Raw genomic sequence first — 115,343 nt, 5'->3', positions numbered from 1 at the left:
AGAAAATTTCACATTGTGCTGGATCCGTTTCTGAACAATCAGATAATTTACCAGGTAAACCACCAATACTCATTACCGTTTTACGCTGTACCATTTCACGTGCTTTACGCGCGGCATGACGTGCTTGTGCGGCTAAAATTACTTTCTGAACAATTGTTTTGGCATCATTAGGATTCTCTTCTAAATAATCAGTTAACATTTCTGCTACAGCTTGTGATACAGCAGAGGTTACTTCTCTATTTCCTAATTTTGTTTTTGTTTGTCCTTCAAATTGTGGTTCAGCTACTTTTACAGAAACGATTGCTGTTAATCCTTCACGAAAATCATCTCCTGCAATTTCAAACTTTACATTTTTAAGCAATCCTGATTCGTCTGCATATTTTTTTAAGGTATGCGTTAATCCACGTCTAAAACCAGATAAATGAGTTCCTCCTTCGTGTGTATTAATATTATTTACATACGAATGTAAGTTTTCAGAATATGATGTATTATACACCATGGCTACCTCAACAGGAATTCCATTTTTTTCACCTTCCATCGAAATAACATTCGCTGTTAATTGCTCACGTGTGCTATCTAAATATGTAATAAACTCAGGTAATCCTTCTGTACTTTTAAAAGTTTCAGTGATATAATTACCTTCATCATCTGTATTTCGCTTATCTGTTAAAGTTATTGTGATTCCTTTATTTAAGTAAGCTAATTCTCTTAAACGAGCTGATAGTGTATCATAATTATACTCGGTAGTTTGCGCAAATATTGATTTGTCTGGTAAAAAAGTTACAATGGTACCTGTAAAATCAGTTTCTCCTATTGTTTTAACAGGATATAAGGCTTTTCCTTTTTCATATTCTTGTTGCCAAACTTTACCTTCTTTATGAACGGTTGCTGTTAAGTGATCTGATAATGCATTTACACAACTTACACCTACTCCGTGTAACCCTCCAGAAACTTTATATGAATCTTTATCAAACTTACCTCCAGCTCCAATTTTTGTCATTACAACCTGTAATGCAGAAACACCTTCTTTTTTATGAATTCCAACAGGAATACCACGACCGTTATCTTTGGTTGTTATAGAATTATCTTCATTAATAGTAACATCTATGGCGTCACAATGACCTCCCATTGCTTCATCAATAGAGTTATCTACAACTTCATATACTAAATGATGTAAACCTCTAACACCAACATCTCCAATATACATCGACGGACGCATTCTTACATGCTCCATTCCTTCTAATGCCTGAATACTATCGGCTGAATAGTTATGTTTTTTTTCTTCGCTCATTATAAAGTGAATTATTTTATTTTCAATCATAAAAAAAATCGTTTTAAAAACGATTTTAACTTCTCAAAGTTACAAATTTTATAACTGATTTAAAACGTTTTTAGAAATTTGGCATGTATTTTATTTGTTTTCACTGATTCTTAAAAACTGTCTTAAATCGACTAAAAAACACCTTAAATCAAATTTCACTAAAAAAACAACTTACTAAAACTACAAAAAAAAATAAAACCTCGCAAAAGCAAGGTTTTATTTTTTAAAAATTTGATTTTTACACCAATTTAAGTACCAAATCATCTGAATTTACCATTACCCCTGTTTTTAACACCACTTCTTTTATTGTTGCATCTTCAGTTGCTGTAATGGTTGTTTCCATTTTCATAGCTTCTATAATAAATAAAGGTTGATTTTTTGTTACTCTTTCACCCTCTTTTATCAAAATAGTTGATAACATCCCTTGTAAAGGCGCTCCAATTTCTTTTGGTTCACTTTTATTAGCTTTAACGTGTACTACTTTATCAATCTTTATTGACTCATCTTTTATTAAAACTGTTCTACCTTGTCCATTTACTTTAAAGTAAACTTTCACCATTCCGTCTTCATTTGGTCTTCCTACAGAATCTAACGTAATTAACAAGGTTTTACCTTTATCTAATTCGACAATGATTTCTTCACCTCTTTCCATTCCATAGAAAAAATTCTTAGTTGGAAGGTTTAGTAAACTATCGTATTTTAAATGCTTATTGTAAGCCTCTGTAAATACTTTTGGATATAATTTATAGGATAAAAAATCTGTAAAATCAATCGGTCTGCTTAAATCATTTTCAAATATTTTTTTAAAATCCTCATACTCTGCACCAATATCTAAAGGTGCTATATGAGCGTTTGGTCTATCTGTGTAAGGTGTGTCATCTTTTAAAATTAACCTCTGAAGGTCTTTTGGAAAACCACCAACTGGCTGTCCTAAATCTCCCTTAAAAAAACTAACTACTGATTGCGGAAACGAAATAGTATCACCTCGTTCTAAAACATCTTGTACCGTTAAATTATTACTTACTAAATACTGTGCCATATCTCCAACTACTTTAGAACTTGGAGTAACCTTAACAATATCACCAAAGAGTAAATTTACATCGCCATACATTTTAGTGATTTCGTGGAATCTATCTTCTAAACCTAATGCTTGTGCTTGTGGCTTTAAGTTAGAATATTGTCCGCCAGGAATTTCGTGTTTAAAAACCTCTCCTGACCCTGCTTTTAAACCAGATTCGAACGGGTAATAATATTCTCTAACCGCTCCCCAATAATTAGAATATTCATTTAAAGAATCGATGTTTAAATCATTTTCGCGCTCATTAAACTTCATCATTTCGGCAACCGAATTAAAGTTGGGTTGCGAGGTTAAACCAGACAATCCGCCCAATGCAACATCAACTACATCAACCCCAGCTTCAATAGCTTTTAAATAGGTTGCTGATTGAATTGACGAAGTATCATGCGTATGTAAATGAATTGGAATATTTACTTCTTCTTTTAATGCCGAGACTAATTCATATGCGGCATAGGGCTTTAACAAACCTGCCATATCTTTAATTGCTAAAATATGCGCTCCTGCATTTTCAATATCTTTAGCTAAAGAAGTGTAATATTTAAGATTGTATTTTGTATTCTTCGGATTTAAAATATCGCCTGTATAACAAATTGAAGCTTCTGCTAATCCTTGTGTTTTATTTCTTACATGTTCTATACACGGAGCTATAGATTTCATCCAATTTAAAGAATCGAAAATTCTAAAAATATCTACTCCATTTTCCCATGATTGCTGCACAAAACTTTCAATCAAATTATCAGAATAAGCCTTATATCCTACTCCATTTGAACCTCTAAGTAACATTTGCAACAATACATTTGGCATTGCCTTACGCAGTAACTGTAAACGTTCCCACGGATTTTCTTGTAAAAAACGCATACAAACATCAAAAGTAGCACCACCCCAAACTTCCATACTAAAGATATTCGGATTGTTTTTTGCGTAACCTTCTGCTACTTTTAGCATATCATACGTACGCATTCTAGTTGCTAATAAACTTTGATGTGCATCTCGCATGGTGGTATCTGTAAAATGAACTTTCTTTTCATTTTTTAACCATTGCGAAAATTTATCAGGCCCTAACTCTGTTAACAAATCTTTAGTTCCTTTCGGATAAGCTGCATTTGCATCAAATTTTGGAACGATTGGTTTTACAAACGTTTTTGTTGTATCTATTTTTTTAACATCCGAATTTCCGTTTACAATCACATCACCTAAATAGGTAACTAATTTTGTTGCTCTATTTCTAGGCGCTTTAAAATTGAATAAATCAGGATTTTGCTTAATAAAATTTACTGTTACCGCTCCTTTTCTAAAAGTATCGTGTTTTAAGATATTATCTAGAAACGGCATGTTGGTTTTTACACCTCTAATTCTAAATTCAGCTAAGGCTCTACGAACTTTTCTGCAAGCTCCATCTAAAGTTCTACTATTTGCTGTAACCTTAACTAACATAGAATCAAAAAATGGCGAAATAATTGCTCCTTGATACACACTACCTGCATCTAAACGAATTCCGAATCCAGAGGCACTTCTGTAGGTAGTAATTTCTCCATAATCTGGTTTAAAATCGTTTTGAGGATCTTCAGTTGTTATTCTACACTGCAAAGCATAACCATTAACTTTTACAGCTTCTTGATTTGGTATTTTTATTTGCTGATCAGCTAATTTATATCCACCTGCTATAAACAATTGTGTTTTTATCAAATCGATATTTGTCACAACCTCGGTAACTGTGTGTTCAACTTGAACCCTTGGATTTACCTCAATAAAATAAATTGAGCCATCATCATCAACCAAAAATTCAACGGTACCAATATTGTTATAATTTACCGCTTTACAAATGTTGATTGCATATTTATAAAGTGCGTCTTTTGTATCTTGATTTAAATCGAATGATGGTGCAAATTCAATTACTTTTTGGTAACGACGTTGCACAGAACAATCGCGTTCAAAAAGATGCACTGTATTTCCGAAATTATCGGCTACAATTTGAATCTCTATGTGTTTTGGATTTTCTACATACTTTTCAAGAAAAACAGTATCATCTCCAAAAGCATTTAAAGCCTCTCGCTTACTCTCAACAAATGCTTTTTTTAGTTCATCATCATTTCTTATAACACGCATTCCTCTTCCACCACCTCCAGAAGCGGCTTTTAACATAATTGGGTACCCAATTTTTTCGACCTCACTCAATGCTGTTTCAATATCAACCAAAGGGTTTTCATTACTTCTAATAATAGGAATATTATTAGCTACAGCCACTTTTTTTGCCGTTATCTTATCTCCTAAAGATTTTAAAACAGAAACTTTTGGCCCTATAAAAACAATACCATTATCTTCACATTTTTGAGCAAGATTTGCATTTTCAGACAAGAAACCGTATCCAGGATGTATAGCATCTACGCCACTCTCTAATGCAACTCTAATTAGCTCATCAATATTTAAATACGGTTTTAAAGGCTCGTTATTTTCTCCTATTTGATAAGATTCATCAGCCTTATAGCGATGCAATGAATAACGATCTTCAAAGGTATAAACTCCAACTGTTTTAACGTTAATTTCGGTACAGGCTCTAAATATTCTAATAGCTATTTCTCCCCTATTGGCAACAAGTACTTTTTTAATTTTCATTTTTACTAGTGTGTGTTTATAATATTTTAGCGAACATTCGCTGTAAAGATAACAAACGCGAATTAAACAATCAATTTATTTTCTAAACAAGAATGACATACCTCATTAATAATCAAGATTAATGCAGCGTCTAATATGCATCAGCATGCACATTCATAATTGCTCTACCCGATGGTTCGTTCATATTTTTAAATGCCTCATCCCACTCTAAAGCTGTAGCTGTACTACAAGCAACACTTGCTTCTTGCGGTACACTTAATGCTGCTGTATCACTTGGAAAATGCTCTTCGAAAATAGATCGATAATAAAACTCTTCTTTATTTGTTGGTGTTTGAATTGGAAACCTAAACTTAGCATTTGCCAATTGCTCGTCTGTCACCTCCTTTTCTACTACTTCTTTTAAAGTATCAATCCAACTATAACCAACACCATCTGAAAATTGTTCTTTTTGTCGCCAAGCAACACTTTCTGGTAACATATCTTCAAAAGCTTTACGAATCACCCACTTTTCCATGCGCTCTCCGTTAATCATTTTGTCTTGCGGGTTTATACGCATAGCAACATCCATAAATTCTTTATCTAAAAATGGCACACGCCCTTCAATTCCCCAAGCCATTAAACTTTTGTTTGCTCGTAAACAATCATACATGTGTAATTTGTCTAATTTACGAACAGTTTCTTCATGAAACTCCTCTGCACTTGGAGCTTTATGAAAGTATAAATAACCTCCAAAAATTTCATCCGCTCCTTCACCAGATAACACCATTTTAATTCCCATTGATTTAATAACACGTGCCATTAAATACATTGGTGTTGATGAACGAATTGTAGTAATATCATAGGTTTCAATATTATAAATCACATCTTTTATAGCATCTAAACCCTCTTGAATGGTAAACTTTATTTCGTGATGAATTGTACCTATATGATCGGCAACTTTTTGTGCCGCTGCCAAATCTGGAGAGCCTTCTAACCCAACTGAAAAAGAGTGTAACTGCGGGTACCAAGCATCTGACTTATCATCAGATTCTATTCTTTTTTGAGCATATTTTTTTGCAATAGCAGATGTTACTGATGAATCTAACCCGCCTGAAAGTAAAACGCCATAAGGAACATCAGACATTAATTGCCTATGAACTGCTGCTTCTAGCGCTTCTTTAACCTCAGCAATACTCGTTTCATTTTCTTTTACCGCCTCATACTCACTCCAATCTCTTTTATACCATTGTATAAACTTTCCGTCTTTGCTTGACATATAATGCCCTGGGGGAAATAATTCTATTTTTGTACAAACTCCCTCCAAAGCTTTTAATTCAGAAGCCACATAAAAAGTTCCGTTTTGATCCCAACCAATATATAATGGAATGATCCCCATATGATCACGTGCAATAAAATATTCATCTTTTTCTACATCATACAACGCAAAACCAAAAATTCCGTTCATATCATCAATAAAATCAACACCTTTTTCTTTATACAACGCTAAAATCACCTCACAATCAGAAGCTGTTTGAAATTGATAAGAACCATCTAATTGTGTTCGCAATTCTCTATGATTGTAAATTTCTCCGTTGGCTGCAAGAATCAATTTTTTATCAGCACTAAATAATGGTTGTTGCCCTGAAGCAGGATCAACAATTGCCAAACGCTCATGCGTCATGATTACTTTATCATCACTATAAACACCACTCCAATCCGGACCTCGATGTCTAATTTTTTTTGACATTTCTAATAACTGAGGTCTTAAAACTTCTGAAGATTCTTTTAAATCAAACGCACATACAATTCCACACATAACTTTTATATTTTTTATTTTCTTTTCAATTTTAAATAGAAAAGAAGTTTGTTTTTTATTTATAATTATGATACAAATAACCGAATGAAGCTTCATTATAAAAACAAATATTTTATTTTTAGTTTTAAATCTAAATTTAAATCTAAATTTTTATATAAAAATGTAACTTTTATAATCGTTTTTAATTAAATAAGCTTACTTTTTATATGAATGACATGAATATACACTTGCAAAATTTTATTAATTAATAAAACTGAAATATATTTGCGGCGGTTTTTCTTTATGTTTATAAAGTAAATTAAAAGGGAATTAGGTGAAATACCTAAACTGTACCCGCAACTGTAAACTTTAAGCCTAATTTATTGGCTACTTGTTATGTTCTTACGCCACTGTTTTTACGGGAAGGCTATAACAAGATGTAAGTCAGGAGACCTGCCAAAAATATTCATTAGTTTTTACTTTCGGGATTAAAAGTAATTGCAAACAATCTTATACATTTAACTATATAACAATAAATTAGGTATTGATGTTTATAGATGTATAATTACGTTTTTAAAATTTAAAATTAATTATAGAATGACACGTATTTATAACGTACTATTACTGTGCCTTACTATGGCATTTTTTTCATGTTCTGAAGATTCAAAAGAACCTGAACCTATTTATGACAACTCTTTTATTTTAACTTTTGAAAGTGATAAAACCACAATAGGCCACCTAAATGAAAAACAAGAGTTTACCGCAAAAGTATATGAATCTTTAAATGAAAATACAATTTCTTTTTCAGAGTTCGATAAACAATTATTTTTAGTAAGTCAAAATGGCCCTGCTTATGTAGCTAAACTAAATTTAGAGAATATAAATTCAGAAATGGAAATTACAAACTCCAAGGTAACAAGTCCCTCTTATTTAACTATGTTTTCTGAAACTGAAGGATTAATGATATCAACCGGAGGAAGAGGAAGAAGAAGAACTTACAATTTATCTTATTTTGACGTTACCAATGGAATAGGAGAAAAAATAGATGAAATATCAACTAAAGTTTTATACGCTAAATCAGCACTTTTAGTAGACAACAAAAATGTTTTAATAGCAGATGATAAAGAACTAAAAATATTAGATATAGATAATAAATCTATTAAAGTTCAATTAACTTTTGAAGACGCTATTTGCGGAATTTTTAAAGACAAAGACAATATAATTTGGTTAGTCACAGAAAAAAGAACTGGAGATGCCAAAATCATTAGTTTGAATACAGATTATTCGATAAAAGAAACAGTAACCGTAAACGACCCTACTCTTAATTTATTTAAAACAAGCATGTTTTCTATGAATAAGACAAGTAACCACATATATTGGTCAGAAGTAGCCACAGGATTAGTGTATCGTTTTAACACAGAAACTAAAACTATTGAAGAGTTTGCAAACCCATCAACAAACAACATTTTATTAACCTCTGTAATAAGAGAACACCCAATTACTAAACAAGTATATGTATTAGGTTTTGAAGATTTTTTTGATACAGAAAAAAGTGTATTAATAATATATAATCAAGATAAAACTGTTTTTAAAACAATCAAAAACGTAGGAAACTCTCCTATAGACATTTATTTTTCAAATGTTAAATATGAATAACATTTTGTAACAAAATGCATTTTTAATAAAATAAATTTTGCAAACACAAAAACACTTTATACATTTGCCATATAATGATGAAACAAAACAACATATGGTGGTGGAACTCTCTTAAAAATTAAGTGAGAAGAAACCTATATGTATATATTATAAAGAAAAGGCTTATCTCACGATAAGCCTTTTTTTGTTTTTTAAGCATAAAAAAATGAGTAAAACAACATTTAAAACAATTAGCAAAAAGCGTATTTCAGACACCATTACTCCAGTAGGTTTGTACTTACGGTTTAGAGATAAATATGCCAACACACTACTATTAGAAAGCTCTGACTATCACAGTAAAGAAGAAAGTTTTTCGTTTATAGCTATTGATCCTATAGTAACTATGAAAGTTGAAAACGATGCTTTTGTAGTTTCAAAACAAGGAAAAATTGTAACCAAAAACACCATCAACAAAAACTTTTACAGCTTGTTTGATGATTTTTCAAAATCAATCACCTTAGATTGTCCTGACGAATTAAAATCATTCAACGGATTATACGGATATTCAACTTACGATAGCGTTCAGTATTTCGAAAACATACAACTAAACGTAAAAGATGCGCCGTCAAAAATACCTGTAATGCAGTACAGTTTTTATCGATTTATTATCGCCATTAATCATTTTAACGATGAAATGACATTAATAGAAAATATTGAAGCAGGAACAGCATCGAGAATTTCAGAAATTGAAACCATCATTAAAACACAAACATTTAACACCCAAAAGTTTGAAATTGATGGAACAGAAACTTCAAATTGCACTAACGACGATTTTAAAGAATATGTAGTAAAAGCAAAAGCACATTGTAAACGTGGCGATGTTTTTCAATTAGTATTATCACGCCAATTTCAACAAAAATTTAAAGGAGACGAATTTAATGTGTATCGAGCATTACGCTCAATAAACCCTTCACCTTATTTGTTTTATTTCGATTATGGCTCATTCAAATTAATGGGATCTTCACCTGAGGCACAAATTAAAATAAATGCAGGAAAAGCGATCATCAATCCAATTGCTGGAACCTTTAGAAGAACAGGCGACATGGCTAAGGATATTAAGTTAGGTAAAAAGTTATCAGAAGACAAAAAAGAAACAGCCGAACATGTAATGTTAGTTGATTTAGCCAGAAACGACCTAAGTAAACACGCCGAAAACGTAAAAGTTGAAGTTTTTAAAGAAGTACAATATTTTAGCCACGTAATTCACTTAGTATCTACCGTGCAAGGTAAAATTAAAGGAAACCCAATTGAAATAGTGGGTGACACCTTTCCTGCCGGAACCTTAAGCGGCGCACCAAAATACAAAGCCATGCAGTTAATTGACACATACGAAAATCAATCGCGCGGATTTTATGGTGGGGCAGTCGGAATTATAGGCCTAGACGGCTCGGTAAATTTAGCCATCGCCATTCGCTCTTTCGTTAGTAAAAACAACGTTTTATATTACCAAGCAGGTGCCGGAATCGTAATTCATTCCGACGAAGAAAAAGAATTACAAGAAGTAAACAATAAATTAGCAGCCTTAAAAAAAGCATTGACTTTAGCCGAAAATATTTAGGGCGTTCGAGCGGGCTTTACACTATATCTTTTTATTAAAAAAAATAAAAAGGATGCCGTTTCAATCCCTAACGCAAAAACAAACAAAAAATGAAAATATTAGTACTAGACAATTACGATTCATTTACCTACAACTTAGTACACATGGTAGAAGATATTACAGGTAATTTGCCTGATGTATATAGAAATAACGAAATTTCGATTGAAGAAATCGAAAGATACGATGCCATTATCTTATCACCAGGTCCTGGAATTCCAGACGAAGCAGGCATCTTAAAAGATGTTATAAAATACTACGCTGGTAAAAAACCTATTTTTGGCGTTTGCTTAGGTCTACAAGCAATAACAGAAGTTTTTGGAGGTAACATTGTAAACATGGGCGAAGTATTTCATGGCGTAGCTACAGAAATGGAAATCACAAAAAAAGACGCTATTATCTTTAAAGATATTCCTACAAAATTTGAAGCCGCAAGATATCATTCTTGGATTGCTACTCATAAAAATTTCCCTTCACAAATCAGCATCACAGCGGTAGATGAAGATGGTGGAATACAAGCCATAGAGCACAATACATTTAACATATCCGCAGTACAATTTCACCCTGAATCAATATTAACAACAGTAGGCGAGCAAATTGTTAGAAACTTTATTAACAACGCAAAAAAGTAATCGTTACACAAAAAACATTTTTGCCAACAAAGTAATAAACAACAAATGAAAGATATTTTAAACAACTTATACCAGCACAAAAAGTTATCAAAAACCGAAGCCAAACAAGTATTAATTGATATTACTTCAGGTAAATTTAACGAAGCACATTTAGCCTCATTCATGACTGTTTTTATGATGCGTCCTATTTCGGTTAACGAGCTTTCGGGTTTTAGAAATGCGTTGGTAGAGTTAGCAATAAAAGTAAATTTTTCTGATTACAACACCATTGATATTGTTGGTACAGGTGGCGATGGAAAAGATACTTTTAATATTTCTACATTAACGTCTTTTATTGTTGCAGGAACTGGGCAGAAAGTAGCAAAACACGGTAATTATTCGGTATCATCACAATCTGGATCATCTGATATGTTAGAAAGTTTTGGATATCAGTTTACCAACGATGAAACCGTTTTAAAATCACATTTAGAGCAAGCAAATATTTGTTTTTTACACGCTCCTAAATTTCATCCAGCAATGAAAGCCGTAAGTGTTACCAGAAAAGCCTTAGCGTTAAAAACATTTTTTAACATGTTAGGCCCTTTAGTAAATCCTAGTTCACCTAAAAACCAACTATTAGGAACCTTTAATTTAGAGGTAGCTCGTTTGTATAATTATATTTTACAAGAGGAAAACACAAATTATGGTATTGTTCATACCTTAGATGGCTATGATGAAATATCTTTAACAAGTGGATTTAAATTGTTTACCAAAAAAGGAGAACAATTAATAAACCCTGAAGATTTAAATCAAAAAAGAATTGAACAATCTGCTATCTTTGGTGGAAAGTCTGTTGCTGATGCCGCAAAAATATTTAAAAATATTATTAACGGAAATGGTACCGAAGCTCAAAATAGTGTAGTATTAACAAACGCAGCATTCGCTTTAAAAATTGTTAATGACAAGAAAAGTTTTCAAGATGCTTACGAAGAAGCAAAAGATTCTTTGTTAGGATTAAAAGCAAAACAAACATTAGAAAAATTAATAAATTTATAAATAAAACAGTTCTCGATACTATTTTCTCATAAAATCGAAAATCACTCGAAGTGACAAAGAATAGCAATATGACAATACTAGATAAAATAATCGCGTTTAAAAAAACAGAAGTCGCTAAAATAAAAGCTGAAATTCCTGTTAAAAAATTAGTTGAAAGCCCTAATTTTAAAAACGAATCTTTTTCATTAAAAAAATCATTACTTACACCAAATTCAACAGGAATTATTGCCGAGTTTAAACGTCAATCTCCTTCTAAAGGAATTATTAATGATAAAGCTACCATTGCCGATGTAACCAACGGATATTTAGATGCCAACGTTGCAGCGCAATCTATTTTAACGGATACCTCTTTTTTTGGTGGTACCATGGCTGATTTAATGGAAGCTAGAGTTATTAATCAACAAACACCTATTCTTAGAAAAGATTTTATTGTAGACGGATTTCAAATTGTTGAAGCCAAAGCAATTGGTGCTGATGTTATTTTATTAATTGCCGCTTGTTTAACACCGCAAGAACTAAAAAATTATGGACAACTAGCTAACGACCTAGGTTTAGAGGTTTTATACGAAGTGCATACACAAGAAGATTTAGATAAAATTAACGATTTAAACAATAAAATTATTGGTATCAATAACCGTAATTTAAAAACTTTCGAGGTAGATTTAGAGCACTCAATAAAATTAGCGAACCAAATTCCAGACACTTGTATTAAAGTTTCTGAAAGTGGTATTTCAGACCCAAGAATTATAACAGGTTTAAAAGAACATGGTTTTCAAGGTTTTTTAATTGGTGAAAACTTTATGAAAACTAATAATCCAGGCGAAGCTTGTAAAGATTTTATTAATCAAATACGATAGTTACAAACTTTATACTGAACTCACCTCAGTATCTCATTATAGAAAAGCATGAAACTAAAAGTCTGCGGAATGAAATACATAGAAAATATCCAACAAGTTGCCATGTTGCAACCTGATTATTTGGGATTTATTTTCTATGAAAAATCTAAAAGAAATTTTGAAGGAATTATTCCTGAGCTACCTAAGGAAATTAAAAAAGCGGGGGTTTTTGTAAATGAAATCCCTGAAATTGTGGTTTCGTTAGTTGAAGAATATGGTTTAAACATGGTGCAATTACATGGTGATGAAACCGCAGAATACATTCAACAATTAAAAATTATTTTTAAAGAAAGTATTTCTGAAAAACATCAAAAAGCAAAATACAAAACACCTGAAATTGTAAAAGTATTCGGTATTAAAAACGAATTTAATTTCGAGGTTTTAAAACCTTATGAAAAAATTGTTGATTATTTTTTATTTGACACCAAAGGAAAAGAAAGAGGTGGCAATGGAATCACATTTAATTGGAAGGTTTTAGAAAAATATCCTTTTACAAAACCTTTTTTTTTAAGCGGAGGAATTGGACTTAATGAAGCAAAGGAGGTAAATAAATTACAATCAAAAAAACTACCTATTTATGCCTTAGATGTAAATAGTAAATTTGAAACAACTGTTGGTTTAAAATCAGTTGAAAAAATAAAAAAGTTCAAACAAGAGTTAAAACTATAATAAAAACCAGTCAAGCTAAACTTGTTGTAACTTCTCATTACGAGATTCCTGTTTACACAAGAATGACAGAAAGATATACCAAATGAAATTTCAACCTAACAAAGACGGTTATTACGGACAATTTGGAGGCGCATTTATACCTGAATTGCTATACCCAAACGTAAAAGAATTAGAAGATAATTATTTGAAAATTTTAGAATCTGAAGCATTTCAAAATGAATATAAAGACTTATTGCAACATTATGTTGGCCGACCAAGTCCGCTATACTTAGCAAAACGTTTATCTGAAAAATATGGAGCAACCATTTATTTAAAACGAGAAGATTTAAATCACACAGGAGCACATAAAGTAAACAACACTATAGGTCAGATTTTAGTTGCAAAACATTTAGGGAAAACTAAAATCATTGCTGAAACTGGTGCTGGTCAACACGGAGTTGCAACCGCTACAGTTTGTGCTTTAATGGGTTTAGAATGTACTGTTTTTATGGGTGAAATTGATATTGAACGTCAAGCTCCAAACGTAGCTCGTATGAAAATGCTTGGCGCTAAAGTTGTTGCTGCCACAAGCGGAAGTAAAACCCTAAAAGATGCTACCAATGAAGCAATTCGCTATTGGATTCAAAATCCTGATACTTATTATCTAATAGGCTCGGTTGTAGGCCCACATCCTTATCCTGATATGGTAGCGCGTTTGCAAGCTGTTATTTCAGAAGAAATGAAAATTCAATTAAAAGAACAAACTGGTAAAGAAAACCCTGATACAATTATTGCCTGTGTTGGAGGTGGCTCTAATGCTGCAGGTGCTTTTTATCATTATTTAGAGGATAAAGATGTAGAATTAATTGCTGTAGAAGCAGCTGGCCTAGGAGTTGATTCTGGCGAAAGTGCTGCCACTTCACAACTAGGAGAAGTTGGTGTAATTCATGGTAGTAAAACTATTTTAATGCAAGATGAATACGGACAAATAATTGAACCATATTCTATTTCTGCAGGACTAGATTACCCAGGTGTTGGCCCTTTACATGCTTTTTTGTTTGATGAAAAAAGAGCTACATTTATGAATGCTACTGATAAAGAGGCACTAGAAGCTGCTTATGAATTAACAAAAATAGAAGGAATTATCCCTGCGCTAGAAACCGCACACGCTTTAGCCGTTTTACCTAAGATGGATTTAAAAGGGAATCAAGTAATTGTTATTAATTTATCAGGAAGAGGCGACAAAGATTTAGAAACGTATATTAAACATTTAAAATAGCTGTCGCATCGAGTGAATTTGTGAAAAATGAACAAATTAGTATCGAGATGTAATTAGTTTTCGATATATTTTCTTTCAGGAAATACTCGAACTGACATAAAAATTAAATAATGAACTCAATTCAACAAATATTTCAGCAAAAAAATAAAAATTTATTATCAATTTACTTTACTTCTGGTTTTCCTAAATTAAACGACACAACAAAAGTTATTTCTGAACTTTCAAAAAACGATGTTGACTTTATTGAAGTAGGTTTACCCTATTCTGATCCATTAGCAGATGGCCCAACAATTCAGGATAGTAGCCAAATTGCATTGCAAAACGGAATTAATTTAGATGTGATTTTCGACCAACTTTTATCAATAAAAAACACCAACAAAACACCTTTAGTTTTGATGGGCTACTTAAATCAGATGCTAAAGTATGGTGAAGAAAAATTCTGTCAAAAAGTAAACGAATGCGGAATTGACACAGTTATTATTCCTGATTTACCAATGATTGAATTTGAAAATCATTATCAACAATTATTTGATAAATACGGAATCAATAACGTGTTTTTAATAACACCACACACCTCTGAAGAGCGAATTAAAAAAATAGATTCTTATACTAAATCATTTATCTACGTAGTTGCTAATGCAAGTATTACAGGTGCAAAAGGTGAAATTTCACAACAACAAATCGATTATTTTAACCGCATAAACGCAATGCAATTGCAAAGTAATTTAATTGTAGGTTTTGGTATTTCTGATAAAAAAACTTTTTCAACTGCTTGTAATTATATGAACGGAGCCATAATTGGTTCTGCTTTTATCAAAAATTTAGGTAAAGAAGGTGTTGAAGGAATTGCTCCTTTTATAAAATCAATTCGATAAATTTTAATCATATTATCATTGAAAAACAAACGCTTTGAAATTAAAGAAATTTCTATTGTTGAGACTTTACATATTCGACACAAAGTTATGTGGCCAAACAAACCATTAACCTATGTTGAGTTACCAGACGATAAGAACGGAAAACATTTGGGTTTGTATGTAAACGACACGCTAACATCAATAGTTTCATTATTTACTGTTAATAATGAGGTACAGTTTCGAAAATTTGCAACACTAGTTGAATTTCAAGGATTGGGATACGGAACAGTTTTATTACAAAAAGTAATCGTATCAGCAAAAAAAGAAGGAACCCGTAAATTATGGTGCAATGCTCGAGTAGAAAAATCAACCTTCTATGAAAAATTCGGTTTGAAACCAACCAATAAAAAATTTGAAAAAGGTGGGATTCAGTATATCGTAATGGAACGCTTATTTACATCAAGTTAAGAAAACAAAAAACTCAGTATTACCTATGCAATACTGAGTTTTTATATTTTATACTAAAAGCTTTTTACCTTCTCTTCTTACTATAATTTCCTTTCGATTTTCTTCTTGAATTTCGAGATTTCGGATTAAACTTTTCTACCGTATCATCAAACGTATTTTTTGCTTTACCTGCTTTATTTTTCTTCCACGAAGTATCTTCAGGCAATAATTTTTTTAACAAATCGTTACGTCCAACTTTAGTTAACGTATCTTTAATCCACTTTCTATTCTCCTTTTTATACCAAAAAAAGAATTTATGTTGATCTTCTTTTTCTTTAGCTGTTTTAGGCGTTTTTGTTGGTTTCAGAGTGTATGGATGGTAACCACTATAATAAATTACCGTAGCAACTGTCATAGGTGTTGGCGTAAACCCTTGTACTTGCTCTAACTGAAAACCCATATCTTTAGTTTCGGCAGCTAAATTTGCCATATCTTCTTTTTCACAAGCTGGATGACTTGAAATAAAGTAAGGAATCAACTGAAGTTTTAATTTCTTTTTTATGTTGATACGATCAAATCGTTCTTTAAATAAATGAAAATATTTAAACGATGGCTTACGCATCAATTTTAAAACAGGATCAGAAGTATGTTCTGGCGCTACTTTTAAACGACCAGAAACGTGCTTTGTCATCACCTCTTCGGTATACGCATCTAACTCTTTCGGGTCCGCATTTTTATTAAACTCAGGCACTAACATATCGTGCCTGATTCCACTTCCTATAAATGATTTTTTTATCTTCGGATGTGCATCTACAGCTTGATATAATTTTGTTAACGGCTTATGAGAAGTATCTAAATTACTACATATTACTGGCGATATACAAGAAGGCGCCACACATTTATCACAGATAGATTGTATTTTTCCTTTCATCTTATACATATTAGCAGAAGGCCCACCAATATCAGATAAATAACCTTTAAAATCGTCCATTTGCGCAACGGCATCTACTTCTTTTAAAACAGATTCTTGACTACGACTGGCAATAAATTTTCCTTGATGCGCAGAAATTGTACAAAAACTACAACCTCCAAAACATCCACGGTGAATATTTATTGAAAATTTAATCATTTCAAACGCAGGTATTGGCCCACGCTTATTATATTTTGGATGCGGCAAACGTGTAAAAGGCAAATCGAAAGAAGCATCAATTTCTTTTTCAGTCATGGTAGGATATGGCGGATTTATCATCAGCTTCTTATCACCTACTTCTTGAAAAATACGACGCGCATATAATTTATTCGACTCCTGCTCGATTACCTTAAAGTTTGATGCGTACGCTTTTTTATCTTTTAAACACAGTTCATGCGAATTGATATCAACATCTTTCCAATTTTTATTCTTCGGAATTTTCTCTCCTTCTTCAACAAAAACAGCTGTTTGTTTTATGGTTTTTAAGCTCGAAAACGGAACACCTTTTTGCAGTAACTCAACAATTTCACGCAACGGTTGTTCTCCCATTCCGTATACCAACATATCCGCTTTAGAAGTTTCTAAAATTGTTGGCAATAACTTATCTGACCAGTAATCGTAATGAGTTACACGACGTAATGAAGCTTCAATACCTCCAATTAATACCGGAACGTCTGGAAATTTTTCTTTTAAAATTTTTGAATAAACCGAAGTAGCGTAATCTGGTCTAAAACCTTTATCACCATTTGGAGTATAAGCATCCTTATCTCTACGACGTTTACTTGCGGTGTAATTACTTACCATCGGATCCATACATCCACCAGTAATGGCAAAAAATAAACGCGGGGTTCCTAACTTTTCAAAATCCTGTAAGTTATCGTTTACACTAGGTTGTGGTACAATGGCTACTTTTAGCCCGTAACTTTCTAGTATACGCCCAATTACTGCAGGACCAAATGATGGATGATCTACATATGCATCTCCACTAAAAAGAATTACATCTAATTCTTCCCATCCTCTTAACTTAACCTCCTTATTTGTAGTCGGTAACCAATCTGAAACTCGTCTTATTCTCATGCCGTTGCAAAGGTACAACGTTTTAGTTGAAATTACCTATCATAAAAAGGTGTTAAATAAATGAATAATAATGTAACATTTCTATAGAAATTAATACTTATGCAGTAGATAAAATACGAATCATGAAAAAAATTATACTAGGAACTGCTTTCATAGCCTTACTAGCAAGCTGTTCTACTTACAAAACAGTTCAAAACAACACGCAAACCGTGGCTGTTGCAATCGACTTAAATACTGTTGTTGATGATAAAATAATGGTTGAGATAAATCCGCAGAAAATTAAAGAAGAAACTCTTATTTATAACATTCCTGCAATTGTACCCGGAACCTATGCAATGAGTAACTACGGTAAATTTGTTGCAGACTTTAAAGCTTTTGACTACGACGGTAAAGAATTAGTTACTAAAAAATTAAACGAAAATTCTTGGCAAATAAACAATGCGAAGAACATGGATAAAATTTCTTACTGGGTTGAGGATACTTTCGATTCTGAAAAAGAACACAAAATTTATGTGATGGCAGGTACTAACATTGAAGAGGGTAAAAACTTTTTATTAAACCTACCTGGGTTTATTGGTTACTTTAATAATAAAAAAGAATTGCCTTATGAAATTACCGTAACGCACCCAACAAACCTATACGAAACCTCATCTTTAATCAATAAAAACACGACTAAAACAGATAATAGTAAAGATGTGTTTTTAGCACCTAGGTATGATGAAATTTCTGACAATCCGATTATGTACGCGCCGTTAAACAACGTTAATTTTACAGTAAACGGAATTGATGTTAATTTAGCAGTATACTCTCCTAACAACAAGCATAAAGCGACAGATTTAGAAGAGGCTTTAAAAACAATGATGACTGCCCAAACAAACTTTTTAAAAGGCTTTGAAACTACAAATGAATACAATGTTTTAGTATATTTATTTGACCCTGAAGTTTATAAATTTCAAGGATATGGAGCTTTAGAACACCGTTCATCAACTACAGTTGTTTATCCAGAAACAATGAGCAAAAAACAATTTGCTAGTAATATGATTAACGGAACGGTATCTCATGAATTTTTTCATATCGTTTCGCCATTATCTGTGCATTCTGAAGAAATTCACACATTCGATTTTAACAAAGCCAACATGTCTGAGCATTTATGGATGTATGAAGGGATGACGGAATATTTTGCCAATCTTTTTCAAGTAAATCAAGGTTTAATTTCTGAAGAAGAATTTATTAATGAAATGAACGTAAAAATAGGTTCTTCAATGCGTTATAACGATGCTATGTCTTTTACCAAAATGAGTAAAAACATCTTAGAACCTGAATATGCTAAAAACTACGGAAATGTATATCAAAAAGGTGCTTTAATTGGAATGGTTTTAGATATTATTTTAAGAGAAGAAAGCAACGGTACATACGGTGTAAGAAACATGATGTTAGATTTATCTAAAAAGTACGGAAAAAACAATGCTTTTAAAGATGAAAAAATTATTGATGAAATTGTAAAGATGACTTACCCTTCCGTTGGCGAGTTCTTTAAGAACCATGTACAAGGAGCAACACCTATAAATTACGAAACATACTTTAAAAAAGTAGGTGTTAAAAAAGAAACAAAAACCGAAAACGCTACTTATTTTATCGACTCAAAAGGACAACCTTTTATTTCTGTTAACGAGGCTCAAAAAGTTTTTTTTACTAAGAGAACAAATTCTGCTTTAGTTACCTTTGGAATTGAAGCTAATGATGTGTTAGAAGCTGTAAATGGCGAAAAAATATCTTTAGCAAATATTCGTCCTGTCATAGGAAAAACTATGCTGTGGAAAGCTGGAGATATAATAACCATGGAAGTTACTAGAAACGGAAAATTAATTACACTAAAAGGAAATTATGTACAACCAACCAGTGAAAGTACTGGCTTGTTAATTGAAAATCTTCCTGCCAATAACGCTAAAGTAATTTTAAGGAAAGCTTGGTTAAAAAACTAAGTATTCATTTTATAAAACTAAAAGGCAACCAAATTGGTTGCCTTTTTTTATATTTACTTTCCAAACATTTAAAATATATGAAATCACTTTTTAAACCACTACTAATCATTATATTAATAATTAGCAGTTGTTCCCAAAAAACAACAGACAAAAATGCCGATGTAAAGAAAAAAGACACCTACGTAAAAGATAATTTCACTAAAAAAGAAGTGACAATTACCATGCGTGATGGTGTAAAATTACATACTACAATTTACGCACCAAAAGACACTTCAAAAACATATCCTATTTTAATGCAACGTACTCCTTATAGTTCTAGACCTTATGGAGATGGTAAATTTAAAACCAAAATTGGTCCGAATAGCATTTTAATGAAAGAAGGAAATATTGTGGTGTATCAAGATGTTCGTGGTCGTTGGATGAGCGAAGGTGTATACGACAATATGCGTGCTTACATTCCTAACAAAACAGCAAAGCAAGCCGATGAAACAACCGATACATATGACACCATTGATTGGTTAATAAAAAACGTTGCCAACAATAACGGAAAAGTTGGTACATGGGGAATTTCATACCCTGGACATTATGCCACCGTTTCTACAATTGATGCGCATCCTGCTTTAAAAGCAGCCTCACCACAAGCTTGTATTGGTGATTTTTTCTTTGATGATTTTCACCACAACGGTGCTTTTTTATTGAGTTATTTTAGAGCTATTTCGTTATTCGGAACTTACAAAGATCAACCAACTGATTCTGCTTGGTATTCGTTTCCTAAAATGGATACGCAAGATCAATATCAATTCTTTTTAGATAAAGGTCCATTAAAAAACCTCAACGAATATTTTCAATATGATAAATTAGATGTTGCATCAACTAAAAAGAAAGATCAAATTGATGATTTTTTCTGGAAAGAAATTGTTGAACATCCAAATTATGATGAAACTTGGCAAAGCAAAGGAATTATTCAACATTTAGACAAAGTTCCATCTACCGTAGCAACGATGATTGTTGGTGGTTTGTTTGACGCAGAAGATTTATATGGTCCTTTAGAAACCTATAAAGGAATCGAAAAAAATCAACCAAATAATTATAACACATTAGTTTTTGGTCCTTGGGATCATGGTGGATGGGCACGAAATAAAGTAGCGAACAAAGTAGGTAACTATTATTTTGGAGATTCAATTTCATTAAAATTCCAAAAAGAAATTGAAACGAAATTTTTCAATCATTTCTTAAAAGGCGATGGATCTAAAAACTCAGGATTACCAGAAGCCTATGTATTTGACTCAGGTAAAAAAGAATGGAAATCATACGATGTTTGGCCTCCAAAAAATGCAAAAAAACAATCATTTTATTTATCAGCGAATCAAGAATTAACAACTACAAAGAAAGATAATTCTAAAGTTGATTTCATCAGTGATATTAAACGTCCTGTTCCGTATTCTGAAGATATAAAAACCGTTTTCACACCAAGAAAATACATGACAGACGACCAGCGTTTTGCTGCTCGTAGACCAGATGTATTGGTATACGAAACTGATGTTTTAACAGATGATTTTACATTAGCTGGAGATATTTTAGCAAAATTAAAAGTAGCAACCACAGGTTCTGCTGCCGATTGGATTGTAAAAGTTATTGATGTGCATCCTTCTGATTTAAAAAATGACAATAAAGAAATGCAATCACACTTAAAACTGAGCAACTACCACATGATGGTTCGTAGCGAAGTTTTACGTGGTCGTTTTAGAAATAGTTTTTCGAATCCAGAACCGTTTACACCTAACAAAAAAACAGACGTAAATATTAAACTACAAGATGTATTTCACACATTTAAAAAAGGGCATAAATTACAAATTCAAGTACAAAGTACCTGGTTTCCTTTAATTGATTTAAACCCGCAGACTTATGTAGATAACATTTATAAAGCTGACGAAAAAGATTTTAAAACACAAACACATTCGGTTTTTACAGATTCTAGTATAGAATTCACAGTGTTAAAAAACTAAGTATGAATCAAAATTATACCGATGTAATAATTGTTGGCGCTGGACTATCAGGAATTGGCGCAGCTTGTCATTTATCAAGAAAAAATGCAAATAAAAGTTATCGTATTTTAGAAATGCGTGGAGAATTAGGCGGAACATGGTCGTTATTTAAATATCCTGGTATTCGCTCAGATTCTGACATGTATACTTTCGGATATTCTTTTAAAACGTGGGACGCTTCAAAATCATTTGCAGATGCATCTTCTATTTTAGCATATCTAAACGAGGCTGTTGATGAATATAAAGTCCGCGATAAAATAAGCTATAACGAAAAAGTTACATCGGTTAATTTTGATACAAAATCTGCTCTTTGGACAGTTACCTCTGAGCATCAAAAAACAAAAGAAACACATCAATATACTTCAAGATTTTTGTTTTCTTGTAGCGGATATTACAATTACAAACAAGGATATACACCAAAATTTGATGGAGTTGCTAATTTTAAAGGCACTGTAATTCATCCGCAAAAATGGCCTGAAAATTTAGACTATACTGGTAAAAAAGTTATCGTTATTGGTAGTGACGCAACAGCAGTTACATTATTGCCAGCCATGGCAAATAAAACCGAACATATTACCATGGTACAACGTTCGCCAACCTATATTGGTGCACTACCAAATAAAGATAAAGTTGCCAACGGAATTAAAAAAATACTACCTAAAAAGATAGCACATAAAGTAGTTCGACTTAAAAACATTTTATTTTCAATTCTATTTTATAACGTTTCGCAAAGGTTTCCAAATTTTATGAGAAACTTTATTATTAAAGGAGCAAAAAAACAACTGAATGGCTTTCCGGTTGAACCGCATTTTACACCAAGTTACAATCCTTGGGATCAACGTTTTTGTGTAGCGCCTGATGGCGATTTATTTAAAGTTATCAGAAACAAAAAAGCAACTATTGTAACCGATCATATTGATTGTTTTACCGAAAACGGATTGCGTTTAAAATCAGGAAAAGAACTTGAAGCTGATATTATTGTTACCGCAACTGGATTAGAATTGGTTGCTTTTGGTGATGCTAAAGTAAGTATTAACAACACCGCTTTTAATCCTGCTGAAAAGTTAACTTACAAAGGTTTGATGTTAAACGATCTTCCTAATTTTATATTTTTTGTAGGGTATACCAATGCTTCTTGGACCTTAAAAAGCGATTTAACCAGCGAATATGCAAGCAGAGTTATTTCATACATGGATAAAAAAGGTTTCAACACCATTGTTCCGAAAGTAGAAAATAAAAATATTGAAACTGTTCCATTAATTAATTTAAACTCAGGATATATTCATCGTTCTAACGCAAACCTGCCAAAGCAAGGAAATAAGTTTCCGTGGAAATTATATCAAAACTGGATTTACGATTATTTTACATTGCGTGTAAAATCGATTAAAGATGATGTTTTAAAGTTTTATTAATAGCTATTTTAAAATTGGCTTAAATATTTTTTTCTATACCTCGTAATTAAAATTGCGAGGTTTTTGATTACTAAGTCAGTTTTATTTACGCTTTAAAATTATTAACTTCGTTAACTAATTATATCTCTTAAAAAAAGGGTATTTAAATTACGTATTCCAACATTGAAATTATGTCAAAATGCAAATTATGCTTAATAAAAATTGCTGACAAAAAAAACTCTCATATTATCCCCAAATTTATGGGTAAAAGATTGTTCGAATCTACAAGCCCCAGACATGGTGTTAAAATAGATGGTAATGGTAACTTGAAAAAAATACAAGACTCGCCCAAAGAAGATTACATTTTTTGCTCAAGCTGTGAAGAAAGATTTGCTAAACTTGAACATTATTTTTCGTTAAAACTGAAGAGTATACATAATTATCTTAATGAAAAAGATAAATTTAAAATTCATACAATTCAAAACAATATTATTCTAGAATGTTATAAAATTCCATTTAATGCAATAAAATTATTTAATTATTCTTTAGTATGGAGGGCTAGTATTTCTAATATGCATGAATTTTCAAGCTTTAAACTTAATGAATTTAATGAGGAAATTTTAAGAACTTTCTTAAATTCTAACTTAACACTATCATATAATCAGTTAACTGAAACATTAAAAAATATTCAGAATAAAACGAGTTTTGACTCATATTTCTTCAAATGTACTGTAAAGAATAAATATTCAAGAGGTATTTTTGCAGCTTATGAATTTTCGAAGTACTCCTTTGGTCTCTTTCTAGTAGATATAATAATCTTTTTTTACACTGATAAATCAAAAATTCCAAATGAATTTAAAATAATTTCAAACATCCAAACAGAGAATGCATTAATAGCTATGACTGATATTCCTAATTGGAAAAAATTAAACGCAGAACCATTGAAAAGCATAAATAATAATCATAATTAATCCTATATAATGTCCTACAACATCCTCAAAAAATCACTTCTATCAATTTCACGAGCGCCTAAACTTTCTAGATGATCATTATGCACTTGGCAATCTATGAGTTTGTAACCGTAGTTTTTGGCTAAATGAATAAAAGCAACTTTACTCATATTACTAGCTTTGCTAAACATACTTTCGCCACAAAAAATACCGTTTCCAACATCAACACCATACAAGCCAGCTACGAGTTTGTCATCAATCCAAACCTCAATAGATTTTGCGATTCCTTTATCGTGCAAATTAATATAAGCATCTTCCATATCGTCCGTAATCCAAGTTCCTAGTTGGTCGAATCTATCAATATGGCGGCAATTAAAAATAACATCTTTAAATGCTTTGTTTTCGGTAATTGTAAAACCTCCTTTTCGTAAAACCTGACGCATTGACTTTGAAATTTTTACTTCCTGCGGAAATAAAACCATACGTTCTGGTGGCGAATACCAAACAATTGGTTCACCTTCATTAAACCATGGGAAAATTCCGTTTTTATACGCATGTATTAAACGCTTAGCAGATAAATCTCCACCAAATGCCAAAACACCATCTTCATTTGCGAATTCGTAGGGCGGAAATACTATTTCTTCAGGTAACCAAATCATATAAAAACTATAATAAATGCTACAAATATACTGCAGTTTTTATCATAACTAATGATAAAAAAACTTCGTTCATTTCATTTTTTTATAATTCTTATTGAAATAAAAACGAATCCATACAAATTTCCATAATTTTGCAGTATGGTAAAAGAACTGCAACTTCGCGTTAATTTAATAGAAGAAAAAAAAGAGGATATCTTAAAAAAGAAAGCTTCTAGAAAATTAAACATCAATGTTTCTGAAATAAACAGTGTAAAAATATTACGTAAATCTATCGATGCGCGTAAAAAAGAAGTTATTTTCAACTACAAAGTTGCAGTCTATGTAAACGAACCTCAACCAACTACACCTGATTATATTTTTGATTATAAAGATGTATCAAAAGCAAAAGAAATCCATATTATTGGTTTTGGGCCTGCGGGAATGTATGCCGCATTGCGTTGTATTGAACTTGGTTACAAACCGATTGTTTTAGAACGTGGTAAAAATGTTCAAGATCGTCGTAGAGATTTACGAGCTATTAATCAAGAGCATTTTGTTAATGAAGATTCTAATTACTGTTTTGGTGAAGGTGGTGCCGGAACGTATTCTGACGGAAAGCTATACACTCGTAGTTTAAAACGTGGTGATGTTCGCCGTATTTTCGAAAACCTAGTTTATCATGGTGCAACTGAAGAAATTTTAATTGATGCACATCCACATATCGGAACTAATAAATTGCCGAAAATTATTAAAAATATTCGTGAGAATATTATAAAATATGGTGGTGAAGTTCATTTTGACACACGTGTTACCGATTTTGTTATAAAAAACAACAAGCTACAAGCGATTCTGTTACAAAACGGGAATGAAATGGTTGTAAACTCGGTAATTTTAGCAACAGGGCATTCAGCACGAGATATTTACGAATTACTACACAAGAAAGATGTTTTATTAAAAGCAAAATCGTTTGCAATGGGAGTTCGTGTAGAGCATCCTCAAGAAATTATTGACCAAATTCAGTACAGCTGTACAGGACAAAGAGATGAATTATTACCTGCCGCTGCATATAGTTTGGTACATCAAGTAAATAACCGTGGCGTATATTCTTTTTGTATGTGTCCTGGCGGATTTATAGTACCTGCTGCCACAGCAAATGGCGAAGTTGTAGTGAACGGAATGTCGCCTTCTCGTAGAAATAATAAGTTTGCGAACTCGGGTATTGTTGTTGAATTAAATATTGATAAAGATTTTAAGAAATACGAACATTTTGGACCTTTAAAAGGGTTAGAATTTCAGAAAGATTTAGAAAAATTAGCTTTTAATGCAGGCGGTAAAAGTCAAGTTGCCCCTGCGCAACGTTTAACTGATTTTGTTGAAGGGAGGTTATCTTCTACATTAAATGAAACTTCGTATCAACCAGGGTTAAAATCTTCTCCGCTACATTCATTACTTCCAAAAATAATTGGAGGTAGGCTACGTAAAGGTTTTGACGCTTTTGGTAAAAAAATGCATGGTTATTATACTGCTGAAGCGAATATTATAGGGGTAGAATCTCGTACCTCATCACCAGTAAATATTCCTAGAAAAGACAACCTAGAACACCCACAAATTGAAGGTTTATTTCCTTGCGGAGAAGGTGGTGGTTATGCTGGCGGAATTATTTCAGCAGCTATGGACGGTGAACGTTGTGCCGAAGCTGCAATTACGAATTTATAATTAACAATTTTTTGTTAGAATATTTTCTAATTACCTCGTATTTTTGCTACCTCTAAAATATGCTTAGAGTAACAAGGAAATGAAAGTTAAAAAAAGAAGAAATAAAAAGAATGTAAAACCGCACGTTAAACGTTTACATAACTACTACCAACGTACTGGTTTTTACATGTTTATTTGGGAAAGTTTAAAAAAAGCTTTTTGGCCAATAGTGGGAGCTATTGTAGGTTTATTTATTTTTAATAAATACGTTTATAATATTAACGATGGCTTACAGGCAATGACCGAAACTTTTTCTAGACTAGGTGTGTTGACTGTTTTCTTTATTTCTGAAACCATATTAGGGTTAATACCGCCTGAAATTTTTATAGCTTGGTCTAAAAAAACTGCCAACCCTGTTTTAAATTTATCAATTTTAGCTACTTTATCGTATTTAGGTGGCTTAACTGCTTATTTTATTGGTAGAGCTTCTTTAAAAATTGACTCTGTTAAAAATTATTTAGAAGTAAAAATGGCTAAAAACCTTAAAAACACCAGTAAATGGGGTGGTTTTTTAATTTTAGTTGGTGCTTTATTGCCATTACCCTTTGCTATTAGCTGTTTAACAGCTGGTATGATAAAATACCCTTTTAAAAATGTAGTATTGGTTGGTTCTTTTCGTTTTATACGTTTTGCAATTTATGCTTGGGCTATCTTTTCGGTAGTAAACTAAAACATTAATATTAAAAAAATTATGGGATTAAACAATAACGATATTTTTAAAAAATTAAGGGTAGCACACAAATTAAGAGATACTGATATTATTGACATTTGTGCTTTGGTTGATTTTAAAGTTTCAAAAAGCGAATTAGGAGCTATTTTTAGAAAAGAAGATCATCCTAAATACATGGAGTGTGGTGATCAGTTTTTACGTAATTTTTTAAATGGATTAATTATTCATTTACGAGGACCAATGCCTCCTAAAAAATAATATATACTATTAACAGCTTCACCTATATTTTATAAATAAGTTTAGCCCAGATTGAAGTATTTGTTTGAGCTCTTTTTTGAGAAACGAAAAAAAAGCGAGTACTGAAAGCTGGAAATAGCTTCAAAAAACAAAAAAAGAGAACTAAATAATTTTAGTTCTCTTTTTTTATTTTTATTCTAAAAACTTTGTTTTATTAGAATGGTAAATCATCTGGTTCGTTTGCAGATAAATCTGGAGCTGGTTGAAATTGATCAACTGGCGGAGTGTTTTGAGCTGCTTGTGATAAGTTTTCAATTCTCCATCCTTGAACAGAGTTAAAATATTTTGCAACACCTTCTGGGTTAATCCACTCTCTACCTCTTAAATTAATAGACACTTTTACATCCTGACCAACTGCATAGTTATTTAAAACATCACATTTATCTTGCACAAATTCGATCATAATCATTTGTGGATATTGCTCATCGGTAGTTACAACCATTTCACGTTTTCTAAATCCGCTAGCACCAAATGTTTGTGTTTCGTTTATTAATTTAATCTTCCCTATTACTTCCATATTCTTAACTATTTAATTAAAAGCACTTTCCAAGCACTTTCGACATCATTACTCTTTAAGTATTCTTGTGCAAATGTATGTTTTTTTTCAGTTGAAAGCGAAACATATTTTGGGTGTTCTTTTGCAAAGTTATTAACAGCGTCTTCACTTGGCAGCTGCTCTACATTACCTAACATTCCTAAATTATTACCTGTTAAAACAGGGCTATTTCTAATTTCAGTCGGAATTTGATCTACTCCAATACCTAAAGTTGAAATTGGTTTTGGTATCTCAAAAAAACCATCTCTTGCTCTTGAATAATAACTTCCTCCTGCCCTAGCTACTAAATCTATTTTGTGCTGATCGATACTGCCATCTTCTGCCAAAACATTTTCGTTAATATGTAATTTTACTACTTCGCAAACTATTAAGTTTCCTGCACCTCCTTCGGTTCCTGTATAAATAACATCAGTTACTTTACATTCAAATTGCACAGGTGATTCTGCTACTCTAAAAGGCGCTACTTTATCAGAAGCTAACATTGTAAAACCTGCTTTTTCAAATTCATTAACTCCTTTCGGGTACATGGTACTGCTTAACGACATTTGTTGTACAATGTCATAATTTACTACATTAATAACCACTTCTTTAGTTTCTTCTGCATTATCTAACGTATGTTTTGTTTTATTTCCTCTTACACTTCGTGCAGGTGAGAAGATTAACATGGGCGGATTGGCTCCAAAAACGTTAAAAAAACTAAATGGCGATAAATTCGGATTTCCATCCTTATCAATAGTACTTGCAAAAGCAATGGGTCTTGGCGCTATGGCACCTAATAAATAACCGTGTAATTTTGGTACTGGTAATTCTTTAGGATCTAGTGATAACATATTTTATTTTTTATTGTAAAGATACTACGCTTTTACAAATTAAGTTATTGTATAGAATAGTTTATATTTGACTAATGACTTTTTTTAAAAATACGTACTGGATAAAACGAATTACCGTTTTTGTTTCACTATTAATTGTTCCTTTTATTTTATGGAATACTTATGTTTTTTTTCAAAAATTTAAAGAAGAAGAAAGAGGTAAAATTAAAATTTTTGCGGCTGCTTTTAAAGAACTCGCCTCTAATCCAGATTTAAATGAAAACACCAACTTAATTAATAAGGTGTATGAAACTATTGAAAACATTCCTACAATTCTTGTAAATGAAGATGAAACTATTAATTTACATAGAAATTTAGACAGTATTAAGTCTAAAAACCCTAAATACCTTCAAGAACAATTAGCTATAATGAAAGGGCAAAATGAGCCTATTATTATTGAATATTTTGGAATTACCCAACATCTTTATTACCGAAACTCTGATTTATTATACAAGCTTAAATATTATCCACTCGCTTTATTACTAATTTTAGGGCTCTTTGTTACCATTGTATATATGGTGTATAAATCGAGTAAAGTTGCGGAACAGAACAAACTTTGGACAGGTATGGCCAAAGAAACTGCACATCAAATAGGTACGCCGTTATCATCTTTATTAGGTTGGATTGCTATTTTAAGAACCGAAAATGTAAATGAAGATTATATTGTTGAAATTGAAAAGGATGTTGATCGATTAAGTACCATTGCAAATCGGTTTTCTAAAATTGGCTCGTTACCAAAATTAAAAAGCTACAATATTGTTACTGAAACAGAAACCGCCTTTAATTATTTAAAAACTAGAAGCTCTAAACAAATATTTTTTTCTTTTTCTTCGGATAAAAAAGTTATCACAGCTTTATTAAATATTGAATTGTATGGTTGGGTTATTGAAAACTTAATTAAAAATGCCATTGATGCTATGCAAGGGAAAGGGAGCATTTCATTGGTTATTAAAGAAACCACTAGGTTTGTTAAAATTATAGTTACTGATTCTGGTAAAGGAATGGCTAAATCGCAGTTTAAACAAATATTTAAACCTGGATACACAACTAAAAAACGTGGTTGGGGTTTAGGTTTATCACTTTCTAAACGTATTATTGAAGATTATCATAACGGAAAAATACACGTTTTAAAATCTGAAATAAACAAAGGAACTACTTTCGAAATCCTCTTAAAAAAAAGTTTAAAGTAACTCCGTCTAACAACAATGTGATTCTGAAATAGATTCAGAATGACACACTGATGTTTCGTTTATTTTTCTTTGTGATTATGCCTTATTGACCAACCAAAAGCAAAACTTGCTATTGTCCAAATTACCAAACTTATCAATGTTTTTTTTAACGTAATTTCTTCTCCATCAAAATAAGGCCAAACAAAAGTCATTATAACAAACATAAACGTTCCCCAACTTAATCCTGCTTTCTGCCACTTTTTTAGCTTCATCGTTTTATTTAAAATTAGAAGCTATGTTTTTAGCCAAATCTACAAATTCATCATTGGTTAATTTTACTTTTTCAATAAACTGAATATCTGCCATTGTGTTTAACGGAATTAAATGCACATGCACATGTGGTACTTCTAAACCAATTACACTCATACCTACGCGTTTACAAGGAATTGTTTTTTCAATCGCTTTTGCTACGCGATATGAAAAAGACATTAATCCGTTATACTCTTCTTTTGATAAATCGAAAAGCTTATTTTCTTCTCTTTTAGGCACTACTAAAGTATGTCCTTTTGTATTCGGATTTACATCTAAAAAGGCTATAAAATTTTCATCTTCTGCTACTTTGTATGATGGAATTTCTCCTACTATTATTTTGGTAAAAATACTTGCCATAATTTTTTATTCTTTTAGTAAAACTATAAATATCTATTTTAATTCGAAACTCAATATCAGTACGCCATTCTACATTCATTTGTCAATCTTATATAACAAACAGCAAATCATGATGAGAATCTGAAACGAGTTCAGGTTGATGTATCAAACAATTAAGACTTATCAATCAAAAATAAAAAAAGCGCTGCAAATGCAACGCTTTTATCTATAAATATTTTAAACAAAAATTATCTTGAAATTTCCATAATTTCAAATTTCATAATTCCGTTAGGCACTTTAATCTCTGCTATTTCACCAACCTTTTTTCCTAATAATCCTTTTCCGATAGGCGAATTAACTGATAATTTACCATTTCTAACGTCGGTTTCAGAATCAGCAACTAAAGTATAGGTAAACTCCATACCATTGGTTGTATTTTTTAACTTTACGATAGAATGAATTAACACTTTAGAGGTATCTAACTGACTTTCATCAATAATACGTGCGTTTGCAACTACGTTTTTAAGTTTTGCTATTTTAGTTTCTAATAACGATTGCTCCTCTTTTGCTGCATGATACTCTGCATTTTCACTTAAATCTCCTTTATCTATAGCATCACCAATTTCTTGAGAAACCCTTGGTCTTTCAGTATGCTCTAAGTGTGATAACTCGTCTTTTAATTTTTTTAATCCTTCGGCACTATAATATGATACTTTACTCATAACTTTTAAACTTTAAAAAATCTCACACCGATAGGAATGAGATTGTGTAACAAATGTACAAAATATTTGTAAATTCGTAGCGTTAGTTTAATAACCCTGTTTTAAAATAATGAAAAAACTTATATCTATATTTTGCTTTATAATCACTTTAAGTTGTAGTGATAACATACCTACTAATAACTGTTTTAGAGGAGTTAGTATAAATGCTATTTTAGATTTAACTTTGCCTGAATTTCAAGAATTAAACATTCCTAATGGAGAGGCTCAAACCATAATTCAAGGACGAAATGTTTATATTTTTAGAGTAGGAAACAGTTATAAAGCTTTTGATAGACAATGTCCTGAGTCTAATTGTAATTCATTAATGACTTTTGATGGCGTGCAAATTAAATGTCCATGTGATGATAAAAAATATAATTACTTAGCAAACGGAGCTCCGATTAACAATGAAGGATGCCATGCTTTAATGTATTTTGTTACAAAAATTAGCAACACACAATTAAGAATATCTCGTTAATTATATAATTCTATTATTTAGATTCTTATTTTTGCGATAACAACAACACACTAAAATATTTATCTTGAAAAATTATTTTTCTTCTGATTTTAAATTGGGCGTTCTCGGTGGCGGACAATTAGGTAGAATGTTACTTACCGAAACACAAAAACTAGACATTTATACGGTTATTTTAGATAACAATGCTCAAGCTCCTTGCGCACAAGTTTGCAACGAATTTCATCAAGGAGATTTGTTTGATTTTGATACTGTTTACAATTTTGGTAAAAAAGTAGATGTATTAACTATTGAAATTGAAAATGTAAACATTGATGCTTTAGATAAACTAGAAGCCGAAGGGTTAACAATTTACCCAAAGCCAGCCAATTTACGAGTAATTCAAAACAAGGCACGTCAAAAATTATTTTATAGAGACCAGCAAATTCCTACTGCCGATTTTTCTCATTATGCTTTTTTAGAAGAATTAAAACATTCATACGAAAACAACATTATTGAATTCCCTTTTGTATGGAAAGCTGCGCAATTTGGCTATGATGGTAATGGCGTAAAAGTGGTTCGTAATTATGATGATTTACAATCCTTACCAGAAGGAGAATGTATTGCAGAAAAATTAGTTCCGTTTAAAAATGAATTAGCAGTAATTGTTGCTAGAAATTCTGATGGAGCAATAAAAACCTATCCTGTTGTTGAAATGGAATTTCATCCAGAGGCAAATCAGGTTGAATATGTAATTTGTCCTGCAAGAATTGATACTACTGTAGCAAAAAAAGCTAGAGAAGTTGCTTTAGATGTTGCCAGTAAATTAGATTTTGTTGGATTATTAGCTGTTGAAATGTTTCAAACAGAAGATGATGCTATTTTAGTAAACGAAGTAGCGCCAAGAACACATAACTCTGGACATTATTCAATCGAAGCAAGTTATACTAGTCAGTTTGAACAACATGTTCGTAGTATTTTAAATCTTCCGTTAGGAAATACCGAAAGTAAAGTTGCCGGAATTATGGTAAACCTTGTAGGTGAAGAAGGTTATACAGGCGATGTTGTTTATGAAAACATGCACAAAATTTTAAAAATTGATGGAGTAACCCCACATATTTACGGAAAAAAAACAACCAAACCTTTCCGAAAAATGGGACACGTAACAATCGTTAATAAAGATATAAATGAGGCGCGAAAAATAGCGCAACAAGTAAAAGAAACAATTAGAGTAATAGCTAAATAATTATTCGTCAAGCTGAATTTATTTCAGCTTCTCAACCAAACTCATGAGGTTCTGAAAAAAAGTTCAGAACCTCATTTAAAAAACATAAATTATGGTAGGAATTATAATGGGAAGCGATTCAGATCTTCCAATAATGCAAGAAGCAATCGATATTTTAGAAAGTTTTGATATTCAAATAGAAGTTGATATTGTATCTGCTCACAGAACACCTGAAAAATTAGTTGACTATTCTAAAAACGCACACACACGCGGGATAAAAGTTATTATTGCTGGTGCTGGTGGAGCTGCGCATTTACCAGGAATGGTAGCAAGTATGAGTCCGTTGCCTGTAATTGGAGTTCCTGTAAAAAGTAGAAACTCAATTGATGGATGGGATTCTGTTTTATCAATTTTACAAATGCCTGGTGGCGTTCCTGTTGCAACTGTTGCGTTAGATGGTGCAAAAAATGCAGGGATTTTAGCAGCTCAAATTATTGGTGCTTCTGATAAATGTGTTTTAGACAAAATTATTGCCTACAAAGAAGGTTTAAAACTTAAAGTTGAAAAAGCTTCGGAACGCGTAAAAAAATAGATTATTATAAATAAACCTCACAGGTTTTTCAAACCTGTGAGGTTTGAAAAAAGAATAAATGAATCCACTTTTACAAGATTTTAATACACCTCCTTTTTCTAAAATTACAAATGCAGACTATAAACCTGCTATTGAAGAAGCAATAAAAATAGCAAAAACAGAAATTGCTGCCATTGTAAATAATACTGATGCTGCTACTTTTGATAATACCACAGTAGCTTTAGATTTTACAGGTGAAAAGCTGAATAAAATAACTTCTATTTTTTTCAATCTAAATTCTGCCGAAACCAATGATGAAATTCAGAAAATAGCACAAGAGGTTTCTCCTTGGCTAAGTGAATTCAGAAATGATATTACGTTAAATGAAGCTTTATTTAAAAGAGTTAAAACTGTTTTTGATGCTAAAGACAGTTTAGACTTATCTTCTGAAGAAAAAATGTTGCTAGACAAACAATACAAAAGTTTTGCTAGAAACGGCGCTAATTTAAATAAAACTGACAAAGTAGAATTACGCACAATTGATGCTGAATTATCTAAGCTATCATTAAAATTTGGAGAAAATGTATTGGCTGAAACCAATGCTTTTGAAATGCATTTAACTGATGAAAATGATTTATCAGGTTTACCTGAAAGTGTAAAAGAGGCTGCTAAAGAGGTTGCAAAATCAAAAGAAAAAAAAGGTTGGGTTTTCACTTTAGACTATCCAAGTTACATTCCTTTTATGACCTATGCTGACAATAGAGAATTGCGTAAAAAATTAGCCATTGTAGCTGGTAAAAAAGCATTTCAAGATAATGACTTTAACAACGAAGATGTTGTTTTAAATATTGTAAAACTTCGTCATAAAAGAGCCAATTTACTAGGTTATAAAACACATGCACATTTTGTTTTAGAAGAACGAATGGCAGAAACACCTGAAAAAGTGTTATCTTTTTCAAACGATTTATTAGCCAAAGCAAAACCTGCCGCAAAACGTGAATTTGATAATTTAGCTGCTTACGCTAAAAAATTAGATGGTATAACGCAACTTGAAAAATGGGACGGCGCTTATTATTCAGAAAAATTAAAGAAAGAATTATTTTCTTTAGACCAAGAATTACTAAAACCTTATTTTAAATTAGAAAACGTAATTGATGGTGTTTTTGAAATTGCTAATCGTTTATTCGACTTACAGTTTGAAGAAATAAATTCGATAGATAAATACCACGAAGATGTAAAAACATACAATGTAACTGATGCAAACGGAAATTTCATTTCTCATTTTTATGCTGATTTTCATCCAAGGCCAGGAAAAAGAAATGGTGCATGGATGACGAGTTATAAATCGCAACAAATTAAAAATGGTGTTAATGAACGTCCGCAAGTTTCTATCGTTTGTAATTTTACAAAACCAACCGAAACAAAGCCTTCTTTACTAACTTTTAATGAAGTTACAACCTTGTTTCATGAATTTGGACATGCATTACATGGTATGTTAGCAAACACCACTTACAACAGCTTATCAGGAACATCAGTTTCTTGGGATTTTGTAGAACTTCCTAGTCAGGTTTTAGAAAACTGGTGTTACGAAAAGGAAGCTTTAGAGTTGTTTGCAAAACATTATGAAACTGGAGAAACGATTCCGATGGAATATGTTGAAAAAATAAAAGAGTCAGCTAGTTTTCATGAAGGTATGCAAACGCTTCGTCAGTTAAGCTTTGGATTATTAGATATGAGTTGGCACTCCCAAAACCCATCAGAAATTAAATCTGTTAAAGATTTTGAAACCGCTGCGTTTTCTGAAACAAAACTATATCCTGATGTTGCTGAAAACTGTATGAGTACGGCTTTCTCTCATATTTTTCAAGGAGGATATTCTGCCGGATATTATTCTTATAAATGGGCGGAAGTTTTAGATGCTGATGCTTTTGAGTATTTTTTAGAAGAAGGAATCTTTAATAAACAAGTTGCGGATAAATTTAAAGATAATATTTTATCAAAAGGAGGCACCGAAAAACCAATGGAATTATATAAACGCTTTAGAGGCAAAGAACCTAAACCTGATGCACTTTTAAAACGTGCTGGGTTACTATAAAAGCTACAAAAACCTTTCGAAATTTCGAAAGGTTTTTTCTTTAAAAAACACTAAAATAATATTCTTATCATTTTTTTAAACTTTTAACACAATAACCTATTTATAATGATTATTAATAATTTATATTTGCATTTCTTTTCTATAAAAAAAGATAAATGACCATAAAAAACAATAGCATTGCAAGTAGAATCACCGCCATATTTTTGGTGTTGCTTATTATGCTTCCTGCTATTGTTAAAGCTACTCATGAGCATAAAGATGAAAGTCATCATCATTGTAAAGAAAAATTAACACACTTACATGAATCTGTAAATGATCATTGTGATATTTGTTATTTTTCTTTTGCTGCTTTTAACTTAGCTTCAAAAAAGTTTGCACAAACTAAAACTTTTAAAATTAATAAGAACGTAATTGAAAGTTACAATTTAATTGCTACTGTTTCTTACTTTTCATCACTTAAAAGACTAAGAGCTCCTCCTGTGAACTCTTAATTATTTTTATTCTCTTTTTATTTAATACCAACAGCTATTTATTACCTACAAATTAGTGTATAGATGGTTTTGTATTATCTATTTAATTGAATTTAAGTAACTCACTAATTTAATCTGTATTATCCTCAAATATTATAATTATTTGATCATAATACTACATCCACTTATTTTTTACTATAATGACAAAACTAAGCTTAAGTGCTTTATTTTGTGTATTGTTTCATGCTTTTATCTTTAGCCAAAACACTAATAGTGTAACGGTAAAAGTAATTGATGAGGCAACACAAATAGAGCTGCCCAATGCCCATGTAAGTATTGGCTTAAAACACGCGTACACCAATTTAAAAGGAAACAGTTACTTTCAAGGAATTAACTCTAAAAAACAACTACTAAGTGTTACGCACGTAGGATATATTACCCATAAAAAACTGGTAACATTCCCTCTTAAAAACTCGGTAATATCAATAGCTCTTAAACAAGATATTTCGTTGCTTAACGAAGTTACGATTGCACATAGTACAAAAAAAGTATTTCATAAAAGCTCAAGCAATAAGCAAAAAATTGGCAAACTGTTTTTAGAACAAAATAGAGACAATAGCTTAATGCAAACGTTAAAAGATATACCAGGTGTAAGTACAATTGCCATTGGGTCTGGGCAATCTAAACCTACAATAAGAGGGCTCGGTTTTAACAGAGTGGTGGTTGTTGAAAACGGAATTAAACACGAGGCGCAACAATGGGGAGCAGATCATGGTTTAGAAATTGATCAATACAACGTTGAAAACATTGAAGTAACAAAAGGAGCTGCTTCTTTAATGCATGGCTCTGATGCAATTGCAGGTGTTATTAGTTTAAAAAATAATTTACTCCCAGATGTTAATTCTTTTTCTGGAGAACTAAACCTAACTAACAGGAGTAATAATGATTTATACGGAATATCATTAGGCGTAAAACAACGTTATAAACATTGGTATTATAAAGCAAGAATTACGCATGAAGAATATGGTGATTATAAGGTGCCTACTCGTACAATAACGTATGATAATTACATTTTTAACCTACATAAAAACTATTTACGAAATACAGCAGGACGTAATCATAATAGTAGTGTTTCTTTAGGTTACACTTCTGATAAAATAAATACAATCACTACTTTTAGTAATGTAAATGCTAAAAATGGTTTTTTTGCAAACGCACATGGATTAGAGGTAAGAACTTCGAAAATTAATTACGATGCAAACAATAGAGATATTGATTTACCACTACATAAAGTTAATCACTTTAAAATAACAAATAACACCAGTTTTCTTTTTGCTAACAATACTTTAGATATTGAACTTGGTTATCAAATAAATGACAGAGAAGAACATTCAGAGCCTGTGCCACATGGTTATATGCCAAAACCAGATTCAACCAAAGAGCGTTTATTTAACAAAAACACTTACAGTTTTAATATAAAAAATAATCATTATGGTTTTAAAAACCATAAAATTACAACAGGACTTAATTTCGAATATCAAGACAATGACATTGATGGCTGGGGATTTCTGATTCCTGAATACACAAGACTAACTGTTGGCGCCTTTTTATATGATCAAATAAAAATTAATACTAATTTATACCTAGATACTGGAATACGTTATGATTATGGGGTTGTAAAAACACAACCATATTATGAATGGTTTACATCTCCTGTTACTGATAATAACGGAAACATTACACAACAACAATTACAGCGATCAGAAAAAAGGAATTTAAATTTTAAAAACTTTAGTGCTTCTGCTGGATTAAGTTATTCGGTAAAAAATACTTCTTACAAAATAAACTTTGGTAAAAGTTTTAGAATTCCTTTAGCTAATGAGCTTGCTTCAAACGGAGTTAATTATCACATGTATCGCTATGAAGAAGGTAACACCAATTTACAACCTGAAAGCTCTTATCAAGTTGATGGAGAATTTAGTTTAAACTTTAAGAATAGTTTTATCCAAATTACTCCCTTTGCTAATTACTTTGACAATTATATTTACTTAAGCCCTACATCTGAATATTACGAAACACTTCAAAAATATCAATATACACAGAGCGAGGTTTTTAGATATGGAGGCGAAATTAGCCTAGAATACACACCGATTAAAACCTTCACTTTTAAAGGATCTTTAGAGTATGTTAAGGCAACACAATTAAGCGGTAAAAAGAAAAACTTTACCCTACCGTTTTCACCACCTTTAACCGGAATACTATCACTTAAATACAATTTAAATCGTTTCTTCTTTTTAAAAGACACCTCGTTTTTCTCGAAAGTAAGAATTGTTTCGGATCAAGACAATATAGTTCCACCAGAAAAACCAACCAAAGGCTACACGCTTGTAGATATAGGTTTACACACAAATACATTTCCTTTTTCAAAAAAACATCCTTTAAAAATTCAAGGAAAAATAAATAACATTTTTAATACTAAAGCTTTTAATCACACAAGTTTTTACCGGTTGATTGAGGTCCCTGAACCTGGTAGAAATTTTTCAATAACCATTATACAAACATTTTAAACAATCATTTTTTTTTAATCATGAAACACACAATTAAAACAGCAATTCTATTTTTAGCAACCACTTTTATGGTTTCTTGTAGCGATGACGATTCAATCGTTAAAACCTTTGAAGAAAACAAAAATGCTGAAAGATTTACAAATATCGAGTTAGGAAACTCTGATTTTATTTTACCACAATCAAATGTAGATGTGCATATCGAATTTGACTATACTGGAACCAGCAAAGTATCTAAAATATATTTTGATGTTGAAGCACACAGTACAAATGCAGTTAACGACGGAGAATTAATATGGGACTTAAGAGATCATTTAGTACCTGTTGAAAGATACCAAGGGCAATTAAATCCTCATATTCATTACCATGTTTATTTTGATGAAGATAGCAAATATGAACCTTCGTTTAAAGCTGCTGAAGGAGTATACAACTTTAAAATTACTGTTGAACATGAAGATGGTACTAAAAGTATTGTTACAAAGAAGTTAAATATTGTTCAAAAATTTAAACATTTAGAAGTTGGTGAAAACAATAGAGTTACTTACGGAAAAGATGAACTACATACCGAATTTGAATATGTATCTACTCCTAATAAAGTAACTGAAATTAAATATGAATTATGGTTTGAAGAATGGCGAACTGGCCAAGATGTAGCCGTTGGTGAATGGGATAGTGTAGTAACAATATTACCAAAAGAATTATATGAAAATGTAATAAACCCAGATATCCATTATCATTTCGACTTAATTCCTGAATCTCCAAAAGGAGGATACTGGTTAAACATTTATGTACAAGAAGATGGTGAAAAAGAAAAAGTAAAACTATCTATTCCTTTCGAAATAAATTAACAATAAAAATCAAGGCTGCCCGAACCTCTTTGGGTAGCCTCTTATATCTAAAAAAATGAAATTTATAAAAAAAACAACACTCCTTCTACTTTTATGCTTACCATTAGTAAACTGTAGTAGTGATTCTGAAAATATCGACGAAGAAAAACCAACAATATCAGTTAATTACAACCAAGGTTTTCCTAAATCATGTACCGTATTAGAAAAAGGTAAACAATACACTATTAAAGTAAAAGTTTCTGACAATGTTGCTTTAGCCAAATACGCTATCGACATTCACCATAATTTTGACCACCATACACATGATGATCAAGGAAGCCAATGTGAACTGAGCCCTATCAAAACACCTCTTTCTCCTTTAATTTTTATGCAAAACTATACTATTGATAACGAACCTAAAGAATATGAAATTTCGCAAGTCATAACAATACCTAATGATATCGATACGGGAGATTATCATTGTCAAATTTCTGTAATTGATATAACTGGTTGGCAAAGCAGAACATCAATAGATATTAAAATTGAATAAACTTGTTACACAAAGAATTCTAAAAAACGATTTCACAAAATGATAAAAACTAAAAACTTAACTAAAAAATATGGCGATTTTATTGCGTTAAATAATTTAAATATAGAAATAAAAGAAGGAGAGATATTTTGTTTACTTGGCGCAAATGGTGCTGGAAAATCAACCACGATAAACCTATTATTAAATTTTATCACCCCTACTTCTGGCAATGCTTTTATTAATGAGTTAGATGTTGCTAATAACACTAAAAGAACAAAATCATTCTTAACTTATATTCCAGAAAATTTAATGTTGTACCCTAGTTTAACTGCGGTAGAAAATCTAGATTATTTTTTAGGAATTGGTGGCTACAAGTTTTCTAAAATAGAGTTAGAATTCTTTTTAGATGAAGCTGGCTTGCAACAAGAAGCTTACCATAAACGTACGCAGTATTTTTCAAAAGGAATGCGACAAAAAATAGGAGTTGCTTTGGCCATTGCTAAAGATGCAAAAGTATTATTACTAGATGAACCTACATCGGGGTTAGATCCAAAATCCAGTAATGAATTTGGACAGCTTTTAAAAAAAATGAAAGCAGACAATGTAGCTACATTAATGGCTACACATGATATTTTTAGAGCTAAAGAAATAGGTACACATATTGGTATTATGAAACAAGGGGAATTAAAACATTGCTTTTTAAGTGATGATATTTCATTGCTAGATTTAGAAAAATTATACTTAGAAACGATGAACTTAAAAGATGAACCTGTATGATTTACTACGTAATAAAAAAAGAGCTTCAAGAAATTTTTAGAGACGGTCGTTTTAAAATTTCAATAAGTATCGTATTTGTGTTATTAATTGTAGCTCTTTTAGCAACAAATAAACAATACAAGACTACTAATTATCAATATAATGAAGCTAAAAATAACGAACGAACAATATGGGAGTCTCAAGGGGAAAAAACCCCTCATTCGGCAGCACATTATGGTAATTATATTTTTAAACCTAAATCTCCATTATCACTTATAGATCAAGGGATTGATAAATACACTGGTGTTTCTGTTTTTTTAGAAGCGCATAGTAGAAATCAAGCACAATTTAGTAATGCTTCTGATCAAACTGCCTTATCTCGTTTTGGAGAACTAACGGTTGATTTTATTTTACTATACATACTTCCTTTAATTATAATTTTAATTGGATATAATAGTTTTACTAAAGAGATTGAAGGTAAAACTATTTACATTTTAAAAAGTCAAGGTGTTACTGGTTGGAAACTGCTTTTAGGTAAATGGGTAGCCACATTAATACCTCTATTTACAATTCTTACATTTCTTTTTGCTACAGGAGCTATTATACTTTCTAGCATCGAAAACTATGGGGTTTTTAACTGGAAGCCTTTTGGTACTTTATACCTGATATATCTTTTATATTATTTTGTTTTTATAAATATCACCTTAATAATTTCTTCTCTTGTAAAAAAATCAGGAATTTCTTTAGTTATTAATTTATCTTTTTGGGTTTTAGCTTGTTTTATAACTCCTAAAGTTGCCAGTAATCTCGCTGATGCCAAATATCCATATCCTACGCATCAAGAGTTTTCTAAACAAATTTCAGAGGAAAACAAAAAAGGCTTAGATGGTCATAACCCTTGGAGCAAGGAAGCTAAAAAATTAGAACAAGAAGTTCTTACTAAATATAAAGTTGATAGTGTTCATAAACTTCCATTTAATTTTAGTGCCTACCGCATGCAAAAAGGAGAAGAGTATCAAGCTAAAGTGTATCAAAAACATTACGCTTTCTTAAAAGAACAAGCTAAAAATCAAGATAAAATTTATAAATCATTAGCTATTATTTCTCCTTTTCTTCCTACTCGTTTTTTATCAATGGCAGTCGCAAAAACTGATTATGAAAATCATTGGAATTTTACCGAATCGGCCGAAATATATAGGGTTGAAACACAAGGTTTTTTAAACGGTACTACCCAAAAAAATTCAAAATACGGAGAACGTTATGTGGCACCTGCAAGTACCTGGAGTAAACTACCAGAATTTAAATATGAAACTTCTTCATTCGAAAAGACTTTACAACAAAATTCCTTTCTATTTTTAATGCTTTTTGTGTGGTTTATAATTACATCACTGGTACTAACATTTACTAATAAAACTTATTAAAATGATTACACATAATTTTAAATACGAATTAAAAATATTATTACGTAATAAGTGGCTTCTTTTACTTTTTTTTACAATACTTACTATTATTCTTTTTGCGGGTTACAACGGAAAAGTTAAGGTAAACAAACGCATTGCTGATATTGAAGCAATTAATAATAGCGTAAAAAAGAAGGATCAAAAAATGCTACAAGTATTAGATTCTATTGAAAAAGGGCATAAAACAAGTAACAATTCATGGGCTGCACCAACAAGACCCATGCACATAGGTTATTCTTTTCCAAGAGTAGTAGCAATGCCCCCACAATCACTGGCTTTTATAGCGACAGGACAAAGTGATTTATTTACCCATTATGTGCAACCAAAAGCTTATGGAGATAGTTTTTTATTTAATTATGCTGAATTAACGAACCCTATTCAATTACTTTTTGGAAGTTTTGACCTTTCTTTTGTTATCATTTACATACTTCCGCTAATTATTATTGCTTTTAGTTATAATATTTTTTCGTCAGAAAAAGAAGCTGGTTCTTTAAAACTATTAGCTTCACAACCTTTATCTATATTTACTTGGATAGTACAAAAAATTGGTATACGTTTCATTTGGTTAACTATAAGTACACTTTTAATTTTAACCATAACTTTTGCAATCAATAAGTTTGATTTCTATTCCAATTTTACAGTTTATATAAATACATTATTGTTAATAACAGCCTATATTCTTTTTTGGTTTGCTATGGTGTTTTTAATAAATATATTGATTAATAACTCTGCAAAAAATGCCGTTAGTTTACTTGCTATTTGGGTATTTATAATTTTAATAATTCCTGCGGTAATTGGTCAACTTGGTAATACTTTTTATCCGATTCCGTCAAGAACAAAATTAATCAGTGAGATAAGAGAGGTTAAAGAAGAAATTTCAAAAAAACAAGATGAAATTTTAGATAGTTATTTAAGAGATCATCCAGAATATGCTAGTAATAATACTAGTACAAATTATTCTTTTTGGCATAAATATATGGCTTCACAAAATTTAGTTGAAGAAGAGTTAAAACCTTTAATTGACACTTATGATATTCAATTAGAAAATCAACAAAAATGGGTACAAAATTGGCAATATACTTCGCCTGCTATAATTTTGCAACAAGCTTTAAATGATATTGCCGGAACCTCTAGTTTACATTATCAAAATTTTAGAGAGCAAGCTGGTGCTTTTTCTAAGCAATGGCGAAACTTTTTTGTTCCCTTGTTATATAAAAACAAAAAATTTAGCACAAAACTGTATTATAAACTTCCAACTTTTAAATACAAAGTTTCTGACTCTTCTTCCTTATTAATAAAATTAATTTCACTAATAGTTTTTTCTTTATTTTTTGTGAGTATCGCTTGGTGGGTTTTTAAACGAAAATTAAAAAAAGGAACACTTATTAATTATTAAAAGAGGTTAGTCGGTATTTTTTGCTTCAATCCATTTGCTCATATATTTTGTAGCTTGTAAGGTTTGATGCTGTAATAAACTTCCAAGAAAATTTTGTTGACGATGTTCAATTAAGTTTTCTTGGATTTTTTTTAGTTGATTTATAAAAATTGGTTCAATATTATTTTTATCATAAATAGCATTGATAATTTCTATTCCATTTAACTGTGATTTTTTCCACAGTTTTTCATCAGTAAACAATTCAATTGCTTTGTTTGAAAAAACCTCAAAATCATTTTCTACAAAACCATTCCAACCAAAACCATCATGCATTCCCTCTGCTCCTATTAATGTTGTTACAGATGGAGTTCCGCAAACCATCGCTTCGGTTAATTTACCTTTAATTCCAGCACCAAAACGTATCGGAGCTAATACAACTTTTGCGTTTTGCACAACTTTTATAGCATCTTCTGCAAAACCTTTAACCAAAAAACCTTCTTTTTTATTATGCAACTGATTTATTTGTTGTGTTGCGTAGGCTCCGTATATATGAATTTCTGCTTTTGGTAGCTGTTTACGAATTGATTTCCAAATTTGTTTTAATTGTAAAACGGCATCAATATTTGGTGCATGAAAAAAATTACCTATGAATACAAAATGTTGACGCTCTTTAAAATTTTTCCACTTTTCTATAACCTTTTTATCAATTTTATCCAATAAGAAAGGCAAATGATATAATAAACGCTCATCAATTTTAAAAACCTCTTTCAGTAATTTCATTTCATAAGAAGAAATTATTAAACTCAAATCACAGCGCAATATTGCTGCGATTTCTCGTTTTGCATCTGTAGAGTTTAATAAAGCATCCGTAGAAAAAACTTCGCCTTTTTTTAATTGCTGATGACGGGTTTTGCGTAAAAAATGTAAATCTTCAGTATCTAAAATCCGTAAGGCATTCGGGCAATTTTCTGCAACACGCCAACCAAATTGTTCTTCCATCATAAAACGATCAAACAAAACAATATCCGGATTTAATTCAGAGATAAAATCATCAAACGACGTATTATTTAACTCAATCGCTACTTCTTCTACTCCCAATTCAGATAATTCAATAGCTTTCTCGTTTTTCTGAGCTGGTGAAGCAAACGTTATTTTATAACCGTTTTTGGTAAACAATTCAATCAATTGTAACATTCTACTTCCTGCCGCAGATGATTTTGGTTCAACCCAAACATACCCAATAATTAATAGCTGTTTCATAAGGTTTCAAAGTTAAAATAATTAATGTCTTTTTTTGATAAAAAGTAATCGAAAACATACTTCAAAAAATCAACTTTTATGTGTAATTTTGCAGTTATTATTCTGAAAAACAAAATATAAACTGGTAAAAGTTAAATTTTTATCAGATATACATAAATAATAAAAAACGAATTATGAAATACGATTTAATCGTTATCGGTTCTGGTCCTGGTGGATATATTGCTGCCATTAGAGCCGCTCAATTAGGATCTAAAGTAGCTATTATCGAAAAATATTCAACTTTAGGAGGTACTTGTTTAAATGTAGGATGTATTCCTTCAAAAGCATTATTAGATTCTTCTCACCACTATTACGATGCTGTAAACCACTTTGAAGAACATGGAATTTCGGTTGAAAAACCAACGTTTGATTTCGAAAAAATGGTAGACCGTAAAGCAAAAGTTGTTGAAACTACAACTGGTGGAATTAAATATTTAATGGACAAGAATGCAATTACTGTTCATGAAGGTTTAGGTTCTTTTGAAGATGCTACGCATGTAAAGGTTACTAAAAACGACGGAACTTCAGAAATAATTGAAGGAACAAATATTATTATAGCAACAGGTTCTAAACCATCTACATTGCCTTTTATATCTTTAGATAAAGAGCGTGTTATAACATCTACCGAAGCTTTAAAACTTAAAGAAGTTCCAAAACACTTATTAGTAATTGGTGGTGGAGTTATCGGACTAGAATTAGGTTCTGTTTACAAACGTTTAGGCGCTGATGTAACCGTAATTGAATACGCTCCTACAATTACACCAACAATGGATAAAGATGTTTCAAAAGAACTTACTAAAGTTTTAAAGAAACAAGGGATGAAGTTTAACGTAAATCATGGGGTAACTTCAGTTGAAAGAAATGGCGATGAAGTTATTGTAAAAGCAACCAATAAAAAAGGTGAAGAAGTTACTTTTAATGGTGATTACTGTTTAGTTTCTGTTGGTCGTAAGGCATTTACAAAAGGATTAAATTTAGAAAAGGCTGGTGTAAAGCTTACCGATAGAGGTATGGTTGATGTAAACGATCATTTACAAACCAATGTTGCTAATATTTATGCAATTGGTGATGTTGTTCGTGGAGCAATGTTAGCTCATAAAGCTGAAGAAGAAGGTGTTGTTGTTGCTGAATTTTTAGCAGGACAAAAACCTCATATTGATTATAACTTAATTCCTGGTATTGTTTACACATGGCCAGAAGTTGCCGCTGTTGGTAAAACAGAACAAGAGTTAAAAGATGCTGGAGTTGAATATAAGGCTGGTAAATTTTCAATGCGTGCTTTAGGTCGTTCTAGAGCAAGTGGAGATACTGACGGATTTGTAAAAGTATTAGCTGATAAAAATACTGATGAGGTATTAGGTGTACATATGGTTGGTGCACGTGTTGCCGATTTAATTATGGAAGCTGCTGTAGCTATGGAATTTAGAGCTTCTGCGGAAGATTTAGCTAGAATTTGTCATGGGCACCCAACCTATTCAGAAGCGGTTAAAGAAGCTGCAAAAGCTGCTTGGGACGGAAAACCTTTAAATGCTTAATACAAAGCTTTAAAATATATTTTAAAAAGCAATCTCAAATGAGATTGCTTTTTGGTTTATTATTATGATTATGATTAAATAAATTGTTATAAACTATAAAACTAAAGTTATGAAAACTAAAAAAAATAATTACTGGTATGTTTTAATCGCTTTTATAGCTATTATGTTAATGACTGGCTATGTTTTTGACCTTGGTGAAACTTTGGGTAAAGCGATGGCTAATTAAAGAATAAAAAATCTAAAAAATAAATTAGCGATACCTTTATAACAAAGCACAAAAAAATCCGAACTCAATGAGTTCGGATTTTTTATATTTTAACTTTTTATGATTACTGAATTCCGTAAAAAGAACTCATATTATCTTCAATATTAGAAGCTTTTTTAATTGCTTCATACATTTGAAAAGTTTTATTTTTTCTTTGATTTACAATACGGTTTCTGTATGAATCATAATTTGGCAATGCTGTTGGTAATGTTTTAGAAGTTACTTCAAAAGCAAATAAACCTTTATCACCTGCAACGTTTTTAACAACAGTATTTTCTTTAGAATTTAGCATCGCTCCTACTACTTTAGGTTCAAAACCAACACCTGAAATTGTAGGTGATTGTAAATTAACATCAGTAGCTTTTTTAACAGTTTGTGCAACCGATTTAGCAATTTCAGCTAAGGTAGCGCCATTAATTTTAGCTTCAATTAATTTGGCTTTTCTTTCTTTTGTTAAAATAGGACGTACTTGAGCTATTGCTTTTTCAACTGGCATTAAACCTTTTTCTGTTTTACCTGTTAAAGTAACTACCACATATCCTCCATCTACATCAAAACGCTTAGCATCTCCAATATTAACTTCGGTATCAAATGACCAAGTTATAATTTCTCTTTCGCTACCAATACCTGGCACTACTTCATCTAATGATTTTAACCCTATTGCTGGTAAAACCGTTAAATTACTTTCTTTTGCTACCTCTGTAAATTTTTTGCCGTTTGCTAATGCTAAAGCAAATGTTTCTGCATTTTGAAAAATTGTATTTTCTGTTGCTTCTGATGCTTCTATTTTACGACCAAATGTTGCTAACTTAACAACTGGTTGAAAGTTTTTTTGATCATCAATTTTTATTACATGAAATCCGAATTGAGATTTTACAACTCCCATATCACCTTTTTTTCCTTCAAAAACAAAGTCTCTAAACGCTGGCACCATTCTGTTGTAACCAAACCAATCATAAAAACCTTCTTTTTCAACCGAACCTTTATCCGAAGAAAATTGTTTTACTAATTCTCCAAATTTAGATTTGTTTGCTTTTAATACTACTAACAAACTATCGGCAGTGCTTTTAGCCTCTTCTTCTGTTTGAGTTACACTTGCATCAGCACTAGCTGTACCTACAAACGGAATTAAAATATGACTTGCTTGTGCAGAATCTGGTAATTGAACCACCTTTGTAATTTTTGACAATTTAAATTGACCTGCATCTTTATATGGTCCAAAAACATCGCCTTCTTTTCCATTAAAAATATCGTCTGCAATTACTTGTGGTACTTGTACTTTAAACTTGTAATTATTATCTAAAGTTAAATCTGAGTCATTTTCTGATAAAAATTCAGCATAATCTGTAGTATTTTTTAACCCTTTAACTGAGATATTTGCACTTGTAACAGAATCGTCAATTAATTTTGCTACGGCTTCTTTAATCGCAGTTTCATCTTCAGGTGTTGCTTTTATATCAAACTTTACAAAGTTAATATCTCTTGAAGCATCAACCTGAAATTGTTGTTTATGCTCATTAATATAGTTTTTAACATCACTTTGTTTTAAAGTAACTAAACTATCGGCAATTGTTGTATAAGGAACGTATACATAATTACCTGTCACTTTTGTGTTCTCTGTTAAATATTGTGCTTCACCTTCTTTTAAAGATGCTCCTAATCCTGCTGCAACTAAATTATCGTATGCAGATTTCTCAAGACTATTTTTTAATGAAAACATGTAATTTTGCCAATTTTTCCAATCAGCTCCATTTTCTTCTTTAATTGTTGCTAAGAATTCTTTAAATTTATTCTTATCAAAAATGTTAGATGTTTGAAATCTTGGGTCATTTAAAATGAACTCTGTTTCATACAACTTATTCATTATATCAGCATCACCAACAGTAATACCTGCTTCTTCTAACTGATTTTTGTATATTTTTTGTCTGATTAAGTTACCCCAAACAGCTTTAGCAGCTTGCATTTCAGAAACACTATTTCCTGTTTGCGCTTTATATGCATCTAAAGCTTCAGCAAATTCTTGGCGCGAAATAGCTTCTCCATTTACTTCACCTATTTCATTTACTTTGCTTGCATTAAAAAAATCTGATATTGTAGAAGGGTCTAATACAAAAGCGAAAAGTGCTAAACCAATTACAAGAATTAAGAACATTGAGCGCTCTCTAATTTTCGATAAAATTGCCATACGTTATTTATTTTATTAACAGTGAGCGAAAATACAATTTCATAATAAACAATGCAATCTTTTTTTTAGCTGTTTTTAATGGCTATCTACATTATATGAAATAAGTTGTTATTACTCTGCTTTATCGATAACTTTTAAGTAAAGAGCGTCAATTTTTGTTGCGCTTACTTTTAATATTTTAATATGAAATCTATCGATTTCTAAAACCTCCTCTTGTTCGGGTATTGTTTCGGTATGATTAATTATAAACCCTCCTAGAGTTTCGTACGCTTCTTCTTTAGGGATATTTAAACTGTATTCTTCATTTAAGTAATCTACCTCTAAGCGAGCAGAAAGCTTAAATTCAGATTCGTTAATTTTTTCTTCCAATAACTCTTGACTATCATGTTCATCTTCAATTTCACCAAACAACTCCTCTACAACATCTTCAACGGTTATTATACCTGAAGTACCTCCGTATTCATCAACAACCACGGCAATACTTTTTCGTTTTTTCATTAAATTATTTAAAACATCATTAATAATCATCGATTCTGGCACAAACTCAACTGGCAATAATATCGATTTGATAGAACGTGGGTTCTTAAACAATTCAAACGCATTGACATAACCTAAAATGTCATCTAAAGAATTTTTATACACTAAAATTTTAGACAAACCTGTGTTTATAAATACTTTTTTGAGTTCTGCAACAGATTGATGGATATCAATAGCCATTATTTCAGTTCGAGGCACCATGATTTCTCTTGATTTCACTTTATGAAACTCTAGCGCATTTTGAAAAATTTGAATTTCTGAGTCAATTTTATCTTCATCACTTCCTCCATCTAGCTGTTCTGAAATATAATTCCCTAATTCTTCTTTACTAAATTCTGTTTTAGTTTCATTTTCTTTTATTCTAAAAAAAGTATAGAGAAAAAAATCTGATATTTTTGTAATTACCCATGTAACACCATAAAAAAGTATATAAAAAACATAAGCTGGTATTACAAAAATTTTTAGTGTTTCATTCGCATAGATTCTAAAAATTGTTTTAGGTAAAAACTCTGCCGTTACTAAAATTAATAATGTAGATATTATAGTTTGCGTTAATAAATTTAAATCGTTTAGTAAGTAATTTACAAAAACAATATTTGTTGGCAACATGAGTTGAAACCAACCCATTAATAATTGTCCCATAAAGTAACTGTAAATTACTAAGGCAACATTATTACCCACCAACATTGTGGTTATGAACTTGGATGATTTTTCTGTAAGCTTTGCTAATATTTTAGGGAGTAGGCCTTCTCTTTTTTTTTCTAACTCTATGTGTAACTTATTCGCGGAAACAAAAGCTATTTCCATTCCTGAAAAAAAAGCTGAAAATAGTATTGAAGTAAAAATTATAATAATTTCAAGTTCCATTAACGTTGTTGGTTTCTCTTATCAATTTTCCTTCTAAAATGACGCTTAAAAAAGAAAATTAAGGTAATAAAGATACCAAAACCAAACATAATAAGCGCATCTTTTTTATCTGTACTCCATCTTAAAACTCCTTCTATAAAAAAAAGTGCTCCAATAACTAAATATCCATACTGTAAGTATTTCCAAAATGTATTCATAATATTTATTGTTGAGTAGTTATAACATCACCTGTAATGTCTTTTGCTATCCATTTTTTTAAATTTTCTTTCGATTCAAAACCATACCCATTAATTGTATCCTTAAAGGTAGTTAACCTAAATCCATCTTCAGTAAAAAAATAATGTTCTTTTTGGTCCCAAAACAATTGATTGGTTTCTAATTTAGAGTTTTCTGTATGATTTAGAATCACCACATTCCCATTTATTTCAGAAACCCCAGTTTTACTATAGGTTAACGCATAATTCCCTGTAATTGTTGTAGAATCTTTTCCTTTTTTATCAATAGTAACAATTTTTACTCCTTTAGGAAATTCATTATACGGGTGCTCTTTTCGGTTCGAAAAATCATAAAACAAAGGTGCTTTTGTTTTAGATGTTATTTTACCTGAGTCTTTTTTTATATGATAAATATTTACAGCTGTTCCAACTGGCATATTTTTATCAGCCAAAAAATCTCTCACTTCTTTTTTAGAATTTGTGCAAGAAAAAAGCATTGTTATCAAAAAAATGATAACAATGCTTTGATATATATGTCGTAAATATATTTTCATTTAATATGTTATGGTATACGAACAGTTTCACCAATCCAACAACCGATTTTATGAGTACTTCCTGACGCTACACCTTTTTGAAAAACTAATTTTTTTGATGGCATATTCTTTCTATAACTAGAAATATATCTGTTAGCTCCACATCCTGGATCTACTTTTTTAGCTTTTAATGCTTTGTTTAATGCTGCTACATATACCATTCTTTTTTCAAACTCATCACTACCACAAGAGTTGGCGCTTTTTTGATATAAACTAGCGATAAATAAATATGCTTTACCCATATTAGGATTATACTTTAATGCCTGGTAAGCTAAAGCTCTTGCTCTTGCCCCTCTAGCACTTTGTGCTTCTCTTAACTTATATTTTGCTTTTTTAAATGGATCTATTTCTAAATCAAATGCTTTCTTTCTCATTTGTGCAGCTCCATTTCTATCTCCATTTTTAGCTAAAACACCTGCTAAAAAATTGTATGCATCTGCAGACTGTGTAGTTTCAGCATAAGCATTAGCTAATTTTTCAAATAATGGATCGGTTTGACAACCTTTATTATACATTCTAGAAACTGCTCTTCTTAACCAGACCCCATCAGTTTTCTTAGCTTCAAAATCTCTTGTATAAATTGGTATTAATCGTTCACAAGTTGCTATTTTAGAGATCATTGCATCTAAACCTCCTTCAACTTGACCTAAAGCACTTGAATTTATAGTATAAGCTTTTAAGTTTCTCTTTTCTCTAGCACCTATAGTACCTATAGAATCTTTTAATTGCAGCTTAGCTACTTTTTTGTTATAGTCTTCTAATTTAACTTCTACAGATTCCATTACATCATCATAAGTATCAAATACTTTTTGAGGATTCGTATCTTTATTTTCTTCTGCAATAGCTTTAAAATATCTAAAGATATTTTTCACTCCCATATCTTTAGGCGAAACATCATAAGCTTTCTTTAAGATAGCAAAAACCTCAGCGTCTGTAGCTAATTTATTTTTTATTAAATACGTAGCATAATCACTATGAGCCTTAGCAACTCCTTTTGATGGAAAATTAACTAATCGAGCTTCGTAAACTTTTTTAGCCAACCCATGGTCTTTTGTTTTTTTAGCTACTTTAGCTCCATATTTATAAATATTAACCGATAATTTCGGGCACTCAGTTAACAAGTACTCTAAATTAGTTTTCGCTGCTTCATACTTGCCTGTATTTGTATCTCCTTTAAAAAGGTTATACTTTATATTACACTCTTGGCTTGCTTGTGCCTTTACACCATTTACGGCTACAAACAAAAATAATCCTGTTAGTAAATACGTAATTTTTTTCATCCTATTATTAGTTTTTTATTAGTCTATTTTTCTTTTCTTAAACCATTCAACGCTATTTAAAGATAAACTTAATCTAACATTAAAATAGTTTTCTTTTACAAGGTTATTGCTCGTTGTCCCTTTTTGCCCATACTCAAACCCAATATTCACATTCGATAATTGCCTTGGCAATGGTAAACCTAAACCAACATTTATGCCAAAGTCATTAACGTCTGTATAATTACTACCTGTTTTAACTGACAAGCCTGTATTCTCGAAACGTAAACCAGCTCTATAGGTAACTCGATCCCAATAGCTTGATATTGAATTTACTTTTGGAATGTAATATCCTCCTATAGAAAACTTACTCGAATCATCATATTTATAATTTCCTGTATTTGAAAAAAGGCTATTAGTACTACTTATTGCGCTCTGAAACTGTTGATTAACACCAACGTACCATTTGTTTGTTTTTCCTAAACCAAACCCAAAAACAGTTTTCATAGGAATAGTAACCTCACCATTTAATGGTTTATCAAATAATACTTTTCTAGGTGCTTCTTGACCAGCTCCCACATAAGATAATGAATACATTTTTTCATTTCCTTTAGCAGATAAGTTACTATTTAATGTAATTGAAGCACCTGAATATAAGTTTAATTTATTCTTCAATTCTTTTTCAAACTTTGCTCCTAACTTAAATTGCCCTCCTCTAATGTTTACATTTTCTTCATACTTTGTAACTAATGACACATTTGTTCTTTCATTTAGTATACTATTTTCTAAACTTCCAAATATATATCCTGCCTCTAATCCCAAAGAAAGCCCTTTAAAAACTGAAGTACCAAAACCTATGTAAATTTTATTTGTTCCACCTTCACCTCTATATAAAGTAGCTTCAGTGTCACTTTGATTATCATATGACGAATACCCTACTGATGAGAAAGGTTGTAATCCGACAGATAAACCAGCCTTTTTTCCAATAGGAAATCCAAATGATATATATCTTAAATTTGTAGAATTTCCTGATTGCGATGAATTTTCTTCTTTAAGTGTTAAAAAACTTAAACTACCTCCTAAGGCATATGTAGCAACTCTTAAATCTGCATTTGCAGCTGGATTTGTAAAATTTAAGTGATATGTATCTTTTAAAGCTACACCTATACCTCCCATAGAAGCTTGCTCTACAGTAACCGCCTCAAAGTTTTCTCCAATTCCAAAATAAGAATATGGTGATGCACTGTTTCTTTGTGCTGATATTGTTATTGCGCTAAGCACTAATAATCCTAATATAAATCTCTTAATCATTCGTTAAATTATATGTCAAAACAGTATGTAATCCTTCCAAAACAAAATTTGGATGGGCAAATATGCCACTTTTTAATTGTTTAGCCAAGAAAATTGTATCTCCTCCTGTTAAAACAACTGTTAAATCTGTATACTTTTTTTGATATTGACTAATTACCCCATCTATTTCGTTACATATACCGTTTACAACGCCCGAATGTATTGAACTGCTAGTGTTAGCTCCTATAAAATTAGAAATTTCCTCTTTTTTTAATAATGGAAGTTTTGACGTGTAGTCGTGTAATGCTTTATACCTCATAACTACTCCTAATGATATGGCTCCTCCTAAATATTCTTTTTCACTATTTATGAAATCAAAAGTAATACAGGTTCCTGCATCAATAACTAAAACATTTTTGTTAGGATATTTATCAGTAGCTGCTGCTGCCAAAGCTATTCTGTCTACACCAAGTGTTGCTGGAGTTTGGTATTTATTTAAAAACGGAACTTTTATTTTTGAATTTAAATATATTGGATTTAACAAATAAGTAATTTCAGCTATTGTTTTTACTGATAAATTAGCTACTGAAGACACTATGGCTCCTGAAATAGAAAAAATTTTAATAATTTTTTCTATTTCTAATACAATTTCTTCCTCCTTAAAAACAAAAACTTTCTTAAGCGTATTCAACTCAAAAACAGCTGCTTTAACTCTAGTATTACCAACATCAACTATTAAATTCATCTTTATATTTATTGAATTTCAAAGTTACAATACATTTTTTTAAAAAAAATACTTTGTATAATTAAAAAACGGTTGTATATTTGCATCCGCTTAACGAAAGTAGCAAACTGGTGCCTTAGCTCAGTTGGTAGAGCAAAGGACTGAAAATCCTTGTGTCCCTGGTTCGATTCCTGGAGGCACCACTATAATTTTCTCAATGCAATTGTGAATTTTATTTTTGTTACTTTAATAAAGCAATTAACGGTGCCTTAGCTCAGTTGGTAGAGCAAAGGACTGAAAATCCTTGTGTCCCTGGTTCGATTCCTGGAGGCACCACCGAAAAAACCCGAACATTTGTTCGGGTTTTTTGTTTAATAAAATATAAAAATTCACTATTAAATAATGAACTTTTATATTTTATTTTAACTTAAATTGCATTTCAACAGGCAAATGATCGGACGCTTGCTCAAAATCATTAAGTACTTTACCATTTACATATTCAATAGTGTTTTCTGTATAAAAAATGTAATCTATTCGTTCGAACGGATTTTTGGTATCAAATGTATTTGAAGGATTTACAGCGTTAAAAGCAGCGTTTCCTACTCCGTTCATTTTAAATATTTTTTGAACCGCAGCCTCTTTATCTCTTGCCTTTGAATTAAAATCTCCCAATAATATTGTTGGATAATTATCCTTATACTGCTTAAACAACTCTAAAACATATTCGAACTGACGCACTCGTGTTGGTTTATCAAAAGCCTCTAAGTGGATATTTATAATCACCACTTCTTTTCCTTCTAGAACAACTTTTACCACTTGTGCTAATCTTTCTAAATACAATGCATCTCTATAAAAAGGATTATCTGGCACACGCTCTAAAACAATGCGCTCATAGTCTTTTAATTTATATTTACTGATGATTGATTGCCCTGAAATTACTTTTCCGAAATGCATGCTTGGCGGCCAATATGGAAAAGGCACATATCGTTCATCCCAATTTACACCTCTTGCAGCATAATTAAAACCTAATTTCATAAACTCCTTTTCTTGATCTACCTCATAAGATCTCGATGCCTTATAATCAATTTCTTGAAAAGCAACAATATCTGGATTTACTTTCTTAAGTTCCGTTTCTACCTTTTTCTGATTATCTTCAAAAAGTTTCCTTGGTTTTGCTACTGGTAAATTGTTTGTCATACCACTTAAATAACCCACATTATATGTTACAATACTGTATACTGAATCATTTATTACGGCTACTGGATTTTCATTCTCTATCAACTCGGCATATTCTTTTTCATCTATTGTTGGTGATGATGCCCAGAAAAAAAAGATTACAAATGCAATAATTACCAAAACAAGCAGCCTTACTACAGGCTTTATTATATTTTTCATAAAAATCTAAAAAAATGTTAAAATTACCTTCAAATTTAAACTTTTTTAAAGAAGCGTAGTCATAGATATATAAATAAACCCTTAAAATTATACAATAATGAAAAAAATAATAGCAGTATTAGTTGTAGCCCTTAGTTTTATTTTAACTACTCAGGCTCAAAAAGGAAAGAAAAATAAATTAGAAAGATTAAGTGTTGCACAACAAACAGAGTTAGCTCTTAAAAAAATGACCTTAAAGTTAGATTTAACAACGTCTCAACAAAACCAAATAAAACCATTATTAGCTGAAAAGATTGCAAAGCGTAAAACAATGCATAAGCAAAGAAAAGCTATGAGAGAAAGTGGTAAAAAAAGAGTAAAATTATCTGCTGATGAGCGCTTTGAAAGAAAAAACAAAGCATTGGATAGCCGAATTGCTTTTAAAACCGAAATGAAACGCATCTTAGACAAACAACAATTTGAAAGGTTTGAGAAAATAAGCAAAAAAAGAGCTCAAAAAGGTAAAAAGAAAATGAAAAACAGAAAACGCAAAAAAGCGCACGAAAAAAAATAATATTGATTGATAGTAGATTAGTTTTGTGATTAAAAGCCCTTTTTTGGAAACAAAATTGGGCTTTTTTATGCGTTGTTACTTTTTGCGTTAGGGATTGAAGTGGCATCCTTTTTTGAGGCACGAAAAAAAGATACAACGTAAAGCCCGACCTTTAGGTAACGCCCAAATACTACTCCTTAAACCAACTTGAATATTTTACGTAATTATTAGCAATTCGGTCAATTTCACCTGAAATTAATTCTTTAGAAACATCTTTAATTTTTTTGGCTGGCACACCGGCATAAACGCTTCCGCTTTTTACAATTGTATTTTTAGAAACCACTGCTCCAGCTGCTATTATCGAGTTTGATTCTATAATACAATCGTCCATAATTATGCTTCCCATGCCTATTAAAACATTGTCGTGAATGGTACAACCATGTACAATTGCATTGTGCCCAACTGAAACATTATTACCAATTGTAGTAGGTGATTTTTGATAAGTTGCATGAATTACAGCACCATCTTGAATATTTACTTTATTACCCATTTTTATATAGTGTACATCGCCTCTTATTACGGCGTTAAACCAAATACTACACTCTTTTCCCATTTGCACATCGCCTACAATTGTGGCGTTTTCTGCTACGTAACAATCTGCTGGAATTTGAGGAGATTTACCGTTTACTGCTTTTATAATTTTCATTCGTTTTTATTTAAAATATGATAATAAATTTGCTTTTTTTGATGCGGATACCATTATTTCTTTTCCGTTGGATAAAAGCACGCTTCCACCCTTACCTTTTTTATATTTTACAATTTCGTTTACGTTTACCAAATACGATTTGTGCACGCGTGCAAAACCACTTTCTTTTAAAAGATCGTCAAAGTGTTTTAAGGTTTTACTAACTACTTTTTTGGTGTTTTCGAAGTAGATTTCGGTATAATTATCATCTGCCTTACAAAACAGAATGTCTTTTACCGATACCACTTCAAATCCGTCTTGTTGTGGAATGGTAATTTTATTTAAATTTGTAATACTCTTGGTTGTTAAAACCGTGTTTTCTAACGTTTGTTCTTTGGTTTTAATTTCTTCAACCAAATTTACTGCTTTAATTAATTCATCTATCGAAATAGGTTTTAATAAATAATATGTTGCTTGATTGTTTAAAGCTTCTATTGCATAATGATCGTAGGCGGTTACAAAAATGGTTTCGAAGGTTTGATTTTCTATTTTTTCTAACAAATCAAATCCATTTCCATAAGGCATTTCTACATCTAAAAACACCAAATCTAACTCGTGTTCTTCAATCAATTTTTGTCCGTCTTTTATATTATCTGCTTCTCCTAATAATTGAATATTAGGACAATATTTTGTTATATAATTTCGCAAAATATCTCTACCAATGGCTTCATCTTCAATAATGATTGCTTTTAACTTCATCTTTAATTTTTCTTTAAAATCAGTTCGACTTTTGTTCCGCTACCATCTTCAAAAACATCAGAAACTGTAACTTTAATTTTATCTTTATACATACTGTTTAAAATAGCAATTCTGTTTTCAATGGTACTTATTCCTTTCGATTTTTGCTGTAATTGATGTTTTGTTTTTATTTCCATCGATTTCTTTCTACCAACTCCGTCATCTTGCACCGTTATTAAAATCGTATTCGCTGTTTGCTGACGCATAGAAATCTCTAAATTCCCTTTTTCTTTTTTATAACGGAGTCCGTGCCAAATAGCGTTTTCTATATAAGGTTGTAGTAACATTGGCGGAATAGAAAAGTTTTCTCTTTTGATTTTTTCATCAATAAACATTACATAATCAAACTTGTCTTTAAAGCGATTATGTTCTAATTTCACATACAATTCTAACAACTCTATTTCTTTTGCTAACGGAATAAAATCTTCATCAGAATTTTCTAAAACTGACCGCATTAATACTGAAAATTCCGATAAATAACGATTCGCACTTCGTTCGTCATTTACTGCTATAAAATTATTTACCGAGTTTAAAGCATTAAATATAAAATGCGGATTCATTTGCGATCGCATTGATTTTAATGCCAATAAATTGTTTGCTAATTTTTGTTGTTTATTAGTGCGAAACATAAAATATGCCAACAAACTCATTAAAAAGAAACCTCCGATTAATGAATAAATAATCAGTTTTTGCTGTTTATTACTTTCCTGTATTAATTGTTGATCTTTATATGCCAAGCTTATTTTACTATCGCTTAATTGCTTGTCTTTTTCTAAACTTCGGATTCGATTTTGGTTGTTTGCTATTTTTTTTCCAAACCTTTTAACTTGTTGAATTTCTTGTTCTTTTTTTGAATACAACGTATCTACCAACTTTACGTAATCTTGATAACTCTCTAACGCTTTTGTATAATCACCAACAGTTGCATATACTTCAGAAAGCCTACGTGTTGCATCTTTCTGTATGATTAAATCTTCTTTTTCGCCCGCTTCTTTTATACTTTTTTTAAAGAAAGGAATTGCTTCGTTATAAGATTCTTTTTGAATGTAAGCATTTCCTATTTTGTAGTTAATTTTTTGCGGTGTAATCGAATCGACTAATGATTCTTTATCTACTGCTTCAATATTAATTTCATCAGCCTCTACTAAACTTTGCTTTCGCAATTGAATTTCATCATCATATCTGCGAGATGAATTGTAAAAATCAGCTACTTTTTCTTGCTCTTTTAAGGCTCTTTTTTGATTTTCTTTAGATGCTAATTTTAACGAGTTTTGAAAATATCCATCAGCCTTTTGTGTTTTTCCTTGTGCCGCAAAAACTTCTGCTAACTTCGAATTTAAATCCGTTATTTTTGGTGTTACGTAATTATCTTTAGCAATCTTTAAAGCTTCTTTATAATTGCTAGAAGCCTTACTATATTGTTTCGTTTCCTTAAAAACATCGCCTAAACCTTCATAAATCTTTAGTTGCTCATAAGCACTTATTTTAAAACGTAAACTTGCTTTGTAACTACTTTCACTTTCTTTATATTTTTTTAATAAAAATTGTGTTTTTGCTAATAAAAAAAGAACTTTTGAATTATTTAGCTCCTTTAAAGAAACAGTATAGTTTTCTTCAGCTAAATCATATTGTTTCCAATAAAAATAAATATCAGCCAACTCTTTGTAAGCAATAGCTCTTTGTTTTTTTGTTGAAGAATTTAGTAACATTTTTTCGATAGCAGCGATGCTCTTATCAATATTTTTTTTCTTATAAAATTTTACTGAATCTAAATACTTCGTATACAAATCTATCTTTTTATAACTTGAATATTTTAACTTCGACTTTCTTTCTCGTGTAAAATCTTCAACCAGTACTTTTATATCCTCGTCATCTTTAATTGTATAATAAATAGTTTCAAAGCCTGTATGAGAAACTACTAATTGACTTCCCTTTTGAGCCGTTACAATATATCGCCCTTTTATGTTTGAAAAATTAAAAATACGTCCATTAACGGTTACCGTTGCATCTTTTATTGGTTGTTGCGTATTATCGTTAATTACCTGAACCTTTACAGTAAACTCTTTTTTTTGTTCTTCAAAAACCTGAGCATACCCTGAAAAAAAGTTTAGTAAACACAATGCAAATATTATTTTAAAAAATCTTTTCATCTTTTATTTATTACTGTAAACATACACACAAAAGTTGAGTACAAAAAATGAACTTCCTTAAATAACAGTACCAAGAAACATTAAAAAATTACTTTCACTCATTTTTTTAACCACTTTACTCACTTAGATTACTCGTTACCTCATTCTTAATTTTTTAAAAAGAAAGTTGCTTGTAGTTTTACAGTATTGTAAGTCGGCAAAATTTGATTCAATAATAATTTAAAACAAAAAAACATGAAAAATTATATCTTAAAAACAGTCTTCATTTTTACTTTCTTAACTTCAATTACTAGTTATGCTACAAATCCAATAAATAAAGCAAAAAAACAAACTACTAAAGTTGCATTATTACTTGATACTAGTAGCAGTATGGACGGGCTTATAAATCAGGCAAAAGCACAATTATGGGAAATCATTAATGAATTATCACATGCTAAATGTGAAGGAAAAACTCCAAAATTAGAAATTGCTTTATACGAATATGGTAATAGTCGTCTTTCTTCTAAAGAAGGCTACATCCGTCAGGTTTTACAATTTACAAGTGACTTAGACGCTATTTCTGAACAGTTATTTTCTTTAACTACCAACGGCGGTAGTGAGTTTTGCGGACAGGTAATTCAAACCTCTTTAAATGAGCTAGAATGGGGCGATAATAAACGTGATTTAAAAATGATTTTTATTGCAGGAAACGAACCTTTTACACAAGGAAAATTAAATTATAAAGATGCTATTACCAACGCTAAAGAAAATGACATTACAGTTAACACTATTTTTTGTGGTAATTACGACCAAGGTGTTTCTGGAATGTGGCAAGACGGAGCTGCTTATGGTGGCGGAGATTATATGACAATTAATCACAACAAAAACATTGTACATATTGTAACACCGTATGATAATGACATTATTATTTTAAATAAACAACTAAATAAAACCTATATTCATTATGGAAGTGTTGGACATTCAAAATACACTAATCAAGCAAAACAAGATGCCAATGCTGAAGTTTTAGATGAAGTTGTTGTTGTAAAACGTGCTATTAGTAAAAGTTCTAAATTATATAACAATGCTGAATGGGATTTGGTTGATGCTTCTAAAGAAAAAGAAATAGATTATAAAAAACTAAAAAAATCTCAACTTCCTAAAAAACTACAAGGAAAGTCATCCGAAGAAATAAAAAAATATGTTGCTACTAAACGAAAAGAAAGAGCTAAAATTCAAGAAAAAATTCAACATTTAAATAAAAAAAGAAAACAATATGTTGCTAAAAAACAACATGAAAAAAACTCTAAAAATGAGTTAGAAAACGTAATGATTAAAGCAATAAAAAAACAAGCTAAAAAGAAAAAATATTCTTGGTAAAATAAAAAACAGTCGTTATTAAAATAACGGCTGTTTTTTATTACGTAGAAGTTGTTTTAATTTAACAACAACTTTTCTCCAATACTGATTGTATTATCGGTAAGTCCGTTTACTTGTTTTAGTCTACTAACAGATATTTGATATTTTCTTGCGATAGAATACAGTGTATCTCCTTTTTCTACTTTATGATAATTATTAGTTATGCCTATATTCTGGGTTGCTTTATTTTTAAATTTAACTCTATCGTACTTTGCTAATCCATATTTATTAATAATTGAGATTAACTTTTGTGGATAGCGTTTATCAGTAGCATAACCAGCTTTTCTTAAGCCATACGCCCAGCCTTTATAGTTGGTATGCCCTAACCTAAACAAACTAGCATAACGACTTCTTGTAAGTAAAAACTGCGAATGATCTTCATAAGAAGTTTCTGGGTATTTATACTTTCTAAAACACTCTCCTTTTTCATCATCATCATGTGTTACACTTTTTCCTTGCCATCCTTTATGACATTTTATTCCGAAATGATTGTTCGAACGAACTGCCAAGGCGCTTCTTCCACTACCAGACTCTAACACTCCTTGTGCTAAAGTTATACTAGCAGGAATTTTATGCTCGTGCATTTTTTTTACGGCAATCGGTGCAAATTTATGAATATAAGTAAGTGTATGATTTCCGTTTGTTTTTATCGGTTTTGGTATTTGCTCTAATTGTGGAAGCTCTGGATACACTTCTTCTTGCTCTAAAACAACAACTTTTTTACGGTTTTTTGTAACCGCATTTTTATTAGAACCACAACTCACTAAAAAAGTGGCACTCAAAACTATATAAGTAACTAATTTTAAATTCATTAATTTTTTATTAACGCTTTATTTTTCTTTTTTAACTTTTGATTAACCCCAGCAATCCCTTGTAATCCACCTGTATGAATTGCTATGATTTTACTGTTTTCAGGAAACAGGTTTTCTTTAACCATATCAATAATTCCGAATAACATTTTACCTGTGTAAATAGGATCTAATGGAATTTTTACTTGCTCTTTAAATTCGTTTATAAAACGAATTAAATTTTCATCATATTTTCCGTAACCCCCAAAATGATAGTCAGTTTGCAAGCTCCAATTACTTTTATTATTTGCAAAACGTTCAACTTCTTGCTGAAAAAAATCACCTTTTAATGCAGGAAAACCTATTACTTTTTGATGCTTTTTTGCTGCATTTATCAATCCAGCAATAGTTCCACCAGTACCAATTGCGCAACAAATATAATCGAAATTCTCGTCTTCTTCGTTTAAGATTTCTTTACAACCTTTAATTGCTTGTTCGTTTGTTCCTCCTTCGGGGATTAAATAAAAGTCGCCAAACTCATATTTTAAATCATTTATAAATTCTTCGGATGTTTTATTTCTGTAAACACTTCTTGAAACAAACTTAAATTCCATTCCGTTTTTATGTGCCTCTTGCAAAGTTGAATTTCCTGCCAATGTTTTTTCAAGATTATTTCCCAATTCATCACCACGAATTACTCCGATGGTTTTAAAACCAGATAAACTCCCCGCAACTGCTGTTGCTACTATATGATTAGAAAAAGCGCCTCCAAAGGTTAATAATATTTTTTTTTGTTGATTTTTAGCTTCTGCAATGTTATATTTTAGTTTTCTAAACTTATTTCCTGAAACAAATGGATGAATTTCATCCTCTCGTTTTATAAACAACTCCACTTTTTTTTCTTCTAATATCGGAAGAAATACCTGTTGATTTTCACTTTTAAAAACTTGATTAAAAAAAAAGTTATGTATACTATTCAATGCAAAAAATATTTATGTAAAAATAATAGAAATCTCAATTAATTTATAACTATTTTTCACTTGATTTTATAATAAAAAAACGATTTTAGCTTATTAAACTTACGTCATTATATAAAAACAATGGATTTAAATTTTGAAGAAATAATTAAAGAAACTTTTTTTAAAGTTAAAAATATGGATGACAGTGGAAAAACTGCTTCTTATATTCCTGAATTAGCACTTATAGATTCCGAAAATTTTGGGGTTCATATAACTACCATCAATCAAGATAACTTTGGTATAGGTGATTGTTATAAAAAATTTTCTATCCAAAGTATAGCCAAAGTGTTAGCACTTAGTTTAGCTTATAAACTTTTAGGGGATAAAATATGGAATCGGGTTGGGGTTGAACCATCGGGTACCGCATTTAATTCTTTAGTGCAACTTGAGGCTGATAATGGTATACCAAGAAATCCTTTTTTAAACGGCGGTGCGCTTGTTATTTCTGATATTTTATTAAGTCATTTAAAAAATCCTAAAGAAGATTTTTTAAATTTTGTTCGTCAAATTTCTAACAATACTACAATTGATTATTCTAGTAAAATTGCAGAGTCAGAAAAAGCGGTTGGCTACCGAAATGTTGCCTTATGTAATTTTATTAAATCCTTCGGATGTATTGATAATACCCCATCAGATGTTCTTGATTTTTACTTTAACCTTTGTTCGTTAGAAATGAGTTGCAAAGAATTATCTGAAATGTTTTTATTTTTAGCTAACAATGGTATTGGAGCACCTTCTAATCAAAATATTTTAAGTGAAAGTGAATCTAAAAGAATAAATGCTTTGATGCAAACTTGTGGATTTTATGATGAATCTGGTGAGTTTGCTTTTAAAGTAGGCCTTCCTGGAAAAAGTGGTGTTGGTGGTGGTATTATAGCAATACATCCAGATCAATATGCAATTGCTGTTTGGAGTCCGAAACTTAATAAAAAAGGAAACTCTTATAAAGGAATGAAGTTTTTAGAGGAGTTTACCTCAAAAACCGAGCTTTCTATATTTTAAAAAATCAGCAATCATCGTATTTATGATTGCTGATTTAAATGAGTTAATGTGCTATTACATTCTAAAAACCAGTAACCTGTTCTTCTACATTTTCCCAATCGTGCATTAAATTTTCTAAGCTTGTCTTTTTAGCTTTATATTTTTCAAAGAAATTAGGACGAGATGAAACTTCGTCATAATTATTTGCTAATTCTAAATCTATCTTTTCAATTTCTTTTTCTAAATCAGCAATTTGAGTTTCAATTTTATTCAGTTTATTTTTAAGTTTTTTCAACTCTTTTTCTTGCTCTCTAGATAATTGATGTGCTTCTTTTTTAGTGGTATCTTTTTCTTCTTTAACAACGGTTCTCTTTTCAGCTTCCCTAAGATTTTCCATCTTATGCTGCTCTAAGAAATAATCAATATCTCCTAAATACTCTTTAATTACCTTATCTTTAAATCCGTAAACGGTTGATGTTAATCCTTGTAAAAAATCTCTATCGTGAGAAACTACGATTAAAGTTCCGTCAAAATTTTGTAATGCAGTTTTTAATACATTTTTAGAAGCAATATCTAAGTGGTTTGTTGGCTCATCCATTATTAACACGTTAAATGGTGATAATAATAATTTACATAAAGCTAATCGATTTCTTTCTCCTCCTGATAATACTTTTGCTTTTTTATCTACTGCATCACCTCCAAATAAAAACGACCCCAACATATCTCTAACACGCATTCTGTTGGTGTCTGAAGCAGCATCTTCCATAATTTCTAACACTGTTTTCTCTGGTGGTAGCTCTTCTGATTGATTTTGAGCAAAATACCCTATTTGTACATTATGTCCTAATTTAAGGTTTCCTGTAAACGGAATTTCACCAACCATCATCTTTGCTAAGGTAGATTTTCCTTGTCCGTTTTGACCAACAAAAGCTATTTTACTATTGCGCTCAATTAATAAATCAACATCTTCCAAAACATGTTTATCTCCATAACTTTTACTTAAACCATCAGCTTCAACAATAATTTTTCCTGGTTCTTTTGATATTGCAAAACGAACATTCATTGCTGCATTATCATCTTGATCAACCTCAATTAATTCAACTTTATCAAGTTGCTTCATTAACGATTGTGCCATCGAAGCTTTACTTGCTTTTGCTTTAAATTTATTGATTAAATGTTGCTTTTGTTTTATCTCTTTTTCTTGATTTTTTTGGGCTTGTAACTGTTTTTCTTTTATTTCTCCTCGTAATTTTAAAAACTCTGAATACGGTTTTTTATAATCGTAAATTTGCCCTAAAGAGATTTCGATTGTACGATTGGTAACATTATCTAAAAACATTTTATCATGCGAAACAAGTACAATTGCGCCTGAATAATTTTTTAAAAAGCTTTCTAACCAAATAATCGATTCTATATCTAAGTGATTGGTAGGTTCATCTAACAATAAAATATCATTGTCTTGCAATAACAACTTTGCTAATTCGATACGCATTCTCCATCCACCAGAAAAAGTGTTGGTTAATTTATCAAAATCTTCTCGTTGAAATCCTAAACCTTGTAAAATTTTCTCAGTATCACCTTGATAATTGTATCCTCCTAAAAGTTCGTATCGTTCAGTTAAATCGGTTAAATCGTGAATTAATTGTCCGTATGCTTCACTTTCATAATCGGTTCTTGTAGCTAGTTGATTGTTTATATCATCTAACTTCAACTCGATTTCTTTTATTTCTTCAAATGCTTGATATGCTTCTTCTAAAATTGTTCTTCCTTCAACAAAATCGATGTCTTGTCGTAAAAACCCCATTCGAATATCTTTATCAAAAGCCATCGTACCGCCACTAGTTTCAATATCTTTAGAAAGTACTTTTAAAAGTGTCGATTTTCCTGCTCCATTTTTTCCTATCAACCCAATTCTATCCCCTTTATTTAATTTAAAAGTGATTCCTGAAAACAAATCCGACCCCATGAAAGAAACCGATAAATTGTGTACGTTTAGCATAATTGTAATAATTGTTACTTATAAAAAGTTATAAAAAATTTACCTTTGCAAAAGTATATAAATTTATATTCGATTATGTTTAGAAAAGGAACAAAGTTATACAGTGTTTTAAAAGGTAAATGCCCACGTTGTCATGAAGGAGAATTCTTTAAACACGGCGCAACAATTAATCCTAAAAAAATAACTCAATTACATGATAATTGCCCTAATTGTAATTTAAAATACATGATGGAACCTTCTTTTTTCTTTGGAGCCATGTACGTAAACTACGGATTAGCTGTTGCTTTATTTGTTGCTATTTTTATTATTTCAAAAATGTTTTTTGGTTTAACAATTTTACAAAGTTTTATTACAATTGTAATCGTTTCTTTATTACTAACTCCTTTTACTTTGCGTTTATCTAGAATTATTTGGATAAACATTTTTGTTAGTTACGATAAAGGAAATAAAAAAATCTCTGATTAATTTTTATTCTGAAATTTTAAAATTAATCAGTTAATAAAAAACTGTTTTATTTGATATAATAATGAATAGCTAAATGAGTATAAAATTAGTTTATTAGAAATAAACTAATTTTCAAACCTTTTTATATTTATTTCGGGATCTAACTCTGCTCCTTTTTCAAGGTGGTTAAATAGGTTTTTAGCAACTGTTGGGCCAATCATAACCCCACGTGTACCTAGTCCGTTTAAAACGACTAATTGTTTATATTCTTGATGTACACCAACCAAAGGCCTTCGATCGTTTACTGTTGGTCTAATACCTGCTGTATGATCTGTTATGGTGTAAGGTACAGTGATTACCTTACTAAGCTTTTCTTCTAATTCTTTTCTAGCCTCATTTGTAGGATTACATGTCTTATCTGTCCAATTAAAAGTAGCTCCTACTTTATAGTAATCATTACCTAATGGCATTACAAATGCTGCTGATTTTAATAAAAAATCAATTTTTAAATCTGGCGCATGTATTGTTACAGTTTCACCTTTTGCTTCATTTAATGGTAAATGTTTAAAAAATGGGTTTTCAGTAATTCCATATCCTTCGCAAAAAACAACTTTGTTTGCTGTAATATTTTTATACTTCACTGCTTTATCAACAATACTTAATTTTGAATGCTCAAATGATTCATTAATTAAATTGTTTAATCTTTTAATATAAGCTCTATATGATTTTACTAGCAAGGCTGTGTCTATTCTCCCTGTTCCTGTTAATTCTCCAAAACCTAAATCACCAATAACTCCTTTAATTTTCTGTTTACTAATTTTAGGATTCATATAATTTGATAATGTTGGTTTATCTAAGGCTAAAAACCAATTATTTTCATCACCAATACTTCCAAAAGCTTTTTTAATAGAGAACTTATAATCTAATTTTATATTTAATTTTTCTTCTAGTTTTTTATACAAAGGCTGAGAATCAACAATTTGTTGATGACCATTCCAAACCGCATTAAATCGTTTTAATATTACTGGATTATATACACCACCTGCAACAATAGATGATGTTTGTGAATTGTTTTCAAAAACAACAAACGTTTTGTTTGCATTTAATAACTCTTCAACAAAAGCAATTCCTGCTAAACCTAGGCCTACAATAATATAATCTACATCAATTTTCATACATCAAAAATAGTGTTTATTACAACAAAAAAGAGCTTGCAATGCAAGCTCTTTTTATATTTTATGTACTATGTGGCATTAATAATTCCACATATCCATTTCTCTATTACGAATATTTTCCTTAACGCGATCAGCTTCTAATAATTGAAATAATGAATTACCTCGAACATAGTCTTTAATAGCTCTATCTCCGTAAATATTTTCTTCTTTTAGTATCGTAGAAGTAAATCTTCGAGCATTTAACAAGTTATCATACGATAACGGATGCGCTGTATTTTTAGGATTAAATACTTTAGATGCATGTAAGGTGTTTCTTGCATCTGGAAAAAATACCCAAAACAACTCATAAACATTATCTTTGTCATCAATTTCTTCAACTCCTAATGTTTGAACGTCAGGTCCCATAGGTGCTAAAGCCAACATACGGTATTTTAACTCTCCTCCTCTTTTATCAAAATACCAAAGCCCTTTTATTAAATATCCTTTAATATCTGCTGATTGAACTGAGTATGGATCCATGTTACCATAACCGTCATCACGCTCATTGTAGGTCATTTGTTTAATTTCTTCCATTCCTATTTTGGTTGTAAAATAAGAATCGCTATAAACTTCTTTGATTTCACCATTTTTGATTCCTTTTAATAAGGTATCAAATAACGAACGTCTTGTTAAACCTGCGTTAGTTGTATCAATTGGATAATAATAAGGTAAATTGATTTTTTGATTTAAATCAACATATTCCCATACTACTTTAGACCATAATACATCTCTATCGCTAATATAACCATAAGGAAGAGGTTTATCGTCTTCTGAAGCTATTTGGGCCTCAGATTTAAATCCAATCTCTTCAACCTTTTTAGAGTTTAAAAGGTTAGCTTGTGCACTTGCATAACTTGTGGTTGCAAGGGCAAATAAAACCATATAAAAACGCTTCCAATTCATACTTTAATTTTTTACTTATTAATTCGTAATTTCAATACTTACAGGTAATACCTTCTTGATCTTATAATTAGATCCTGAAACAGATGCTTTGATGTCATAAATAGTGATTACATCATTTCTTCTTGCTTTACCTAATGCTTGTTTTGCTCTAGCTGATAAACTTCTTCCATTTACAGGAATTGTTACCTGACCCGGAACTTTAATTTTAAAACTAGATACATTTAATTTTAAATCAAATAAGAAATCTGGTAAACCTGCAGCAACGCTAATTCTAGCAACACTTGCTTTAGGCATTTTTACTGTACCATATTGACCTCTTACCATACCAACTGCTGGTGGTATATCTTTAATTCTGTATTTTTTAGGCGTACTAATTTTTCCACCTCCTGGTAATGTTGCCGATACTCTAATAGTAACTTCGCTTCCCTTACCTGGGTTCATTACATACTTATCACCTTTAACTCTTCTTAATCCTGGTGCTGATGCTGTAACTTTATTTCCTGAAACTCCTGGTACAGAAATTGTTAATGGATTTGATAACCCACGGTATACAACATTCATTTTATCTGCAGATACAACAGCTTCGTTAGGTTTAGGAATTACTGAGTAACCTCCTAAAATAGGAATTGTTACTAAAGAATCATTTTCCATAAACTGGAATTCTCCTTTTAATTCCTTATCTCCTACTGATCCTGCAGGACCATCTAAAATAACTTGACCAGCTTGAATTTTATCAGCAGGCATTTCTTTACCGTTAACGATAACTTTTTCGGCTGTTAAATTAGGATCATTCTTACCTAACACAATTTTACCAGATAATTTTTCACCCGGATAGTATGCGTTTTTATCAAAAATAACCATGGCATCATAGTTTGTCATTGACACCGCACTTTCTAACTCTCCTTGTAATAAAGCTGTTAACGCATCAGATTCAGTCGTTTTAATATCAGCCTGAATTTGTGTTAACTTAGTTAATGATGCTATTAAAGGGAAACCTTCATAGTTATAGTTTAACCAATTTTTAGTAACTCCATCCTGACCTTTAACGTCTGCAGTACTAAAACGCGCTTTTACAACCGTAGATAATTCAGACTCACCTAAAACTGCTAAAGATTGCTCTCTAAACTGGTTTACTTTATCTACAAATTCTTTTCCTTTAGGTGTAATCTTTCCGCTTGCGAAAAAATATTGATCTAAAAACCCTGATTTATCCATAGATTCATAGGCTTTTTTATCTTCTAAATCACTTGTCATTTGAGTTTTTAACGCTCCAATGTAGGCGAAGAATTCATCTGCCATTACTCTAAGCTTGTCTGTTTTTCCTTTAGCTTCACCATATTGCTTTGCTTGCTCTTGTGCTTTTAATGCTAAAGTTTCATACGAAGCTTTATTTTTTTCGGTAGCTCTAATATTAGACTCCGATAATTTCTCATTCATTAATCCAAAGGCTGATAGAACTTCTTTACTCATATTCATTGCCAACATTGCAATAAATACAAGATACATTAAGTTTACCATCCTTTGCCTTGGTGACTGTTTTCCTCCTGCCATCTTTAATTAGTTTGTTTAGTTAATATTAAAATTAGATAAACTAATTAATTATTTAGTTGACATTGCAGTTAACATTCCTCCATATACTCCGTTTAAAGAAGATAAATTAGTTGCTAATGATTGCATTTGCTCTTGTAATCGTTGAGAATTTTCAACTAAAGCTGAATTTAAATCTGCTTGTTTTCCAGCGTTTTCAACTTGCGTAGTATATAATCCGTTTAACGACTCTAATTTAGCAGCTGCCATAGACATTTGCTCGTTGTATTGATTAGTTGAAGATACCGTTTTAGAAGTTGCTGTTAATCCTTCAGCAGCACCTTGAAAATTTTTAATACTATCTCCTAAACTAGAAATTAAATTTGCATCTAGCTTTGCTTCTTTTAAAATACTATCTAATTTTTGAGATAACATACTTTGTGCATCTTGTGGAGCAGCTTCTTTTCCTTTTTTCCCTAAAGATTGTCCGTCTGCTAACTCTGGATACACCTTAGTCCAATCTAACTCGTCTTCAATAGGTTCAAATGCTGAAATAGCAAAAATAATTGCTTCTACAACTAAACCTAGCGTTAGCATTACACCACCTGTTAACGGTCCTATTTTAAAGTGCATGATTTTAAATAAAGCTCCAAGTATTACTACTGAGGCTCCTAAACCATAAGCCATGTTAAAAATTTTCTTAGTTGATTTTGACTGTGCCATAATTTTTCTTTTGATTTTTGGGGATTATTATATTTATTATTGTTTGATTACTTACTTTTATTTGTACCTAAATAATCTTGTACAGTTCTAAAACCAATGTAACTTCTTGCAGTATCTGCATATTCCCAGTCACGAGAACTTACTTCTAAAAAGTATGCTACATCTTTCCATGAACCTCCACGGATAATTTTCCTACGGTTTTCTTTAATCTCTACATTAGGATTCATTGTTGACCCCATATAGTAAGACATTTGATTATATGCTGTATTTGTCCATTCTGAAACATTACCTGCCATATTATATAACCCATATTCATTTGGATTAAAAGAAACAGCTTCAACAGTATATAAAGCTCCATCAGCAGCATAATCACCACGTACTGGTTTAAAGTTTGCTAAAAAACAACCTCTATCACTTGTTGTACTCGGTCCACCCCAAGGGTATTTACCATAGTTTAAACCTCCACGAGCAGCATATTCCCATTCTGCTTCGGTTGGTAATCTAAAAGAAGGAACTAATCCTAATTTTTTTCTAGAACGCTGAAAATTATTTTTTGTTTGTGTTCTCCAATGACAAAATGCTTTTGCTTGATTCCATGTTACTCCAACTACAGGATAATTTTCATAAGCTTTGTGCGCAAAGTACTCTTGGTGCATTGGATCATTATATGAATAATTAAAATCTTTAATCCAAACTGTTGTATCAGGGTATACGTTTATCACTTCACTTTTCATGAAATTTTTTCTATTTTTACCTGTTTTAGCAGCCTGCTCATTATCAAACCAATAATATCTGTAATTAAGTAATTTTGTATTAAATGTTCTTATTCCGTTTAAAGATTCATCTTTCTTTAAATATAATGAATCCATTACTTCAACATAATCTACATCAGGGTATTCTTGTTGTTCCCAAACTAATTCTTCTTGCCAATTTAATGGTTTTAAAGAATCCATACCTTCTCCTAATTCGTAATAATTCTCACGCATATACTTTGCGTATGGAGATTCGTTTACTGTATCTGCTGATGCAAATGCATATAATTGAATACCTGTTGCATTTTTACCTGCATTTGCAGGATCAACATCACCTCCTGAAGCAAACTCAGCTTGGTATGCTAATTTTGTTCTCGTAATAGAATCTCTTACCCAAAACACAAATTGTTTGTATTCACTATTTGTAATTTCAGATTCATCCATATAAAACGGCTGAACAGTAACTGTTTTTGTTGGTGCATTCATTGCACCTAAAGGATCTTCATCTTGCTTACCCATTGTAAAAGAACCTCCAGGTATTTTCGCCATTCCAAAAGGTTTTTCTGCAAACCATTTTCTTTTTGACTTTTCACCTACCAATTCTCCCCTATCACCACTTGACCCACAAGCGTATATTAGAGATACTAACAATGCATATATTACTACTTTCTTCATATTATTTCTTTCTTATAAAAGAGGTCGTAAACCTATTATTTTTTTTATTAAAAAACAATTACGTGTTATAATTTTTTCAAAAACAAAAAACATACTGCTTTAAACAAGCTTTTGGTGAGCTTTAAACCACCTGCTTGGCGTTTTTCGTTCTAGTGCTTGCTCGTAATCTTTATAGTTACAAGGTACTAACGCGTGTCTTTTGTGTTTATTATTCGTTATTAAATTTATTTCCATCCACCAACGTCCTGTTTTATCACTCTTATAAAAGTTTATTGGATCATCATCACTTAAAAGTACGGTAAACTTTTGGTAATTTTCTTTTGTTACAAATGGGTAGTCTTTTGCTCTTGCATTTACTCCTTCTATAAAATACCAAATCATTTGTGCAATTAAACTTGCGGTTTGATTATTGGAATCTAAACTACTGTTATACTCATAAATACCAAAAGAAGTTACTTTATCACTTATTCCTGCATATCTTGCTATAGCACAAATATCTTCTCCATAAAACCCATTTGGAGAGGCATTATTATTAGCTGGTGCTTCACTTTGTCTTACACTTCCAATATCAATACTAACCACATCCGCATCTCTCAGTATTGGTTCGACTAAAGTTACATCTTTTACTTCACCTAACCTAAAAGCATCAAAATATAATTTATCCAACAACCCTATTTCCTCTTGCGAATTAAAAAAAGTTTGATACCCTATATTACTGTAATTAAATAAATTACAAGGCTGCTCCATAATCACTTTACTTAAAAATGATTTAGAAGAAATATTTTCTTCAAGAGTTCCAATATCAAAACGACTGTCAACAGATACTAAGTTTACTGTTTGCTCTAAAGTATCGTAACCTCTATAATTAGCGTATGTTATATCTTGCCCGCCTCCTATTATTATAGGCAATATTTTTTTCTTTAATAAATATTCTACGGATGATTTTACAGCAAAGTGAGTATCTTTAAGCGTATGCCCTTTTTCAAGATTACCTAAATCAGCTATTTTTGTATGCCAATTTCCTGGATATAATTCATATATTTTTTTACGAATATATTGTAAATCCTCACCACAACCTTCGTTATCTATAGCTCCCCTACCGTCTTTTACGCCTATTATAGCAATAGCAACTTCTGATAAATCAGGAAAACCATCACCTTCTGTATGTATTGCAATATTTTGCCCAAATGAAGTTATTGGTTGCGACATTAAATGTGCAACAACAGTATTTTTTATTGGGGTAAAAAAACTAAAATTCATCTATTTCGGGGACTAAAGAATTGGCAATATACTATTTTTTATGAAATCATTTTTTTTATTTCTTCTTAACAGGCTTCTTTTTAACAGCTTTTTTCTTAGTTGCTTTCTTTTTAGGGGTTTTAGCTTCAATTATTTTCACTGCTTCTTCTTTTGTCATTTTTTCAATGTCCGTAGTTTTAGGTAATTCTACCTTAATCTTACCTTTAATAACATTAAAGCGCCCCCAACGTGCTTTTTCTACTCGAATACCAACATCTTCCCAATTATGAAGTACTTTATCTATTTCTTTTTGTTTTTTTGCTTCAATTAACTCAATAATATCATCTGTTGAAAGATTATCAAAATCGTATTTTTTATTTACGTTGATAAACATTGAGTTCCATTTTAAATAAGGTCCAAAACGTCCAACTCCTTTTTGCACAGGTAACTCTTCGTGATGATAAATTGGCGCATCAGCTTTTTGTTTTGCAACAATTAACTCCTCAGCTCTTGGCAAATCAACCTCCATAGGATTTTCTCCTTTATCAAGAGAAACATACATTGCTCCAAATTTTATATAAGGTCCAAAACGCCCGTTAGATACAATCACTTCTTCATCTTGAAAAGTTCCTAAAGTTTTTGGAAGCAAGAATAACTCTAATGCTTCCTCCATCGTAATTGTTCCTAAATGCTGGTCTTTATTTAAACTTGCAAATTGCTTTTCTTCATCTTCAGGAGCACCGATTTGAGCTATTGGTCCAAATTTACCCAAACGCACTAAAACTGTTTTACCTGAAACTGGGTGTTTTCCTAAAATACGTTCGCCACTTTCTCTGTTGGCGTTTTCTTTTACATCTTCTACAATTTCATGAAAGGTATTGTAAAACTCCTTAATCATTTCTGTCCAATTTTCATTTCCTTCTGAAATATCATCAAAAGAATTTTCCACTTTTGCAGTAAACCCAAAATCTAAAACATTTGAAAAATTGGCAACTAAAAAATCGTTTACAATATTCCCTATATCGGTAGGAATTAACTTATTTTTATCCGAACCAGTTTTTTCTGTCAACATTTGACTTTCAACTTTTCCATCTGATAAAATCATTTGCTCGTAACCTCTTTCTACTCCCTCATTTTGTCCTTTTTCGACATAACCTCTTCGTTGCACTGTAGAAATTGTTGGTGCATAGGTTGATGGTCGACCGATGCCTAACTCCTCTAACTTCTTAACTAAAGATGCTTCCGTAAATCGGTAAGGTGGACTCGTAAATCGTTGTGTTGCGTTGATAAAAACATAACCTAAATTATCACCTTTTGTTAAATTAGGTAACATTCCTGCTTGTTCTTCCTCTTCGTTATCAGTCCCTTCTAAATACACTTTTAAGAAACCATCAAACTTTATCATTTCACCATTTGCAGTGAAAATTTTATCGTTTTCTGAATTTTCAATTTTCACATTAGTACGCTCTAATTGCGCATCACTCATTTGAGAAGCCAATGTTCTTTTCCATATCAAATCATACAATCTGTTTTGATCGTATTCAGTATCTATAGAATGTGCTTTCATATTAGTTGGTCTAATCGCTTCGTGGGCTTCTTGCGCTCCTTTTGCTTTCGATTTAAAAACACGTTGTTTACTATATTCTTTACCGTAATAATTACTAATTTCTTCTTCGGCAGCATTCCTTGCATCTTCTGATAAATTTACACTATCAGTTCTCATATAGGTAATCAAACCGGCTTCATACAAACGTTGTGCAACTTGCATGGTTTTACCTACCGGGAAACCTAATTTACGTGATGCCTCTTGTTGTAAAGTTGATGTTGTAAATGGTGCTGCTGGCGATTTTTTAGCTGGTTTTTTAGTTAAATCAGCAATTGAAAAGTTTGCATTTGCACATGATTTTAAAAAGTCTTCTGCAGCTTTCTTAGAATCGAAATTTTTTGGGATTGTTGCTTTAAAAGACTTTCCTTGTTTATTAGAAAACTGTGCAATTACCTTATAATGCGTTTCTGCTTTAAAATCAATAATACTACGTTCTTTTTCAACAATTAAACGTACTGCTACCGACTGTACTCTACCTGCTGACAATCCTCCTTTAACCTTACGCCATAAAACTGGCGATAATTCATACCCAACAAGTCTATCTAAAACTCTACGTGCTTGTTGTGCATTTACCATATTATAGTCAATATCTCTTGGATTATCAACTGCTTTTAAAATGGCGTTTTTTGTAATTTCATGAAAAACAATACGTTTTGTATTTTCATCTTTTAGTTTTAATTGCTCTTTTAAGTGCCATGCAATTGCCTCTCCCTCACGATCCTCATCACTCGCTAACCAAACAGTATCTGCTTTTTTTGCTAAGGTTTTTAACTTTCTAACAACAGGTTTCTTATCATCTGAAACAATGTATTTCGGACTAAAATCTCCATCAACATCTATCCCTAACTCTTTAGAAGGCAAATCTGCAATATGACCATAACTAGATTCTACTTGAAAATCTTTTCCTAAAAATTTTTCAATCGTCTTTGCTTTTGCAGGTGACTCAACTATAACTAAATTCTTTGCCATAACACTCTTCGATTATCTCTTTTTGTATCATATATATAATGACACTTTCAATTTGCAAAAGTAGAATCTTTTTTTTAAAAAAAAATTATTTGTTTTAACTTCCCTAAAAAACAGTTATAATTTCAATAGTAATTTTCTGCCAATTTGTCATAATTTTTAGATTTTGGTTGTATCTTTGCAATCATTTTTATTATGAATATGGAGCACACTGAGAAGGTTATAGATGAAAAAGTGCAAGGGCAAGCTCTTGTTACCGAAAACAAAAAAGAAAATACTAAAAACTTATTTATAGAAAGTTACGGTTGTCAAATGAACATGAACGACAGTGAAATTGTAGCTTCTATTTTAGCAGAGCAAGGTTTTAATACCACTCAAAATTTAGAAAATGCTGATTTAGTTTTGGTAAACACTTGTTCTATTAGAGAAAAAGCCGAAACCACCATTCGTAAGCGTTTACAAAAATACAATGCTGTTAAAAAAGTAAATCCAACAATGAAAGTTGGTGTTTTAGGTTGTATGGCTGAGCGTTTAAAAGAGAAATTTTTAGAAGAAGAAAAAATTGTAGATTTGGTTGTTGGACCAGATGCTTACAGAGATTTACCTAATTTATTAGAAGAAATTGATGCTGGTAGAGATGCAATAAATGTAATTTTATCTAAAGAAGAAACCTATGGTGATGTAGCGCCAGTTCGTTTAAACTCAAACGGAGTTTCAGCATTTGTGTCAATTACTCGTGGATGCGATAATATGTGTACTTTTTGTGTAGTTCCGTTTACTCGTGGACGCGAAAGAAGTAGAGATCCAAAAAGTGTTTTAGAGGAAATTAAATCGATGGCTGATCAAAATTTTAAAGAAATTACTTTATTAGGTCAAAACGTAGATAGTTATTTATGGTATGGTGGTGGATTGAAAAAAGATTTTAAAAAAGCTTCTGAAATAGCACAAGCAACTGCAGTAGATTTTGCCCAATTATTAGACATGGCTGCTACTGAATTCCCTAAAATGAGATTCCGTTTTGCAACTTCTAATCCGCAGGATATGAGCTTAGATGTAATTCACACCATGGCAAAACACCGCAATATTTGCAAATACATTCACTTACCTGTACAAAGTGGAAGTAACAATATGCTAAAAGCCATGAACCGCCAACATACACGTGAAGAATACATGGAGTTGGTTGATAATATTTTTAGAATTATCCCTGAGATGTCTTTATCGCAAGACATGATTGCTGGTTTTTGCGGAGAAACAGAACAAGATCATCAAGACACATTAGATTTAATGCGTCATGTAAAATATGATTTTGGATTTATGTTTGCATACTCTGAACGACCAGGAACTTTGGCTGCTAAAAAAATGCCAGATGATGTGCCACACGCTATCAAAAAACGTCGTTTACAAGAAATTATAGACCTACAACAAGAACATAGTTTATACAGAACACAACAACATTTAGGTAAAATTGAAGAAGTTTTAATTGAAGGAACTTCTAAAAAGAACCCAAATGAATGGAAAGGTAGAAATACACAAAATACTGTAATTGTTTTTGCTAAAGGCGATTATAAATTAGGAGATTTTGTAAATGTAAAAGTAGAAGATTGTACTTCGGCAACCTTAAGAGGAACCGCAGTTGGATATTCTGATAATAATTAAAAAACAAGAACACTTCCTCTTTAAAAGAGAATAAAACTATGGAAAACCTACGAGCTATAAAACAACGATTCGGAATTATTGGTAATGATATGCAATTGAATCGCGCTATTGAAAAATCAATTCGCGTTGCTCCTACCGATATTTCAGTTTTAGTTGTTGGTGAAAGTGGTGTAGGTAAGGAAAGTATTCCTAAAATAATTCACCAATTATCACATAGAAAACACGCTAAATATATTGCGGTAAACTGCGGAGCTATTCCTGAAGGAACCATAGACAGTGAACTATTCGGACATGAAAAAGGCGCTTTTACAGGAGCTACAGCCTCACGTAAAGGATATTTTGAGGTTGCCGATGGAGGAACCATTTTTTTAGATGAAGTTGGTGAGCTACCATTAACAACGCAAGTACGTTTACTGCGTGTTTTAGAGAATGGTGAGTTTATTAAAGTTGGATCATCACAAGTACAAAAAACTAACGTTCGTATTGTAGCTGCTACCAATGTGAATATGCAACAAGCAATCTCTAAAGAAAAGTTTCGTGAAGATTTATATTATCGTTTAAGTACCATTGAAATAGGTTTACCTGCTTTACGCGACAGAAATGAAGATATTCATTTATTATTTAGAAAATTTGCTGCTGATTTTGCTCAAAAATACCGAATGCCAACCATTAGGCTAGAAGATAACGCTGTAAGAGTGCTATTAAACTACAATTTCCCGGGTAACATACGTCAATTAAGAAATTTAGCAGAACAAATATCTGTTGTAGAAGAAAGTCGTTTAATTACTGCTGAAAAACTAGTACAATATCTCCCGAATAACAAAAGTGGCTTACCCGCTGTAATTGGAAAGCAATCTAGTAATTCAGATTTTGCTAACGAACGAGATATTATGTATAAAATCTTGTTTGATATGCGTAATGACATCAATGATTTAAAAAAATTGACGCTAGATTTAATGAAAAATGGAGATACTGAGCAAGTAAAAGAAGCTAACCATAGTTTAATAGAACGCATTTATCAAGAACAAGAACCGCCTGAAAACCAAAATATAGAAGTAGTTCAAATTCCTCAAAATTCATCTGTTCAGAACAATTATGAATATGCTGAAACTATTGAAGAAGATGAAAACTTATCATTACAAGAAAAAGAGATTGAAATGATCCGAAAATCGCTAGAAAAAAATAGTAACAAGCGTAAATTAGCGGCAAAAGAACTAGGGATTTCTGAACGAACATTATACCGAAAAATTAAGCAATACGATTTATAAAACAACTTAGCTAAGTGTTAAATTATTTATTTTTGATTTTATGAAAAAACTCTTATACAATATCACCTTTATAATCGTTACGTCTATTTTAATAGGTTGTGGTGCTTATTCTTTTACTGGAGGTAACACAGGTAAAGCAGAAACGATTCAAGTTGATTTTTTTCCAAATCAAGCTCCATTAATTGAACCTAAATTAAGTCAAGAATTTACTCAAACTTTACAAGATTTATTTACTCGTCAAACTAATTTAACACTTGTAAATACTAATGGCGATTTGCATTTTTCAGGTGAAATAACAGATTATCGAATTACACCGATGAGTGCTACTGCAGAACAAACTGCTGCGCAAAACCGACTAACTATTACTGTAAATGTAATTTTTGAAAACAAACTCGAAGAAAAAGATAACTTTGAAAAACGTTTTTCTTTTTACTACGATTATGGTGCCACACAACAACTTTCTGGCGGAGTTTTAGACAGTGCTTTAAAAGATATTTTGGAAAGAATTACACAAGATATTTTTAATGCTTCTGTAGCCAAATGGTAACATATTTAACCAAACTTGGTACGCTAGTTGATAAATAAAAAATTACTGAACAAGCTACTTAAACTAGATTTATTTTATATTTTTTCTTCACTAACTTAAAGCTAATCAGATAAGTAAATAGAGCAAAAAATTAATAAAAACTAAAAAAAGTATTAAATCAAACCAATATTATAAGCACGTTTTTTTTTGTCAGTAATAAATTTTACTTTTGTTAAAAACTCACCTTTATTGTGAATAACTGTTTCGACATAGCTAAGAAGTTCATAGAATTATCCAATAAAGATTCAATTCCAATGAGTCCTATGAAGCTATTAAAGTTAACTTATATAGCTCATGGTTACTATCTTGCTTTTACAGATAAACCTTTATTTGAAAACAAAATTGAAGCCTGGAAGTACGGACCAGTTATACCAGACTTATACCATATTATTAAAAGAGTTGATTTTTCAAACAATGATTTTAAGTTTATAGAAATGTACTCTCAAAATAATTTAAGTAAAGAAGATAGTAAGTTTATAGAAACTGTTTGGGGAGCCTATAACCGTTTCGACGGAAGTCAGTTATCTTCAAAAACTCATGAAAAAGGTACCCCTTGGTATAAGACCTATAATGGTCAATCTTTTACTCAGATAAACAATGAGTTAATCAAAGAGTATTATAAAAACAAGGTTAATGGATAGTCTAGAAGAAAAAGCTAAAAATTATTTTTCTAAACCCCTTGATGATATTGATTCAAGTGCAGATTCAAAATCAAGTAAAGAAGATGTTTTTCTGTTTGAATTTACGGGTAAGTATGAAAGTTTTCAAGAATACATACAACACGAAGAATTTGTTATCAATAAGCTTGATAGACAATCAGAAAGAATTTTAAGAGAAAAGAATGCTAAATTAGCATTTAGGTTTTCATCAGCTTGGGCAATTTTTATAGCTTTAACTATTTTACTGAAAGGATTTGAGCTTTGGAGTTACAATTTATCGCAAACTGAATTCCTCTTCATTATTGGTTCTTTAACAACTTCAATTTTCACATTCTACTTACTTGTTCTTAAATATCTATTTGATAAAAAGTAATTTTTTTATAATATTTCACAACTAATTGGATAAAAAAAGCTACATAAAAATTCTAGAAAAACCAACATTAATTTCATCTGAAAATAATGTTGATTTAAGAGATATCACTCAAAAATACCCTTATTTTCAATCAGCAAGAGCTTTACATTTAAAACTTTTAAAAAATCAAGACAGTTTTAAGTATAATAATGAATTAAAAATTACAGCAGCCTACACGAGCGACCGTAGTGTTTTATTTGACTTTGTAACTTCCAGATCTTTTAAAGAAAACACCCTAAAAAAAGAAGAAAAACAAAGTTTAAAAGAAATTTTGCTTCCAAAGAAAAAAACAAAAGAAGTTTCGTTAATCAAGGAAAAACTAGCTATAGGAAAGCCTATTGCTTTTACTAAAAACGAATCTTTTTCTTTTAATCAATGGATGCAGCTTTCATCAAAAAAAATAATTCATCGAGAAGCTCCTGTTGTTTTAAAAGAAATAGAATCAACTAAAAACTCTGTAAAAAACGATATTATTAATCGTTTTATCGAAACAGCCCCTAAAATATCTCGTCCAAGTAAAACGAATCCTTCTGAGGTTAAAATTATTGAAAGCAAACAAAACTCTCCCCTAGCTACCGAGACCTTAGCTAAAGTTTATCTTGAACAAAAAAAATATAACAGTGCTATACAAGCTTATAAAATATTAAGTTTGAAATATCCAGAAAAAAGTGGTTTCTTTGCAGACCAAATTAAGAGAATACAAATTTTACAAAAAAATAAATAATGACAACGTATACTTTACTTTTAGTGCTAATATTGATTGTTGCGATAGCTTTAATCTTAATTGTTATGGTACAAAACCCTAAAGGTGGCGGATTATCTTCTTCTTTTGGAGGTGGTGGTGCTCAAAACATTGGTGGTGTACAGAACACTAACAGTTTTTTAGACAGAACTACTTGGACTTTAGCAATTACAATGTTTGCTTTAATTTTATTAGCTAACTTTGCGATACCTAGAGGTAACTCAGCTGATGCACCTCAGCTAGACAGTGCTTTAGAAAATGTAGAAGCTACAGCACCTACTGCACCAGTAACAAATGACACAACAAAAGATAGTGTAAACTAATCTTTTTAACATAAAAATAAAAATGCCAACGTAATGACACGTTGGCATTTTTTTATGCACAACATTAAGTGATTTAGAAAAAGTGGCATATTTTTTTTAATGGCATAATTTCTGACTAATTCTAAACTTTAAATAACAACTACTTAATCATAACTTATACAAATGGGATTAAATATTAAACCTTTAGCAGATAGAGTTCTTATAGAACCAGCTGCTGCAGAAACCAAGACAGCCTCAGGACTTATTATTCCTGATAACGCCAAGGAAAAACCTCAAAAAGGAACTGTTGTTGCTATTGGTAATGGTACCAAAGATGAACCTTTAACGGTTAAAGTTGGAGACACTGTTTTATATGGAAAATACGCTGGTACTGAATTAAAACATGAAGGAAGTGATTATTTAATTATGAGGGAAAGCGACATTTTCGCTATCATATAATTTATTTATCCACTTAATAATTAACACAAAAAAAGATCATAAAATGGCAAAAGATATAAAATTTGATGTAGATGCTCGTGACGGTTTAAAGCGCGGAGTAGATGCGTTAGCAAACGCAGTAAAAGTAACATTAGGACCTAAAGGACGTAATGTAATTATTTCTAAATCTTTCGGTGCGCCACACGTAACTAAAGATGGTGTTACTGTAGCAAAAGAAATTGAGTTAGAAGATTCTTTAGAGAATATGGGAGCTCAAATGGTAAAAGAAGTAGCCTCTAAAACCAACGATTTAGCTGGTGACGGAACTACAACGGCAACCGTATTAGCACAAGCAATCGTAAAAGAAGGTTTAAAAAATGTTGCCGCAGGTGCAAATCCAATGGATTTAAAACGTGGTATTGATAAAGCTGTTACTGTTATTACTGAAGATTTAGCAAAACAATCTCAAGAAGTTGGTAACTCTTCTGAAAAAATACAACAAGTAGCTTCAATCTCTGCAAATAACGATAAGGTTATTGGTGATTTAATTGCTACTGCTTTTGGTAAAGTTGGAAAAGAAGGAGTGATTACTGTTGAAGAGGCTAAAGGAATGGATACGTATGTTGATGTTGTGGAAGGAATGCAGTTTGATCGTGGATATTTATCTCCATACTTCGTAACTGATGCTGATAAAATGGTAGCTACCTTAGAAAATCCTTATATTTTATTATTCGATAAAAAGATTTCTAACTTACAAGAAATTTTACCAATATTAGAACCTGTTTCTCAATCTGGTAGACCTTTATTAATTATTGCTGAAGATGTAGACGGACAAGCATTAGCTACTTTAGTAGTTAATAAATTACGTGGTGGTTTAAAAATTGCTGCTGTAAAAGCTCCTGGATTTGGTGATCGTAGAAAAGCAATGTTAGAAGACATTTCTATCTTAACTGGTGGAACTGTAATTTCTGAAGAAAGAGGTTTTTCTTTAGAAAATGCAACATTAGACTTATTAGGAACTGCTGAAACAGTAACTATTGATAAAGACAATACTACCATTGTTAATGGTGCTGGTAACGAAGAGCAAATTAAAGGTCGTGTAAACCAAATTAAAGCACAAATTGAAACGACTACTTCTGATTACGATCGTGAAAAATTACAAGAGCGTTTAGCAAAATTAGCTGGCGGAGTTGCTGTTTTATACGTTGGTGCTGCTTCTGAAGTAGAAATGAAAGAAAAGAAAGATCGTGTTGATGATGCTTTACATGCAACTCGTGCTGCTGTAGAAGAGGGTATTGTTGCCGGTGGTGGTGTTGCCTTAGTGCGCGCTAAAAAAGTATTAGAAGCTTTAGCTACTGAAAACTTAGACGAAACAACAGGAGTACAAATCGTTAACAAAGCTATTGAAGCACCTTTAAGAACTATTGTTGAAAACGCTGGTGGTGAAGGATCTGTTGTTATAAATAAAGTATTAGAAGGTAAAAAAGATTTTGGTTATGATGCTAAAGCTGAAGTATATGTTGATATGCTAGAAGCCGGAATTATCGATCCTAAAAAAGTAACACGTGTAGCGCTAGAAAATGCCGCTTCTGTAGCGGGTATGATTTTAACTACCGAATGTGCTTTAATTGATATTAAAGAAGACGCTCCTGCAGCTATGCCTCCAATGGGTGGTGGTATGCCAGGAATGATGTAGTCGAGAAGCTCAATACCTAAACATAAAACCTCGATAATATTAATTATCGAGGTTTTTATTTTTTAAAGACTTGAAAATCAGGTTATATTTTACGCTCTACAACATAATCTATCATTTGTTGTAATGAGTTTTTATATGCTGATTCCGGGAAGTTATTTAATATGGCTAATGCTTTATTTTTATAACTATGCATTTTAGCTGTGGCATATTCTAAACCTCCATTGGTATTTACAAAAGCGATAACTTCTTTTACTCGTTTTTTATTCGTGTTGTGTTTTTTAACCGAGTTGATTAACCAAGATTTTTCTTTTTTAGAGCAATTATTCAACGTATAAATTAACGGCAATGTCATTTTCTGCTCCTTAATATCTATTCCCGTAGGCTTTCCTATTTCATCTTCAGTATAATCAAATAAATCATCTTTAATTTGAAAAGCAATTCCGATATATTCTCCAAATTTTCGCATTTGTTGCACAACATCATTACTAGCACCTACAGACGCAGCTCCAATACCGCAACAAGCAGCGATTAAGGTTGCTGTTTTTTGACGAATAATTTCAAAATAAATTTCTTCGGTTATATCTAATTTCCTTGCTTTTTCTATCTGTAATAGCTCCCCTTCACTCATTTCACGTACTGCGATAGAAATCAATTTTAACAAATCAAAATCTTCGTTATCAATAGAAAGTAGTAATCCTTTTGACAATAAAAAATCACCTACTAAAACAGCTATTTTATTTTTCCAGAGCGCATTGATTGAAAAAAATCCACGACGTCGATTACTATCATCTACCACATCATCATGCACTAAAGTAGCAGTATGAATTAACTCAACTACTGAAGCTCCACGATAAGTACGCTCATCAAAGCCTCCATCAGAAACCATTTTAGCTACTAAAAACACAAACATTGGTCGCATTTGTTTTCCTTTTCTACGAACGATATAATAGGTTACTCTATTTAATAATGGGACCTTTGATAACATGGAATCTTTAAACTTGGTTTCAAAGAGTTCCATTTCATTGGCAATCGGAAGTTTTATTTGTTCTACTGGCTTCATTTCAATATCAAAAATAGTGAAAATTTTAGTTTTCAATAGCTCTAATTCTCTTTAATCTGGCCCACGTTAACTTATGTCTTCTCTTATAAAAAGACATGGTTCCTCTATCTAAACCAAAATAAAACAAACATATTCCAGAAGGTGGGTTTCCGCTTGGCAAAAACTCGAATTTATTAAAAGCTATCTCTGGCCATTTCCAACATTCAAATCCCGTACCTATAAGCTCTATAACAGCAATCACACAATACATTGTTAAATAAAACAAACGCTCTTTAGGATGTTTTCTTAAAAAGAAAAAAACAAACAATGTACAAACAAAACCGAAAACATCTTTTTTAAATAGTAAAAAAAATAATGAGAAAATTAGTATCAATATAGTATTAAACACCTCTATGTTTTTTCTATTTGCTTTTACTGATGGCTTTCTACTAAAATAATACACAAATATAAATACAATAGCATGACCAACAGGTATATAATGAGGTATATTACCTAAACGATATGAGTACATACCAAAGATCAAGGAAAACAAATATTCACCAATTATTGCTATTAAAATTGCATAAATAAGCTGTTCTTTAACTCTTGCAGTTGCCTTTAGGAACAAGTAAATAAAAACAATAATCACTGCTATGTTATTAATCCACTGAGCTTCTTTAAAAATATTTTCTGCTACAAATTTACTATCTATAAAAAGACCTAAAAAATTAATAAGCAACAACAAGCCTAAGGTTTGTAATATTTGTTTGAAAAAAACTCTAAAAGAGGATAAATTCATTACGTTTTGTTTGCTAATTGACCACAAGCTGCATCAATATCTTTTCCACGTGAACGTCTTACATTTACCGTAATATCATGCATCTCTAAATTAGATATATAATTGTTTATTGCTTCTGGGCTTGCTTGTTGAAATTCGCCATCATCAATAGGATTATATTCTATTAAATTGACTTTACAAGGCACATGCTTACAAAAATCTATCAACGCTTTAATATCTTCTCTTTTATCATTAATTCCGCCCCAAACAACATACTCATAAGTAATCATACGTTCGGTTTTTTCGTACCAATATTCTAATGCTTCTCGTAAATCTTTTAAAGGAAAAGTTGCATTAAAAGGCATGATTGATGTACGAACTTCATCAATTGCTGAATGTAATGAGACAGCTAGGTTAAATTTAACCTCATCATCTGCCATTTTTTTAATTATTTTAGGCACCCCAGAAGTAGAAACTGTGATGCGTTTTGGCGACATTCCTAAACCTTCGGGAGAGGTGATTTTATCAATCGATTTAATTACGTTATTGTAATTCATCAACGGTTCTCCCATTCCCATAAAAACAATATTCGATAATTTTCTGTTGTAGTACAATAAACTTTCTTGATTAATTGCCGATACTTGATCGTAAATTTCATCAGGATTTAGGTTTCGCATTCTTTTTAAACGTGAAGTTGCACAGAACCTGCAATCTAAACTACAACCAACTTGACTAGATACACAAGCTGTAGTTCTAGTTTTTGTTGGTATTAAAACCGACTCAACCACCAAACCATCGTGTAAACGAACAGCATTTTTTACAGTACCGTCTTTACTACGCTGCATATTATCAACCTTTATATGATTGATTACAAAATTTTCGTCTAACATTAAACGTGTTGCTTTCGACAAGCTTGTCATATCCTCAAAAGTATGTGCTGTTTTATGCCACAGCCATTCATACACTTGATTACCTCTAAATGCTTTATCTCCATTTTCAACAAAAAAATCACGTAATTGTTCTTTTGTTAATGCGCGTATGTCTTTTTTCTTCACTTTCATTGGTGCAAAAATACACAAAACCTCACAAGTAGCCTTGTGAGGTTTTATAATTCGTTTTAATGTATTGTTTTATAAAATTAACATCGCATCTCCGTACGAGTGAAATTTATATTTTTCTTTGATTGCTTCTTGATATGCTTCCATCATAAAATCATGACCTGCAAAAGCAGATACCATCATCATTAATGTTGATTTTGGAGTATGAAAGTTAGTAATCATAGCATTAGCAACGCTAAAATCGAAAGGAGGAAAGATAAATTTATTAGTCCAACCATCAAATTCTTTTAACTTATGCTTTGATGTAATTGCAGATTCGGCTGTTCTCATTACAGTAGTACCAACCGCACAAACGCGCTTTTTATTAGTAAGTGCATTATTTACCATATCAGCACTTGATAATGGAACATTAATTTTTTCAGAATCCATTTTATGCTTCGATAAATCTTCTACCTCAACTGGATTAAATGTTCCCAGGCCTACATGTAATGTCATTTCAGCAAAATCAACTCCTTTTATCTCTAAACGCTTCATTAGATGTTTAGAAAAGTGTAATCCTGCTGCTGGTGCTGCTACAGCTCCTTCGTGCTTTGCATAAATGGTTTGGTAACGTTCTTCGTCTGTTTCTTCAACTTCACGTTTAATATATTTAGGTAACGGTGTTTCTCCTAACTTTACTAACTTTTCTCTAAACTCTTCATAAGGTCCATCAAACAGAAAACGTAAAGTTCGACCTCGTGAGGTGGTGTTATCAATAACTTCAGCTACTAAACTTTCATCATCACCAAAAAACAACTTATTTCCTATTCTAATTTTTCTTGCCGGATCAACTAACACATCCCACAAACGGTTTTCAGCATTTAACTCACGTAATAAAAAAACTTCGATACGTGCTCCAGTTTTTTCTTTATTCCCGTACATACGAGCAGGAAAAACCTTCGTATTATTTAACATCATTACATCTCCTTCATCAAAATAATCGATTAAATCTTTAAACATTTTATGCTCGATCTTTTGAGTATCTCTATGCAACACCATTAAACGTGCTTCATCTCTATGCTCAGAAGGGTATTCTGCTAATAATTCTTCTGGTAATTCAAAATTAAAATTTGATAACTTCATGTGTCTTTTTTTCGTATGCGCAAATATACAATCTCGACATAGGCCTTGTCAAGCAATTCGGCTTTTATTTTACTTTAATCGTTTCTATACCTACCTGTTGCATGTCATTCCAAAAATTTCGATACGATTTTGTAACTACCCCTGCATCTAAAATTTCAATACTTGTTTTTAATGCTAATGGTGCAAATGCCATAGCCATTCTATGATCGTTATAGGTGGCTATTTTTACATCCTTATTAATTACTTCGGATGGTTTTAAATGCAAACTTTCGTTGCTTACAGATATACTAGCACCTAACTTTGTTAATTCTTCTTTTAAGGCTTCTAATCGATCAGTTTCTTTAATTTTTAAGGTATGTAAGCCTGATAAATCACAAGCAACACCTAATCCAAAACAGGTTACTGCAATAGTTTGTGCAATGTCTGGTGCGTTTTTTAAATCTTCAATTAAAACTGATGAACTGTGTAGATTTTCCTTTGTTAAAACAATCGAGTTCTCTTTAAAAACGGTTGTTACACCAAAGTGTTTATATATTTTTGTTAAACAACTGTCGCCTTGTAAACTATCTTTTTTATAGGCTGATAATTTTACTGACGATCCTATTTTACTCAATGCAATTAAGGAATAAAAATAAGAAGCAGAACTCCAGTCAGATTCTACTACAAATGGTTTATCATGAACCGTTGGTTTAGGTAAAATTTTAATTTTTTGCCCTGAAAAACTTGCTTTAACATCTAGTTGATGTAATAAACTTAATGTCATGTTTATATACGGTATCGATGTTATTTTACCAATCAGTTCAATTTCTAAACCGTTTGGTAAACTTGGTGCTATTAACATTAAAGCTGAAATATATTGACTACTTACATTTCCGTTAATAGTAACGGTTTCTTTCAATAGTTTTTTTCCTGTAATTTTTAATGGCGGATACCCTTCTTTTTCTAAATATGCAATATCGGCTCCTAAATCACGCAGCGCATCAACCAAAATTTTAATCGGTCGATTATGCATTCTTTCTGACCCTTGTAAAACTTTTACAACACCTTCTTTACCTGCAAAAAAAGCAGTTAAAAAGCGCATAGCTGTACCTGCATGACCAATATCTGCAATTTCATTTTTTGATGATAATGCTTCTTGTAAATGGTGCGTATCATCAGAATCTGATAAATTTTGAATTGTAATATTCGGATATAATTGTTGTAAAATTAACAATCGATTCGATTCACTTTTAGATCCTGAAATTACAATATCGGTATTAATTTCTACATCTTTTTTTGCTGTTAGTTGTAAGTTCATTTACTATTTATTTGTTTGCTTTTACAATCGCTTTTTTATTATTATTTTTTCCAACCATCATTCCATAATTTTCTAACTCCATGAAAAACTCTAAAGAAAATTGAAAAAAATACGGCTTGAATTAAAATTCTTCTCCAATCAAAAACAACACTCTCAAACACTAAGCTTCCTATAAAATTGGTAGCTGCAAACATTGAAAATAATAACGGAACGTACACTAAAATATATTTTAATAATGATATTTTGTTTACAAACTCCGTTTCTTCTTCAATATTTTTATTCAGCTGATCGGTTGTTTTTTTGAGGTTCATTTTTATTTTGTTTTTTTATTTACAACATAAATTGCATATAAAATACTAACAGTTACTTTGGTTAACCAAAATCGTTGCCACTTATTTTCTGAAAAATTAATAGCATTTACTGTTTCAAAATCTCCAGAAAACAATGCGCTTCCGCTATTTACCAATAACGAAAATAGTGTTACAAAAACTAAAAAAGGAACACTTACTTTAAGTACGTTAACCCAAAAACTTCCTTTTTGTATTTTTTTTAAAAGACTCATTTATTTTAATTTTTCGTTATTATGATGGCGATCATGATCGCGTTTTGTTTTAATATCTAATTTTTTATCAAAAGCTTCTTGAAGATTTATTCCTGTTTGATTTGCCAAACACAAAACAACAAACATAACATCTGCCAATTCCTCTCCTAAATCTTTATTTTTATCGCTCTCCTTCTCGCTTTGTTCTCCATAACGGCGCGCAATAATTCTTGCAACCTCTCCTACTTCTTCTGTTAATTGCGCCATATTAGTAAGTTCGTTAAAATAACGAACTCCATGATTTTTAATCCAATTATCAACTTCTCTTTGAGCGTTTTGTATATTCATTTTACTTTTATAATTTAAAAATCAAATATAAATATTTCTTTTGGGCTAGTTAATTCGCCAAGGCGGATTTTTTCTATTCTTACCTGCTTTAAACAAAATGATTTTATTCTTGTCAGGATCTAACAAATGAGCTTCTCTCCATAACCAGTTTTCATCTTTTGGCAACTGTGTAAAAACAATTCCTTTTTTTTTGGAGATTTTTAACTAAAACATCTAAGTTTTCATCTTCAAAATAAACATCTATTCCATTTCCTTTTGGTAGTTCTGTTACTTTATGAATAGAAAATGTAGCGTCACCTTCGGGTGCTTGAAAACGAACATAATTAGGTCTTGCATCTACAATAAGATGCAAGCCTAATTTTATATAAAACAATGTTGCTACCTCAACATTTAAAGAAGGGACAGTAACTTGATTTAAATCCATCTTTTTATTTTTCTTTTTTAACAACATTACTTAAAATGAGCAAGAAAAATAGTCCTATTACTGACATAATGGTAATAATCCACCAAGTTTTATCAAACCCTAAATTATCTACTAATTGCATTCCTGAATTATGTCCAAAAATATGAGCTAAAGAAAATGCAATACTATAATATGCCATATATTCTCCTTGGTTCCCTTTTTTTGCTCTCTCCATTACAAAGGCATTCGAAAACGGAAAAGCAATCATTTCTCCAACAGTCATAAACAACATTCCTATTACTAAAACACCAACCCAGCCTGTTAGGTTTAACACTAAAAAACTAATAGCTGTTAGCAATAACCCAACGAACATTAAACGTTCTTTTGAGTACTTACTTTCTTCTAACCATTTAATTAAAGGCATTTCTAATAAAAATATTAAAAAACCATTCATTCCCATTAATAAACCAATATCAAATTCTGATAAATTATGAATGTTTTCATAATACAATGGCATTGTTGAAAAGTATTGCAAAAACACAAATCCGAAGATAAACATAGCCACAAAAAACACCCAAAATGCTTTATCTGAAAATACAGAAATAGGATTTTCAGTCTTTATCTCATCTAAAACTTTTGCTTTTTTAGGATTTAACACTTTCATTAACAAAAAGGTTGCTAAAATACAAGTAACACCATCAACCCAAAACAAACCACTGTAACTTAACGATGTAATAATAATTCCGCCAACTGCAGGCCCTGCCGAAAAACCTAAGTTTATTGCTAAACGAATAAGAGTTACCGAACGTGTTTTATTTTCGGGCTTACTATAAGCACTTAAGGCTACAAACATAGCAGGCCTAAAAGTGTCAGCAACTAACATTACTAAAAAAATACCGATACAAAAGCCGTAAAATGTTGTTACATACTGTAATCCTAAAAAGAATAAACCTGTTAAAAACAAACTCGTTTTCATTACTTTATAATACCCTATTTTATCAGTTAACTTACCTCCCAACCATGACCCTAATACAGATCCTAATCCAAAACAACTCATAATCCATCCTACATCTTTTAAAGAAAAATCTAAACTTTTTGTTAGATACAATGATAAAAACGGAATTACCATGGTACCCGCTCTATTGATTAAAGTAATTAAAGCAAGCCACCAAACCTCAGTAGAAAGCCCTTTAAAGGTATTTAAATAATTAAAATATAATTTTTTCATAGTTGTTTAGTTTTGATTTATTATAAAAATAAAAAGTCCGACTTAGCAGTCGGACTTTTAGTAATAGTTATATTTTTTTTGAATATAATTAGAATACATAAATAGCCCGACACCTATCGTTTCTCACGACTGATTTACATTGCTTATATGTATAAAAATTTGTCATTCTACTTTTCTAATTGAGTTGTAAAACTATAAAAAAAAGAAATAGGTTTTACAAAATGTATTTTAAAAATCTCATTTCATATTGATTCTAAATAAATCAACTTAGAGAACTTTGTATAAAATAGGCTTACTTGGTGTTGCATCGTTTTCAAAAGGTGCAATCATTAAATTTAAAAAATAAGTTCCGTCTTCAATATTATTTGGCACATAAATAAACTCTGTAATGGTTGCATCAAAACGGATTTCGTTTTTAGTATTCCAAAAAGCATTGTGAGCTAATAATTTGCCCTCATCTTTTTCTTTATCTACCGAAGGTAAATCAATTAACAAATGTTTTATTCCTATTTCTTTTAAATAAACCGCAGCTTCTTCTAATAAATATGGCGGATTTGTGTTTGAATAACGAGCGTTTGTTTTTTTATCAGAATTTGGCAAAGTTCTAATTACAACGGCTACTATTTTTTTATGGTTTAAAACTTTTTGTAATTGATGTTTTGTAATTACAAAATCTCCATTATCTAACTGTTCAGGATAAATAGTTACCACCTCAGCTAAAAAGAAAAATCTGTTTAAATTTTTATTAACAGAATACATTTCTTTGGTAATATGACCAACACACTCCGTATGTGTTATATGTGCATGTGGATTGAATGATATATTATTAAAATTCACATCTGCTCCTTCTGCAACACTACCTACCCAATCTCCTGACATAACAGGTGAAATTACAGGGTCATCAAGATACCAAGCGTTAATATTTTCTTTCAAAACATCTATTGAGATAGAAATATCTAAAGGTTTCGATAAATCTATTTGATATTTTTTTGATTTGTGTTGTATCTCTGCAATCATATTTTATTATTTAATTATAAATAACTCTGAAGCTAAACCATCTGCTAAAAACTTTCCTTTTGGAGTGGTTTTTAAGACTCTATCTTCATTACATCTCGATAAAGAAGATACCGATTGCTTCGTTTCTCTCGCAATGACGAGTAAACCTTCATCTATAAACTTTTTTGAAGAGATTAGTAATTGCTCTTTAAAATCTTCATCAATCTTATCTAACGATACTCCCCAAATAGTTCGCAAACCAGTCATTAAATATTCATTAAACTGATCTTCTTTTGATAGTTTTTCAACCTCATTCGGTAAATTACTTTCTTGAAGTTCTTTTATATATTTTGCGTTATTCGCTATATTCCAACTACGATGTGTTTTACTAAACGAATGTGCCGACGGACCAATACCTATATACTTTTTACCCAACCAATAACTTGTATTATGTTTTGAAAAGTAATCAGGTTTTCCAAAATTTGATATCTCGTAATGTACAAATCCGTTTTTAGCGGTTTCTGCTACCAAAATATCAAAATGCTCTTTTGCTTCGGTTTCGTCTGGTGCGGGATATTTTCCATTTTTCACAAAACTATCTAGTACCGTTTTAGGCTCAACAGTTAAGGCATAGCTTGAAATATGATTCACCCCAAAATCGAATGCTATCTGTAAGTTCTCTTTCCAGCGTTCATTACTCATATTCGGAACACCATAAATTAAATCTACCGTAATATTATCAAAATGGCGAGTCGCCATAGTCAAACATTCTTTTGCTTCTTTTGAATTATGCGCGCGATTCATGCTTTGTAAATCTTCTTCAAAAAAAGATTGCACGCCAATACTTAATCGATTAATAGGCGAATTAGCTAGTTCTAAAATTTTCTCTTCTGATAAATCATCAGGGTTGGCTTCTAAAGTAATCTCGGGACTTTCAATTACCTTATAGTTCTGATGAATTACATTTAACAACATTTCTATTTCTTCTTTCGATAATAAAGACGGAGTTCCACCACCAAAATAAATAGTTTCTATCGTTTCATTTACTAATTCTTCTTTACGTAACTCCAGCTCTTTTACCATGCATAAAACCAAATCATCTTTCTTTTTTAAAGAAGTAGAAAAATGAAAATCGCAATAAAAACATGCTTGCTTACAAAACGGTATATGTATATAGATTCCTGCCAAATTAAATTACTTCTTAACTCTTTTTTCATTCTGCTTTACAAACGCTGCCCAACCTGTATAGTTCTTTCCTCCTACTTTTGTCCGTGAATTATAATAATGACAAACTGCGGCGGCTAAACCATCGGTTGCATCTAAATTTTTAGGCAAGGTTTTTAAATTTAATAAAGACTTTAGCATTAACGCGACTTGCTCTTTGCTCGATTTTCCGTTTCCTGTAATTGCCATTTTTATTTTAAGTGGCGCATATTCTGTTACAGGTATTTCACGCGACAATGCAGCAGCCATAGCAACTCCTTGCGCACGCCCAAGCTTTAACATCGATTGTACATTTTTACCAAAAAAAGGAGCTTCTAAAGCAACTTCATCAGGTTTATAAGTATCTATCAATTCAATTGTACGTTCAAAAATTAACTTTAGTTTTAAATAATGATCGTCGTATTTTTTTAAAATTAATTCATTCATTTGAACGAATTCCATTTTTTTTCCTACCACTTTTATAATTCCGAATCCCATGATAGAGGTTCCTGGATCAATTCCTAAAATAATTTTCTCTGTCTTCAAATTTTAATTTCTATAAGGCTAAACTAATCAATTAAATAGTATTTTACTGAATCTCTAATGAAGTAAACTTAAAGTTATTTCCGTCAAACAGACCTTTATCAGATAATTTTAACGCTGGTATTACCAACAGTGCCATAAACGATAAACTCATGTATGGTGCGCGTAATTTACTCCCCATTTGTTTAGCCATCTTATCTAATTCTGCATACGATTTACCTATTTCTTCAGCCGATTTATCACTCATAATCCCTGCCACTGGCAATGAAACTATTTTTTCTTTGGGTTCGGTAAAAGCACAAACTCCGCCTTTATTCTCAATTAACAAATTTACAGCCTTACAAATTGCTTCATCAGAAACACCAACGGCTATTATATTATGAGAATCATGTCCTACAGAACTTGCTATTGCCCCTTCTTTTAATCCAAAATTCTTAATAAAAGCGATTGAAGGTTCAGCATTTTTATAACGATTTACAACCGTCATTTTTAATACGTCATTTGCTATATTAGAAACTAAATTCCCTTCTTTTATTAGAGAGTTTGCTTCAATTTCATTGGTTACCAATTCTCCGTCTAAAGCCTCAATAACTCTAATTTTTTCTGCGGATGATTTAAATTCAAAATCAGTAACCTTCTTTTTATCTGTATCAAAATTATTCAATACTTCAAAATCTACTGATTTTACAAATGATTTTCCATTTTCACTAACTAATTCACCGTTTATATACGTTTGTAAAACATTAAATTTTTCTAAACTATCAACAACAATAAAATCGGCATCATCTCCTTTCTCTAATAAACCAACATCTAAATTGTAATGTTTTACTGGGTTAACACAGGCAGCTTGTAATACTTTAAAAACATTAACACCTTTCGATACTGCGCGCTCACATAACTGGTTAATATGCCCAACTAATAAATCATCTGGATGCTTGTCATCTGAACAAAACATCATATTTTCAAAATGATCAGGCAATAAATCAATTAAAGCCTCAAAGTTTTTGGCAGCACTACCTTCACGAATAATTACTTTCATTCCTTTTTGAAGTTTCTCTAAAGCTTCTTCGTAGATAAAACATTCGTGATCGGTTGTTATACCTGCCGATATGTATTTAGTTACATCATCACCTCTTAAACCTGGCGCATGCCCATCTATAGGTTTGTTATTATTCTTAGCGTGTTGAATCTTTTTTAAAACCTCTTCATCGTCAAACAAAACACCCGGATAATTCATCATTTCAGCTAGGTATTTAATATTCGGATTTTCTAGCATCAGTTTTATGTCATCAGAATCAATAATAGCTCCTGCACTTTCAAAAGAGGTAGCTGGCACACATGATGGTGCTCCGAAATTAAATTTTAACGGAACTTTCTTTCCGTTTTCAATCATAAAATCAACACCTTTTACTCCTAATACATTTGCTATTTCATGCGGATCAGAAACAGTAGCGACTGTTCCGTGCGTTACAGCTATTTTTGCAAATTCTGACGGCACTAACATCGAACTTTCAATATGAATATGCGCATCAACAAAACCAGGAATAATATAGTTTTCTATTAAATGATCAGCTTTTCTAATTGCTCTTATCTTACCTTCTTCAACCTCAACTTCTCCTTTAAAGATTCGTTTATTTTGTATATCAACTATATTTCCTTGTACAATCATACCTTTATTTTTTACACCACAAAAATAGCTAGTATTTATGCATAAAAAAAGCATCCTTTAAAAGGATGCTTTTTTACAATATGATTAAAAGTTAAGCCGCTGGCCCTCCTTTTAAAATTTCTTCATTTGCATATTCTTCAAACTTTTTAAAGTTTTCTTTAAATGAATCTGCCAATTTATGTGCTGTTTTATAATACTCTTCATCATTATTCCAAGCTGTTCTTTGGCTTAATAACTCAGAAGGTACTCCTGGACATTCTCTTGGTTGTGCTAAACCAAATACCGAATGTATATGATAGTTTTCTTTAGTAATTTCACTTGGTAAACCACCTGTTAAAGCAGCGTTAATCATAGCTCTTGTATACTTTAACTTCATTCTGTTTCCTACTCCGTAAGGACCTGCAAACCAACCTGTATTAACCAACCAAACATTAACGTTAGTTTCTTTCATTTTTTCGCTTAACATTTCTGCATAACGAGTTGGATGTAATGGCATAAATGGCGCTCCGAAACAAGCCGAAAAACTTGGTAATGGCTCTGTAACACCAGCCTCTGTTCCTGCTACTTTAGCAGTATAACCTGAAATAAAGTGGTAGGCTGCCTGCCCTGGTGTTAACCTCGAAATTGGAGGCAATACCCCAAAAGCATCTGCCGTTAAGAAAAATATATTCTTAGGGTTTTTACCTGTTGATGGTGTTTGAATATTTTCAATATGATGAATTGGATAACTTACACGTGTATTTTGTGTAATTGAAGTATCGTTAAAATCAACCTCTTTTTTATCGTTCATCACAATATTTTCCAGAATTGCTCCTTTCTTAATAGCAGCGTATATTTCTGGCTCTTTATCTTTAGATAAGTCGATTACTTTTGCGTAACAGCCTCCTTCAAAATTAAACACCGTGTTTTCTGAAGTCCAACCATGCTCATCATCACCAATCAAACTACGGTTAGGGTCAGTAGATAAAGTTGTTTTTCCTGTACCTGATAATCCGAAGAAAATAGCAGTATCACCTTCTTTACCAATATTTGCTGAACAGTGCATTGGTAATGTGTTTTTAAACACAGGTAAAATAAAGTTTAATGCAGAAAAAATTCCTTTTTTAATTTCACCAGTATAACCAGTTCCACCAATTAAAGCAATTTTTTTCTCAAAATTTAAAATAGCAAAGTTATGTTGACGCGTCCCATCTACTTCAGGATTTGCCATAAAACCAGGTGCGTTAACAACTGTCCATTCTGGAGAAAAATCTTTTAACTCTTCAGCAGTTGGTCGTAAAAACATATTGTAAGCAAACATGTTACTCCAAGGGTACTCGTTTACAACTCTAATGTTTAATTTATAATCAGCATCTGCACATGCATAACTATCACGTACAAAAACCTCTTTATTAGATAAGTAATCTGTTACTTTATCGTATAATTTGTCAAATTTTTCTGAATCAAAAGGTATGTTTATATCTCCCCACCAAATTTCATCTTTTGTTATATCGTCTTTAACGATAAAACGATCCATTGGCGAACGTCCAGTAAACTCACCTGTTTTAACTGCTAATGCGCCAAAACTAGTTTCTACTCCTTGTTCTTTTTCTATAGTAATATTCTGTAACTCCTCTGAAGTTAATTGATAACGAACCGTAGCATCTTTTATACCTAAGTTGTTTAACGATATCGTTTTCGTATCAAGATTTGTCATCTTAAAATAATTTAGTTGTGTTAAATTTCATACAAAAGTAGGGCTTTTTGATTAAACTCATTAATCATTGAAAAAAATTATCAACTATTCTTTTTTAATAACTTTTTTTAAAAAATAAAAAAACAGTAAAGACCAGCCTATAATTAGCATAAGTCCACCTAATGGAGTTACAAACCAAATTGATTTGGCAGGTACTTTTAATAAATGTATTGCATAAATTGATCCTGAAAATAAAATGATACCTCCAATTACAAATAAACTAATTGCATTTTTTTGCTTAGAAGTAAATTCATTAAAAATGTTTACAAACAACAATAATAAAACATGCATAAATTGATATCGTACCGCTGTTTGAAAACTTTGCATAGCCTCTGCACTTAATTTTGTCTTTAAAGCATGCGCTCCAAAAGCACCTAAAATTACTGCTATAATTCCCAAAAAAGATGATATTGTTAAATTCTTGTACATTTTTATTGTTTTTGTTTAAATTTAAACTTTTTTAGCGATATTGTGCCTTTAAAAATTAGAGTATACAAAAATACATTATATAATGAGAAAAATATTAATTATTGGTGCTGGTAGATCTAGTGCATCACTTATAAAATATTTATTAGATAAATCCATATCAGAAAAATTGCATTTAACCATAGGTGACGTTTTTATTAACAATGCAAAAAAATTAGTTAATAATCATAAAAACGCAACAGCTATTACTTTAGATGTTTTTAACGATAAAGAACGTATTAATGCTATTAAAAATGCCGACATCGTTATATCAATGCTTCCTGCCCGTTTTCATATACAAGTAGCTAAAGATTGTATTACTTATGATAAACATATGGTAACTGCTTCTTACATTTCTGATGAAATGAAAGCTTTAGATACACAAGCTAAAGCTAAAGGACTGGTTTTTATGAATGAAATTGGCTTAGACCCAGGGATTGATCATATGAGTGCCATGAAAATCATTAATGAAATTCATGACAAGAAAGCTAAAATGTTACTTTATGAATCTTTTACAGGTGGCTTAGTGGCTCCTGAAAGTGATACTAATTTATGGAACTATAAATTTACTTGGAACCCTAGAAATGTGGTTTTAGCCGGACAAGGTGGCGCCGCAATGTTTATTCAAGAAAACACATACAAATACATACCATATCATAAATTATTTAGAAGAACAGAATTTTTAGATATTGAAGGATATGGTAAGTTTGAAGGGTATGCGAATCGTGATTCTTTAAAATATAGAAGTCTTTATAATCTTGAAAACATACCTACAATGTACAGAGGTACCATTAGAAAAGTAGGTTTTTCGAGAGCTTGGAATGTTTTTGTTCAATTAGGAATGACCGATGATTCTTATGCCATTGAAGATTCTGAAAACATGAGTTATCGTGATTTTACGAATTTATTTTTAGCTTACTCTCCTACAGATTCTGTAGAATTAAAATTTCGTTCTTACTTAAAAATAGACCAGGATGATGTTATGTGGGATAAGTTTTTGGAACTTGACATTTTTAACCCAACTAAAAAAACTGGACTTAAGAACGCTACTCCTGCTCAAATTTTACAAAAAATACTTTCTGATAAATGGACGCTTGAAGCCGATGATAAAGATATGATTGTAATGCATCATAAATTTGGATATGAACTTAACAACAAAAAACATCAAATAGAAAGTAGCATGGTTATCAAAGGTGATGACCAAACCTATACTGCCATGGCAAAAACAGTTGGTTTACCAGTAGCTATGGCTACTTTACGTATTTTAAATGGTGAAATTACAACTCCAGGTGTTCAATTACCAATAACAAAAGAAGTGTATGAACCTATTTTAAAGGAGTTAGAAGAATACGGAATTACTTTTATTGAGAAAGAAGTACCATATTTAGGCTATAATCCTGAAAGTATCTAATAGAATATGAATAACTATTTCTATTCACATTTTTAAATAAATAGAAGTTATGCTTTAAAAAACTCATTTTTTATTAATTACCATAAATAATTTAAAAAGGCATTATTACTGATGTCTTTTTTCTTATACAAAAGTTTTAACCTTAAAACAAAACACTTGATTTCTAAACAATTTAAAGTTAGTTTTGCATCCCCGATTTTTTATTAATTAAAACATTACCAAACCCTTAACAACATTAATTAAATTTTTAAAAATCAATCAATGAAAAAAACAATCTTTCTTTTAACCGCCTTCTTTTTATTAAGCTTACAACTTAGTAAAACTAACGCTCAAAATAATTTTAATACTCCTTACGGAAACAATAAAACCGTTGGTAAATATATTAAAGTAAACGGCGCTAAAATTTATTACGAAGAATACGGAAAAGGAGAACCTTTATTAATCATACATAGCTGTGGGACAGACATTAAAGCCATGGAATATCAAATTGATTATTTTAAAGATAAATATAGGGTAATTGCTGCGGATAGTAGAGGGCAAGGAAAATCAGAATTAAAAACAAAATCTTTAACCTACCTACAAATGGCAAAAGATTTAGAGCAATTGGTAACAAAACTAAATTTAACAGCTGTAAATATTCTTGGTTGGAGCGATGGCGGTATTATTGGCTTAAAAATGGGAATTAGAAACAAAGTAACTATTAAAAAAATAGTTACAATGGGACCTAATTTAAGGTTTGACAACACTGCTGTTAATGATTGGGCAATGCAACAAGTTAAAGAAATGCATGCCGAAACTTTAAAAATGATAAAAAAAGGTGACACTTCAAGAAACTGGAAAAAAGAATTACAATTAGACAAATTACTTTTAAATTCTCCAGATATAAGTCATGCTGAATTACAAAAAATAAACGCACCAGTATTAATTACAATTGGAGATAGAGATATTATTAAAAACCAACATGCTGTTGAAATTTTTGATAATATTAAAAAATCTCAATTATGTATTGTTCCTGGAGCTAACCATGGAATTCCTCGTAACAGTGCTAAAAACTTCAATGAAATAGCTGATAAATTTTTAGCTAACGATTTTGATTACAGTATTAAAAAATAAGTATAAAACTTACATTTTTAAATAAAAGTCTTTTGTTAGATTTATATAGGCATCAGTATACTGGTGCCTTTCTTTTTCAATAACCAAAAGTTCTTTTTCAATTTCTTTTTCTTCAAAAGACAAGGTTAACAAGCTTCTTTTTATAACAGAATTTTCATTTCCTTTTACATGACAAACCTTATTTAAAAATAGATTGTATTCAAGTGCTATCTTTAAAAATTCAACTTCTTCTTTATAAGGTATTATTACTGAAAACATACCTTTTTGAGCCAAAATTTTAGCTACTCCAACTATCAATTCTTTAAAAGATAAAGACGATGTAAAACGTGCTTTGTTACGAGAAACATCATTTGTTTCAAAATTATCGGTATAAAATGGCGGATTCGATACAATAATATCATACTGCTCTTCCTCTTCTATCATTTCGGTTACAAAATCATTAAAAGATGCATTGTAACAAAATAATCGATCTCCCCAGTCAGATTGCTCAAAATTAGCTACCGTTTGCTCATAAGCAGCCGCATCAACCTCTACCGCATCTATTGTCATAGCATCTGTTCGTTGCGCTATCATTAACGAAATAAGACCTGTACCTGAACCAATATCTAAAACACTGTCTGGAAACTCAGGCAAAGCACACCAAGCACCTAATAAAACCCCATCAGTACCAATTTTCATCGCTGTTTTATCTTGTGCTACTGTAAATTTTTTAAATTGAAATGGTTTCATTTAAAAATATTTTCCAATTATAGCATCAGCATTAAAAAACAAATACAAAACAACAATAAGCATTATAATTAAGTACAACCCTTTTTTAGGATTTGTTTTTTTTCGATTACCAAAACGTCTTTGAAACTTCATTTTTTACTTTTATAATTTATTATTTTAACTATATTTTATTGCTCGAAGCATTTCTCTTTTTCCTGGTGGCCCAGGCAAACGTTCTACATTAAAACCTACTGATTGCATTGCTCTACGCACACTTCCTTTAGCTGAATAAGTTACTAAAATTCCGTTTTTATTTAAAGCATTAAACATCAATTTAAAAATATCTTCTGTCCACAATTCTGGTTGATGTTCAGCACCAAAGGCATCAAAGTAAATTAAATCAAATGCTTCTTTGTCATCAATATCTTTAAAAAATTGTTGACGCTTTGTTAGGCTAAAATTTGATGTAACCTCATGCTTTTCTTTCCAAGAAATCGTATGCATTTTATTAAAAATAGGCTGTTGCTCTACTACATTTAATTCGGTAACATAATTTAACCTAACAAGCTCAGTATTGCTTACAGGATATGCTTCTACTCCTACATAATTTATTGTTTTATTACTTTCTAAAAAAGTAATAAAACAATTTAACCCAGTACCAAATCCTATTTCTAAAATAGAAAGTTTTGGTTTATTAACCTGTTCTAATCCGCTTTTTATAAATACGTGATATGCTTCTTGTATTGCTCCGTGTTTGGAGTGATACTGTTCATTCCAATCAGGTAAATGTATTGTAGTAGAACCATCTGACGTTATAATTATTTCTCTTTTAATAACAACAATTATTTCATTAATACTCCGTGTGCTAAAAACGAAAACTCTTTTTTAGGTTCCGTTATTTTTGCGATTTCTTCTTCTGATTTCCCTGCATCTTCAGCATAATGACGTAATTCATCAACTGGCGTTTCTTTTACAAACGCTTTTCCTGCAACTATCACTTCATTTCCCTTACTATCTAACGGCATAAAAAAACCATAATCCTTAAATTTTACCATTGTTTTTTTATCCGCCGCAGGCAACACCATCCAACATCCTTTTTTAGTACAAACCTCATCAATTTTAGATGTAAATTTCACGTTTATTGTATCACCAATCTTTAAGGCATCAAATTTTTTAGACATTTCTTTTTCAGAAAGTGCATTTACACTTTCTATTTTTTCCCCAAACGAAGCATATGCTATTTTAGAAGCTTCATTTTCTTTTACTTCTTCTTTCTTTTTTACTTTACAAGCTAAAAACAAGAAACTTAAAACCAAGGTAAATACTAGTATTCTTTTCATTATCAAAAAGTTAAAATTAACACTTAGCAAATATAATTATAATTACTGAAGTGATTACTTATTACAAATCTTTATATAGCTAGTTTTTGTACCTTTGACACACTGAAAAAAAAAGCATTTTTATGAACATAGATATTCAATTAGTAGCACAATCAAAAATTGATTCAGTTGATTTTAGCAACCTTGCTTTTGGTCGTACTTTTACAGACCACATGTTTGTTTGTGATTTTTCTGAAGGAGAATGGAAAAACCCAACAATAATGCCTTACGGACCAATACTTTTTGATCCTTCGGCGAGAGTATTTCATTACGGACAAGCTGTTTTTGAAGGCATGAAAGCTTTTAAGGACGATAATGATGACGTATTTTTATTCAGACCTGAAGACAACTTTAACAGATTAAACGTATCTGCCGAACGTTTAGCAATGCCTGCTGTTGCTAAAGAGGTGTTTTTTGAGGGGTTAGAAAAACTTTTAAAAATAGACAACGATTGGATAAAAAAAGGGGCTGGTAATGCTCTTTACATTCGTCCTTTTATCATTGCTACTGAAGGTGCTATCGCAGCTTCACCTGCCGAAGCTTATAAATTTATTATTATTTGCTCACCTGCACAATCATACTATGCTGGTGAAGTTAGGGTTTTATTTGCTGAAAAATATAGTCGTTCTGCCGATGGTGGTGTAGGTTATGCTAAAGCCGCAGGTAATTATGCCGCACAGTTTTATCCTACGCGATTAGCAAATGAACAAGGTTTTCAACAAATAATTTGGACCGATGCTAATAGCCATGAATATTTAGAAGAAGCTGGTACCATGAATATCTTTTTTAGAATAGGAGATAAATTAATAACAACACCAACAAACGATCGTATTTTAGATGGTATTACTCGAAAATCAATAATTCAACTTGCGGAGGATAATAACATTAACGTTGACGTTAGAAGGGTAACTGTTGCCGAAATTAAAGAAGCTGCAAAACTTGGTGAATTAAAAGAAATTTTCGGTTCAGGTACTGCTGCTGTAATTAACCCTATCAAAGGTTTTAAGCATCAAGATGACGTTTTTGAATTACCTGAAAATAACGATTCATATGCAACATTTTTTAAAGAAAAGCTTGTTAGCATACAATCTAACAAAACTGAAGACAAACACGGCTGGAGAGTTAAAATTTAGATTTCGTTAAAAAAAACTATCTTAGTAATTCATAATAAGATATTTATAAAATTACAAAAGGGGGAAATGAGAAATATTATACTTGCTTTATTATCAATAATTATAGGGTTTGGTTTATCGCTATTTACTTTAAACACCTACTTAAAAGGTACTAGTAAAAATGATAATACTGAATCAGCAGCAAAAGAAATTATAATTAGTAAAAAAGCCGCTTCAGAAACTAAAGAAATTGAAAAGCCAGCAGAAGTTGAAAAACCAGTGGAAATTGAAGCAACTGTAGTCGCTAACAATACTGAGGAGAAAAAACCTATAAACACCGATGATATTCAAGAAAATTACGACAACTGGAACGCTTACAATAAACAAAATATTGATTTAATGTCAACCTTTATTCCTCTTGATAACAAGGGAGCAATAATGGATAAAGGGATTTTTTTAGTTTCATTACGTACAGGAGCCTACATTGCTGTTAAATCTAAAAATAAAAAAGACGAAATTCAATATCAGTTAACTAATATTAAAAATACTAGTAACGAAAAAATAAAAAAAGCAATTGTAAGTAAAGCTACTATTGCTTATCAATATTTTAAAATGGAAGGCAAAAAAATTCCTCGTTATGATTTTGTTGATTTAAAAGGAAAATCTCATAATAAAGCAGATACAGAAGGTAAAATAGTCGTTTTAAAGTGCTGGTTTATTACTTGTAAAGTTTGTGTTGAAGAGTTTCCTCAATTAAATGCTTTGGTTGATAAATATAAAGAAGATGATATTGAATTTGTTAGTTTAGCTTTTGATGAAAAAGATAAACTAATAGAGTTTTTAAAAACAAAACCTTTTAAATATGTCACGGTTCCTAATCAAAAAAAGTACATGTCTAAAAAATTAAAGGTAAAACAATACCCTACACATCTTATTGTTGATGCCAACGGTGTTATTTTAAAAATGGTTAATAACGTTAAAACATTAACCTCAGAACTAGAACGTATTGTAGGTAAATAAGCAACTAATCAATAAAAAGAGCCTCATTAATGAGGCTCTTTTTATTGATTCAAAATTGTTTCTATATTCGGTTTAAAATAATTAGGTCCTTTTAAAACCTTACCATCTTCACGATATATTGGTTTACCATCTTCACCTAATTTACTCATATTACTTCGTTGAATTTCGTTAAAAACAGCTTCTATTTTGTACTGCATTCCATGCTCAATAATAGTACCACATAAAATATATAACATATCACCTAAAGCATCAGCTACCTCAACCAAATCATTATTTTTAGCCGCTTCTAAATACTCTTCATTTTCTTCTTTCATTAATTCAAAACGCAATTTTTTTCGATCTTCAGCTATTTTAACTGTTGGCTCGTTTTGAATATTTAACTTAAATGCTGAATGAAATTCATGTACTGCTTTTAATTTATTTTTCATTTTATAAAATTTCTTATTGGTTTACTTTTTAAATGTATCAAAAAAAACTACTTCCTTAAATTTTTCTTCATAATAAAATCATTCTTTAACTTTGCTGAAAATACAATTTTATGTTTACTCTTATCGCTGCAAAAATGTTTACTCCAGGTAGAATAGTTTTTGCTAGTTTATTTGTTATCGCTTTTATAGTGTTAATGTTTTATAGCTACAAAAAAGATGCAAAAAACAATAAAAAACATTATAAGAATGGTGCTATTTATGTAACTATAGGAATTATAAGTGTTATTGCGTTTTTATTTATTTCTAAATTTTTAATTAAAGGTTAATTCATTTTTTCTAATTTACTCAACTTATCGTGATTTAAGATAGTGAATCCTTCTTCATTAAAATGAGATGAAGCTGTATATTTCATATCCATCTGTAAGTTAGAAAAATTATAAGAAGTTGCTTGGTAAACATTTTGTCCAAAAGACTCCTCGTAATACTTGAGTAAAATATACACATGAGCATCCATATTTTTTATTTCTTCTTTGGTATATTTATATAACGGACTCTCTTTATCTACCTCATGTACCACTGTCCAGATTGTTGGCAAATACATTATTTTATTTCGTTCTAATTTTAATTGATAAAATTGACGCTTATAATTTCCTTTTTCACTCTCTTCATTTAAAACCAATGTAACTTTTATTTCAGGCTCAATCATTACGGTTTTTCGGTTATTCATTAATCGAAACATTAATGCTTTGTGCTCCTTAAAATCTCTTAACACCAAATTATCACTAAAACGAATGGCTGCTTTTGGCTTAGAAAACCGACCATATAATAACCCTGTAATAAATGAAAAAGATAATAAACCAAGCATTGCCTCAAAAGAAGCAATGACGTTAGATGTTATTCCATGCGGAGCTATCCCACCATAGCCTACTGTAGTTAATGTTTGTGCACTAAAAAAGAATCCGTTTAAAAAATCATATAAAAAATAATCATTTGGCTGAGTAATTTCTTCAATACCAATTAAGGTATATATAAGTCCAAAAATCACATTTAAAAAAGTGTATCCTAAAAAAACTAGAAGAAAAAATTTAGCCCAAGACATTTCAACAAAATACGTATACAAGTCATCTATATTCACATTTTTATTAACATGAATCACGTTAGAGCTCCCGTCTTTATTAATAAGCCCCCTACTATTTTCTTGTGAATTATAACCTAATCCAGGGTCTTTAATTTTTCTTGCCATTACATTATTTTACTTTGTAAAAATACAAAAACCGACTCTTTATGAAAGAGTCGGTTTTTTATAAATAAATTAAACCTCTTATTAGTTTTTAATAGGTAAAAAGCTATAATTTTTAGCATAAAACTTCATTTGCTCTTCAAAAGTTTCGGGTTGTGTAACTTTTACATCAGTAATATTTCCTTTAGCATCTAATTCTGGTACTAAAACTGGGTTTACAAATCCGCTATAAGGAGCAGATGTAAATTGTTTATTACGCTCTAAAACCTCTTTATGAAGTTCTTGATCTACTTTAACACCATAACCCTCTACTAAAGCTTTGGCTGCATCAAAATCTCCTTCTGATTTAATTCGTTGCGTTTCTTTTAATAAACGACCAAAAATTTCACGAAGCTTCATATAGTCATTTACCACAAAATATGTTTTACCTTCTTTGGTAATTTTTTCAATTACATTTTCTTTTTGTCCTTGTTCAAAAGACCAAGCAGAAACCCATTGGCGATTTACCATATGATCTTCTTCAATATCATCTCCTAATTTAATACGTATTAATTGAGACATCAATCCATTTCTAATATAACCATCATAAGCAGCTTTTCCTACTTTTTGCCAATCACTAACCAAACCTAATTCTTGTAATTTAGGATCCATTAAATAATACAATCCAACTAAATCTGCTCTACCCTCTTCCATCGTAGATGCATAATTTTTTAAGGTTTCTTTTGGCTGTCCTATTCCTTCATTTATCTGCCCTGAAGCATGCCCGATTACTTCATGCAAAGCAGTATGTAATTTATCTGCTAATTTTCCATATTCTAGCTCTAACGCTATTTCTTCTTCATCATAGGCAAACTCTTTTAATCTACCAGAGCCTCCAGCATTATTGTACGCCCCTATAATATTACCTAATGAAACCGATTTAGATCCATGTTGCTGACGAATCCAATTATTATTTGGTAAATTCACTCCTATTGGGGTACTTGGTGATGCATCTCCTGCTTCTCCGGCAACATTTACCGTTTTATATGAAACGCCCACTACATTTTGTTTTTTATGCGCTGGTGATAATGGTGCATTATCTTCAAACCATTGTGCATTGTCTGATAAGACTTTCATCTTTTTAGACATATCAAAATCTTTAATTTGTACTACTGTTTCATAAGACCCTCTATATCCTTTAGGGTCATTATACACCTCTATAAAACCATTTATCCAATCGATATTTCCTTCAACAGATGTAGCCCAAGCAATACAATATTTATCCCAAACATCTAAACTTCCAGTTTTATAATACTCGATTAATAACCCTAAAGCGGCTCCTTGTTTTTCATTTTCAGCTACATCTTGTGCTTTTTCTAACCAAAAAATAATGGTGTCAATAGCATTACCATACATACCACATGATTTCCATACTTTTTCAACTAACTTTCCGTTTTCACGTACTAATTTAGAGTTCAATCCAGCTTCTATCGGTTGCCCTTCAGGTCCTTTATATGCTGATTCATAAAAAGTTTCAACATCTTTACTTGTAACATCTGGTCCATAAAAATTAATTGCTGATGCTAACACATTATCAACGCCAGCTTTTTTATTTACTTTTTTAGCATCTTTTTCATTAAAAATCACATCTAATGCTTCTGCAGATAAAATTGCTTTCGTGTCTTTTAATAAACCAACTAAATACTCTTTAGAAAAAGTAGGTTTAATTTTATCATTTGAATAATGATGATGAATTCCGTTTGAAAACCAAACACGTTTTAAATAAGTAGTAAAACTTTTAAAATCTTCACTATTTCTATCTCCTTTATAATCGTTATTTATTTGCTCTAAAGCGGCTCTTATCTCTAAGTTATGACGGTAATTTTGATCCCACATAATATCACGCCCAGCCAATCCTGCTTGTGTTAAATAATACACTAACTTTTTTTCTTTTAGTGTTAATTCTTCAAACCCCGGAATTTGATACCTTAAAACTTTTATATCTGCAAATTGCTCAACCTCATGATTAAACTTTGCTTCCTTCTTTGTTTCTACTTTTTTCTCTTTAGTTTCTTTTTTATTTTCCACTCCACAAGAAACCAATAAGCTAACTGCTGCCGCAGCACAAAGCATTTGTTTTAATTTCATTTTTATAATTTTAAATTGATTTTTTCAGTTGATAAATGTACGAATTTTAAATTTCGTTATATCTGAAACAATCGGTTGTATGATCGTTAACCATACCTGTAGCCTGCATATAAGCATATATAACTGTAGAACCCACAAACTTAAAACCTCGTTTTTTTAAATCTTTTGATATTTTATCTGACAACACTGTAGTGGCAGGAACATCTTCTCGCTTATCAAAACTATTTTTAATTGACTTACCATCAACAAAAGCCCAAATATATTTCGAAAAAGACCCAAACTCTTCTTGAACATGTATAAAAAGTTTTGCATTTGCTATAGCGCTTCGTATTTTTAATTTATTTCTTATAATTCCAGCATCCATAAGCAACTCTTCATATTTATCCTCTTTGTAATTTGCTACTTTATTATAATCGAAATTATCAAATGCTTTTCTAAAGTTTTCTCTTTTCTTTAAAATTGTTATCCAACTTAAACCTGCCTGAAAAGTTTCTAAAATTAAAAACTCAAACAAAGTTTTATCGTCATAAACAGGAACACCCCATTCTTTGTCGTGATATGCTACATACAAAGGATCATCATTTACCCAAAAACATCTTTTCTTCATTTTCTTGACTTTAAAAGTGAAAATTACTGTTAAACAGATTAAAAATCAATGAAAATTAAAATATTTTTTGCAACTTTATAGACATCGAATTTATAGATTATGAAAACCTTAAAGTATTTATCGGCTATAACCATTTTAATCATCACCTTTTACGCTTGCGGATCTTCATCTCTAAAAAATAAAACTACCGTAAAAGAAGAACCTGTTGTGATTAAAAACGATAGTTTAGAATATGAAATTATCATTTTTGATGTTGGTTTTAACAATTATTTAAACACCATTGCAAAACCGCCAGGATTTCATTCTCAATTTTATTTAGAAAACAAAAATCGTATATATGTTGTTGAATGGAACACTAGAGTCAACAATCCTATTAATTTTGACAGTAATATTTACGAAAATAGAATTGATTACGACCTAAACATTAATTATGGTTACGATGTAAACTACAAGCTTTTTAATTATTTTGAATTTGCTCAACGCAAATATCGAATGACCTTACGTTAAAATAGTAAGCTATATGTAAAAATGTATCTTTGCTAAAAAATTTAACAACAACACATGAAGTTTTTACGAAACCTATTAGCCTCGATACTTGGCTTTTTTATAGCCACTTTTTTAATCTTTTTATTTTTTATAGCCATCGCCTCTATCATTGGAGCTGAAGAAGAGATTACGGTAAAACCAAATTCTGTTTTAGAATTAGATTTATCAGCAACTATAAAAGATTACGCTCCAAAAGATGACAATCCGTTAGCAGAAATTTTAGAGTTAACCGACGAGAAACTAGCTTTAAATAAAATAATAAATGCTATCGAAAATGCTAAAACAGATAGCAATATTAAAGGAATCAGTATTAAAACAACATTAGTAAACGCTGGTATAGCACAAACGCAAGCTATTAGAAATAAAATTGAAGAATTTAAAGAAAGTGGCAAATTTGTATATGCCTATAATGATGTCTATTCTCAAAAAAACTATTATTTAAGTTCGGTTGCTGATAGTTTATTTTTAAATCCTGTTGGCGCAATTGATTTTAAAGGTTTAGCTACCGAAATATTATATTATAAAGATTTTGAAGATAAATACGGAGTTAAAATGGAAGTAATTCGTCACGGAAAATACAAAAGTGCCGTTGAACCATATTTAACAAATAAAATGAGTGATGCCAATAGAGAACAAACCACATCACTTTTAAAATCTATCTGGTCAGAAATTACAGATGACATTAGTAAGAGTAGAAATATAACTACCGAACAATTAAATTTAATTGCTGATAATGCTAATGGTAGAAATGCAGTAATGGCTAAAAACCATAAATTAATTGATGCGATTATTTATGAAGATGAATATGACGAAAAACTAGCTTTAAATGCTGATAAAAAAATAAATACTATTTCTTTAGCTGATTACATCAACTCTGGAAAAGGAAGAATTTCTGCTACTGCAAAAAACAAAATTGCTGTAATTTATGCACAAGGTGAAATAATGTATGCTGAAGGAAATGAAGATATTATTGGTCAAGGAATTATAAATAAAGCATTACGCAAAGCTAGAAAAGACAAAAATGTAAAAGCAATTGTTTTACGTGTTAATTCACCAGGAGGTAGTGCTTTAGCCTCTGAATTAATTTGGCGTGAATTAGAATTAACGAAAAAAGAAAAACCTTTAGTTGTTTCTATGGGTAACGTAGCCGCTTCTGGTGGTTATTATATTGCTTGTAATGCTGACAAAGTACTTGCTGAACCTACTACAATCACTGGTTCTATTGGTGTTTTTGGAGCTATACCAAACTTTAACAAACTCGCGGATAACATAGGTATCAATGCTGAACAAGTATCAACAAACAACAACCCTAACTATAGTGTTTTTGAACCTATGGATAAAAAATTCTATGACGTAACTAAAGAAGGTGTTGAACAAATTTACACGACTTTTGTAAACCGTGTTGCCGTTGGTCGTAATATGACTTTTGAACAAGTAAATGAAATTGCACAAGGTAGAGTTTGGACAGGTAAAGAAGCTCTTAAAAATGGATTGGTAGACAAATTAGGAAACTTAAATGATGCAATTACAGTTGCTGCTGAACTAGCACAAATTGAAGCTTACAAAGTGCGTAACTACCCTAACTATAAAAAAGATTTAAAAGAAGCTTTTAGTTTTTCTCCTTTTGCTAAAGCATCTAAAGAGGATATTTTAAAAGAGGCTTTAGGTAATGAAAACTACCAACTGTATAATAACATTAACCAAATGAAAAAACTAAAAGGAATTCAAGCAAGAATGCCATATATCCTTCAAATAAAATAGACTTAATAAAAAAGCCTTGACAATGTCAAGGCTTTTTTATTATCATAAGTTTTGGGTTATTTACAATCCAAAACTTTCTTTTATCTTATCAACATAATCTAACTTTTCCCAAGTAAATGTTTCTACTTCTTGAGAAACAGTTTCTCCCATTGGATTAGAAAAAGTAACTGTTTTCTTTTCAGATTTTCTTCCCATATGCCCATAAGCAGCAGTTTCAGAATAAATTGGCGTTCTTAACTTTAAACGTTGCTCAATAAAATATGGACGCATATCAAAAATAGTTTCTACTATTTTACTAATCTCTCCATCGGTCATATCAACATTCGATGTTCCGTAAGTTTCTACATTTATACTTGTTGGTTTTGCAACACCAATTGCGTATGAAACCTGTACTAAAACTTCTTTACACAAACCTGCTGCTACTAAGTTTTTAGCAATATGACGTGTTGCATAGGCTCCAGAACGATCTACTTTAGAAGGATCTTTTCCTGAAAATGCTCCACCTCCATGAGCTCCTTTTCCTCCATAAGTATCTACAATAATCTTACGCCCTGTTAAACCAGTATCTCCGTGAGGCCCTCCGATTACAAAAACTCCAGTTGGGTTAATATGATACGTAATACTATCAGTAAATAATTTTTGAATATGTACTGGTAATTTAGCAACTACTCTCGGAATTAATATTTCTACAATATCCTTTTTTATCTTAGCTAGCATCACATCATCAGACTCATCAAAATCATCATGCTGTGTAGAGATTACAATTGCATCAATTCTTTGCGGCACATTATCATCAGAATATTCAATAGTTACTTGCGATTTAGCATCTGGTCGTAAATAAGTAATATCTTTATTTTCTCTACGTAGTGCTGCTAATTCAATTAACAATCGATGTGATAACTCTAATGCTAATGGCATGTAGTTTTCAGTTTCATCGGTTGCGTAACCAAACATCATTCCTTGATCTCCCGCTCCTTGATCTTCAGGATTTGCTCTTACAACTCCTTGATTAATATCAGGTGATTGTTCATGAATTGCCGAAAAAACACCACAAGAACTACCATCAAACATGTACTCACTTTTGGTATATCCTATTTTGTTAATTACATCTCTTGCAATTTTTTGAACATCTAAATATGTTTTAGACTTCACTTCTCCTGCCAACACAACCTGTCCTGTTGTTACTAATGTTTCACAAGCAACTTTAGATTCTTTATCAAAGGCTAAAAAATTATCAATTAAAGCATCTGAAATTTGATCAGCTATTTTATCTGGATGTCCTTCAGAAACACTTTCTGAAGTAAATAAATATGACATAAAATTTTATTTAAAAATTAATTAAAAGAAAAACTTGAATTGCTTGGTCGCGTAAAGAAGTAGATTATTACTGCTTTAGCATTTTATTTATGAACTCAATGTTCAAAGAGGTTGCAATCAGTCAAATTTTTCCTCAAAATATTATGCTGCAAAGTTATCAATAATTTTACACACAGAAAAACAAACTAGCAAAGAAATAGAAAGTATTGATACTCTGATAATAAAAAGTAATTTTACTAAAATTGTATTGGTAAAATATTTGATTACTTTTGTAGTGTACAAATAAGATAGTAACCTAATTTAAAATATAACAAAATGGCATTAGAAATTACAGATGCAAACTTCGAGGAAGTAGTATTAAAATCAGACAAACCAGTATTAGTTGATTTTTGGGCAGCTTGGTGTGGACCTTGTAGAATGGTTGGACCAATTGTTGATGAAATTCACACTGAATATGAAGGGAAAGCTGTTGTTGGTAAAGTAGATGTAGACAACAATCAAGAATTTGCGGCTAAATACGGTGTAAGAAACATACCTACTGTTTTAGTGTTTAAAAACGGAGAAGTTGTAGACAAGCAAGTTGGTGCTGCTCCAAAAAAAGCATATACTGATAAAATTGACGCTGCTTTATAAGCTATTTAATTACAATATATCATTAAAAAGGTTTGGCTATCGCTAAACCTTTTTTTATTTTCGAGCATATGATTGATTTAAACAATACTTCTTCAGAAATTAAAAACCTCGAGTTACTAGCTAAACAAGTGGTTGAAGGGTTTATTACAGGAATGCATAAAAGCCCATTTCATGGTTTTTCTGTCGAATTTTCAGAGCACAAACTCTATAATAAAGGAGAAAGCACACGTCATATAGATTGGAAGTTATTTGCTAAAACAGAAAAACTATACACTAAAAAATATGAAGAGGAAACAAATCTACGTTGTCATTTAATTATTGACAACTCAGCCTCAATGCATTACCCTATTATTAAAAATCAATCAATACATCGTTTAAATAAAATTGGCTTCTCTGCGGTAGCTGCAGCTTCTTTAATAGAAATTCTAAAAAAACAGCGCGATGCGGTAGGTTTAAGTATCTATTCTGACACTTATGAATATTACGCTCCTGAAAAAGGAAGCGAGCGTCACCGTAAGATGTTATTAAATCAATTAGAAAACTTACTTACATCAAATTCTAAAGCAACAACAGAAACACATCAATACCTACATGAAATAGCAGAAAAAATTCACCGCCGTTCATTAATTTTTTTATTTACAGACATGTTTCAAACAACAAAAAACGAAGAAGAACTGTTTGATGCCCTCAAACATTTAAAATTTAACAAACATGAGGTAATTTTATTTCATACTTATGATAAAAAAACAGAGTTTTCATTTGATTTTGATAATAGCCCTAAAAAATTTGTAGATATTGAAACTGGTGAAAAAATAAATTTACATCCAGAAAACATCCAAGAAAAATATACCGAATTAAGCCAGTCATTTTTCAACAACTTAAAAAACAAATGCTTACAATACAAGATAGACTACATACCTGTTAATATTACTGAAGGTTATGAGAAAATACTTACCGCTTACCTTATTCAAAGACAAAAAAAAATCTAATTAATTCTTTTTTATTTAAAAAAAGGTTCTATATTTGCACCCGCTTAGAGCAACGGTCTGGTAGTTCAGCTGGTTAGAATACCTGCCTGTCACGCAGGGGGTCGCGGGTTCGAGTCCCGTCCAGACCGCAAATTTATCTAAGTAAATATATTATTGCTACAAGCAACGGTCTGGTAGTTCAGCTGGTTAGAATACCTGCCTGTCACGCAGGGGGTCGCGGGTTCGAGTCCCGTCCAGA

The 115,343-nt window shown here is 31.1% G+C and carries 108 protein-coding genes, 3 tRNA genes and 1 riboswitch (1 of these 112 running past the window's edge); of the genes, 54 read left to right on the top strand and 57 right to left on the bottom strand.

Features of this window, described 5'->3' with window-relative positions; translation table 11 throughout:
- From gyrB to asnB, 3 genes are all read right to left on the bottom strand, one after another.
- A protein-coding gene (gene gyrB / locus Q4586_RS08695) for a DNA topoisomerase (ATP-hydrolyzing) subunit B (RefSeq protein WP_068703254.1) crosses the window boundary here: on the bottom strand, positions 1-1,291 show its 5' portion. Its footprint begins 647 nt before the window's first position; 1,291 of the gene's 1,938 nt are visible here — the first part of the coding sequence; it begins with the start codon at positions 1,289-1,291; its stop codon lies beyond the left edge, outside the window.
- A gap of 268 nt (positions 1,292-1,559) precedes the next feature.
- The gene (locus tag Q4586_RS08690; RefSeq protein WP_303528413.1) at positions 1,560-5,012 is read right to left on the bottom strand and encodes a pyruvate carboxylase; all 3,453 of its coding nucleotides are present in this window, start codon (positions 5,010-5,012) and stop codon (positions 1,560-1,562) included.
- A 130-nt stretch (positions 5,013-5,142) separates the two neighbouring features.
- A complete protein-coding gene (asnB, locus tag Q4586_RS08685) occupies positions 5,143-6,807 on the bottom strand; it encodes an asparagine synthase B (RefSeq protein ID WP_303528693.1) in 1,665 nt (554 codons plus the stop codon).
- Between the two features lie 253 nt (positions 6,808-7,060).
- A riboswitch (cobalamin riboswitch) is annotated at positions 7,061-7,261 on the top strand.
- A gap of 161 nt (positions 7,262-7,422) precedes the next feature.
- On the opposite strand from asnB, the gene Q4586_RS08680 reads away from it, so the two are divergent.
- From Q4586_RS08680 to Q4586_RS08640, 9 genes are all read left to right on the top strand, one after another.
- The gene (locus Q4586_RS08680; protein ID WP_303528410.1) at positions 7,423-8,442 is read left to right on the top strand and encodes a DUF5074 domain-containing protein; all 1,020 of its coding nucleotides are present in this window, start codon (positions 7,423-7,425) and stop codon (positions 8,440-8,442) included.
- Positions 8,443-8,647: 205 nt separating this feature from the next.
- Positions 8,648-10,039, top strand: coding sequence for an anthranilate synthase component I family protein (locus tag Q4586_RS08675; RefSeq protein ID WP_303528407.1), 1,392 nt, complete (start codon positions 8,648-8,650; stop codon positions 10,037-10,039).
- 89 nt (positions 10,040-10,128) lie between these two features.
- Positions 10,129-10,707 carry an anthranilate synthase component II gene (locus Q4586_RS08670; RefSeq protein ID WP_068703247.1) on the top strand — a complete coding sequence of 193 codons (579 nt, stop codon included), beginning with the start codon at positions 10,129-10,131 and terminating at the stop codon, positions 10,705-10,707.
- A 45-nt stretch (positions 10,708-10,752) separates the two neighbouring features.
- The gene (gene trpD / locus Q4586_RS08665; protein ID WP_303528404.1) at positions 10,753-11,742 is read left to right on the top strand and encodes an anthranilate phosphoribosyltransferase; all 990 of its coding nucleotides are present in this window, start codon (positions 10,753-10,755) and stop codon (positions 11,740-11,742) included.
- Between the two features lie 68 nt (positions 11,743-11,810).
- Entirely contained in the window at positions 11,811-12,599 is a 789-nt protein-coding gene (gene trpC, locus Q4586_RS08660; RefSeq protein WP_303528402.1) for an indole-3-glycerol phosphate synthase TrpC, read from the top strand.
- Between the two features lie 69 nt (positions 12,600-12,668).
- Positions 12,669-13,307: a phosphoribosylanthranilate isomerase gene (locus Q4586_RS08655; RefSeq protein ID WP_303528401.1), complete on the top strand. Its 639-nt coding sequence runs from the start codon at positions 12,669-12,671 to the stop codon at positions 13,305-13,307.
- An 82-nt stretch (positions 13,308-13,389) separates the two neighbouring features.
- Positions 13,390-14,565 carry a tryptophan synthase subunit beta gene (trpB, locus tag Q4586_RS08650; protein WP_068703239.1) on the top strand — a complete coding sequence of 392 codons (1,176 nt, stop codon included), beginning with the start codon at positions 13,390-13,392 and terminating at the stop codon, positions 14,563-14,565.
- A gap of 110 nt (positions 14,566-14,675) precedes the next feature.
- The gene (gene trpA / locus Q4586_RS08645) at positions 14,676-15,440 is read left to right on the top strand and encodes a tryptophan synthase subunit alpha (protein WP_068703238.1); all 765 of its coding nucleotides are present in this window, start codon (positions 14,676-14,678) and stop codon (positions 15,438-15,440) included.
- Between the two features lie 18 nt (positions 15,441-15,458).
- On the top strand, positions 15,459-15,887 hold the full coding sequence (locus Q4586_RS08640) for a GNAT family N-acetyltransferase (protein WP_303528398.1): 429 nt from the start codon (positions 15,459-15,461) through the stop codon (positions 15,885-15,887).
- A gap of 64 nt (positions 15,888-15,951) precedes the next feature.
- Here the strand turns inward: Q4586_RS08640 and Q4586_RS08635 are convergent, their stop codons facing one another.
- Positions 15,952-17,913, bottom strand: coding sequence for a YgiQ family radical SAM protein (locus Q4586_RS08635; protein WP_068703236.1), 1,962 nt, complete (start codon positions 17,911-17,913; stop codon positions 15,952-15,954).
- A gap of 122 nt (positions 17,914-18,035) precedes the next feature.
- On the opposite strand from Q4586_RS08635, the gene Q4586_RS08630 reads away from it, so the two are divergent.
- The 4 genes from Q4586_RS08630 (at position 18,036) to Q4586_RS08615 (ending at position 24,302) form a co-directional block, all read left to right on the top strand.
- Complete coding sequence (locus Q4586_RS08630) at positions 18,036-19,895, top strand: M61 family metallopeptidase (protein ID WP_303528396.1); 1,860 nt, start codon at positions 18,036-18,038, stop codon at positions 19,893-19,895.
- A 77-nt stretch (positions 19,896-19,972) separates the two neighbouring features.
- Entirely contained in the window at positions 19,973-21,901 is a 1,929-nt protein-coding gene (locus tag Q4586_RS08625) for a CocE/NonD family hydrolase (RefSeq protein WP_303528394.1), read from the top strand.
- Between the two features lie 2 nt (positions 21,902-21,903).
- Positions 21,904-23,352: a flavin-containing monooxygenase gene (locus Q4586_RS08620; RefSeq protein ID WP_303528392.1), complete on the top strand. Its 1,449-nt coding sequence runs from the start codon at positions 21,904-21,906 to the stop codon at positions 23,350-23,352.
- 170 nt (positions 23,353-23,522) lie between these two features.
- On the top strand, positions 23,523-24,302 hold the full coding sequence (locus Q4586_RS08615) for a hypothetical protein (protein ID WP_068703228.1): 780 nt from the start codon (positions 23,523-23,525) through the stop codon (positions 24,300-24,302).
- Between the two features lie 14 nt (positions 24,303-24,316).
- Here Q4586_RS08615 and aat read toward each other — a convergent pair whose 3' ends face one another.
- The gene (gene aat, locus Q4586_RS08610; RefSeq protein WP_303528389.1) at positions 24,317-24,940 is read right to left on the bottom strand and encodes a leucyl/phenylalanyl-tRNA--protein transferase; all 624 of its coding nucleotides are present in this window, start codon (positions 24,938-24,940) and stop codon (positions 24,317-24,319) included.
- Positions 24,941-25,078: 138 nt separating this feature from the next.
- Between aat and Q4586_RS08605 the strand changes: the two genes are divergently transcribed.
- From Q4586_RS08605 to Q4586_RS08595, 3 genes are all read left to right on the top strand, one after another.
- Entirely contained in the window at positions 25,079-26,635 is a 1,557-nt protein-coding gene (locus tag Q4586_RS08605) for an NAD(P)/FAD-dependent oxidoreductase (RefSeq protein ID WP_068703223.1), read from the top strand.
- A 79-nt stretch (positions 26,636-26,714) separates the two neighbouring features.
- Positions 26,715-27,344 (top strand): YqaA family protein, encoded by a 630-nt coding sequence (locus Q4586_RS08600; RefSeq protein ID WP_068703221.1) that lies wholly within the window; start codon positions 26,715-26,717, stop codon positions 27,342-27,344.
- Between the two features lie 21 nt (positions 27,345-27,365).
- Positions 27,366-27,602, top strand: coding sequence for a DUF1456 family protein (locus Q4586_RS08595; RefSeq protein WP_068703219.1), 237 nt, complete (start codon positions 27,366-27,368; stop codon positions 27,600-27,602).
- A 193-nt stretch (positions 27,603-27,795) separates the two neighbouring features.
- On the opposite strand, the gene Q4586_RS08590 is transcribed toward Q4586_RS08595, so the two are convergent.
- Both Q4586_RS08590 and Q4586_RS08585 read right to left on the bottom strand, forming a co-directional pair.
- Positions 27,796-28,158 carry a DUF3127 domain-containing protein gene (locus Q4586_RS08590; protein ID WP_068703218.1) on the bottom strand — a complete coding sequence of 121 codons (363 nt, stop codon included), beginning with the start codon at positions 28,156-28,158 and terminating at the stop codon, positions 27,796-27,798.
- Positions 28,159-28,166: 8 nt separating this feature from the next.
- On the bottom strand, positions 28,167-29,027 hold the full coding sequence (locus tag Q4586_RS08585; protein WP_303528377.1) for a flavin reductase family protein: 861 nt from the start codon (positions 29,025-29,027) through the stop codon (positions 28,167-28,169).
- A 74-nt stretch (positions 29,028-29,101) separates the two neighbouring features.
- On the opposite strand from Q4586_RS08585, the gene Q4586_RS08580 reads away from it, so the two are divergent.
- Positions 29,102-30,256, top strand: coding sequence for a sensor histidine kinase (locus tag Q4586_RS08580; protein WP_303528375.1), 1,155 nt, complete (start codon positions 29,102-29,104; stop codon positions 30,254-30,256).
- Positions 30,257-30,315: 59 nt separating this feature from the next.
- On the opposite strand, the gene Q4586_RS08575 is transcribed toward Q4586_RS08580, so the two are convergent.
- The 3 genes from Q4586_RS08575 to greA form a co-directional block, all read right to left on the bottom strand.
- A complete protein-coding gene (locus Q4586_RS08575; RefSeq protein WP_303528373.1) occupies positions 30,316-30,507 on the bottom strand; it encodes a hypothetical protein in 192 nt (63 codons plus the stop codon).
- Between the two features lie 4 nt (positions 30,508-30,511).
- Positions 30,512-30,904, bottom strand: coding sequence for an HIT family protein (locus Q4586_RS08570; RefSeq protein WP_303528371.1), 393 nt, complete (start codon positions 30,902-30,904; stop codon positions 30,512-30,514).
- A gap of 227 nt (positions 30,905-31,131) precedes the next feature.
- Positions 31,132-31,605 (bottom strand): transcription elongation factor GreA, encoded by a 474-nt coding sequence (greA, locus tag Q4586_RS08565; protein ID WP_068703209.1) that lies wholly within the window; start codon positions 31,603-31,605, stop codon positions 31,132-31,134.
- 109 nt (positions 31,606-31,714) lie between these two features.
- Here greA and Q4586_RS08560 point away from each other — a divergent pair, with 109 nt between their 5' ends.
- From Q4586_RS08560 to Q4586_RS08510, 11 genes are all read left to right on the top strand, one after another.
- Entirely contained in the window at positions 31,715-32,122 is a 408-nt protein-coding gene (locus Q4586_RS08560; protein ID WP_303528368.1) for a Rieske (2Fe-2S) protein, read from the top strand.
- Between the two features lie 64 nt (positions 32,123-32,186).
- On the top strand, positions 32,187-33,344 hold the full coding sequence (locus Q4586_RS08555; RefSeq protein WP_303528365.1) for a 5-(carboxyamino)imidazole ribonucleotide synthase: 1,158 nt from the start codon (positions 32,187-32,189) through the stop codon (positions 33,342-33,344).
- Between the two features lie 91 nt (positions 33,345-33,435).
- Complete coding sequence (gene purE, locus Q4586_RS08550; protein ID WP_303528363.1) at positions 33,436-33,915, top strand: 5-(carboxyamino)imidazole ribonucleotide mutase; 480 nt, start codon at positions 33,436-33,438, stop codon at positions 33,913-33,915.
- Positions 33,916-33,973: 58 nt separating this feature from the next.
- Positions 33,974-35,989 (top strand): M3 family metallopeptidase, encoded by a 2,016-nt coding sequence (locus Q4586_RS08545; RefSeq protein WP_303528362.1) that lies wholly within the window; start codon positions 33,974-33,976, stop codon positions 35,987-35,989.
- Between the two features lie 155 nt (positions 35,990-36,144).
- Entirely contained in the window at positions 36,145-36,480 is a 336-nt protein-coding gene (locus Q4586_RS08540) for a hypothetical protein (protein ID WP_068703199.1), read from the top strand.
- A 179-nt stretch (positions 36,481-36,659) separates the two neighbouring features.
- Complete coding sequence (locus tag Q4586_RS08535) at positions 36,660-39,026, top strand: TonB-dependent receptor (RefSeq protein ID WP_303528360.1); 2,367 nt, start codon at positions 36,660-36,662, stop codon at positions 39,024-39,026.
- A gap of 20 nt (positions 39,027-39,046) precedes the next feature.
- A complete protein-coding gene (locus tag Q4586_RS08530; RefSeq protein ID WP_068703195.1) occupies positions 39,047-39,871 on the top strand; it encodes a hypothetical protein in 825 nt (274 codons plus the stop codon).
- Between the two features lie 55 nt (positions 39,872-39,926).
- Complete coding sequence (locus Q4586_RS08525; protein WP_303528357.1) at positions 39,927-40,400, top strand: DUF4625 domain-containing protein; 474 nt, start codon at positions 39,927-39,929, stop codon at positions 40,398-40,400.
- Positions 40,401-40,439: 39 nt separating this feature from the next.
- The gene (locus tag Q4586_RS08520; RefSeq protein WP_303528354.1) at positions 40,440-41,156 is read left to right on the top strand and encodes an ABC transporter ATP-binding protein; all 717 of its coding nucleotides are present in this window, start codon (positions 40,440-40,442) and stop codon (positions 41,154-41,156) included.
- Complete coding sequence (locus tag Q4586_RS08515) at positions 41,153-42,556, top strand: ABC transporter permease (protein ID WP_303528351.1); 1,404 nt, start codon at positions 41,153-41,155, stop codon at positions 42,554-42,556. The genes Q4586_RS08520 and Q4586_RS08515 overlap by 4 nt, the downstream gene beginning before the upstream one ends.
- Before the next feature lies 1 nt (position 42,557).
- Positions 42,558-43,991 (top strand): DUF3526 domain-containing protein, encoded by a 1,434-nt coding sequence (locus tag Q4586_RS08510; RefSeq protein ID WP_303528348.1) that lies wholly within the window; start codon positions 42,558-42,560, stop codon positions 43,989-43,991.
- A 6-nt stretch (positions 43,992-43,997) separates the two neighbouring features.
- On the opposite strand, the gene Q4586_RS08505 is transcribed toward Q4586_RS08510, so the two are convergent.
- Positions 43,998-45,230, bottom strand: coding sequence for a glycosyltransferase (locus Q4586_RS08505; RefSeq protein ID WP_303528345.1), 1,233 nt, complete (start codon positions 45,228-45,230; stop codon positions 43,998-44,000).
- Between the two features lie 173 nt (positions 45,231-45,403).
- Here Q4586_RS08505 and lpdA point away from each other — a divergent pair, with 173 nt between their 5' ends.
- On the top strand, positions 45,404-46,804 hold the full coding sequence (gene lpdA, locus Q4586_RS08500; RefSeq protein WP_303528342.1) for a dihydrolipoyl dehydrogenase: 1,401 nt from the start codon (positions 45,404-45,406) through the stop codon (positions 46,802-46,804).
- Positions 46,805-47,133: 329 nt separating this feature from the next.
- Here lpdA and Q4586_RS08495 read toward each other — a convergent pair whose 3' ends face one another.
- From Q4586_RS08495 to Q4586_RS08465, 7 genes are all read right to left on the bottom strand, one after another.
- Positions 47,134-49,254: a peptidylprolyl isomerase gene (locus Q4586_RS08495; protein WP_068703180.1), complete on the bottom strand. Its 2,121-nt coding sequence runs from the start codon at positions 49,252-49,254 to the stop codon at positions 47,134-47,136.
- A 111-nt stretch (positions 49,255-49,365) separates the two neighbouring features.
- The gene (locus Q4586_RS08490; RefSeq protein ID WP_303528337.1) at positions 49,366-50,658 is read right to left on the bottom strand and encodes a hemolysin family protein; all 1,293 of its coding nucleotides are present in this window, start codon (positions 50,656-50,658) and stop codon (positions 49,366-49,368) included.
- Entirely contained in the window at positions 50,658-50,855 is a 198-nt protein-coding gene (locus tag Q4586_RS08485; protein WP_271406667.1) for a hypothetical protein, read from the bottom strand. Before Q4586_RS08485 ends, Q4586_RS08490 begins: the two co-directional genes overlap by 1 nt.
- Before the next feature lie 5 nt (positions 50,856-50,860).
- A complete protein-coding gene (gene lptC, locus Q4586_RS08480) occupies positions 50,861-51,427 on the bottom strand; it encodes an LPS export ABC transporter periplasmic protein LptC (protein ID WP_068703176.1) in 567 nt (188 codons plus the stop codon).
- An 8-nt stretch (positions 51,428-51,435) separates the two neighbouring features.
- Positions 51,436-52,746, bottom strand: a complete 1,311-nt coding sequence (locus tag Q4586_RS08475) for a hypothetical protein (RefSeq protein ID WP_303528325.1) — start codon at positions 52,744-52,746, stop codon at positions 51,436-51,438.
- Positions 52,747-52,764: 18 nt separating this feature from the next.
- Positions 52,765-54,033, bottom strand: a complete 1,269-nt coding sequence (bamG, locus tag Q4586_RS08470) for a BamG family beta-barrel-assembly machinery protein (protein WP_303528322.1) — start codon at positions 54,031-54,033, stop codon at positions 52,765-52,767.
- Complete coding sequence (locus Q4586_RS08465) at positions 54,026-54,757, bottom strand: type III pantothenate kinase (RefSeq protein ID WP_068703170.1); 732 nt, start codon at positions 54,755-54,757, stop codon at positions 54,026-54,028. The genes bamG and Q4586_RS08465 overlap by 8 nt, the downstream gene beginning before the upstream one ends.
- Positions 54,758-54,866: 109 nt before the next feature.
- Here Q4586_RS08465 and Q4586_RS08460 point away from each other — a divergent pair.
- Together Q4586_RS08460 and Q4586_RS08455 are read left to right on the top strand one after the other, a co-directional pair.
- A tRNA-Phe gene (locus Q4586_RS08460) sits at positions 54,867-54,939 on the top strand.
- A 60-nt stretch (positions 54,940-54,999) separates the two neighbouring features.
- A tRNA-Phe gene (locus tag Q4586_RS08455) sits at positions 55,000-55,072 on the top strand.
- A gap of 81 nt (positions 55,073-55,153) precedes the next feature.
- Here the strand turns inward: Q4586_RS08455 and Q4586_RS08450 are convergent.
- Entirely contained in the window at positions 55,154-56,131 is a 978-nt protein-coding gene (locus tag Q4586_RS08450; RefSeq protein WP_303528319.1) for an endonuclease/exonuclease/phosphatase family protein, read from the bottom strand.
- Between the two features lie 97 nt (positions 56,132-56,228).
- Here Q4586_RS08450 and Q4586_RS08445 point away from each other — a divergent pair, with 97 nt between their 5' ends.
- Positions 56,229-56,684, top strand: a complete 456-nt coding sequence (locus Q4586_RS08445) for a hypothetical protein (RefSeq protein WP_303528317.1) — start codon at positions 56,229-56,231, stop codon at positions 56,682-56,684.
- 169 nt (positions 56,685-56,853) lie between these two features.
- Here the strand turns inward: Q4586_RS08445 and Q4586_RS08440 are convergent, their stop codons facing one another.
- From Q4586_RS08440 to Q4586_RS08430, 3 genes are read right to left on the bottom strand one after another with little or no spacing between them, the layout of a single operon-like run.
- Positions 56,854-57,369: a gamma carbonic anhydrase family protein gene (locus tag Q4586_RS08440; RefSeq protein WP_303528315.1), complete on the bottom strand. Its 516-nt coding sequence runs from the start codon at positions 57,367-57,369 to the stop codon at positions 56,854-56,856.
- Positions 57,370-57,375: 6 nt separating this feature from the next.
- On the bottom strand, positions 57,376-58,107 hold the full coding sequence (locus tag Q4586_RS08435; protein WP_303528313.1) for a LytR/AlgR family response regulator transcription factor: 732 nt from the start codon (positions 58,105-58,107) through the stop codon (positions 57,376-57,378).
- Between the two features lie 2 nt (positions 58,108-58,109).
- A complete protein-coding gene (locus Q4586_RS08430; protein WP_303528310.1) occupies positions 58,110-60,296 on the bottom strand; it encodes a tetratricopeptide repeat-containing sensor histidine kinase in 2,187 nt (728 codons plus the stop codon).
- 234 nt (positions 60,297-60,530) lie between these two features.
- On the opposite strand from Q4586_RS08430, the gene Q4586_RS08425 reads away from it, so the two are divergent.
- Positions 60,531-61,655: a vWA domain-containing protein gene (locus Q4586_RS08425; protein ID WP_068703159.1), complete on the top strand. Its 1,125-nt coding sequence runs from the start codon at positions 60,531-60,533 to the stop codon at positions 61,653-61,655.
- Positions 61,656-61,711: 56 nt separating this feature from the next.
- On the opposite strand, the gene Q4586_RS08420 is transcribed toward Q4586_RS08425, so the two are convergent.
- Both Q4586_RS08420 and Q4586_RS08415 read right to left on the bottom strand, forming a co-directional pair.
- Entirely contained in the window at positions 61,712-62,506 is a 795-nt protein-coding gene (locus Q4586_RS08420) for a glucosaminidase domain-containing protein (protein ID WP_068703156.1), read from the bottom strand.
- Positions 62,506-63,462, bottom strand: coding sequence for a 1-aminocyclopropane-1-carboxylate deaminase/D-cysteine desulfhydrase (locus Q4586_RS08415; RefSeq protein ID WP_084443071.1), 957 nt, complete (start codon positions 63,460-63,462; stop codon positions 62,506-62,508). The genes Q4586_RS08420 and Q4586_RS08415 overlap by 1 nt, the downstream gene beginning before the upstream one ends.
- 120 nt (positions 63,463-63,582) lie before the next feature.
- On the opposite strand from Q4586_RS08415, the gene Q4586_RS08410 reads away from it, so the two are divergent.
- Positions 63,583-64,503 carry a glutaminase gene (locus Q4586_RS08410; RefSeq protein ID WP_303528301.1) on the top strand — a complete coding sequence of 307 codons (921 nt, stop codon included), beginning with the start codon at positions 63,583-63,585 and terminating at the stop codon, positions 64,501-64,503.
- A gap of 61 nt (positions 64,504-64,564) precedes the next feature.
- Here Q4586_RS08410 and Q4586_RS08405 read toward each other — a convergent pair whose 3' ends face one another.
- Complete coding sequence (locus Q4586_RS08405) at positions 64,565-66,481, bottom strand: ABC-F family ATP-binding cassette domain-containing protein (protein ID WP_068703152.1); 1,917 nt, start codon at positions 66,479-66,481, stop codon at positions 64,565-64,567.
- 45 nt (positions 66,482-66,526) lie between these two features.
- Here Q4586_RS08405 and Q4586_RS08400 point away from each other — a divergent pair, with 45 nt between their 5' ends.
- Positions 66,527-66,946, top strand: coding sequence for a DUF983 domain-containing protein (locus Q4586_RS08400; protein WP_367997827.1), 420 nt, complete (start codon positions 66,527-66,529; stop codon positions 66,944-66,946).
- A gap of 104 nt (positions 66,947-67,050) precedes the next feature.
- Here the strand turns inward: Q4586_RS08400 and Q4586_RS08395 are convergent, their stop codons facing one another.
- The 7 genes from Q4586_RS08395 to topA form a co-directional block, all read right to left on the bottom strand.
- On the bottom strand, positions 67,051-68,100 hold the full coding sequence (locus Q4586_RS08395) for an NAD(P)/FAD-dependent oxidoreductase (protein ID WP_367997991.1): 1,050 nt from the start codon (positions 68,098-68,100) through the stop codon (positions 67,051-67,053).
- Positions 68,101-68,178: 78 nt separating this feature from the next.
- Positions 68,179-69,042 carry a type IX secretion system ring subunit PorN/GldN gene (gene porN, locus Q4586_RS08390; RefSeq protein WP_303528296.1) on the bottom strand — a complete coding sequence of 288 codons (864 nt, stop codon included), beginning with the start codon at positions 69,040-69,042 and terminating at the stop codon, positions 68,179-68,181.
- Between the two features lie 18 nt (positions 69,043-69,060).
- Complete coding sequence (gene porM / locus Q4586_RS08385) at positions 69,061-70,593, bottom strand: type IX secretion system motor protein PorM/GldM (protein ID WP_068703144.1); 1,533 nt, start codon at positions 70,591-70,593, stop codon at positions 69,061-69,063.
- Between the two features lie 48 nt (positions 70,594-70,641).
- Positions 70,642-71,292, bottom strand: a complete 651-nt coding sequence (gene porL, locus Q4586_RS08380; RefSeq protein WP_068703142.1) for a type IX secretion system motor protein PorL/GldL — start codon at positions 71,290-71,292, stop codon at positions 70,642-70,644.
- Positions 71,293-71,339: 47 nt separating this feature from the next.
- The gene (gene porK / locus Q4586_RS08375) at positions 71,340-72,719 is read right to left on the bottom strand and encodes a T9SS ring complex lipoprotein PorK/GldK (RefSeq protein WP_303528290.1); all 1,380 of its coding nucleotides are present in this window, start codon (positions 72,717-72,719) and stop codon (positions 71,340-71,342) included.
- Between the two features lie 99 nt (positions 72,720-72,818).
- On the bottom strand, positions 72,819-73,979 hold the full coding sequence (locus Q4586_RS08370) for a formimidoylglutamase (RefSeq protein WP_303528287.1): 1,161 nt from the start codon (positions 73,977-73,979) through the stop codon (positions 72,819-72,821).
- 55 nt (positions 73,980-74,034) lie between these two features.
- On the bottom strand, positions 74,035-76,533 hold the full coding sequence (topA, locus tag Q4586_RS08365) for a type I DNA topoisomerase (protein ID WP_303528285.1): 2,499 nt from the start codon (positions 76,531-76,533) through the stop codon (positions 74,035-74,037).
- A 198-nt stretch (positions 76,534-76,731) separates the two neighbouring features.
- On the opposite strand from topA, the gene miaB reads away from it, so the two are divergent.
- The 9 genes from miaB to groL all read left to right on the top strand — a co-directional run bounded on the left by miaB (position 76,732) and on the right by groL (position 84,289).
- Positions 76,732-78,186: a tRNA (N6-isopentenyl adenosine(37)-C2)-methylthiotransferase MiaB gene (gene miaB / locus Q4586_RS08360; RefSeq protein ID WP_303528687.1), complete on the top strand. Its 1,455-nt coding sequence runs from the start codon at positions 76,732-76,734 to the stop codon at positions 78,184-78,186.
- Between the two features lie 38 nt (positions 78,187-78,224).
- Positions 78,225-79,454: a sigma 54-interacting transcriptional regulator gene (locus Q4586_RS08355; RefSeq protein ID WP_303528283.1), complete on the top strand. Its 1,230-nt coding sequence runs from the start codon at positions 78,225-78,227 to the stop codon at positions 79,452-79,454.
- 40 nt (positions 79,455-79,494) lie between these two features.
- The gene (locus Q4586_RS08350; protein WP_303528280.1) at positions 79,495-80,001 is read left to right on the top strand and encodes an LptE family protein; all 507 of its coding nucleotides are present in this window, start codon (positions 79,495-79,497) and stop codon (positions 79,999-80,001) included.
- 230 nt (positions 80,002-80,231) lie between these two features.
- Positions 80,232-80,681 (top strand): Panacea domain-containing protein, encoded by a 450-nt coding sequence (locus Q4586_RS08345; RefSeq protein WP_068703128.1) that lies wholly within the window; start codon positions 80,232-80,234, stop codon positions 80,679-80,681.
- Positions 80,674-81,072, top strand: coding sequence for a hypothetical protein (locus tag Q4586_RS08340; RefSeq protein ID WP_068703126.1), 399 nt, complete (start codon positions 80,674-80,676; stop codon positions 81,070-81,072). The genes Q4586_RS08345 and Q4586_RS08340 overlap by 8 nt, the downstream gene beginning before the upstream one ends.
- Before the next feature lie 25 nt (positions 81,073-81,097).
- Positions 81,098-81,835, top strand: a complete 738-nt coding sequence (locus tag Q4586_RS08335; protein ID WP_303528277.1) for a DUF8458 domain-containing protein — start codon at positions 81,098-81,100, stop codon at positions 81,833-81,835.
- Positions 81,835-82,176, top strand: coding sequence for a preprotein translocase subunit SecG (secG, locus tag Q4586_RS08330; RefSeq protein ID WP_068703121.1), 342 nt, complete (start codon positions 81,835-81,837; stop codon positions 82,174-82,176). The genes Q4586_RS08335 and secG overlap by 1 nt, the downstream gene beginning before the upstream one ends.
- A gap of 162 nt (positions 82,177-82,338) precedes the next feature.
- Entirely contained in the window at positions 82,339-82,614 is a 276-nt protein-coding gene (locus Q4586_RS08325; RefSeq protein WP_068703119.1) for a co-chaperone GroES, read from the top strand.
- A 43-nt stretch (positions 82,615-82,657) separates the two neighbouring features.
- Positions 82,658-84,289, top strand: coding sequence for a chaperonin GroEL (gene groL / locus Q4586_RS08320; RefSeq protein WP_068703116.1), 1,632 nt, complete (start codon positions 82,658-82,660; stop codon positions 84,287-84,289).
- 82 nt (positions 84,290-84,371) lie between these two features.
- Here the strand turns inward: groL and Q4586_RS08315 are convergent, their stop codons facing one another.
- The 16 genes from Q4586_RS08315 to Q4586_RS08240 form a co-directional block, all read right to left on the bottom strand.
- Positions 84,372-85,349 carry a polyprenyl synthetase family protein gene (locus tag Q4586_RS08315; RefSeq protein WP_303528686.1) on the bottom strand — a complete coding sequence of 326 codons (978 nt, stop codon included), beginning with the start codon at positions 85,347-85,349 and terminating at the stop codon, positions 84,372-84,374.
- Positions 85,350-85,374: 25 nt separating this feature from the next.
- Complete coding sequence (locus Q4586_RS08310; RefSeq protein ID WP_303528273.1) at positions 85,375-86,127, bottom strand: hypothetical protein; 753 nt, start codon at positions 86,125-86,127, stop codon at positions 85,375-85,377.
- Positions 86,127-87,167 (bottom strand): dual-specificity RNA methyltransferase RlmN, encoded by a 1,041-nt coding sequence (rlmN, locus tag Q4586_RS08305; protein WP_068703113.1) that lies wholly within the window; start codon positions 87,165-87,167, stop codon positions 86,127-86,129. Before rlmN ends, Q4586_RS08310 begins: the two co-directional genes overlap by 1 nt.
- A 69-nt stretch (positions 87,168-87,236) precedes the next feature.
- Positions 87,237-88,286, bottom strand: a complete 1,050-nt coding sequence (gene queA, locus Q4586_RS08300; RefSeq protein WP_068703112.1) for a tRNA preQ1(34) S-adenosylmethionine ribosyltransferase-isomerase QueA — start codon at positions 88,284-88,286, stop codon at positions 87,237-87,239.
- A 64-nt stretch (positions 88,287-88,350) separates the two neighbouring features.
- Complete coding sequence (locus Q4586_RS08295; protein ID WP_303528270.1) at positions 88,351-89,583, bottom strand: 3-phosphoshikimate 1-carboxyvinyltransferase; 1,233 nt, start codon at positions 89,581-89,583, stop codon at positions 88,351-88,353.
- A 41-nt stretch (positions 89,584-89,624) separates the two neighbouring features.
- The gene (locus Q4586_RS08290) at positions 89,625-89,894 is read right to left on the bottom strand and encodes a hypothetical protein (RefSeq protein ID WP_068703110.1); all 270 of its coding nucleotides are present in this window, start codon (positions 89,892-89,894) and stop codon (positions 89,625-89,627) included.
- A 2-nt stretch (positions 89,895-89,896) separates the two neighbouring features.
- The gene (locus tag Q4586_RS08285; protein WP_303528267.1) at positions 89,897-90,145 is read right to left on the bottom strand and encodes a hypothetical protein; all 249 of its coding nucleotides are present in this window, start codon (positions 90,143-90,145) and stop codon (positions 89,897-89,899) included.
- Positions 90,146-90,472 (bottom strand): nucleotide pyrophosphohydrolase, encoded by a 327-nt coding sequence (locus Q4586_RS08280; RefSeq protein WP_303528265.1) that lies wholly within the window; start codon positions 90,470-90,472, stop codon positions 90,146-90,148. It lies immediately after the preceding gene.
- A 151-nt stretch (positions 90,473-90,623) separates the two neighbouring features.
- Positions 90,624-90,896 (bottom strand): VOC family protein, encoded by a 273-nt coding sequence (locus Q4586_RS08275; protein ID WP_338116835.1) that lies wholly within the window; start codon positions 90,894-90,896, stop codon positions 90,624-90,626.
- 4 nt (positions 90,897-90,900) lie between these two features.
- Positions 90,901-92,103: an MDR family MFS transporter gene (locus tag Q4586_RS08270; RefSeq protein ID WP_068703107.1), complete on the bottom strand. Its 1,203-nt coding sequence runs from the start codon at positions 92,101-92,103 to the stop codon at positions 90,901-90,903.
- Between the two features lie 267 nt (positions 92,104-92,370).
- Positions 92,371-93,120 (bottom strand): cyclase family protein, encoded by a 750-nt coding sequence (locus tag Q4586_RS08265; protein WP_303528262.1) that lies wholly within the window; start codon positions 93,118-93,120, stop codon positions 92,371-92,373.
- A gap of 6 nt (positions 93,121-93,126) precedes the next feature.
- The gene (gene hemW, locus Q4586_RS08260; protein ID WP_303528260.1) at positions 93,127-94,287 is read right to left on the bottom strand and encodes a radical SAM family heme chaperone HemW; all 1,161 of its coding nucleotides are present in this window, start codon (positions 94,285-94,287) and stop codon (positions 93,127-93,129) included.
- 6 nt (positions 94,288-94,293) lie between these two features.
- The gene (gene ruvC, locus Q4586_RS08255) at positions 94,294-94,848 is read right to left on the bottom strand and encodes a crossover junction endodeoxyribonuclease RuvC (RefSeq protein WP_303528258.1); all 555 of its coding nucleotides are present in this window, start codon (positions 94,846-94,848) and stop codon (positions 94,294-94,296) included.
- A 43-nt stretch (positions 94,849-94,891) separates the two neighbouring features.
- The gene (ade, locus tag Q4586_RS08250) at positions 94,892-96,514 is read right to left on the bottom strand and encodes an adenine deaminase (protein WP_303528256.1); all 1,623 of its coding nucleotides are present in this window, start codon (positions 96,512-96,514) and stop codon (positions 94,892-94,894) included.
- A 91-nt stretch (positions 96,515-96,605) separates the two neighbouring features.
- Positions 96,606-98,210, bottom strand: a complete 1,605-nt coding sequence (gene pckA / locus Q4586_RS08245; RefSeq protein WP_303528253.1) for a phosphoenolpyruvate carboxykinase (ATP) — start codon at positions 98,208-98,210, stop codon at positions 96,606-96,608.
- Positions 98,211-98,294: 84 nt separating this feature from the next.
- A complete protein-coding gene (locus Q4586_RS08240; protein WP_303528250.1) occupies positions 98,295-98,678 on the bottom strand; it encodes a DUF423 domain-containing protein in 384 nt (127 codons plus the stop codon).
- Positions 98,679-98,760: 82 nt separating this feature from the next.
- Here Q4586_RS08240 and Q4586_RS08235 point away from each other — a divergent pair, with 82 nt between their 5' ends.
- Both Q4586_RS08235 and Q4586_RS08230 read left to right on the top strand, forming a co-directional pair.
- On the top strand, positions 98,761-100,125 hold the full coding sequence (locus Q4586_RS08235; protein ID WP_303528246.1) for a saccharopine dehydrogenase family protein: 1,365 nt from the start codon (positions 98,761-98,763) through the stop codon (positions 100,123-100,125).
- Between the two features lie 261 nt (positions 100,126-100,386).
- Positions 100,387-101,238, top strand: coding sequence for an alpha/beta fold hydrolase (locus Q4586_RS08230; RefSeq protein ID WP_068703097.1), 852 nt, complete (start codon positions 100,387-100,389; stop codon positions 101,236-101,238).
- A 9-nt stretch (positions 101,239-101,247) separates the two neighbouring features.
- On the opposite strand, the gene Q4586_RS08225 is transcribed toward Q4586_RS08230, so the two are convergent.
- Genes Q4586_RS08225 through Q4586_RS08210 form a run of 4 tightly spaced genes read right to left on the bottom strand, consistent with a single transcriptional unit; the run spans position 101,248 to position 103,286 of the window.
- The gene (locus Q4586_RS08225; RefSeq protein WP_068703096.1) at positions 101,248-101,967 is read right to left on the bottom strand and encodes a tRNA1(Val) (adenine(37)-N6)-methyltransferase; all 720 of its coding nucleotides are present in this window, start codon (positions 101,965-101,967) and stop codon (positions 101,248-101,250) included.
- Positions 101,968-102,099, bottom strand: coding sequence for a hypothetical protein (locus Q4586_RS08220; protein WP_262509355.1), 132 nt, complete (start codon positions 102,097-102,099; stop codon positions 101,968-101,970).
- Positions 102,100-102,123: 24 nt separating this feature from the next.
- A complete protein-coding gene (mnmC2, locus tag Q4586_RS08215; RefSeq protein ID WP_303528684.1) occupies positions 102,124-102,780 on the bottom strand; it encodes a tRNA (5-methylaminomethyl-2-thiouridine)(34)-methyltransferase MnmC2 in 657 nt (218 codons plus the stop codon).
- 8 nt (positions 102,781-102,788) lie between these two features.
- Positions 102,789-103,286: a DUF4920 domain-containing protein gene (locus Q4586_RS08210; RefSeq protein ID WP_068703093.1), complete on the bottom strand. Its 498-nt coding sequence runs from the start codon at positions 103,284-103,286 to the stop codon at positions 102,789-102,791.
- A 122-nt stretch (positions 103,287-103,408) separates the two neighbouring features.
- On the opposite strand from Q4586_RS08210, the gene Q4586_RS08205 reads away from it, so the two are divergent.
- Positions 103,409-104,458 (top strand): branched-chain amino acid aminotransferase, encoded by a 1,050-nt coding sequence (locus Q4586_RS08205; RefSeq protein WP_303528240.1) that lies wholly within the window; start codon positions 103,409-103,411, stop codon positions 104,456-104,458.
- A gap of 66 nt (positions 104,459-104,524) precedes the next feature.
- A complete protein-coding gene (locus Q4586_RS08200) occupies positions 104,525-105,457 on the top strand; it encodes a TlpA family protein disulfide reductase (protein WP_303528238.1) in 933 nt (310 codons plus the stop codon).
- 41 nt (positions 105,458-105,498) lie between these two features.
- Here the strand turns inward: Q4586_RS08200 and Q4586_RS08195 are convergent, their stop codons facing one another.
- Positions 105,499-105,885, bottom strand: coding sequence for a pyrophosphohydrolase domain-containing protein (locus Q4586_RS08195; protein WP_303528236.1), 387 nt, complete (start codon positions 105,883-105,885; stop codon positions 105,499-105,501).
- Positions 105,886-105,995: 110 nt separating this feature from the next.
- Between Q4586_RS08195 and Q4586_RS08190 the strand changes: the two genes are divergently transcribed.
- Positions 105,996-106,211, top strand: a complete 216-nt coding sequence (locus Q4586_RS08190; protein ID WP_245662318.1) for a hypothetical protein — start codon at positions 105,996-105,998, stop codon at positions 106,209-106,211.
- On the opposite strand, the gene Q4586_RS08185 is transcribed toward Q4586_RS08190, so the two are convergent.
- From Q4586_RS08185 to Q4586_RS08175, 3 genes are all read right to left on the bottom strand, one after another.
- On the bottom strand, positions 106,208-107,128 hold the full coding sequence (locus tag Q4586_RS08185; RefSeq protein WP_303528234.1) for an ion channel: 921 nt from the start codon (positions 107,126-107,128) through the stop codon (positions 106,208-106,210). The genes Q4586_RS08190 and Q4586_RS08185 overlap by 4 nt on opposite strands.
- A gap of 81 nt (positions 107,129-107,209) precedes the next feature.
- Positions 107,210-109,252, bottom strand: coding sequence for a dipeptidyl-peptidase 3 family protein (locus Q4586_RS08180; protein ID WP_303528232.1), 2,043 nt, complete (start codon positions 109,250-109,252; stop codon positions 107,210-107,212).
- Between the two features lie 46 nt (positions 109,253-109,298).
- Positions 109,299-109,859 carry a DNA-3-methyladenine glycosylase I gene (locus Q4586_RS08175; RefSeq protein ID WP_068703081.1) on the bottom strand — a complete coding sequence of 187 codons (561 nt, stop codon included), beginning with the start codon at positions 109,857-109,859 and terminating at the stop codon, positions 109,299-109,301.
- Positions 109,860-109,958: 99 nt separating this feature from the next.
- Here Q4586_RS08175 and Q4586_RS08170 point away from each other — a divergent pair, with 99 nt between their 5' ends.
- Complete coding sequence (locus tag Q4586_RS08170) at positions 109,959-110,366, top strand: DUF6146 family protein (RefSeq protein ID WP_303528229.1); 408 nt, start codon at positions 109,959-109,961, stop codon at positions 110,364-110,366.
- Between the two features lie 54 nt (positions 110,367-110,420).
- Positions 110,421-112,166, top strand: coding sequence for a signal peptide peptidase SppA (gene sppA, locus Q4586_RS08165; protein WP_303528228.1), 1,746 nt, complete (start codon positions 110,421-110,423; stop codon positions 112,164-112,166).
- 60 nt (positions 112,167-112,226) lie between these two features.
- On the opposite strand, the gene metK is transcribed toward sppA, so the two are convergent.
- A complete protein-coding gene (gene metK / locus Q4586_RS08160) occupies positions 112,227-113,483 on the bottom strand; it encodes a methionine adenosyltransferase (RefSeq protein WP_068703075.1) in 1,257 nt (418 codons plus the stop codon).
- A gap of 315 nt (positions 113,484-113,798) precedes the next feature.
- On the opposite strand from metK, the gene trxA reads away from it, so the two are divergent.
- The 3 genes from trxA (at position 113,799) to Q4586_RS08145 (ending at position 115,233) form a co-directional block, all read left to right on the top strand.
- Positions 113,799-114,116 carry a thioredoxin gene (gene trxA / locus Q4586_RS08155; protein ID WP_068703073.1) on the top strand — a complete coding sequence of 106 codons (318 nt, stop codon included), beginning with the start codon at positions 113,799-113,801 and terminating at the stop codon, positions 114,114-114,116.
- Positions 114,117-114,184: 68 nt separating this feature from the next.
- A complete protein-coding gene (locus Q4586_RS08150; RefSeq protein ID WP_068703950.1) occupies positions 114,185-115,105 on the top strand; it encodes a DUF58 domain-containing protein in 921 nt (306 codons plus the stop codon).
- A 54-nt stretch (positions 115,106-115,159) separates the two neighbouring features.
- Positions 115,160-115,233: transfer RNA gene (locus tag Q4586_RS08145), tRNA-Asp, on the top strand.
- Positions 115,234-115,343: the final 110 nt, after the last annotated feature.

Origin of the sequence: Tenacibaculum soleae, assembly GCF_030549005.1 — a bacterium.
In the GTDB taxonomy this organism is placed as follows: domain Bacteria; phylum Bacteroidota; class Bacteroidia; order Flavobacteriales; family Flavobacteriaceae; genus Polaribacter; species Polaribacter soleae.
This window is presented reverse-complemented; position numbering and strand designations above follow the sequence as displayed.

Bases quoted from the DNA above. Each gene is read 5' to 3' on its own strand.
- Q4586_RS08325 (WP_068703119.1), top strand. From the start codon at position 82,339: ATGGGATTAAATATTAAACCTTTAGCAGATAGAGTTCTTATAGAACCA.
- Q4586_RS08235 (WP_303528246.1), top strand. From the start codon at position 98,761: ATGAGAAAAATATTAATTATTGGTGCTGGTAGATCTAGTGCATCACTT.
- Q4586_RS08525 (WP_303528357.1), top strand. From the start codon at position 39,927: ATGAAATTTATAAAAAAAACAACACTCCTTCTACTTTTATGCTTACCA.
- Q4586_RS08580 (WP_303528375.1), top strand. From the start codon at position 29,102: ATGACTTTTTTTAAAAATACGTACTGGATAAAACGAATTACCGTTTTT.
- porL (WP_068703142.1), bottom strand. From the start codon at position 71,292: ATGGCACAGTCAAAATCAACTAAGAAAATTTTTAACATGGCTTATGGT.
- Q4586_RS08220 (WP_262509355.1), bottom strand. From the start codon at position 102,099: ATGAAGTTTCAAAGACGTTTTGGTAATCGAAAAAAAACAAATCCTAAA.
- Q4586_RS08420 (WP_068703156.1), bottom strand. From the start codon at position 62,506: ATGAATTTAAAATTAGTTACTTATATAGTTTTGAGTGCCACTTTTTTA.
- Q4586_RS08570 (WP_303528371.1), bottom strand. From the start codon at position 30,904: ATGGCAAGTATTTTTACCAAAATAATAGTAGGAGAAATTCCATCATAC.
- Q4586_RS08635 (WP_068703236.1), bottom strand. From the start codon at position 17,913: ATGAGAATAAGACGAGTTTCAGATTGGTTACCGACTACAAATAAGGAG.
- Q4586_RS08310 (WP_303528273.1), bottom strand. From the start codon at position 86,127: ATGAATTTATCCTCTTTTAGAGTTTTTTTCAAACAAATATTACAAACC.
- Q4586_RS08240 (WP_303528250.1), bottom strand. From the start codon at position 98,678: ATGTACAAGAATTTAACAATATCATCTTTTTTGGGAATTATAGCAGTA.
- porK (WP_303528290.1), bottom strand. From the start codon at position 72,719: ATGAAGAAAGTAGTAATATATGCATTGTTAGTATCTCTAATATACGCT.
- Q4586_RS08430 (WP_303528310.1), bottom strand. From the start codon at position 60,296: ATGAAAAGATTTTTTAAAATAATATTTGCATTGTGTTTACTAAACTTT.
- purE (WP_303528363.1), top strand. From the start codon at position 33,436: ATGGTAGGAATTATAATGGGAAGCGATTCAGATCTTCCAATAATGCAA.
- Q4586_RS08540 (WP_068703199.1), top strand. From the start codon at position 36,145: ATGACCATAAAAAACAATAGCATTGCAAGTAGAATCACCGCCATATTT.
- Q4586_RS08180 (WP_303528232.1), bottom strand. From the start codon at position 109,252: ATGAAATTAAAACAAATGCTTTGTGCTGCGGCAGCAGTTAGCTTATTG.
- metK (WP_068703075.1), bottom strand. From the start codon at position 113,483: ATGTCATATTTATTTACTTCAGAAAGTGTTTCTGAAGGACATCCAGAT.
- Q4586_RS08370 (WP_303528287.1), bottom strand. From the start codon at position 73,979: ATGAATTTTAGTTTTTTTACCCCAATAAAAAATACTGTTGTTGCACAT.
- Q4586_RS08405 (WP_068703152.1), bottom strand. From the start codon at position 66,481: ATGCTAAACGTACACAATTTATCGGTTTCTTTCATGGGGTCGGATTTG.
- Q4586_RS08670 (WP_068703247.1), top strand. From the start codon at position 10,129: ATGAAAATATTAGTACTAGACAATTACGATTCATTTACCTACAACTTA.
- Q4586_RS08600 (WP_068703221.1), top strand. From the start codon at position 26,715: ATGAAAGTTAAAAAAAGAAGAAATAAAAAGAATGTAAAACCGCACGTT.
- Q4586_RS08535 (WP_303528360.1), top strand. From the start codon at position 36,660: ATGACAAAACTAAGCTTAAGTGCTTTATTTTGTGTATTGTTTCATGCT.
- Q4586_RS08595 (WP_068703219.1), top strand. From the start codon at position 27,366: ATGGGATTAAACAATAACGATATTTTTAAAAAATTAAGGGTAGCACAC.
- Q4586_RS08475 (WP_303528325.1), bottom strand. From the start codon at position 52,746: ATGAAAAAAATTACGTATTTACTAACAGGATTATTTTTGTTTGTAGCC.
- Q4586_RS08170 (WP_303528229.1), top strand. From the start codon at position 109,959: ATGAAAACCTTAAAGTATTTATCGGCTATAACCATTTTAATCATCACC.
- Q4586_RS08495 (WP_068703180.1), bottom strand. From the start codon at position 49,254: ATGGCAATTTTATCGAAAATTAGAGAGCGCTCAATGTTCTTAATTCTT.
- Q4586_RS08210 (WP_068703093.1), bottom strand. From the start codon at position 103,286: ATGAAAAGAATACTAGTATTTACCTTGGTTTTAAGTTTCTTGTTTTTA.
- Q4586_RS08655 (WP_303528401.1), top strand. From the start codon at position 12,669: ATGAAATACATAGAAAATATCCAACAAGTTGCCATGTTGCAACCTGAT.
- Q4586_RS08265 (WP_303528262.1), bottom strand. From the start codon at position 93,120: ATGATTGCAGAGATACAACACAAATCAAAAAAATATCAAATAGATTTA.
- Q4586_RS08490 (WP_303528337.1), bottom strand. From the start codon at position 50,658: ATGGAACTTGAAATTATTATAATTTTTACTTCAATACTATTTTCAGCT.
- miaB (WP_303528687.1), top strand. From the start codon at position 76,732: ATGGAGCACACTGAGAAGGTTATAGATGAAAAAGTGCAAGGGCAAGCT.
- greA (WP_068703209.1), bottom strand. From the start codon at position 31,605: ATGAGTAAAGTATCATATTATAGTGCCGAAGGATTAAAAAAATTAAAA.
- Q4586_RS08515 (WP_303528351.1), top strand. From the start codon at position 41,153: ATGATTTACTACGTAATAAAAAAAGAGCTTCAAGAAATTTTTAGAGAC.
- Q4586_RS08190 (WP_245662318.1), top strand. From the start codon at position 105,996: ATGTTTACTCTTATCGCTGCAAAAATGTTTACTCCAGGTAGAATAGTT.
- Q4586_RS08230 (WP_068703097.1), top strand. From the start codon at position 100,387: ATGAAAAAAACAATCTTTCTTTTAACCGCCTTCTTTTTATTAAGCTTA.
- Q4586_RS08545 (WP_303528362.1), top strand. From the start codon at position 33,974: ATGAATCCACTTTTACAAGATTTTAATACACCTCCTTTTTCTAAAATT.
- secG (WP_068703121.1), top strand. From the start codon at position 81,835: ATGACAACGTATACTTTACTTTTAGTGCTAATATTGATTGTTGCGATA.
- pckA (WP_303528253.1), bottom strand. From the start codon at position 98,210: ATGACAAATCTTGATACGAAAACGATATCGTTAAACAACTTAGGTATA.
- Q4586_RS08520 (WP_303528354.1), top strand. From the start codon at position 40,440: ATGATAAAAACTAAAAACTTAACTAAAAAATATGGCGATTTTATTGCG.
- Q4586_RS08340 (WP_068703126.1), top strand. From the start codon at position 80,674: ATGGATAGTCTAGAAGAAAAAGCTAAAAATTATTTTTCTAAACCCCTT.
- Q4586_RS08440 (WP_303528315.1), bottom strand. From the start codon at position 57,369: ATGAAAATTATAAAAGCAGTAAACGGTAAATCTCCTCAAATTCCAGCA.
- Q4586_RS08225 (WP_068703096.1), bottom strand. From the start codon at position 101,967: ATGAAACCATTTCAATTTAAAAAATTTACAGTAGCACAAGATAAAACA.
- Q4586_RS08465 (WP_068703170.1), bottom strand. From the start codon at position 54,757: ATGAATTTAATAGTTGATGTTGGTAATACTAGAGTTAAAGCAGCTGTT.
- Q4586_RS08175 (WP_068703081.1), bottom strand. From the start codon at position 109,859: ATGAAGAAAAGATGTTTTTGGGTAAATGATGATCCTTTGTATGTAGCA.
- Q4586_RS08355 (WP_303528283.1), top strand. From the start codon at position 78,225: ATGGAAAACCTACGAGCTATAAAACAACGATTCGGAATTATTGGTAAT.
- Q4586_RS08395 (WP_367997991.1), bottom strand. From the start codon at position 68,100: ATGAAAATTGATGTAGATTATATTATTGTAGGCCTAGGTTTAGCAGGA.
- lpdA (WP_303528342.1), top strand. From the start codon at position 45,404: ATGAAATACGATTTAATCGTTATCGGTTCTGGTCCTGGTGGATATATT.
- Q4586_RS08530 (WP_068703195.1), top strand. From the start codon at position 39,047: ATGAAACACACAATTAAAACAGCAATTCTATTTTTAGCAACCACTTTT.
- Q4586_RS08675 (WP_303528407.1), top strand. From the start codon at position 8,648: ATGAGTAAAACAACATTTAAAACAATTAGCAAAAAGCGTATTTCAGAC.
- Q4586_RS08505 (WP_303528345.1), bottom strand. From the start codon at position 45,230: ATGAAACAGCTATTAATTATTGGGTATGTTTGGGTTGAACCAAAATCA.
- Q4586_RS08575 (WP_303528373.1), bottom strand. From the start codon at position 30,507: ATGAAGCTAAAAAAGTGGCAGAAAGCAGGATTAAGTTGGGGAACGTTT.
- Q4586_RS08295 (WP_303528270.1), bottom strand. From the start codon at position 89,583: ATGAACTTACAACTAACAGCAAAAAAAGATGTAGAAATTAATACCGAT.
- Q4586_RS08425 (WP_068703159.1), top strand. From the start codon at position 60,531: ATGAAAAATTATATCTTAAAAACAGTCTTCATTTTTACTTTCTTAACT.
- aat (WP_303528389.1), bottom strand. From the start codon at position 24,940: ATGATTTGGTTACCTGAAGAAATAGTATTTCCGCCCTACGAATTCGCA.
- Q4586_RS08560 (WP_303528368.1), top strand. From the start codon at position 31,715: ATGAAAAAACTTATATCTATATTTTGCTTTATAATCACTTTAAGTTGT.
- trpD (WP_303528404.1), top strand. From the start codon at position 10,753: ATGAAAGATATTTTAAACAACTTATACCAGCACAAAAAGTTATCAAAA.
- trpA (WP_068703238.1), top strand. From the start codon at position 14,676: ATGAACTCAATTCAACAAATATTTCAGCAAAAAAATAAAAATTTATTA.
- rlmN (WP_068703113.1), bottom strand. From the start codon at position 87,167: ATGAAAGTGAAGAAAAAAGACATACGCGCATTAACAAAAGAACAATTA.
- trpB (WP_068703239.1), top strand. From the start codon at position 13,390: ATGAAATTTCAACCTAACAAAGACGGTTATTACGGACAATTTGGAGGC.
- porN (WP_303528296.1), bottom strand. From the start codon at position 69,042: ATGAATTGGAAGCGTTTTTATATGGTTTTATTTGCCCTTGCAACCACA.
- sppA (WP_303528228.1), top strand. From the start codon at position 110,421: ATGAAGTTTTTACGAAACCTATTAGCCTCGATACTTGGCTTTTTTATA.
- Q4586_RS08615 (WP_068703228.1), top strand. From the start codon at position 23,523: ATGTCAAAATGCAAATTATGCTTAATAAAAATTGCTGACAAAAAAAAC.
- Q4586_RS08590 (WP_068703218.1), bottom strand. From the start codon at position 28,158: ATGGAAGTAATAGGGAAGATTAAATTAATAAACGAAACACAAACATTT.
- Q4586_RS08185 (WP_303528234.1), bottom strand. From the start codon at position 107,128: ATGGCAAGAAAAATTAAAGACCCTGGATTAGGTTATAATTCACAAGAA.
- Q4586_RS08200 (WP_303528238.1), top strand. From the start codon at position 104,525: ATGAGAAATATTATACTTGCTTTATTATCAATAATTATAGGGTTTGGT.
- lptC (WP_068703176.1), bottom strand. From the start codon at position 51,427: ATGAAAATATATTTACGACATATATATCAAAGCATTGTTATCATTTTT.
- trxA (WP_068703073.1), top strand. From the start codon at position 113,799: ATGGCATTAGAAATTACAGATGCAAACTTCGAGGAAGTAGTATTAAAA.
- Q4586_RS08625 (WP_303528394.1), top strand. From the start codon at position 19,973: ATGAAATCACTTTTTAAACCACTACTAATCATTATATTAATAATTAGC.
- Q4586_RS08630 (WP_303528396.1), top strand. From the start codon at position 18,036: ATGAAAAAAATTATACTAGGAACTGCTTTCATAGCCTTACTAGCAAGC.
- asnB (WP_303528693.1), bottom strand. From the start codon at position 6,807: ATGTGTGGAATTGTATGTGCGTTTGATTTAAAAGAATCTTCAGAAGTT.
- queA (WP_068703112.1), bottom strand. From the start codon at position 88,286: ATGAAGTTATCAAATTTTAATTTTGAATTACCAGAAGAATTATTAGCA.
- Q4586_RS08270 (WP_068703107.1), bottom strand. From the start codon at position 92,103: ATGAAAAAATTATATTTTAATTATTTAAATACCTTTAAAGGGCTTTCT.
- ade (WP_303528256.1), bottom strand. From the start codon at position 96,514: ATGATTGTACAAGGAAATATAGTTGATATACAAAATAAACGAATCTTT.
- Q4586_RS08620 (WP_303528392.1), top strand. From the start codon at position 21,904: ATGAATCAAAATTATACCGATGTAATAATTGTTGGCGCTGGACTATCA.
- bamG (WP_303528322.1), bottom strand. From the start codon at position 54,033: ATGATTAAGAGATTTATATTAGGATTATTAGTGCTTAGCGCAATAACA.
- Q4586_RS08605 (WP_068703223.1), top strand. From the start codon at position 25,079: ATGGTAAAAGAACTGCAACTTCGCGTTAATTTAATAGAAGAAAAAAAA.
- Q4586_RS08150 (WP_068703950.1), top strand. From the start codon at position 114,185: ATGATTGATTTAAACAATACTTCTTCAGAAATTAAAAACCTCGAGTTA.
- Q4586_RS08435 (WP_303528313.1), bottom strand. From the start codon at position 58,107: ATGAAGTTAAAAGCAATCATTATTGAAGATGAAGCCATTGGTAGAGAT.
- Q4586_RS08410 (WP_303528301.1), top strand. From the start codon at position 63,583: ATGGATTTAAATTTTGAAGAAATAATTAAAGAAACTTTTTTTAAAGTT.
- Q4586_RS08275 (WP_338116835.1), bottom strand. From the start codon at position 90,896: ATGGATTTAAATCAAGTTACTGTCCCTTCTTTAAATGTTGAGGTAGCA.
- Q4586_RS08205 (WP_303528240.1), top strand. From the start codon at position 103,409: ATGAACATAGATATTCAATTAGTAGCACAATCAAAAATTGATTCAGTT.
- Q4586_RS08195 (WP_303528236.1), bottom strand. From the start codon at position 105,885: ATGAAAAATAAATTAAAAGCAGTACATGAATTTCATTCAGCATTTAAG.
- Q4586_RS08585 (WP_303528377.1), bottom strand. From the start codon at position 29,027: ATGTTATCACTAGATCCTAAAGAATTACCAGTACCAAAATTACACGGT.
- Q4586_RS08485 (WP_271406667.1), bottom strand. From the start codon at position 50,855: ATGAATACATTTTGGAAATACTTACAGTATGGATATTTAGTTATTGGA.
- trpC (WP_303528402.1), top strand. From the start codon at position 11,811: ATGACAATACTAGATAAAATAATCGCGTTTAAAAAAACAGAAGTCGCT.
- topA (WP_303528285.1), bottom strand. From the start codon at position 76,533: ATGGCAAAGAATTTAGTTATAGTTGAGTCACCTGCAAAAGCAAAGACG.
- Q4586_RS08450 (WP_303528319.1), bottom strand. From the start codon at position 56,131: ATGAAAAATATAATAAAGCCTGTAGTAAGGCTGCTTGTTTTGGTAATT.
- groL (WP_068703116.1), top strand. From the start codon at position 82,658: ATGGCAAAAGATATAAAATTTGATGTAGATGCTCGTGACGGTTTAAAG.
- Q4586_RS08285 (WP_303528267.1), bottom strand. From the start codon at position 90,145: ATGAGTCTTTTAAAAAAAATACAAAAAGGAAGTTTTTGGGTTAACGTA.
- porM (WP_068703144.1), bottom strand. From the start codon at position 70,593: ATGGCAGGAGGAAAACAGTCACCAAGGCAAAGGATGGTAAACTTAATG.
- Q4586_RS08290 (WP_068703110.1), bottom strand. From the start codon at position 89,894: ATGAACCTCAAAAAAACAACCGATCAGCTGAATAAAAATATTGAAGAA.
- Q4586_RS08680 (WP_303528410.1), top strand. From the start codon at position 7,423: ATGGCATTTTTTTCATGTTCTGAAGATTCAAAAGAACCTGAACCTATT.
- Q4586_RS08690 (WP_303528413.1), bottom strand. From the start codon at position 5,012: ATGAAAATTAAAAAAGTACTTGTTGCCAATAGGGGAGAAATAGCTATT.
- Q4586_RS08510 (WP_303528348.1), top strand. From the start codon at position 42,558: ATGATTACACATAATTTTAAATACGAATTAAAAATATTATTACGTAAT.
- Q4586_RS08315 (WP_303528686.1), bottom strand. From the start codon at position 85,349: ATGAAGCCAGTAGAACAAATAAAACTTCCGATTGCCAATGAAATGGAA.
- Q4586_RS08280 (WP_303528265.1), bottom strand. From the start codon at position 90,472: ATGAATATACAAAACGCTCAAAGAGAAGTTGATAATTGGATTAAAAAT.
- Q4586_RS08445 (WP_303528317.1), top strand. From the start codon at position 56,229: ATGAAAAAAATAATAGCAGTATTAGTTGTAGCCCTTAGTTTTATTTTA.
- Q4586_RS08350 (WP_303528280.1), top strand. From the start codon at position 79,495: ATGAAAAAACTCTTATACAATATCACCTTTATAATCGTTACGTCTATT.